Source organism: Pectobacterium punjabense, from assembly GCF_012427845.1.
In the GTDB taxonomy this organism is placed as follows: domain Bacteria; phylum Pseudomonadota; class Gammaproteobacteria; order Enterobacterales; family Enterobacteriaceae; genus Pectobacterium; species Pectobacterium punjabense.
The window spans coordinates 3515559-3630901 of sequence record NZ_CP038498.1; the positions used below are offsets into that span (position 1 = coordinate 3515559).

Below are 115343 nucleotides of genomic sequence, written 5' to 3' on the forward strand. Positions count from 1 at the left end.
ATCATGCCTTTTCTCCCTTACCGTTCACGCCGTCCCCATTAACCAACGTGACAAACAGCTCTTCCAACCGGTTAGCTTTATTACGCATACTTAATATTGTTATCCCCTGCGCGCTTAGCTGGCTGAATAGCGCGTTCAAGCCTTGCTCGCGCATCACATCCACTTCCAGCGTTGACGTATCCATCAGGCGGAACGCATAACCTTCAAGCTGTGGTAGCGGGCTTTTTGCCGCCAGATCGAAAATAAACGTTTCGGACTTCAGTTGAGCAAGCAGCTGCTTCATCGAGGTATTTTCCACCAATTCCCCCCGCTGAATGATCCCGATATTACGGCACAGCATTTCCGCTTCTTCCAGATAGTGCGTCGTCAGAATAATCGTGGTGCCCTGCGCATTTAGCTCTTTCAAAAAGCCCCACATGGAACGACGCAATTCGATATCCACACCCGCCGTTGGTTCATCAAGAATCAGCAACTTAGGTTCATGCATTAACGCACGGGCAATCATCAGGCGGCGTTTCATCCCCCCCGACAACATCATTGCTTTTTCGCTGCGTTTTTCCCACAAATCCAGCTGTTTCAGGTATTTTTCGGCACGCTGCAACGCATCCTGACGTTTCACGCCATAGTAGCCTGCCTGATTAACGACAATCTGTAATACCGTTTCAAACGGATTGAAGTTAAATTCCTGCGGAACCAGTCCCAACTGGCGTTTCGCATTCACTTTATCCAGCTCAAGGTCATAGCCGAAGACGCGAACTTTACCAGCGGTTTTGTTCACCAACGAGCTGATAATCCCAATCGTAGTGGATTTTCCTGCGCCATTCGGCCCCAGCAGCGCATAGAAATCCCCCGCTTCCACGTTCAGGTCGATTCCCCGTAACGCCTTGACGCCTCCCGAATAAGTTTTGGTTAGTTGCGCCAGTTCCAGTGCATATGTCATAAGAAATGGATTGCCTTATTATCAGTGAGTTCTACAGATTCGAAGTGTGACAAATAAATACTCTAAATAATTCAAGTTTCAGGAAGGCGGCAAGAGAAGGAATCCCGATGAGCTTACTCAGGTAAGTGATTCGGGTGAGTGAACGCAGCCAACGCACATGCAACTTGAAGTATGACGAGTATAAACTATCGTTTTTCAAACGACGCATGTTGCCTTATATTACTCCTCACTGCCCCTTGTTTGTTACAGGTCATTTACTTTCATGAAAGAAATTGAAACGCTCATCGCCAATAACCAGCTTTGGTCTAAAACGATGGTGGAAGAGGACCCTGGCTATTTTGAACGCCTGGCGCAGGCGCAACGTCCCCGTTTTCTATGGATTGGATGCTCGGACAGTCGCGTGCCTGCGGAAAGTCTGACCAGCCTTGAGCCTGGTGAACTGTTTGTTCACCGCAACGTCGCAAATCTGGTTATCCACACCGACCTCAATTGCCTGTCCGTCGTGCAATATGCTGTCGAAGTTCTCGAAGTCGAACACATCATCATCTGCGGCCACTACGGCTGTGGCGGTGTTCAGGCGGCGGTGGAAAACCCGGAACTGGGTTTGATTAACAACTGGCTGCTGCATATCCGTGATTTGTGGTACAAGCATAGTTCGCTGCTGGGGGAATTGCCTCCCGAACAGCGCCTGAATACGCTCTGTGAAATCAACGTTGTCGAGCAGGTTTATAACCTCGGCCACTCCACCATCATGCAGTCCGCATGGAAACGTGGACAGAAAGTTACGATCCACGGTTGGGTGTACGGCATTCAGGATGGCCGACTGCGCGATCTGGAAGTAACGGCAACCAACCGGGAGACGTTGGAACAGCGTTATCGCCGCGCGATTTCCACCCTGTCTTGATTCGCAGCCTGACGCCCACTCGCTGGGCGTCGTTCACGGCATCAGCCTTATCTTTTTTACGTTATTCTTGCGGAACAACCTTGCCGACGTAAGGCAAATGGCGATAGTGCTGAGCATAGTCGATGCCGTAACCCACAACGAATTCATCAGGGATCGAGAACCCAACCCACTCGACTTTCACCGCCACTTCGCGGCGCTCTGGCTTATCCAATAGCGTACAGATAGCCAACGATTTTGGCTCACGCAGTTGCAGAATTTCCCGCACTCTGCTCAGGGTATTGCCCGAATCGATAATATCTTCAACGATCAATACGTCTTTGCCGCGAATATCTTCATCCAAATCTTTCAGGATTTTAACATCGCGCGTACTGTTCATACCGCTGCCATAGCTGGATGCCGTCATGAAATCCACTTCGTGAGGGACATCGATCGCCCGGCATAAATCGGCCATAAAGATAAACGAGCCGCGCAATAGCCCCACCAGCACCATATCGCTGCCGCTATCACGGTAGTGTTCGCTGATCTGTTGCCCCAGTTCGGTAACCCGCGCCATCACTTCCTGCTCAGAAATCATGACTTCCACGGTATGTTTCATCATACTGATAACTCTTTGAAGTAAGGTATTCAGCACCATCGGAAAAATGACAGACTCATTACCGATGATGCGCCAATGCTGATGTCAATCAGCCCAGGCCATGCCCGGGCGCGCGAAGTATATCAGAAACCACACCATGAAGGAGACACCATGAGCACACCCTCTGTGGATGTTTGCTACAAAGTGAACGCCCCGCTTTCCTGCCAGCAGTTCGTTGAGCTGTTGGCGAAAACCTCATTAGGAGCGCGTCGCCCGCTGGATGATGAGACGGCGATTGCAGGTATGCTTAAGCACGCCAATCTGCTGGTTTCCGCGTGGCGAGGGGATACTCTGATTGGGGTTGCGCGCAGCGTAACGGATTTTCATTTTTGCTGTTATCTGTCCGATCTGGCCGTGTCAGACGACTGTCAGCATGCGGGAATAGGAAAGAAACTGATTCAGGAAACCGCTCAGCAGTTGGAAAAAGGCTGCAAAATCATTTTGCTAGCCGCGCCGCTGGCGGTCGATTACTACCCGAAACTCGGGTTTGAAAAGCACAACAGCGCCTGGATCATGCCTGCGTCAGATTTACACGCAGGCGCGTAGTCATTTCGTTTCAGAGCCGTCAGCCGTATTGCTGACGGCAGGCAAAGCCGGATACAGGACCGGAGGGTCCGTCTTAATGCTCAAACGTATCTGCTGCCCTGGCTCAAACCAGTTGCCGGTCTGCACCAGTAACATCAGTTCCCCCAGCTTCACCCGATACAAGTTTGATGTCCCCATAAACAGCCGATCTTCGATAAATGCCGGACCATCAGGATCGAGCGCCAACGCCACATCAGCAGGACGCACCATCCAGTCGCACTGCGAATCGATCGGTTGATTGAGTGGATGTGTTGCATGATGATCGCCCAATGGACTCTGCCATTGGTGGTCGCTCATAATCTTTACGGGCAGATAATTCGTATTCCCCATAAAATCAGCCACAAAGCGGCTGTTCGGCCGATGGTACAGCTCAGAGGGATAGCCCTGCTGCATAATTTTTCCTTCATCCAACAGAATCAGATGGTCGGCGCAGGCAAAAGCTTCTTCCCGGCTGTGCGTGGCGAACACCGCCGCGACATGACGCTGTTTGAGAATCTGCCGTAATTCAGTAATCAGGCGATAGCGGGTCTGGCTGTCCAAACCGGGAAACGGTTCGTCCAGCAACAACAATTTCGGCTCACAGGCCAGCGCGCGGGCAATCGCCAAACGCTGTTGCTGTTCATTTGATAGCTCGTGTGGATAACGTGCGGCAACCTCACCCAGTTGCAAGAGCGTCAGCATCTCCGCACAAATTGGCTTTACCTCGCTTTCCGGACGGCCATATAGCCCAAACGCAATATTGCCTTCCACCGTCAGATGCGGAAAGAGCGCGTAATCCTGAAAAATCAGGCCAACCTGACGCCGTTCAGGCAAGACGTACTCCTGCGGTGAGCTGACTGGCCCCCCCTCCAACAAGATCTTGCCCTGGGTAATCGGCAGCAGGCCTGCAATCACCTGTAATAGCGCCGTCTTACCACAACCGTTCTTGCCCAGTAGGCAGATAGTCTCATCATCACGCACGGCAAATGAGATGTTCTCCAACACGGCAGACTGCTGCAACGAACAACTTACCGACTGAACGCTCAGAATATCTATCGACGCGGCCATGTGATTATCCTTTTATATTCAATGCGCGGTTCAGCCCAAAAACCGGTATCAGCCCTACCGCAACTAACACCAGCGCAGGAAAGGCAAATGACGCGACGTGCTCACTCGCTGTAAAGCGAAAAACATAGGTTGCCAGCGTATCGATCCCAAAAGGACGCAGCAGCAACGAGACATTCAGCTCTTTCATGCTTTCCGTGAAGATCAGCAACGCCCCGATGAACACACTGCGACGCAACAACGGTATATGCAGGCGTGACCAACGGCTGAGGGGGGAAGCCCCCAGCACGAGGCTCGCGCTATCCAGCGACCGAGGAATAGCGTCCATGCTGCGTTCAAGGCTGTCTAGCATCAAACGCCCAAATTTAACGCTATAGGCAAGAATGAGAATAAACAATGACCCCGCCAGCCAAGTATCTGCTGTGGGTAGTCCGGCAGCGCTAGCAAAAAGCGTAATCCCTCTATCCACCAGCGACAGCAAGGTAAACAGCCCAACGGCCAGTACCGCGCCAGGCAAAGCAAAACTCAGGCTCACCAGCCGAACTGGCGTATGGTTGGCAAACATGCCAGCCGTACGGGTGTAGAAGATAAACGACAGCGCCATTAACGTAATGATGACGGTCGCCGCGGAAGACGCCAGTAGGCTATTCGTCACCGCATGAAGGAATGCTATATCCCATACCGACATCATATGACGGAGAGCTAAAAAGAGGAGATACAACAGCGGAAACAGGAATGACAGACAGACAATTCCCCAGCAGTAACCGCGAGCGACCTTGCTACGCCACCCGCTCAACACAGGCGGAACCACCAGAGAAGTGTTCGACTGAGCTTGATAAATTTTCTGCTTCCGACGCCAAAAATTAACCAGAAACATCAAGACAAAGATCGCGGGCAGAATCAACACACCAAGGCGCGATGCCGCCCCGAGATCGCCCTGCCCCTGCCAGATATCGAGCACCTGTGTTGTCATGGTTGGAATACCAAGATAAGACGCGGCACCATAGTCGCCTAATGTCTCAACCACTACTAACGCGCCACCGCAGGCAATCGCGGGTAGCGCAATAGGCAGGCATAAGCGACGGAATACCTGGGAACGTGTCTGATTCAGCAAACGAGCCGAATGGATAAGGCTAGCAGGCTGTTTCACCAGAGCTTCGCGTACCAACAGGTAAATGTAGGGGTATAAAACGAGCGCCAGCGTCAGACTCACGCAGCCCAGTGAAACCGATAGCCCGACGGCGTGGGATTCTCCCCACGGCGATGTTATCTGTAGCCCCCACACCCGCAACAGCGAGGAAAGATGCCGTAACACATCGGTATAAAGGTAAGCAAGCAGGAACGCAGGCATCGCGAGCGGTAGGCAAAGCGCCCATTGCAGCACACGATGGCCGGGAAAGCGGTACATGGCGATGAACCAGGCTGAAGGCAACCCCAACAGCAAGCTGAAAAAAAGCGTGCCAATCACGATGACCGCAGAATGCAACAGATAGGTGGGTAACCCGATTTGCCACAGTTGGGTAAACCCCATTCCGTCGGCAAAAAAAACCTGATAAAAAACCGTCGCTAAAGGAAGCAGCAACAGTCCCGCCAACAACCAACTACTGACGCGCCAGACACCGGAGATCATAGAATAAAAACTGTAGTAGATAAGATCGTTGTTATTAATAACAGAGCCTGACAGCGGCGTCATCGTATCAAACAACGATAAATTGGCTCTAATCCTGCGATTAACCCGATACGACTTTTATTATTGAAATGAAATCAAATAAACAACCTATATTTCATAGCGTTAATAAAAATATTTCTCCCTCGCCCCGGACCCGTTTTTTTTATCGTAATTCCCGAAATAATTCGCTCCGCAAGACAAGATGTTAGCGTTTTGAAGCGCGCAATGTGCGCATCCACGAAAATGAGGGCTTAAGAAAAACCAACGTCCGTGCTACTTGAAGGGTGGCGGAGATATCAGATGTTTCCCGTAAGAAAGCTTGGAAAACCCTGCGATATCTGTGATAACGTCATCTGACGATATTTGGAACAGGTTCAACCATGAAAAACTCTGCGCTGGCTCTGCTCCTGCTAAGCCTGATGAGCTTCTCTTCCGCCAGCAAGGCGCTGAATGAATTTGAGGCGGAAGATCTGGCCGATCTAACCGCGATCTTTGTTTATCTGAAAAACCACTGTGGTTACCAAGACCTGCCAAATGAACAGGTTCGTCGGACGTTGGTCGCATTTGCTCAGCAGAACCGCTGGGATCTCAGCAATTATAGCGCCTATGACATGACAGCAATGGGTGAAGACAGCTATCGCGATCTCAGTAAAATCGCGATTCCTACCCCGAAGAAATGTCAGTCTCTGGCACGTAATTCGCTCGGTTTACTCTCCTACGCGCAGTAATTCTCCTCCTCCTCCGCACTGACTGAAATTTGACCGTGCAAGCGGCAAAAGAGTCGGCTATGATGGCGCGCCAATTTTCATGGCTGTTATCGCGGAGGAAGCCCTAACATGTCCCAGAAAGAAATTTGGTATGAAACCCTGCATGCCAACTTTGGCCAGTATTTTTCGGTTGATCGCGTGCTGTATCACGAGAAGACCGATCATCAAGATCTCATCATTTTTGAAAACAAGGCGTTAGGTCGCGTGATGGCGCTTGACGGCGTGGTGCAAACCACCGAGCGCGATGAATTCATCTACCACGAAATGCTCACCCACGTTCCCCTTCTGTCACACGGTAACGCCAAACGCGTACTGATTATCGGTGGCGGCGATGGCGGCATGCTGCGGGAAGTCAGCCGACACCGCAGCGTCGAACAGATCACAATGGTAGAAATCGATGCGGGCGTGGTGGAGTTTTGTCGCCAGTATCTGCCCAATCACAGCGCTGGTAGCTATGATGACCCGCGTTTTAATCTGGTGATTGATGACGGCGTTAACTTCGTCAGACAGTGCAGCGAAAAGTTTGACGTCATTATTTCGGATTGCACCGACCCCATCGGCCCCGGCGAAAGCCTGTTCACCTCCGATTTCTATCAGGGTTGTGCCCGCTGCCTGAACGAAGGTGGAATTTTTGTCGCGCAGAATGGCGTGTGTTTCCTGCAACAAGATGAAGCCGTCGGTAGCCATAAAAAACTCAGCCGTTACTTCCATGATGTCAGCTTTTATCAGGCGGCAATCCCGACCTACTACGGCGGTATTATGACGTTCGCCTGGGCCAGTAATCACCCAGCACTGCGCCAGATAGACACCGCAACGCTGCACCAGCGTTTTACACAATCCGCTATCGCCTGTCGCTATTACACGCCTGATGTTCACATCGGCAGCTTTGCCCTGCCACAATATCTGCTGAGCGCGTTACAAAATGCGCAATAATCGATCACTTAAGGAACCACACAGCCACAAGGGGGTGACGTAAATTGCACAAGCTGAAGCTACACGGCTTTAACAACTTGACGAAAAGCCTGAGTTTTTGTATCTACGATATCTGTTACACCAAAACAGCCGACGATCGCGATGGTTATATCGCCTATATCGACGAACAATATAACGCTAACCGTTTAACAGAAATCCTCACTGAAACCTGCTCAATTATCGGCGCGAACGTCCTTAACATCGCGCGTCAGGACTATGACCCACAGGGTGCCAGCGTGACCATTCTGGTCAGCGAAGAGCCTATCGATCCACGTGACGTGGACACCTCAGAACACCCAGGGCCGCTGCCTAATTCCGTCGTTGCACATTTGGATAAAAGCCATATCTGCGTCCATACCTATCCAGAAAGCCACCCGGAAGGCGGACTTTGTACCTTCAGAGCTGATATCGAAGTGTCTACCTGTGGCGTAATTTCGCCGCTGAAAGCATTGAACTACCTCATCCACCAGCTTGAATCCGATATTGTGACCATCGACTATCGCGTACGGGGGTTTACTCGTGATGTTAATGGCATAAAACATTTCATCGACCATCAGATTAATTCAGTTCAGAACTTCATGTCAGAGGACATGAAATCGCTCTATCACATGATGGACGTGAACGTGTATCAGGAAAATATCTTTCATACCAAAATGTTATTGAAAGACTTCGACCTCAAGCATTACCTGTTTAACGTCAGCCCTGAAGAACTCAGCGCTGCCGAACGGAAAAGAATCACCGATCTGCTGTATCACGAAATGCAGGAAATCTATTACGGCAGAAACCTGCCCGTTCTGTAATCAATACATATAGGGTGTATCTCTTAGTCACAAATATAAGGGCATCAAGGATTTTGCCGTTATGCGGCGTGAAAATTATGCAGCGGTGCGCTTGACCGCCGAGTGAGCGACAGGACGTCGCGAAAGCCAGCGCCATGCCGGGAGCATGTCGCTGGTGGCTCGAAAAGCGGGCATGGGCACCGATGGAACCGCGCAGCGGCATAATTCTGGGTTCGCAGGGCGGCGGCGACTGAGTAACCGTGTTGCCGGTCAAGCATTTTAATGGGGCGTCATCGCATAATTTTTGTCATATGGCCGCTGCGTATGCAGCACGCCATAACACAGATGAACCAGTTTCCTCATCGCCGCCCCTATCGCCACCATCTTCGCTTTTCCTTTTAGCCGCAGTCTTTCATAGAGGGCTTTCACATGACTGTTCCAACTGATAGCCGCTATGGCTCCCATATACAGTTTTGCCCGGATACCCGGCGGACCTATTTTCGACAGTCTGGCCCTGCCACACACCGAGGTGCCTGAACGATGTTCAACCGGGATAACTCCCAGGTACGCCGCCACCTGTTCCGCGCTCCTGAAGTTATTGCCCCGGATGATGGCTAACATATTCCACCCGATTTGCTCTCCAACTCCATCAATCGATTGCAGAAGTTTCAGGTCATTTTTTAGCCCAGGATGCTTATCTATATGCTCCGCTATCAGGCGTTCAATCCTTGCCAGCTCATTCTTCAAATTTCGCTCAATCGACTCCAGCGAGGTCAGGACTTCTTCTGGGGCCGTGGTGGATTTTAACGTGCTCAGTCGATTTTCTATGCGTTGTTTATCATTCAGCAGACTATCCCTGTGCTGTAACAAGACTTTGAGTTTCCTTATTTCTTGAGAAGGCGGGAGCCAGTTTTCTGGTTGTTTCAGGCAGCCATAACAGGCAAGCACATAAGCATCAACCTTATCCGTTTTAGTCAATATCCCCATTCCTTTGGCGAATTCACGCACCCGATGCGGGTTTATCACGGACACCAGAATACCAGCCTGATGGAGACCATAGGCCAGGTGTTCGTGATAAATCCCAGTGGCTTCCATGATGATATGAGCCTGACTCGGGTCACATTTTTGCAGGATTAACCATCGAGCCAAAGCCTGTGCTGAGTTGGGGTCATTGGGTAAAACTTTCGTCTTCCGTTTACCTTTAATGCCATCAACCAATAAGCACACATCGATAAAACGTTTACTGATATCAATGCCGATGTAATACATAATGTCCCCCTTTCACTGAAGCCGTCACGCCCGTTCCGCTTGTACATTCAGAGTCAGTGCTCTAGGTAACCGTTCAATGTTAATGCTGGCGTGAAAGGTGAAACAGAGGGCTTAAACTCAATCGCAAGGTTGATAGCCTTAGCGCCCTGCGGAAGCTCACTCTGTTTCATGTAGTGATAGCTAATCACTACATGAGAAAGATACAAGCGCCCTGCGTCGGGCGCATGCTATGAAGTAGCATGAAAATGACGGTATCATTGCGCACGAAACTGTCTCTTAGTCAGCATAAAAAAGCGTTACTAAGAAGCCAACTTTTACCAGAGGAAAGCTGGATTAGTCATGTTGGCTTTTGTCTTTCCCGCATTACCCTTCATTTCGTCGTGCACTATTTCATCAAAAATGATGCGCATCACATTTATTTCTTTCTGTATTTTTTACTTGCATTCTCTACCAGCCTTGCCACATCTGGGTTCGCGTGATTTTGTATAAGGTCAACTAAAAATCATATATCTTGTGTGGTTGAAATTTTAAATGTCCACATCTAGTATTCTTTGTGTAGCCGTCACGTAACGGGTCGCTACCCAGTGGATCGGTTCGGGTGCATATACCCTGAAGATAGCCGCTCCGACATACTTCTTTCACGCCAAAGGGTAAATACGAATCATGCGTATTACTATTTTCACTAAGCCAGATTGTGTTCAATGCAACGCCACATGCCGTGCGCTGGATAAGCAAGGAATTAACTATCAACTGGTGGACTTAACTGAAGATGAACAGGCGTTACAGCAGGTAAGAGCGTTGGGCTATCAGCAAGTGCCCGTCGTGATGACGGCCAATGACCATTGGAGCGGTTTCCGCCCGGATAAGATCAGTACTCTAAACGCCGCCCTGCAATTGCAGTAAGGGAGGCTATATGAACCCGCTGGTCTATTTCTCCAGCCAGTCGGAAAACACGCATCGCTTCATTTCCAGGGTTGGTTTGCCAGCCCTGAGAATTCCGATAGCGACAGAACAGCCTGCATTGAAAGTTGATCGCCCCTATATTCTGGTTGTCCCCAGCTACGGCGGAGGCAGCACGAAAGGGGCTGTGCCGCGTCAGGTCATCATCTTTCTCAACGATCCGCACAATCGCGCTTACCTGCGCGGCGTGATTGCCGCAGGCAATACCAATTTCGGTGCAGCGTACTGCATCGCTGGCGACATCATTGCGCAGAAATGTCAGGTGCCCTACCTGTACCGCTTTGAATTGCTCGGCACAGCGGAAGACGTTGCAAATGTGCGTAAGGGAGTAACTGAATTTTGGCAACAACAGACCACGTGAGTGCAAAGGCAAGCAAAGCCGATGCGGAAGCCCACTCACTCGATTACCATGCGCTGAACGCGATGCTTAACCTCTACGACGCAGAGGGAAATATCCAGTTCGAGATGGATAAACTCGCGGCGCGCCGTTATTTCCTACAGCATGTGAATCAGAACACCGTGTTCTTCCACAATCTGGAAGAAAAGCTGCGTTATTTGGTCGAAGAAGGTTACTACGAAGCGGAAGTGCTCGATCAGTATCACTTCGATTTTATCAAGAGCCTTTTTCAGCAGGCTTACGCTCACAAATTCCGCTTTCAAACCTTTTTGGGCGCGTTCAAATACTATACCGGCTATACGCTGAAAACCTTTGACGGCAAACGCTATCTTGAACGCTACGAAGATCGCGTTTGTCTCGTAGCGCTAGCTCTTGCCAAAGGGGACACAGCATTGGCTAGCGCGCTGGTTGACGAGATTATCAGCGGACGTTTCCAGCCCGCCACGCCCACGTTTCTCAACTGCGGTAAAAAGCAGCGCGGCGAACTGGTATCCTGCTTTCTGCTGCGTATTGAAGACAACATGGAGTCGATTGGTCGAGCGATTAACTCCGCGCTTCAGCTCTCAAAACGCGGCGGTGGCGTGGCTTTCATGCTTAGCAACATCCGTGAAACCGGTGCGCCAATCAAGCGTATCGAAAATCAGTCATCTGGTATTATTCCTATCATGAAAATGCTGGAGGATGCTTTCTCTTACGCCAACCAGCTTGGCGCACGTCAGGGCGCGGGCGCGGTGTACCTCAATGCACATCACCCGGATATTCTGCGTTTCCTGGATACCAAGCGGGAAAATGCCGACGAGAAAATCCGTATCAAGACGTTATCTTTAGGTGTGGTTATCCCCGATATCACCTTCCAATTAGCGAAGAATAATCAGGTGATGTACCTGTTCTCACCTTATGATGTTGAACAAGTTTACGGCGTGCCGCTGTCAGAAATTAGCGTCACCGAAAAATATCACGAGATGGTGAACGACAAGCGCATCCGTAAATCCCAAATTAAGGCGCGCGAATTCTTCCAGATCCTCGCCGAAATCCAGTTCGAGTCCGGTTATCCCTACATGATGTTTGAGGATACGGTGAATCGCGCGAACCCGATTCACGGCCGCATCAATATGAGTAACCTGTGCTCTGAGATTTTGCAGGTCAATGACGCCAGCTTGTACGACGACGATCTTGGCTATCGCCACATCGGCAAAGACATTTCATGTAACCTCGGATCGATGAATATCGCCAACGCAATGGCCTCACCCGATTTCGGCCAAACGGTTGAAATGGCGATACGCGCGCTGACCGCCGTTTCCGACATGAGCCATATCCGTTCCGTGCCGTCTATTGAAAAAGGCAACGACGAATCCCATGCGATTGGTTTAGGCCAGATGAATCTGCACGGCTACCTGGCGAAAGAGCGTATTTTTTACGGCACAGAAGAAGCCGTCGATTTTACCAATATCTATTTCTACACCGTCGCTTTCCACGCGATTCGGGCATCGAACGCGCTAGCAATAGAGCGTAACCAGCGTTTCTCAGGTTTTGAACTCTCCAAATACGCCACAGGCGAGTATTTTGATAAATACGTCGAACAGCAGTGGGAACCGACGACAGACCGCGCGCGTGAACTGTTTGAGCAGGCTGGTATCCACATTCCCACCCAGCAAGACTGGGCGGCGCTGCGCGAGTCGGTTATGGCGCACGGTATTTACAACCAAAACTTACAGGCGGTTCCACCGACCGGTTCGATTTCGTATATCAACCACTCGACATCCAGTATCCACCCGATTGTGTCACGCATCGAAATTCGTAAAGAGGGCAAGATTGGTCGCGTCTACTACCCTGCCCCTTACATGAACAACGATAACCTGGAGTATTACCAGGATGCCTATGAGATCGGGCCGCAGAAGATCATCGACACCTACGCTGCCGCCACGCAGCATGTCGATCAGGGGTTGTCGCTAACGCTGTTTTTCCGCGATACCGCCACCACACGTGACATCAATAAAGCGCAGATCTACGCCTGGACCAAGGGCATTAAAACTATTTATTACATTCGCATACGGCAGATGGCGCTGGAAGGCACCGAAGTTCAGGGCTGTGTGTCCTGTGCGCTATAAGCCATCGCGGAAGGAAATCGAAGCATGACCGCACTCACTCACGTCCAGGCGATTAACTGGAACAAAATTGAAGACGACAAGGATCTGGAAGTCTGGAACCGATTAACGTCTAACTTCTGGCTGCCAGAAAAGGTGCCGCTCTCTAACGATATTCCGTCGTGGAGCACGCTCAACGCCCGCGAACGCCAGCTGACGATCCGTGTTTTTACCGGTCTGACGCTGCTGGACACCATCCAGAATACGCTGGGCGCGCCAACGCTCATGCCCGATGCGGTGACGCCGCACGAAGAAGCCGTGCTGTCCAACATCAGTTTTATGGAAGCGGTACACGCTCGCTCGTACAGCTCAATTTTTTCCACGCTTTGCCTGACCAGCGAAGTGGATGATGCCTATCGCTGGAGCGAAGAGAATCCGGCGCTACAGAAGAAGTCTGACATTATTCTTTCGCACTATCGCAGCGACGATCCGCTGATGAAGAAAGTCGCCAGCGTGTTTCTGGAGTCGTTCCTGTTCTACTCTGGATTTTACCTGCCGATGTACTGGTCAAGCCGCGCCAAGCTGACCAACACGGCAGATTTGATCCGACTCATCATCCGCGACGAAGCCGTACACGGCTACTATATAGGCTACAAATTCCAGCGCGGACTCGCAAAGGCCGATCCCGCTCGCCAGCAGCAGGTGAAAAATTTCGCCTACGATCTGCTACAGGATTTGTACGACAATGAGGTGCTGTATACGCAGGAACTCTATGATGGCGTCGGCTGGACGGAAGATGTGAAGAAATTCCTTCACTACAACGCGAACAAAGCGCTGATGAATCTGGGCTATGAAGCGCTATTCCCTGCCAGCATGACGGATGTGAATCCCGCAATTCTCTCAGCGCTCTCGCCAAATGCCGATGAAAATCACGACTTCTTTTCTGGCTCCGGTTCATCTTATGTAATAGGCAAAGCCGTTAATACCGAAGATGAAGATTGGGATTTCTAAAAAAACGGTCACTGCTTTCCGGGTGGCCGCATTTTTCTCCTAACTCATTTCTACCGCTTTTTCTACAAACCACAGAAATGAAAAAACCCTGAACCATTTCCGATTCAGGGCTTTCATAATAAGTGGCGGAACGGACGGGGCTCGAACCCGCGACCCCCTGCGTGACAGGCAGGTATTCTAACCAACTGAACTACCGCTCCACTCGTGCTCACTGAGCGGGATGAATACTAAGATGATGGCACTATTACGTCAATGCTTTTTATAACTAACCGCTTCTGTTTGCTTATAATTTCAGCTCAGTGACTATTCTCTCTCCCATGACATAACCGACCTATCTATCTTGCTATGTAAAGGATGATACTTCAGCGGTATTATTCAGCTCGCCACAGGCAGCTCCCGCCTTTTTTAGCAATCAGATCCAAGCGTTGTTCATGTGCTAATAGCTCAGCCTCATCGGCATAAAGCACCTTTAGCGCCGATTGTGGGCGAACAATTCTTTGGATCGTTTCGCTGTTCTCATTCTGCTGCTGCGTTTCACCTTCCGTAGAAAAAGTTAGCGACGTTTGGCCTCCGGTCATCGCCAGATAAACTTCAGCCAGAATCTCGGCATCGAGCAATGCGCCGTGCAGCGTACGCTTGCTGTTATCTATTAAATAGCGATCGCAGAGCGCATCCAAACTGTTCCGTTTGCCGGGAAAGATCTTCCGTGCCATAAGCAGGCTATCGGTGATCTTACAGAACGTCTCCGTCTTAGGAAGATCCCGATTCAGCAATCGAAATTCATAATCCATAAAGCCGATATCAAACATCGCGTTATGAATGACCAACTCCGCACCACGGATAAAATCAAGGAAATCATCCGCAATATCAGCATACATCGGTTTGTCAGCAAGAAACTCATCGCTGATACCATGTATGTTATAGGCCTCTGGGTCCACTAAACGGTCGGGTTTGATGTAGACGTGAAAATGACGGCCAGTCAGGCGGCGGTTAATCACCTCGACCGCACCGATCTCGATAATTTTATGCCCTTCGTAGTGAACCCCCAGTTTATTCATACCGGTGGTTTCTGTATCGAGGACAATTTGTCGCGTAATTTCAGTGCTCATCGTTTTCGTTTATGTCAGACTTGCCGTTTTTACCATGAGGGAGAGTCTACCAGAGATGCGCAAACAGGTAGAAATTTTCACCGACGGATCTTGCCTCGGTAATCCCGGCCCCGGCGGTTATGGCGCCCTGCTGCGCTACAAGCAGCACGAAAAAGCGTTAAGTGCGGGCTATCGTCTTACGACGAATAACAGAATGGAATTGATGGCCGCGATTGCAGCGCTTGAAACACTGACCACCGACTGTGATGTCGTACTCAGCACAGATAGCCAATATGTTCGTCAGGGTATCACCAGTTGGATTCATAACTGGAAAAAACGCGGTTGGAAAACCGCTGACAAAAAACCCGTCAAGAATGTCGATCTCTGGAAAAGGTTGGATACCGCGATTCAACGCCATTCCGTGCGCTGGGAATGGGTAAAAGGACACGCCGGACACCCGGAAAACGAGCGCTGCGATGAGCTTGCTCGCGCCGCCGCCAGTGCGCCAACACACGATGACATTGGCTATCAGGCTGAGTAAATCACCGTAGGCCTCTCTCTCATCTTCGATATATCTTTGTTGCGCCCACTGTGCGGCGCACAGATGCTTTCTGCAACCGCGTTCTCATCGGCGTGAACGTCAGCGGAATCGTTCTCTTTCGGGCAATAATTAACGTCAGGCACCCTAGCATCGGAATATGTTTATTCAATTTCCCCTTATTCCTTCGCCATGGCGTAACGTGAAAATGAGTCTGATGAATAACCTCGTAGTTCAATAGCCCCAGCCAGTCCGTGATGCGCATTTGAGTAAACATACGGCTGCAATAGGGATGCTTTTTATTAACCCGAGGGATCAGTTTGCCAAGACCAACCAAACTGATCGGATTAAATGTGCTCAGGATTAACCAACCATCATCGATCAACACGCGATCAACCTCACGTAAAACACGATGTGGGTCCGACGAATAAGATAGTGTTTGAGCAAGCAAACAGGCATCGATCGACTTTTCAGAGAAAGGCAGTTGATGGGCATCAGCCACAACGTGAAGATTATCACCATGCGGAGCAACGTTAACCTGATGCGCGATTGCGCACTCTGTTACATCGATTTCTGCACTCAGCGCCCCTATCTTGATAAGGTGAAAACCAAAGAGTTTTGGCCACCATGGCAACAAAGCCAGCTCAAGCGACTCGCGATAAAACTGCCCGCAGGTGATATCATCCCATGAATCAGGGGCAACAATGGTCTGAGGAATTTGTGCCGATTTCATCGTCTGTTCTCGCCCTCAGGCTGCTAGAAAAAAGAGGTGATGAATGAATCTTATCAGTATCCCCGCACTTCAGGACAACTACATTTGGTTATTGAGTAATAAAGAAAAGCGTTGTGTGATCGTCGATCCGGGTGAGGCGAACCCAGTGCTTAATGCGCTCGCTCAAAACTCACTTTCCCCCGAAGCAGTTTTGCTCACTCACCACCATAACGACCATGTGGGAGGTGTCCGTGAGATACTCAATCACTACCCTAACTTGCCTGTTTTCGGCCCGAAAGAAACCGCTAAATGCGGCGCAACCTATCTCGTTGAGGAGGGAAATACCGTCTCTTTGTTAAATTCGGAATTTTCTGTAATTGAGGTTCCGGGGCATACATTAGGTCATATTGCCTACTATAATGCGCCGTTTTTGTTCTGCGGTGATACCCTATTTTCAGCAGGATGTGGCCGAATTCTCGAAGGGACGCCGAAGCAAATGTATGAATCAATTAATAAAATAGCAGCCTTTCCTGATGATACCGTCGTGTGCTGTGCCCATGAATACACGTTATCAAACTTAACGTTTTCTAATGCTATATGGCCAGAAGAGCCAAGTATTGAAGCTTATCTCCATAAAATCAGCCAGATACGCGAAAAATCGCAGTCTAGCCTGCCAACAACATTAGGGCAGGAAAGAAGAATTAATCTTTTTCTCCGCTGCCATGAATTTGATTTAAAAAGAAAATTATCAAAAGAACCTGAAAATATAGAGAATTGGCAAGTTTTTGAGCTGCTACGCAGCAAGAAAGACTGCTTCTGAAGGTTTAGGTTGTGCTATTCCTCTAATCAAAGTATCCTTGCTCGTCTTTTAAGCAACTATTGACCAACATATGAAGGCTAAAGCGATAATCATCGCCTCAGTCTTGCTAGTCGGTTGTCAGGTTTCACCACATGACACCTCGCAACCGAAACAGCATGCACAGAGTTTGTCTTCGGCAAGTCAAAGTGAAGCAGGAAAGTACACAGGTAGCCGAGAGGCCTCCGCGCGATGGTTAGATGACGATAGCCTCGCGCAACGAGATCTGTGGAACTTCATTGGCGACGAGCTGAAGATGGAGGTTCCGGATAACGCCCGGGTCCGCGAGCAAAAAACGCGTTATTTGAAAAATAAGAGCTATCTCCACGATGTAACATTACGGGCAGAGCCGTACATGTACTGGATAGTCGAGCAGATTAAGCAACGTAAAATGCCGATGGAACTGGTACTGCTACCCATAGTGGAGAGCGCTTTTGATCCAAGTGCCACATCATCCGCCAATGCCGCTGGGCTATGGCAGATTATCCCTGGTACAGGACGTAATTATGGTTTGAAACAAAACCAGTGGTATGACGGGCGTCGCGACGTAATTGCGTCTACGACAGCTGCGCTGGATATGATGCAACGTCTCAACACGATGTTTGATGGTGACTGGTTATTGACGGTTGCCGCATACAACAGTGGTGAAGGCCGTGTCATGCAGGCGATGAAAGTAAATAAAGCAAAAGGGAAATCAACCAACTTTTGGGCATTGGCGTTACCACGTGAAACGTCCATTTATGTTCCTAAGATGTTAGCCTTGAGCGATATTCTTAAAAACAGCAAGAAGTATGGCGTTAGCCTGCCGCAACCCAACGAAAGCCGGGCATTAGCCAAAGTTGAGCTGGGGCAGCAGATAGAATTGACTCAAGCCGCTGAGATGGCTGGACTGTCGTTGAATAAGCTGAAGAGCTATAACTCGGGCTATAAGCGTAATGTAACCGCACCAAATGGGCCACATTACATTATGGTTCCTAAAGCTCACGTTGAGCAGTTGAAAGATTCACTGGCTGATGGTGACATCGCAGCGATTCAACCAACACGCTTAGCGCAAACACAGTCAACGCCAGCATCACAGCAGTATAAGGTACGCTCAGGTGATACCTTATCAGCCATTGCGGCACGGCTTAATGTCAGCACGAAAGATTTGCAGAGCTGGAACAATCTACGTAGCGCTGGTGCGCTCAAGGTTGGGCAGACATTGCAAGTTGCCAAAGCCTCAGGTAATAACAGCTCTATCACCTATCAGGTACGAAAGGGTGATTCGCTGGCAAGTATTGCTAAACGCCACGGCGTAAATATCGCTGACGTAATGCGGTGGAATACGGTTATCAATAAGAATGCCAACATCCAGCCAGGCGATCGTCTGACGCTTTATGTTAGCAGCAACATAAAACCTGATTCTTAACGTCATATCAGAATCAGCAACGAAACGCAGCCCTCCTACAGAAATGTAGAGGGCTGTTTTTTTATCGCAATTAAATCAGGCTGAATTCGACAAGCAATGGATTATGATCTGAAGCCTGAGTCACCAATACAGAAGACTGGTTAACGGTCAATTCACGGTAAAAGACGAAATCTAGCGGCCGGCCAAACGCCTTACGCCGCTGGTCATCAACAAAACACACCTCCTGTAGCCCCATCCTTATCGCAAACCGATTAAGTGCGTTAATACGTTGCTGACTCCATGCATTGAAATCTCCAGCCATAATAGCAGGCCCTTGATGATGTATGAGCTGCTCCCCAATTGCAGCCAATTGTTTGGTATAAACTTCAACACCAAAACTAAAGTTAACTGCATGGATATTGATAACCATCAGCCTCTGCCCATTCTGAAGCGCATATACCGTCACTAAAGAAGACTTGGCCAAACGCAGTAAAGGTTCGCGTTCACGTAAAGGACAGCAATATACCGGTTGGGCTGCTGATAGCGTCATCACACCGGATGGGTGTTGTGGGAGGATAATCGCAGGTACCTGATCGGCAAAAAGGTAGTTAGTGGTTGCAAAACGGATAAGGTCTGGCGTACTTTGCGCTTCCTGTAATAGAACAAGCTGGGTACCTTTGCCGAAATTTTGCAACACAGAAAGCCAATTCATTCTTTGTTGCTTAAAAATATTCCACACCATTACGCGTAAAACATCCCCCTCCAGCAACAACGAGCCTGTCGGTATCGTTTGCCCTGGATAATACATTTCCCCAGGAGGAAAGATACGTTCAGCTGGTTGGCCAGCAACATATCTCATTGCATAGGTTCTTTTCCGCACGCCTCGTCCACTATCCGTTTCAATACACCAAATACCCTACCAAAAAAATGTCCTCTTCCGTTACAAGAATTTTATCGCAGACTTGTCATATGCGCTGGCCGATAGGGAAGAAAAAGAGAAAATGGTTGATTGACGAAAAAACATAAGGAGAAGAAAAAAGAGAGGATTATCTAAAAATTCTAATTCTACACATATCAAAAAGCCCTAAGCTAACGCTTAGGGCTTTTCAAATAAGTGGCGGAACGGACGGGGCTCGAACCCGCGACCCCCTGCGTGACAGGCAGGTATTCTAACCAACTGAACTACCGCTCCACCGAATTTCTTTACAACCACCGGATTACTCCGGCTTACTGCTTAATTTGATGCCTGGCAGTTCCCTACTCTCACATGGGGAAGCCCCACACTACCATCGGCGCTACGGCGTTTCACTTCTGAGTTCGGCATGGGGTCAGGTGGGACCACCGCGCTATCGCCGCCAGGCAAATTCTGTTTCATTCCAACCGTTATGCTCTACTTTTCTTTTGTATCGCACAACCATCAGAACCAATCTCTGAACAAGCTGAATATCGTTCTCTATGAGTCTTTCATCACCCACAAAACACCTTCGGTGTTGTAAGGTTAAGCCTCTCGGGTCATTAGTACTGGTTAGCTCAACGTATCGCTACGCTTACACACCCAGCCTATCTACGTCGTCGTCTTCAACGGCCCTTCAGGGACATCAAGTGTCCAGGGAAGACTCATCTCGAGGCAAGTTTCCCGCTTAGATGCTTTCAGCGGTTATCTCTTCCGCACTTAGCTACCGGGCAATGCAATTGGCATCACAACCCGTACACCAGTGGTGCGTTCACTCCGGTCCTCTCGTACTAGGAGCAACCCCTCTCAATCTTCCAACGCCCACGGCAGATAGGGACCGAACTGTCTCACGACGTTCTAAACCCAGCTCGCGTACCACTTTAAATGGCGAACAGCCATACCCTTGGGACCTACTTCAGCCCCAGGATGTGATGAGCCGACATCGAGGTGCCAAACACCGCCGTCGATATGAACTCTTGGGCGGTATCAGCCTGTTATCCCCGGAGTACCTTTTATCCGTTGAGCGATGGCCCTTCCATTCAGAACCACCGGATCACTAAGACCTGCTGCACCTGCTCGAGCTGTCACTCTCGCAGTCAAGCTAGCTTATGCCTTTGCACTAACCTCCTGATGTCCGACCAGGATTAGCTAACCTTCGTGCTCCTCCGTTACGCTTTGGGAGGAGACCGCCCCAGTCAAACTACCCACCAGACACTGTCCGCAACCCGGATTACGGGCCTACGTTAGAACATCAAACATTAAAGGGTGGTATTTCAAGGTTGGCTCCATGCAGACTGGCGTCCACACTTCAAAGCCTCCCACCTATCCTACACATCAAGGCTCAAGGTTCAGTGTCAAGCTATAGTAAAGGTTCACGGGGTCTTTCCGTCTTGCCGCGGGTACACTGCATCTTCACAGCGAGTTCAATTTCACTGAGTCTCGGGTGGAGACAGCCTGGCCATCATTACGCCATTCGTGCAGGTCGGAACTTACCCGACAAGGAATTTCGCTACCTTAGGACCGTTATAGTTACGGCCGCCGTTTACCGGGGCTTCGATCAAGAGCTTCGCCTTGCGGCTGACCCCATCAATTAACCTTCCGGCACCGGGCAGGCGTCACACCGTATACGTCCACTTTCGTGTTTGCACAGTGCTGTGTTTTTATTAAACAGTTGCAGCCAGCTGGTATCTGCGACTGGCTTCAGCTCCATCCGCAAGGGACTTCACCTACGCGCCAGCGTGCCTTCTCCCGAAGTTACGGCACCATTTTGCCTAGTTCCTTCACCCGAGTTCTCTCAAGCGCCTGAGTATTCTCTACCTGACCACCTGTGTCGGTTTGGGGTACGATTTGATGTTACCTGGAGCTTAGAGGCTTTTCCTGGAAGCGTAGCATTGGTTACTTCATCACCGTAGTGACTCGTCATCACGCCTCAGTGTTAACGATGACCCGGATTTACCTAAGTCACCCACCTTCACGCTTAAACCGGGACAACCGTCGCCCGGATAACCTAGCTTTCTCCGTCCCCCCTTCGCAGTAACACCGAGTACAGGAATATTAACCTGTTTCCCATCGACTACGCTTTTCAGCCTCGCCTTAGGGGTCGACTCACCCTGCCCCGATTAACGTTGGACAGGAACCCTTGGTCTTCCGGCGTGCGGGTTTTTCACCCGCATTATCGTTACTTATGTCAGCATTCGCACTTCTGATACCTCCAGCAACCCTCACAGGCCACCTTCAACGGCTTACAGAACGCTCCCCTACCCAACAACACCTAAGTGTCGCTGCCGCAGCTTCGGTGCATGGTTTAGCCCCGTTACATCTTCCGCGCAGGCCGACTCGACCAGTGAGCTATTACGCTTTCTTTAAATGATGGCTGCTTCTAAGCCAACATCCTGGCTGTCTATGCCTTCCCACATCGTTTCCCACTTAACCATGACTTTGGGACCTTAGCTGGCGGTCTGTTTCCCTCTTCACGACGAACGTTAGCACCCGCCGTGTGTCTCCCGTGATAACATTCTTCGGTATTCGTAGTTTGCATCGGGTTGGTAAGTCGGGATGACCCCCTAGCCGAAACAGTGCTCTACCCCCGAAGATGAGTTCACGAGGCGCTACCTAAATAGCTTTCGGGGAGAACCAGCTATCTCCCGGTTTGATTGGCCTTTCACCCCCAGCCACAAGTCATCCGCTAATTTTTCAACATTAGTCGGTTCGGTCCTCCAGTTAGTGTTACCCAACCTTCAACCTGCCCATGGCTAGATCACCGGGTTTCGGGTCTATACCCTGCAACTTAACGCCCAGTTAAGACTCGGTTTCCCTGCGGCTCCCCTATTCGGTTAACCTTGCTACAGAATATAAGTCGCTGACCCATTATACAAAAGGTACGCAGTCACCTAACAAGTAGGCTCCCACTGCTTGTACGTACACGGTTTCAGGTTCTATTTCACTCCCCTCGCCGGGGTTCTTTTCGCCTTTCCCTCACGGTACTGGTTCACTATCGGTCAGTCAGGAGTATTTAGCCTTGGAGGATGGTCCCCCCATATTCAGACAGGATGTCACGTGTCCCGCCCTACTCATCGAACTCACAACTTGTGCATTTTTGTGTACGGGACTATCACCCTTTACTGTGCGACTTTCCAGACGCTTCCACTAACACACAAACTGATTCAGGTTCTGGGCTCCTCCCCGTTCGCTCGCCGCTACTAGGGGAATCTCGGTTGATTTCTTTTCCTCGGGGTACTGAGATGTTTCAGTTCCCCCGGTTCGCCTCATGACACTATGTATTCATGTCATGATAATGTGTCGAAACACACTGGGTTTCCCCATTCGGGTATCGTCGGGTATAACGCTTCATATCAGCTTACCGACGCTTATCGCAGATTAGCACGCCCTTCATCGCCTCTGACTGCCTAGGCATCCACCGTGTACGCTTAGTCGCTTAACCTCACAACCCGAAGATGTTTCTTTCGATTCATCATCGCGCTGCGATTATTTGAGAGACTCATTGACAGACTGATTCACCACGACACACCCGAAGGCCATCGTGTTTTGTCAGCTGTCATGTTTCAATTTTCAGCTTGTTCCAGATTGTTAAAGAGCAATATCGTAAACATGACTCCGAAGAATCATCTTTAAGATATTCATGATAATGTCTTTCACTCATTATCGGATTGGCGTCCCCAAGGGGATTCGAACCCCTGTTACAGCCGTGAAAGGGCAGTGTCCTAGGCCTCTAGACGATGGGGACACGAAAAATCCGTACCGAATTAAAAATCCGGCACTATCGCGTCAGTGTGAGTTAACACTCATTACATCAACAGGTGCGCTTGCTCAGTATTTTCATCAGACAATCTGTGTGAGCACTTCACTTAACGCACATCTTCTTGGTAAGGAGGTGATCCAACCGCAGGTTCCCCTACGGTTACCTTGTTACGACTTCACCCCAGTCATGAATCACAAAGTGGTAAGCGCCCTCCCGAAGGTTAAGCTACCTACTTCTTTTGCAACCCACTCCCATGGTGTGACGGGCGGTGTGTACAAGGCCCGGGAACGTATTCACCGTAGCATTCTGATCTACGATTACTAGCGATTCCGACTTCATGGAGTCGAGTTGCAGACTCCAATCCGGACTACGACGTACTTTATGAGGTCCGCTTGCTCTCGCGAGGTCGCTTCTCTTTGTATACGCCATTGTAGCACGTGTGTAGCCCTACTCGTAAGGGCCATGATGACTTGACGTCATCCCCACCTTCCTCCGGTTTATCACCGGCAGTCTCCTTTGAGTTCCCGACATTACTCGCTGGCAACAAAGGATAAGGGTTGCGCTCGTTGCGGGACTTAACCCAACATTTCACAACACGAGCTGACGACAGCCATGCAGCACCTGTCTCAGAGTTCCCGAAGGCACTAAGCTATCTCTAGCAAATTCTCTGGATGTCAAGAGTAGGTAAGGTTCTTCGCGTTGCATCGAATTAAACCACATGCTCCACCGCTTGTGCGGGCCCCCGTCAATTCATTTGAGTTTTAACCTTGCGGCCGTACTCCCCAGGCGGTCGATTTAACGCGTTAGCTCCGGAAGCCACGCCTCAAGGGCACAACCTCCAAATCGACATCGTTTACAGCGTGGACTACCAGGGTATCTAATCCTGTTTGCTCCCCACGCTTTCGCACCTGAGCGTCAGTCTTTGTCCAGGGGGCCGCCTTCGCCACCGGTATTCCTCCAGATCTCTACGCATTTCACCGCTACACCTGGAATTCTACCCCCCTCTACAAGACTCTAGCCTGTCAGTTTTGAATGCAGTTCCCAGGTTAAGCCCGGGGATTTCACATCCAACTTAACAGACCGCCTGCGTGCGCTTTACGCCCAGTCATTCCGATTAACGCTTGCACCCTCCGTATTACCGCGGCTGCTGGCACGGAGTTAGCCGGTGCTTCTTCTGCGGGTAACGTCAATCGATGAGAGTATTAATCTCACCGCCTTCCTCCCCGCTGAAAGTGCTTTACAACCCGAAGGCCTTCTTCACACACGCGGCATGGCTGCATCAGGCTTGCGCCCATTGTGCAATATTCCCCACTGCTGCCTCCCGTAGGAGTCTGGACCGTGTCTCAGTTCCAGTGTGGCTGGTCATCCTCTCAGACCAGCTAGGATCGTCGCCTAGGTGAGCCATTACCTCACCTACTAGCTAATCCCATCTGGGCACATCCGATGGCAAGAGGCCCGAAGGTCCCCCTCTTTGGTCCGAAGACGTTATGCGGTATTAGCTACCGTTTCCAGTAGTTATCCCCCTCCATCAGGCAGTTTCCCAGACATTACTCACCCGTCCGCCGCTCGTCACCCAGGGAGCAAGCTCCCCTGTGCTACCGCTCGACTTGCATGTGTTAGGCCTGCCGCCAGCGTTCAATCTGAGCCATGATCAAACTCTTCAATTTAAGATTTGTTTGATTTGCTGAACTCGTCAGCGATGCTCAAAGAATTAAAACTGTTTATTCGTAATGAATTTACTGTTGTTCACTCTTCAAGACTTTTTTATATCGTTAAGATACGGTCTTGTGAGTGCCCACACAGATTGTCTGATTATATTGTTAAAGAGCAGTGCCACTTCTACGGTGGCGCGGGCTGCATATACTATGCTAATCCGCTTTAAAGTCAAGTCATTACTGACCGTCTTTATTAAATCTTTTTTCTGTCACCCCAACCGCGTGTCGCTGTTGCCGTGTCAGTGGAGGCGCATTATAGGGACTTCTCGGCGGCTGACAAGTGCTAAATTCAAATTATTTTCCAAGCGTTCAAAAACAAACCAAAAACCAGTATTTAGCGTATTCCACATACAGAATATGAATACAATATGAGCTTAAAACGTAAAACGGGAGACATTCATTAGCAAATGCCCCCCGTTGATTGCTTACCGCTTCACATTATTCCTGTCGTGCGACTATTTGTTCACCTTCAACATCTAATGTGATCGGTTTACCGGGTATCAGTTTCCCCCCCAGTATCTGCTGAGCGAGTGGGTTCTCTATCAGCTGCTGTATCGCTCTTTTAAGCGGGCGTGCACCATAGACAGGATCAAACCCGACCTCTCCGAGCATATCTAAAGCAGCATCCGCGATCGTGACGCTATATCCACGCTCTTCAAGACGTTTGTACAGTCTCTGGAGCTGAATTTGTGCGATCGATGTAATATGCGCCCTTCCCAGTGGATGGAATACAACGACTTCATCAATACGGTTAATAAACTCAGGACGGAAGCTGTGGCTAACAACTTCAAGAACCATATCTCTCATTTCGGTATAGCTGCGCTCACCAAAGCGTTCTTGAATAAGGTCTGATCCTAGGTTTGACGTCATGATGACGACAGTATTACGGAAGTCGACCGTTCTCCCCTGTCCATCAGTAAGACGGCCATCATCCAATACCTGAAGCAGGATATTAAACACATCAGGATGTGCCTTTTCGATCTCATCCAGCAAAATGACCGAGTAGGGACGACGGCGCACGGCTTCCGTCAAGTAGCCCCCTTCTTCATAACCGACGTATCCAGGAGGCGCACCGACTAAACGTGAAACCGAGTGTTTCTCCATAAACTCAGACATATCGATGCGCACCATGGCGTCATCGCTGTCAAAGAGAAAAGTTGCCAGCGTTTTGCAGAGTTCCGTTTTCCCAACACCTGTCGGCCCAAGGAACAGGAACGACCCAATCGGACGGTTAGGGTCAGATAACCCTGCCCGACTACGACGGATAGAATTCGCAACGGCTTCTACGGCTTCGTTCTGCCCAATCACCCGCTGGTGCAGTTCATCTTCCATTCGCAATAATTTTTCTTTCTCGCTTTCCAACATGCGGGAAACGGGAATTCCTGTCCAACGTGCCAACACATCAGCGATTTCAGCATCGGTGACTCTATTACGCAGCAAATGAACCGTTTTACCTTCCTGCAGTGTTGCTGCTGCCAGCTGTTTTTCCAGCTCAGGAATTTTGCCGTATTGCAGCTCAGACATTTTCCCCAAGTCACCCTGACGGCGAGCCTGTTCCAATGCAATTTTGGCCTGTTCTAAAGAAGCCTTAATATTCTGCGTTCCTGTGAGTGACGCCTTTTCCGCTTTCCACTCTTCGTCTTGTTGAGAATATTCACGCTCTTTTTGGTCAAGCTCCGCATTTAGCAATTCAAGTCGCTTCAGGCTAGCTTCATCAGATTCTTTTTTCAGCGCCTGTTGTTCCAGTTTTAATTGGATGATTCGGCGCTCAAGCCGATCAAGAGGCTCTGGTTTTGAATCCATCTGAATACGAATGCTGGATGCCGCTTCATCAATCAGGTCAATCGCTTTATCCGGCAACTGACGATCCGCAATATAGCGATGGGATAGCATTGCCGCCGCGACAATTGCCGGGTCAGTGATTTGTACATGATGATGCAATTCATAGCGTTCTTTCAGCCCACGCAGAATCGCAATAGTGTCTTCAACGGTAGGTTCCGCAACAAAAACTTTCTGGAAACGACGCTCAAGAGCGGCGTCTTTTTCAATATATTGACGATATTCATCCAGCGTAGTCGCCCCAACGCAATGTAGTTCACCACGCGCCAGCGCAGGTTTTAACATATTGCCGGCATCCATCGCGCCATCAGCTTTACCCGCGCCCACCATCGTATGGAGTTCATCAATAAACAGAATGACGTTGCCTTCCTGTTTAGACAGATCGTTGAGCACGCCTTTCAGACGTTCTTCAAACTCACCACGATATTTCGCACCCGCCACCAGCGCGCCCATATCCAGCGAAAGTACGCGCTTGTTTTTCAAGCCTTCAGGCACTTCTCCATTAACGATACGTTGGGCTAACCCTTCAACTATCGCAGTTTTACCCACACCAGGCTCACCGATTAATACCGGATTATTTTTGGTCCGACGTTGTAACACCTGGATAGTGCGGCGAATTTCTTCATCACGCCCGATAACGGGGTCGAGCTTGCCTTGTTCTGCACGTTCAGTGAGATCAATCGTGAATTTCTTTAATGCCTGGCGCTGATCTTCAGCCCCCTGATCGTTCACTTGTTCTCCTCCTCTCACTTGATCAATCGCGTTTGTTACACCTTGCTGCGTGACACCCGCCTTTTTCAATATATCCCCCAGCGTGCCGCGGGACTCCAGAGCGGCAAGCACGAAAAGTTCTGAGGAAATAAAGGTATCACCACGCTTTTGCGCGAGTTTGTCGCACATATTCAATACGCGGACTAACTCGTTCGAAGGTTGGACATCACCATCCGTACCTTCAACCTGAGGCAAACGCGTGATTGCCTGGTCGATTTCGGTTTTCAGGTGATTAAGATTAGCTCCTGCAACAGTCAGAAGTGGACCAACAGTTCCTCCGTCCTGATGAAGCAAAGCGCTCATCAAATGAAGTGAGTCGATAAACTGGTGATCGCGCCCAAGGGCAAGAGACTGGGCATCGGCAAGAGCAAGTTGGAATTTGTTGGTAAGACGATCCAGACGCATAACACCTCCCGTACACTGGTCAAAATTGCTACTGGAGATTAAATGAGGTCATCCCTCAAAAATTTCAAGGTTATTTTGCCAGTCGTGACAGGATTTAAACGTTACTTGTCTTGGATCGCCTTAATTCAATAGGTTATATCAGCCAGATTAAACTTGCCATACGGCCAGTCACGCCATCACGCCGATAAGAGAAAAATTTGTGAGGCTCGCTCACAGTACAAGAATTTCCACCAAAAATTTGCGTTACCCCTGCCGCGCATAAACGCAAACTTGCCAGTTGGTAAATATCGGCAAAAAACTTGTTTCCTTCAGGCCGAAATGCAGAGGCAGCCGACGCATCATGCTGAATAAACGCGTCCCTAACTTCTGGCCCAACTTCAAAAGCGTTAGGCCCGATAGCGGGTCCCAGCCACGCCATAATTTGTGCGGGTTTCGTTCGGAAACAGGCTAACGTTTCTTCCAGCACCCCCGCGTGCAATCCACGCCAACCGGCATGTGCAGCAGCCACTTCGTCGCCGCTGACTGCACAAAAAAGCACCGGCAAACAGTCAGCCGTCATCACCGCACAAACCTGACCTTTCTTATCCGTATAAGCAGCATCACCGCAAACGGCCGATGGCAAAGCCTCACCAATACGAATCACATCGGTACCATGAACCTGTTCCAACCAATGCGGCATGGCAGGAAGATCTGCCAGCGACACCAGCGTTTGCCGATTTGCGGTGACGTTTGCGGGTTCATCACCCACATGATTGCCCACATTCAGCGAATCATAAGGTGCCGCGCTACGCCCGCCAATACGCGTCGTACTACAAGATTTCACACTTTCTGGCACAGGCCAGTCGGGGTATATCAGCATAGTCCGTCACCTCTATAAATCAGCATTTATCAAATTGAATACATTACCAGTCGAGTTGATCCTTAAACGCTTCGGTATCAGCTTTCAGCGCATCAATCAGATCGACCATATCCTGCGGCAGTGCCGCATGCCACTCCATTTGGATTCCGGTAATCGGATGGTAGAAGCGCAGCATGGTAGCGTGCAGAGCCTGACGGTCAAACCCTCGCAGCGTTTCTATAAAATCATCCGATGCGCCTTTTGGCGGACGAGGACGCCCACCGTATAGCTGATCGCCAACCAGTGGATGGTTAATGTGTGACATATGCACGCGAATTTGGTGGGTACGCCCTGTTTCCAACCGCAACCGCAGACGGGTATGCGCACGGAAGTGTTCCATGATGCGGTAATGTGTTACCGCTGGCTTGCCCATCGGGTGCACCGCCATGTGAGTACGCTTAGTTGCATGACGGGCGATAGGTTGCTCAACCATGCCGCCAGCCGTCATCGAACCAATCGCAACGGCTTCATACTCGCGAGTGATTTCGCGTGCCTGCAACGCCTCTACAAGACGCGTCTGTGCTGGCACAGTTTTCGCGACGACCATGAGTCCTGTCGTATCTTTATCAAGCCGATGTACAATCCCGGCCCGGGGCACATCGACAATCTCAGGATAATGATGTAACAAGGCATTCAATACCGTGCCATCCGGATTACCCGCACCGGGGTGAACCACCAGATCTCTGGGTTTGTTGATGACGAGAATGTCCTCATCTTCATACACGATATCCAGCTTGATATCCTGCGCTTCCCAGCGTGCTTCTTCTTCAATCAATGCATCAATGGCTACCGATTCGCCGCCAAGTACTTTCTCTTTTGGCTTATTGATGACATTGCCGTTAATCTGTACTCGATTCTCAAGAATCCACTCTTTTATGCGGGATCGTGAATAATCAGGGAACAATTCGGCCAAAGCCTGATCTAAACGTTGTCCGAGTTGAGATTCGGCCACCGTTGCGGTGAGTTGTACTTGTTGTGCCATATTATGCAGCTTCTTCGTTAACGTTGGGTTTTGACGGCGACGCCGTTTAAAATAATGTACTATTGTAGCTGGTCTAAATCGGGAGCTTAACGGACAGCCTCCCGGAATAACATTCTGAGGATAATCAAAACGTCATGACGCGTATGAAATATCTGGTGGCTGCCGCCACGTTGAGCCTGGCGCTGGCTGGTTGCTCCAGCAATTCCAAAGATGCGGTTCCTGATAGTCCGCCATCTGAAATCTATGCCAATGCTCAACAAAAACTGCAGGACGGCAACTTTAAAGCAGCCATCACGCAGTTGGAAGCACTGGATAACCGGTATCCTTTTGGCCCCTATTCGCAGCAAGTACAGTTGGATTTGATCTACGCCTACTACAAATCCGCAGAGTTGCCATTAGCCCAAGCTTCTATTGACCGCTTCCTGCGGCTCAACCCGACCCATCCAAACGTGGATTATGTCCTGTACATGCGCGGCCTGACCGACATGGCGCTGGATGATAGCGCGTTACAAGGCTTCTTCGGGGTCGATCGTTCCGATCGCGACCCGCAGTATGCCCGCACCGCATTCAGGGATTTCAGCAAGCTCATTCAGGGATATCCGAACAGTCAATATGCCACCGACGCAAACAAGCGTTTGGTTTACCTCAAAGAGCGTTTGGCCAAGTATGAACTTTCTGTCGCGCAATACTACACGAAACGCGGCGCTTATGTGGCAGTAGTTAATCGCGTTGAGCAAATGCTGCGTGATTACCCAGATACCCAAGCAACAAAAAATGCTCTGCCGTTGATGGAAAACGCCTATCGTGAACTGCAACTGGCTGCACAGGCAGACAAAGTTGCAAAAGTCATCGCGGCTAATCCGGCATAAACGATACGTGACATCCCATAATAAGACGGCGACTTCGGTTGCCGTTTTTTTATGGTTCAATCAATTCGTTATACGTCGATGAGCAGAAAAAACAGGGGGGAAGGGAGTCAACAACAGCGCGGTAACCTCAATACATCCCATCAATAATGGCATAGGCCAGATGCTCCCTTCAAGGACTTCCCTTCTATTCCCAATGGTGCTTCACAAATCGCGTTTTCTTGACAAAAAGTGACGAAAAAAACTGATCAACATCACGCTTTTTGCCACAACTCGCGGTATGCTGAAATTATCCAAGACGGACATAGGCAGAGAGGTAAGTTTATATGACTATTAATATTACCAGTAAGCAAATGGATATCACCCCCGCAATTCGTCAGCATGTCGAAGACCGTCTTTCTAAGCTGGACAAATGGCAAACCCAGTTGATCAACCCGCATATTATTCTGTCAAAAGAACCGCAGGGTTTTGTGGCCGATGCCACTATCAGTACGCCAAATGGCCCATTGGTTGCCAGCGCCAAACATGATGATATGTATGCCGCTATCAATGAGTTGATTACCAAGCTTGAACGCCAGTTGGACAAACTCCAACATAAAGGTGAAGCCAGACGTGCGGTAGCTGGCGTCAAAGAAGCCAATTTACAGCCAACTCAAGAAGAGTAAGCTCTTGTTCTCTTTACCTCAATATAACGCGCCCAAGGGCGCGTTTTTGCATACTACATATCATTATGCTGCGACCTAAGGCACCAATATCATGCAGGGTTTAAAATTGCGCTCGGCGATTTTGTATTGACAGGATGAAAAGCCAACAGTTACCTTACCTGTTCAGAAGTTAGATATCTTCCTGACTAACCGAGCAAACATGATCAATAAACTGTTCTTCTTCGTATTCTTTTTCACCTTCCCCTGATTTGGGAGGCGATTCGTCGTAAGAGCAAGAATACGAAGACGAACAAAAAAGCCTCCTGACCAGGAGGCTTTTTTTATATAAGAACATAAGACAGGTAACCGGCATCATGACAGACAACCCATTACTGGCACTGCGAGAACGCATCAGCGCATTGGATCTGCAATTAATTGAATTGTTGGCACAAAGGCGTGAACTGGCGCTGGACGTTGCGCGCAGCAAGTTACATTCGCATCGCCCAATCCGTGATAAGGAGCGTGAACGCGATTTGCTGGACAAACTGACAGCGGCAGGGAAAAAACATCATCTTGATGGTCACTATATTACCCGCTTATTTCAGCTCATTATTGAAGATTCGGTACTGACACAGCAGGCTCTCTTACAACATCACCTCAACCAAACAACGGCACACTCTGCACGCATTGCGTTTCTTGGCCCAAAAGGTTCTTACTCCCATCTCGCCGCACGCCAATACGCCGCACGACACTTCGAGCAATTGGTTGAGTGTGGTTGCCAGAAATTTCAGGACATCTTCAACATGGTGGAAACTGGGCAAGCCGACTATGCCGTTCTGCCGATTGAAAACACCAGTTCCGGTTCGATCAACGACGTTTACGACCTACTGCAACATACGGGGTTATCCATCGTCGGCGAATTAACCAACCCGATAAATCACTGCGTTTTGGTCGCCACCGATACGTCTCTGGAACAAATCGAAACGGTTTATAGCCATCCTCAGCCATTCCAGCAGTGCAGCCATTTCATCAATCGTTTCCCGCATTGGAAGATTGAATATTGTGAGAGCACCGCAGCAGCGATGGAGAAAGTCGCGGCGCTTAACTCACCAACAGCAGCAGCCCTCGGCAGCGAAGCCGGTGGTCAGCTTTATCAGCTACAGGTACTGGAACATAATCTGGCAAATCAATCGCAAAACATCACTCGTTTCATTGTATTAGCGCGCAAGCCTATTGATGTGACTGAGCAAGTACCTGCGAAAACTACGCTGATTATGGCGACGGGCCAACAGTCAGGCGCATTGGTAGAAGCACTGTTAGTATTGCGTGATAACGGTATTGTGATGACCAAGCTGGAGTCCAGACCAATCAACGGCAACCCGTGGGAAGAGATGTTCTATCTTGATGTGCAGGCTAATTTGCGCAGCGATGCTATGCAGAAAGCACTAAAAGGGTTATCCCCCATTACCCGCTCACTAAAAGTATTGGGCTGCTATCCTAGCGAAAACGTCGTACCGGTCGATGTGAACGAATAATTGAAAAAGCCATCCGGGTTATCCACCCGGATGGCTTCCCAAACATAATTCAACGCTCAAACACAGTTAAAAGATCAAATCGAGCTATTGGCGAATATCGTTTGCCTGACGCAAAAGCACCCGGCTTTCTGCCTGAAAACGTTTGGCATAGTCGCCAAACCAGTGTTCGACTTTCTTGAAGCTACTAATAAATTCCGCTTTATCTGCCTGCTCCAGTAACTCAATCGCTTCGCCAAAACGTTTGTAGTAACGCTTAATCAGCGCCAGGTTATCCTCTGAAGACATGATAATGTCGGCATACAGCTGTGGGTCCTGTGCAAACAACCGCCCGACCATAATCAATTCCAGACGATAGATCGGCGATGACAGCGCTAACAGCTGTTCAAGCTGCACATTCTCCTCTGCTAAATGCAGCCCATAGGCGAATGTCGCGAAGTGACGCAGCGCTTGAATAAACATCATGTTCTGATCGTGTTCGACCGCGCTGATACGATGCAGACGCGCGCCCCATACCTGAATCTGTTCCAGTAGCCACTGATAGGCCTCCGGTTGCCGCCCATCACAATAAACGACAACCTGCTTGGCAAGACTACCACTGTCTGGCCCAAACATCGGGTGCAAACCGAGTACAGGGCCGCTATGTGCCGCCAACATTGCCTGAAGCGGGCCATTTTTTACCGACGCCAGATCAACCAAAATACAATCATCTGGCAAAGTAGGCAAACGGGCAATAATCTGTTCGGTAACGTGAATCGGTACACTAACAATCACCATACCTGCATCAGACAACAGTTCATCAGCGCGAGGCCAGTCATCTTGCTCCAGAATCCTCACCTGATATCCCGACAGCGTCAGCATTTTCTCGAACAAATTGCCCATTTGACCACGGCCACCAATGATGACGACCGGACGCAGTTGTGGACACAGCGTTTTAAAGCCTTTGTCGTTCTCGCTAGAATAGGATTCACGCATGGTGCGCCGCAGGATATCTTCAATGAGATCAGGCGGAACCCCCAGCGATGCCGCCTCTTTGCGACGTGAGCTGAGCATGGCCGCTTCACGATCGGGCGCATAAATGGGTAAACCGTAGCGACTTTTGACTTCACCTACTTCCGCCACCAAACGCAACCGACGTGATAACAGCGCGACAAGCTCCTTATCTACCTCATCTATCTGATCACGTAATGCGGTCAGTTCAGCTACCATATCTTGTTACTCTCCTGAATGTTTCACACGTGCGGCACTCAGATCTTGATGAACGGAACGCAGCAACGTTTCTGTACTTTCCCAACTGATGCAGGCATCCGTGACCGATACACCGTAGCGCATATCTGAACGCGGTTGTTCTGAAGACTGGCTCCCCTCGTTAAGGTGGCTTTCCAGCATCAAACCTATAATGGAACGATTTCCCGCCTTGATTTGTTCAATCGCAGATTCAACAACAAGTGGCTGACGGCGGTAGTCTTTATTCGAATTGCCGTGGCTACAATCTATCATCAGCGCGGGTCTCAGTCCTGCTTCCTGCATCTGTTTTTCACACTCGGCGACATCTTGCGCACTGTAGTTTGGCTTCTTACCACCGCGCAGAATGACATGACCGTCAACGTTCCCCTGCGTTTGCAGCAAACAAACCTGCCCGGTTTGATTAATACCAACGAAACGATGCGGCATTGCAGCGGCTCTCATCGCATTGATGGCCGTTCCCAGGCTGCCATCCGTTCCATTTTTGAACCCGACAGGCATCGACAAGCCAGAAGCCATCTCGCGGTGTGTTTGAGATTCCGTCGTACGTGCACCGATAGCTGACCAGCTAAATAGATCGCCCAGATACTGCGGGCTGTTCGGATCAAGCGCTTCTGTTGCCAGCGGTAGCCCCATATTCACCAGTTCTAGCAGCAGACCACGTGCAATGTGCAGCCCGGCTTCAACATCAAATGAACCATCCATGAACGGATCGTTGATAAGCCCTTTCCAACCCACGGTAGTACGCGGTTTTTCAAAATAAACACGCATCACAATGTAGAGACGATCGCTTAATTCCGCAGCAAGCGACTGCAAGCGTCGTGCATATTCCAGCGCAGCATCCGTGTCATGAATCGAGCAAGGGCCGCAGACGATCAGCAACCGATCATCACGGCCATGAATGATATCCGCAATGGTTGATCTCGCCTGCGCAATGTCGCGCTGTTCCGCATCGTTAAGTGGAAACTTGGCTTTCAATTCATCGGGAGTAATCAAAATCTGTTCTGCACTGATATTAATATTGTTAAGTGAATCTTTTTGCATGATCCCATTCCTGAAAAGTTCGGTCTGTTCGCGATTGCCTGAACAATCTACGTATGATGTTTACACCATAACACGAACCGTAAAGATTTCAATCCACATAGTGTAAATAAAAAATTACCACCCTAAATATTGCCAGAAAAACGATATCTGCATGCTCTATCACTTCCCGACGTAACCATACCTATCTTCAGCGCGAATAATGATAGAATTACGCCAACAAGGGGGAAGGATGCTGAAAGCCATAATCATCGATGACGAACAGCTAGCACGCGAAGAGCTCAGCCTGCTACTGGAAAATGAATCTGATATCACCATCATTGCACAGTGCAGCAATGCGCTGGAGGCAATACCGGCCATTCACCGACTGCAACCGGACGTGATTTTCCTGGATATACAGATGCCCAAAGTCAGCGGATTAGAGCTGGTTGCCATGTTAGACCCAGAAAATATGCCTTACGTCGTCTTTGTGACAGCCTATGATGAGTATGCGGTGAGGGCATTTGAAGAACATGCTTTTGACTATTTACTTAAACCGCTAGATGCACAGCGATTAAGCAAAACACTCAACCGCCTACGTCGCGGCATAAGTGTAAATAAAAACGTACAGATAATTTCAGAACCCTTGCTTCGCCATATACCCTGTAACGGACACAATCGTATTTTTTTGCTCAAAATTGAGGAAGTCGAGTATCTTTGTTCGGAGCTCAGTGGCGTACACGTCGTTGGCGTAAGCCAATCGGGCTATACCCAACTTTCCCTAAAAACGCTGGAAGAGAAAACACCGTTTGTCCGCTGCCATCGTCAATATATGGTTAATACAGAGCAACTGAAAGAAATCCAGTTAATGGAGAACGGCGCAGCAGAAGTGCTGACACATACGGGAAAGCACATCCCGGTCAGTCGACGCTATCTCAAATTGCTGAAAGAAAAGCTAGGCATCGTCTGACAGACGTGTTCATTCAGGCCGATGGCCGCAAATATTGAAGGTTTGATGATGAAATACAGTTATGTCTTGGCTGTAATTCTTTTAATGACGGCATGCCAGAGCAATATACCGTCGCTGCCAGCTAAAAGTGGGTCTGGGTTCTGGTATGAAGCAGGCTATCAGGATGCCATATCTGGCATGGTCGTAAAGGACGATAGCACCTTACAAGAATGGTTTGGCGATCCACAGATCGATCGAGAAACCTATCTGCGCGGTTATCAGGCCGGGCAATCAGTTTTTTGCCGAGCAGACACTATGGAAGAATGGGGGAAAGCAGGGAAAAATTTCCCCGCCAGCTGTGATGGCGTCGAGTCTGCGGAGACACTGCGAACTCGCTGGCAACAGAACGTACCCTAACCCCCCCTTATGAAGACAAGACGATGACGCAGGCTCATCAGCGAGTTAGCTGGAAAAAAGCGATGATTCATCGCATCTGGTAACAATTCCACTCACTTTTGTACTCTCACAGAAATACGTCAGACACACCTCACCTTTATTATCGCTCACATGAAACAATCACATTAAGTTATTAATGGGCTAATGCTGGAATACCGAGAAAATCATATATCACTGATAGCTGACCCCATCATCTCTGATAACGATTGATATTATGGAGTGCTCACATGCCCGGTTCAAACAAACCTCATAATCCGTCTCCAAATAATAGTTCAAGGCTCTTATCACACGCGGCTTCATCGCAGGAAAGTCATGATGAACGAGTTGCGACGGTAAAGAACAACATTATCGAGTCCGGCAATCATCCCGGTATTTCCGTAGAGGAACAACTCGCGATTCTAGACGCCTTCTCCCACCTTGAGATAGGTCGATTTTTACTGAAACATCATGGGTTAAATGCATATTGGACACATAATGTGATAACACATCAGCCAACTCACTATGTTAATTCGCTCGAAGAAACCATCTACACACGATTACCCAACGTTTTGGCGACACGTGAACGATTCAGCATTTTCCAACGTCTGCTTCAAGAACTCTTACGCCCCAATGCCGTCATGGTATCCGTCCCCTGTGGCGTCATGGCTGATTTATTACTGCTGGACTATACGCGACACCGAGATGTGAAATTAATCGGGATAGATCTCGATAAACACGCTCTGGAAGAAGCTTATAAGCTTGCCAGTCAGCAAGGGTTAGAAAACCAAATATCACTGGTTCTTGCTGATGCCTGGACAGTTGATTTAGCAGCACAAGCTGATGTGATCACCAGCAATGGGCTCAATGTTTATGAGCAAGATGATGACAAAGTCACCGAACTTTACCGTGTTTTCTACTCTGGCCTGAAGCCAGGAGGAACACTGATAACCAGCTTTATGACGCCGCCCCCTACGCAGTCACAAGACTCCCCATGGATAAATACCGATCCGAAATTGCTAGCGCTTCAATATGTACTTTTCTCCCGCATTATTGGCGCCACCTGGACAGCATTTCGCACCCACAAACAAACACAGTTGCAGTTAGAGCAGGCCGGGTTTACTGATATTCAGTTTATTAACGACCATATGCACATGTACCCAACGGTCATCGCTAACAAGCCATTGTGAATGGAGTAGAAAATTGGCGTCAACGCGATATATTGATCGTCGTTGCCGATCAATATTAGAAAATTGATCTGTATAAACGTTTATAAAATAGCCATATCTGGTGTCATCATGGTACTGAAATTCAAAAAATAATGATGGCACCAGGGAAAGCTAAGCCCACCAAATTTGGTGGGCTTTTTGCTACTAAAATAGCCAATACCTTAGAATATGACTTTGAGCAAAGCGCTATTCTCAAAAAGAGATGGCAACCACACTGCGGTTCTCTTTAGCCTACAAGCACAAAAAAAGGGGCTTAGCCTTTGGCTAAACCCCTTATTCATAACAACTTTCGGATGTTGCGAAAGCGCTATCTTAGTTAAGACGCTCTTTGATACGAGCAGACTTACCAGTACGCTCACGCAGGTAGTACAGTTTGGCTTTACGCACGGCACCACGACGTTTAACAGCAATGCTGTCAACAACCGGAGAGTGAGTCTGGAATACACGCTCCACGCCTTCGCCGTTAGAAATTTTGCGAACAGTGAATGCAGAATGCAGACCGCGGTTACGAATAGCGATAACCACGCCCTCGAATGCCTGCAGACGTTTTTTGCTACCTTCAACAACCCATACCTTCACTTCTACGGTATCACCCGGACGAAATGCAGGTACGTCCTGCTTCATTTGTTCGTCTTCGATTTGCTTAATGATGTTGCTCATAATATGTCTCTTACCCTAGGTAAACTGATAGTTGGGTTCACACGGTAAACCGGCGTAACCACCTAATACTCTCGTTGCTCAGACTGATATTCACGTTGGAATTCAGCCAGCAACCTTGTTTGCTCGTCAGTCAGAGCTAGGCTTTTCAGAAGTTCAGGTCTTCTAAGCCAGGTTCGGCCCAGCGACTGCTTCAATCGCCAGCGGCGTATCTCAGCATGGTTGCCAGACAGTAACACTGCTGGAACGTCCATGCCTTCCAGTATTTCAGGGCGAGTGAAATGAGGACAGTCCAGCAATCCATCAGCAAAAGAGTCTTCTTCTGCTGAAGCCTGATGCCCCAGAACGCCCGGAATAAAACGGGCAACGGAGTCAATCAGAGTCATCGCTGGCAGTTCCCCACCGCTGAGCACGTAATCCCCTATCGACCATTCTTCATCGATCTCGGTTTTAATTACGCGCTCATCAATCCCTTCGTACCGTCCACAGACCAGAATCATCTTCTGGTTCGTAGCGAGTTGACGTACGCCTTGCTGATCTAATTTACGGCCCTGAGGTGATAGGTAAATCACTCTCGCGCCTTCGCCTGCCGCTGCTTTTGCTGCGTGGATCGCATCCCGTAAAGGTTGCACCATCATCAGCATTCCGGGACCACCACCATAAGGTCGGTCATCCACGGTGCGATGCCGATCGTAAGTGAAATCACGAGGACTCCAATACTGTACGTTCAGCAGGCCATTTTTAACTGCCCGGCCAGTGACTCCGTAATCAGTAATTGCCCGGAACATCTCTGGAAACAGGCTAATTACCCCAATCCACATAGTCTCGTTCCGCTGGGTACTACTGGTCGATTCAGAGTTCAAAAACCCGGGTCCCAATCTACTTCAATAGTTTGAGCAGAAAGGTCGACGCGCTTAACAACCTGTTCGGTGAGGAACGGAACCAGCCGCTCTTTGACCCCGAAGGCATCTTTCAGGTTGGCTTTTATCACCATCACATCGTTCGAGCCAGTTTCCATCATATCGATGATTTTACCCAACTCATAACCTGTTACGGTCACGACCTGACAGCCAATAAGATCCTTCCAGTAATAATCACCTTCGCCCAGATCGGGCAGTTGTGACGAATCTACGACAATTTCACAATTGGTCAATAAATTAGCCGCATCACGGTCATCAGCACCTTTCACTTTTATGATCAGATCCTGATTGTGATACTTCCAGCCTTCAATTTCGATAAGCTGCCAACCACTTTTACTCTGGGTGAACCAAGGTTGATAATCAAAAATGCTCTCGGCATCTTCGGTGGATGAAAACACTCTGAGCCAACCTCGGATGCCATACGCCGACCCAATTTTCCCCATAACAATCGGGTTAACGGGAGGTTTTGGGCTGAGTTGATTGCTCATTATCACCACCGCAACAGATTATGCTGCTTTTTTAGCGTCTTTGATCAGCGAAGATACGCGATCAGACACAGTTGCACCCAGACCAAGCCAATGCTCGATACGGTCCAGATCCAGACGCAGGGCTTCTGCTTGACCAGATGCGATTGGGTTGAAGAAACCTACGCGCTCGATGAAACGACCATCACGCGCATTGCGGCTATCAGTCACGACTACTTGATAGAAGGGGCGTTTTTTTGCGCCGCCACGTGCCAAACGAATTGTTACCATAACATCCTCTTTAGTGAATAAAACAACTGGGCTCCATCGAGGAACGGAGCCCAGTATGTCATATAAAAAGCCCGAAAATTTTACTCATTTTGGCGCAAAAAGCAATCTAAAGCGTGTAATCTCGCCAAGAGTTTCTCTACGCCCTCAATTTCGGTGATTAACGTCCCGGGAATCCGGGTGGCATCATTCCTTTCATACCGCGCATCATTTTAGCCAGGCCGCCGTTTTTCATCTTCTTCATCATTCGTTGCATATCATCAAACTGTTTCAGAAGGCGGTTAACATCCTGCACCTGCATACCTGAACCCAGTGCGATACGGCGTTTGCGCGAACCTTTGATAATTTCGGGTTTAGCACGTTCCTGAAGCGTCATCGAATTAATGATTGCTTCCATACGCACCAGAACCTTGTCATCCATTTGTGACTTAACATTATCAGGCAACTGGCCCATGCCCGGCATTTTACTCATCATGCTCGCCATGCCGCCCATGTTGCGCATTTGCTTGAGCTGATCCAAGAAATCGGTCAAATCAAAACCGTCGCCCTTTTTCAGCTTCTTCGCCAGCTTCTCTGCCTGTGTACGGTCAACCTTGCTTTCAATATCTTCAATCAGTGAAAGCACATCGCCCATACCGAGAATGCGCGATGCGACACGATCGGGGTAGAACGGTTCCAACGCTTCGGTTTTTTCACCGACGCCGAGAAATTTAATAGGCTTGCCAGTAATATGGCGGATAGACAACGCCGCACCACCACGGGCATCACCATCAATTTTGGTGAGGATAACCCCAGTCAGCGGCAGCGCTTCATTAAAGGCTTTCGCCGTATTTGCCGCATCCTGCCCCGTCATGGCATCAACGACAAACAGCGTTTCAACGGGCTTAATTGCCGCATGGACCTGCTTGATTTCGTCCATCATCGCGTCATCAACGTGGAGACGACCGGCGGTATCAACCAGCAAGACATCGTAGAATTTCAGCTTAGCGTGCTGCAATGCACGTTCTACGATAGCAAGCGGTTTCTCCTGTACATCGGATGGGAAAAAATCGACACCCACCTGCTGTGCCAGCGTTTCCAACTGTTTAATCGCCGCAGGGCGATAAACGTCGGCAGACACCACGAGCACTTTTTTCTTGTGCTTTTCGCGCAGGAACTTGCCCAACTTGCCCACGCTGGTCGTTTTACCCGCACCTTGCAGACCGGCCATCAGAACTACTGCTGGCGGCTGAGCAGCGAGATTTAGTTCGGCGTTAATTTCGCCCATTGCGCTGACAAGTTCGTTTTTAACAATCTTGACGAACTCTTGTCCTGGCGTCAGGCTTTTGTTGACCTCATGCCCAACGGCTCGTTCTTTTACACGATTGATAAAATCACGCACCACGGGTAACGCGACGTCGGCTTCCAGCAATGCCATCCGCACTTCACGCAGCGTTTCTTTAATGTTTTCTTCAGTCAACCGCCCGCGGCCGCTGATATTGCGCAATGTGCGCGAGAGTCGATCGGTTAAATTTTCAAACATATCTCATGCTCAACGTAAGACAGGCCGCAGCGCGACACGAATAGAAGGGATTATACACAAAAGCGGGAACGATCTCAGCGCTGCTAACGGAGAACTGTTGGTGCCCACGGCGACTAACGCTATACTGATTCTTTATTTTACCTAGTTGATATTTAATAACCTATTTGTATGTCTGTTTTCGCTATTGTGGCGCTTGTCGCCTACACACTCAGCCTCGGACTGATTATCCCCAGTCTGCTGCGCAAGAACAGTGCATATCGTCGGCTGGCAATACTCTCGGCCAGCGCTGCGCTAATCTGCCATGCGGTGGCGCTCTATCAACGTATTTTTGATGTTCAGGTGGGGCAAAACCTTAGTCTGCTGAATATTGGTTCGCTGGTCAGCCTCATCATCTGTACCGTTATGACGATTGTCGCAGCACGCGATCGCGGCTGGTTTATTCTCCCTATCGTCTACACCTTTGCGTTGATCAATTTGGCTTTTGCCAGCTTCATGCCGAGTGAGTTTATTACGCATCTGGAAGCGTCGCCGGGTTTGATGATCCATATCGGCTTGGCACTTTTTTCCTATGCAACCTTGTTGATTGCGGCACTTTATGCGCTCCAGCTTGCCTGGCTTGATTATCTGCTCAAGAACAAGAAGCTAGGGTTTGCCGCTGACATGCCGCCGTTGATGGGCATTGAACGTAAGATGTTTCACATCACGCAGATTGGCGTCATCTTACTCACGCTGACGCTTTGTACCGGCTTGTTCTATATGGACGACCTGATTGACAACAAAGAGAACCTGCACAAGGCGGTGTTCTCACTGTTTGCCTGGTTCATCTATATTTTGTTGCTCTGGGGACACTATCATGAAGGATGGCGAGGTCGGCGCGTCGTCTGGTTCAGCCTGCTCGGTGCACTGATGCTGACGCTTTCCTACTTTGGCAGCCGGGTGATACAGCACTTCCTCGCAGTCTGACATTGTTCACGCACACAAAAAAGAGAGCCAACTTTCGGCTCTCTTTTTTTATCTGATCATACCTAACAAACTAGATATGCAGCTCAGCTAATTTGTCTTTCGGCAACGCCAGATCGTCATTTTGGTTAATGCCGATATCGTGATCAAGGATATGCTGAGCGATTTCCTGTGCTTCTTCCAGTGAATGCATATCATAGGTGCCGCATTGGTATTCATTCAGTTCAGGGATTTTACGCTGATCGGTGACTTTCAGAACGTCCGCCATTGCGGCTTTCCAAGAGTCGGCAACACGTTGCTCATCCGGCGTACCAATCAGACTCATGTAGAAACCGGTACGACATCCCATCGGAGAAATATCGATAATTTCAACGCCATCACCGTTTAAATGATCCCGCATAAAGCCAGCAAACAGGTGCTCTAGCGTATGAATTCCGCGCTCTGGCATGACTTCAATGTTCGGACGACAGAAGCGCAGATCAAATACAGTGATATTGTCGCCATGAGGGGTTTTCATGGTTTTAGCGACCCGAACGGCGGGTGCAGCCATACGAGTATGGTCAACGGTAAAGCTATCTAGTAACGGCATAATGCCACCTCCTCATAGAAAAAATTCATTTTTTCTCGTTTCCGGGAAACTTTTCCTTTTTATGCGGGTCTGACTTACTGAAAGACGCGCATTTATTATCATCATCCCTATTAGAGATGTTTATTTGGCCACAGTTTCTGTGGCCTTTTCTTTTTAATTCGCCGCCAGATAATCGGCAAAACTCATCGTATCTTCAGACTCAATCTGACGTTGGCGCTGCCAGGACTTCTCACTCGCCGCAGCCAACTGTTCTTCCGTCAACACCTGTAGCGGTTCGCTGCTGAGCATTTTGCGATATTCTTCCGCTAAATTCAGCCCCACGCTACCATTGCCTTCTTGCTTCATCAACGCTAATAGTCGACCAGAGAAGGTCGTTTCTGGATCGTCAAACCCCACAAGCAGCTCATCGCATACCTGCTGATAGTGTGGTTGATCGTTTTCCGCGTCCAGCACTTCCGCAACACGACGTAAATCTGCAAACAGGGATTTTCCCACCTCAGCAATCGGCTGCTGGATGGTTTCACACCGCATGCCTACCGTTTGCCCTGGCTTACGACCTTCAAGGATCACTCGGTTCCAGTTTTTACGTGTACACAGTAGTTCGTCCGCGCTCATTTCCGGCGCATCCGCTAACGCACACCAGATAAGGAATAAATCCAGGAAACGTACCTGACTTTCACTCACCCCGGTCGGAGAGAACGGGTTGATATCCAGCGAACGGACTTCAATGTATTCAATTCCGCCACGCAGCAAGGCATCTGATGGCGTTTCACCCGCACGCGTCACACGCTTAGGACGGATCGGCGCATAGAGCTCGTTCTCAATCTGCAAGACGTTCGTATTCAATTGTAGATAACGACCATCCTTCATCATACCAACCTGAGCATATTCGTCAGATGGCGTTTTTATCGCACGTTTTAACGCCGCGACATAGGTATCCAGATCGTTAAATGTAATCCCCAGATTGCTCTGTGATTTATTGGTATAGCCTAAATCACTGAGCCGTAGAGAAGTGGCATAAGGCAGGTAAAGCATGCCTTTTTCCGTACGCTCAAACGGCAGTGCGGTTTCTCTCCCTTTCAGGAAAGAAGAACAGATCGCAGGAGAAGCACCAAACAGGTAAGGGATCACCCAACCAAAGCGGTAATAATTGCGAATGAGTCTGAAGTATCCCGCTGATATGGCTTTTTTACCGCTTTCTACATCAGCGACACCTTCTCGCGCCTGCCAGAATGACAACGGTAGAGAGAAGTTATAATGCACACCGGAAATGGTCTGCATCAATGCACCATAGCGGTTTTTCAGCCCTTCGCGATAAAGCGTTTTAAAACGCCCAACATTTGAAGAGCCATACTGCGCCAACTCTATATTTTGCTCGCTGTCGATAAAGCACGGCATGCTCAATGGCCACATCCGCTCATCGCCTAGCTGACGGGAAACATGACGATGAATATCGCGCAAAAACGTCAGCAGATGATCGACGTCTTTGTCGACTGGGGTAATAAACTCCAACAGCGCTTCAGCAAAATCTGTCGTAATCCACGGGTGTGCCAACGCCGAGCCCAATATTTCAGGGTGCCCTGTCGTAGCAAGATGTCCGTTTTCTGTTACGCGCAACGTTTCGCGTTCAATTCCACGCTGAATACCCTTCACTGCCAGTGGGTGTTTTTCCAGCCAAGAAAGTGCTTCTGAAATGTCCGGGATCAAATCGACCTCCCGTTGTTAAAATGTAATTGTTGTAAGCATAATTGAAACTCAGTAGCGCTCACCAGCTCACATTGCAATCTGGCTAAGACCACCACGCCATCCCCTGTAACGTTATACCTGTCAATACGATATAGCGCAGCGCTTTTCCAATACCGATAAAAACCGCCGATTTCACCCAGGGCATACGTAACCAACCCGCTAACACGCATAATAAATCGCCTACTACCGGCACCCAGCTAAATAACAGCGCAGCACAACCATAGCGCTGTAACCAGCGCATGGCCATCGTATGCCCAGCTTGTTGTTTTGGCTGAGGAAGTAAGCGCCCTATAAAAATATTTGTTAATCCGCCCAGCGTATTTCCTACCGTTGCCACAATGATCAGCAGATAAGGTTTTGCGCTGTCAGCCAACAATAATGTCACCAGCAGTACTTCCGAACTGCCGGGCAACAGTGTTGCACTGAGCAAGCTACTCCAGAAAAGAGAAAAAACGGCCCAGAACTCACTCACAGTGTACGGACGTCAACCACAGCCATATTGGCCCGCTTAGCCGCTTCAATACCGTAATCAGCGTCTTCAAACACGATACAGTGTTCCGGTGCGACAGAAATCAACGCGGCGCAACGCAGAAAAGTATCGGGAAAAGGCTTATGCTGTGTGACATCATCTGCACCGACGATCGCATCAAAATAATTATGCAGCCCCAAATGGGTTAGCAGTCTATCAGCCATTCCATGCGTGCTACCCGTACCAACTGCCATAGGGCGCCGTCCGCGATAATGTTTAACAACATCAATTAACGGTAGCGGCTGTACAGTATCCAGTAGCATTTCCTCAACAACAGCGGTTTTTTCCGCTGCGAGTTGGTGGGCATCAATATCCGCCTGGTGGCTGTCAATAATACGCTGCGCAATACGCCAGGTAGGCGAGCCGTTCAATGCTGTCATGGCACTGGCATCATAATTCATACCATACCGGGCAAGCACCAGATCCCACGCTTTATGGTGTGTAGGCTCTGTATTGAGTAGGGTGCCATCCATATCAAAGATCAGCCCTTGATAGCGATCGTACATCATGACTCCATGCTCACTGAAAAGAGAGCTTACTTTATCGTAAAGTGAAAACGTTGTCGCTTACTCAATAACCTTATAAAAAACAGGTTATTACTACCATAGTGGTAAGATAGCCCTCATTTATACGTAGGCTCAATCTCAATATATAGACGGGAGGAGAGATAAAAATTCATGCACGGTCGTGCTTAGAAAAATATCGGTATGAATTAGCAAAACAGAGAACAGTACCGCTGTAGCGCTAAAAAGTACGGAAGAGAGTAAATGGTAAAACAAAGATGGTGTTTCTGAGAAAAATTATCTGACTAACCTTGAGACGTCTTCGCTGATACGAAGCGATTCGGTTAGCGACTAGAAAAATTTATTTATATTAAAATATGGTGCATCCGGGAGGATTACTCGGCTTAGCCTCGCCCTGCGGGCCGTTGCTAAAGCAACGTTTTCCTCCCTCGTTCTTACAAACCAAAACAGCAGATTATAAGAGTAACGAGAAGATTTTTACTATATTAAAATATGGTGCATCCGGGAGGATTCGAACCTCCGACCGCTCGGTTCGTAGCCGAGTACTCTATCCAGCTGAGCTACGGATGCAGAGTGTGGTGCAGAAATATGGGGGTGAGCAATTAAACGAGATACTTAAGAATGGTGCATCCGGGAGGATTCGAACCTCCGACCGCTCGGTTCGTAGCCGAGTACTCTATCCAGCTGAGCTACGGATGCATTACTAATTCTTCATCTACGACAAAACTTGCTTTCACTAATACCGCTTGCCTTGCAAAGGCAGTATTTAATGGTGCATCCGGGAGGATTCGAACCTCCGACCGCTCGGTTCGTAGCCGAGTACTCTATCCAGCTGAGCTACGGATGCAGATTAAATGGCGGTGAGGGAGGGATTCGAACCCTCGATGCAGCTTTTGACCGCATACTCCCTTAGCAGGGGAGCGCCTTCAGCCTCTCGGCCACCTCACCTTACATTACCTGTTTGCTACTAAGAACTTCTTGTTAGTGCTCACCGGTACTGCGTGGCGCACATATTACTTTCCCAGACTTATAAGTCAAACAATTTTTCCCACCTTACGTTCGTTTGAACAATTCGCATCCAAGACGCGCATTTTCACAACAAAAAGTCTGTTTTATCGACAGAAAAACAGGCGGTTACCTTGCCAAAGGAAGCGCGCAATAAAAATAGCTATATCGATAAATGTGTGGGGAAAAGCGGGAAGTGGCAATTGCGTCCCGCGAACACGAGACGCATTGTCAATCAATATGACGTCGGTTGAGATTTTTCGGCCTGAATACGCTGATAGATCTCTTCACGGTGGACAGAAACCTCTTTAGGTGCATTAACACCAATACGCACCTGGTTGCCTTTCACTCCTAATACGGTAACCGTTACCTCATCGCCGATCATGAGGGTTTCGCCAACTCGACGAGTCAAAATAAGCATTCTTTGCTCCTTGAAAGATTATAAAGAGTCGGGTCTCTCTGTCTCCCCGCCATTATCCATCATGTGCTGTGAAAACGTAAACCTAGCCGATGGTATAACCACCCCATCACACTTCGGCTCGTTACTACTTGTTAGTTTAGTCGATATCAGTAGCTTGTGCTTTTGTTATCACAACAAGAGGGCGTAGCATATAACGCCTCAGAATGTCTGAAGGTAACACACTTTCCCCCCTGTTTAATGAATCCTTTTCCGCAGAAAAAAACGCCACAACCAGAAAGTTATGGCGTTTTTGTGGGATAACGCAAATAAAACGTTATCTATCGCTTATAACTTAGCAACAACCCAAGGCTCAACGCTGGCTAGCGCGTCAGGCAATGCCGACACGTCTGAACCACCAGCCTGAGCCATATCAGGGCGACCACCGCCTTTGCCGCCAACCTGTTGGGCAACAAACCCTATCAGTTCGCCAGCTTTTACGCGGTCAGTTAGATCTTTCGTCACACCAGAAATCAAGCTAACCCGGCCTTCTGCCGCCGTTCCAAGAACGATAACAGCAGACCCGAGTTGATTTTTAAGGTCATCAACCATCGTGCGTAGCAGTTTAGGATCGACGTTATCCAGTTGCGTAACCAGCAACTTCACACCATTAATCTCTTTTGCTTTACCGGACAGGGACGAGCTTTCCTGCGCGGCTTGCTGAGCTTTCAACTGCTGAAGCTCTTTCTCCAATGCACGCGCACGATCCAGAACAGAGCGTACCTTATCCGTCAGATTGTGACTATCTCCTTTCAGCAACTGCGCAATGTCTTGCAGAACGTCGCTCTGGCGATGCAGCGCGGACAGCGCATTCTCGCCCGTGGTCGCTTCAATACGACGCACGCCGGCAGCAGTACCTGACTCAGAAATGATTTGGAACAGTCCGATATCACCAGTACGACTTGCATGCGTACCGCCACAAAGTTCAATGGAGAAATCCCCCATCGTCAGAACACGGACATGGTCATCGTACTTCTCGCCGAACAGCGCCATTGCGCCCTTCGCTCTCGCATCATCCAGCGCCATGACATCCGTTTGCACGGTAAGGTTACGGCGGATTTGCGCGTTAACGATATCTTCAACCTGACGAATCTGCTCAGGTTTCATCGCTTCCGTATGTGAGAAGTCAAAACGCAGGTAGCTATCGTTAACCAGAGAACCTTTCTGTGCGACATGATCGCCCAAGACCTGACGGAGCGCGGCATGCAGCAGGTGCGTTGCAGAGTGGTTCAGACGAATGCGCTCGCGGCGTTGGCTATCAACGTTTGCATCGACACTATCGTTAACACGCAGTGTACCCTGAGTCAGTTTACCGACATGACCGATTGCCTGACCGTATTTCTGCGTATCCTGAACGGCAAAGCTGACGCCCGCATTTTTCAATTCACCCTGGTCGCCAACCTGACCGCCGGATTCACCATAGAATGGCGTCTCGTTCAGAATCACGACTGCTTCATCACCTGCCGCAATCTGATCGACCGCGTTTCCGTTGTGATAAAGCGCAATCACCTTCGCTTGCTGCTGTGTTTTTTCATAGCCGCAGAATGGCGTGTTTTCATCCACTCGGATGAGGCTGTTGTAATCCACACCAAATCCGCTGGCCTCGCGAGCACGCTGACGCTGAGCCGTCATCGCAGATTCAAAACCTTCCTCGTCAACTTTTAATCCACGCTCGCGGCAAACATCCGCAGTGAGGTCGACAGGGAAACCATAAGTGTCATACAGGCGGAAGACAGTTTCACCATCCAGGGTATCCCCTTTCAGGTTTTTAATTTCCTCATCTAACAGAGACAACCCACGTTCTAACGTGCGGGCAAACTGCTCTTCTTCCATCTTCAGCGCTTGCTCAACCACCGATTGCTGCTTTTTCAATTCGGCAGCGGCGGGCCCCATGACTTCAATCAGTGGCGCAACCAGTTTATAAAAGAAGGCATCCGTCGCGCCCAGCATATTACCGTGACGCGCGGCACGACGAATAATACGACGCAGGACATAGCCACGATTTTCATTAGACGGCATCACGCCATCGGCAATCAGGAACGCACAAGAGCGGATATGGTCGGCGATAACACGCAACGATTTATTGGTTAAATCGGTTGTACCAACAGCTTTCGCTACCGCATCAATCAGCGTCTTGAACAGATCAATGTCATAGTTTGAATTGACATGTTGCAATACCGCAGAAACACGCTCTAAGCCCATACCGGTATCGACGGAAGGCTTCGGCAGTGGCAGCATAGTGCCGTCAACCTGGCGGTTGAACTGCATGAACACCAGATTCCAAATTTCGATATAGCGATCGCCATCCTCATCAGGGCTTCCCGGCGGGCCACCCGCGATGTGCTCTCCGTGATCGAAGAAAATTTCGGTGCATGGACCACACGGCCCCGTTTCGCCCATCTGCCAGAAGTTATCAGAGGCGTAAGGTCCACCTTTGTTATCACCAATACGAATAATTCTTTCGCGCGGCACACCAACTTCATCAGCCCAAATGTCGTAAGCTTCATCATCCGTTGCGTATACCGTTACCCACAATTTTTCTTTTGGCAGATTGAACCACTGGGGAGACGTCAGCAATTCCCACGCATAGCGAATCGCATCATGCTTGAAGTAATCACCGAAGCTGAAGTTACCCAGCATTTCAAAAAAGGTGTGGTGGCGTGCGGTATAACCTACGTTTTCCAGGTCATTATGTTTACCACCGGCACGTACGCAGCGCTGCGAGGTCGTCGCTCGGACATAGTTACGTTTATCCAGCCCGAGGAACACATCTTTAAACTGGTTCATACCCGCATTGGTGAATAACAATGTCGGATCGTTGTTCGGCACCAGAGAGCTGCTATCAACAACCTGGTGTCCCTTACTGTGGAAAAAATCGAGAAACGCTTGACGGATCTCAGCGGTGCTCTTGCTCATAATTGTCCTGGAATCAAGCTAGAAGAACAGATCGCGGGCAAGGTTAGTCCAGCATGCTGACGTTACCGAGCAACTCACGAACAAAAAAGTGGGAATAAGATAAATTTTCTTCGATGGGAAGTAAAATCCCGTGTGCGTTCAATCTGAAAAATTCGTATAGATTGACTGGATTTCTTCATGAAAAAAGCCACGATAGAGCAGATATCGCTGATGTTTGACTTTGTCTTTCCATTCATCGGACAGAGGATGCCCGAATTTCCGTTCCACAACCGATTTAGCAAGCGCACACCAGTCAATATCACTCTCGTTCAACGCCGTGGCTAATAGTGTTTTATCGATTCCTTTCTGGCTCAACTCCATTTTAATCCGCTGGACACCATAGCCTTTGCGACTCCGGCTGCTGATATAGCGGCGAGCATAGCGCGCATCATCCAGCCAACCATGCTCCTTGCAATAAGCAATAGCCGCTTCCACATCTTCTGCCGCAGCTTGGGCTGTGGCTCCGTCGACTTCACCCTCTACGCTTTCTGACTTATATAAATACGCCGCACATTTGCGGCGTATTTCAACTTCACTATAATCGCGAACAGAAAGCACATTCATCGCATAGCGTAACGGTTTATTCATCCATCGATCCGCTGACATGCTCTATCACGGGTAATTCAACCACCATTAAAATTCTTCGTTGCCTTCGCCTGCGAATTCATCTTCGTCATGGCTATTACCTGCTGCCGCGGGCGTTAGCTCATTGCCTTTATGCAGCAGCATTTCACGCAATTTTTTATCCAGCTCAGCAGCAATCGCAGGATTTTCTTTCAGGAAATTACAGGCATTCGCTTTACCCTGGCCGATCTTGTCGCCGTTATAGCTATACCAAGCACCGGCTTTTTCGATCAGTTTGTGTTTCACACCCAGATCAACCAGCTCGCCGTGGATATTGATGCCTTCGCCGTACAAAATTTGGAACTCAGCCTGCTTAAACGGCGCCGCGACTTTATTCTTCACAACTTTAACACGCGTTTCGCTGCCGACAACTTCTTCACCTTCCTTGATAGCGCCAGTACGACGAATATCTAAACGAACAGAAGCGTAAAATTTCAGGGCATTACCGCCAGTGGTGGTTTCAGGGTTACCAAACATCACGCCAATTTTCATACGGATCTGGTTGATGAAGATCAGCAGCGTATTGGCTTGCTTCAGGTTACCCGCCAGCTTACGCATAGCTTGGCTCATCATACGTGCCGCAAGGCCCATATGAGAGTCACCGATTTCACCTTCAATTTCAGCTTTCGGCGTCAGTGCAGCGACAGAGTCGACAATGATAACGTCAACAGCGCCAGAACGCGTGAGTGCATCACAAATCTCCAACGCCTGCTCGCCGGTATCCGGCTGAGAACACAGCAGGTTATCAATATCTACGCCCAGCTTTTTCGCATAAATGGGGTCCAACGCATGTTCAGCATCGATGAACGCACAGGTTTTACCTTCGCGCTGAGCAGCAGCGATCACCTGTAGAGTCAGCGTGGTTTTACCGGAAGATTCTGGGCCATAGATCTCAACGATGCGCCCCATAGGTAAACCGCCGGCACCCAGAGCAATATCAAGGGACAAAGAGCCTGTAGAAATAGTTTCAACATCCATTGAGCGATCCTCGCCCAACCGCATGATAGAACCTTTACCAAATTGCTTTTCGATTTGGCCCAGTGCTGCCGCAAGTGCCTTTTGTTTGTTCTCATCAATAGCCATTTCTGCTCCTGTCATGCGGCGTAAAGCTGCTGTCTCTACGCGGCTGCTTAATCATGAATTGCCGAATAATTACTGACATTATACTGTATGCGTATACAGCATCAAGGTTATTTTTTCAGAAATGCGTCGAGCAGCGTTTGCAGCGCAAAATGGACTGATTGCAGACGTACCGCATTTCGGTCTCCGCTAAATCGCATTTTTTGGGCAAATCCCCCGCCCTGCTTGTCGGTGAAGCCGAACCACACTGTACCGACAGGTTTCTCTTCAGTCCCCCCGTCTGGCCCAGCGACGCCACTTACTGATATGGCAAAATCTGCACTGGCGGCCTGCAACGCTCCGGCGGCCATCTCATTGACCACGTATTCACTCACAGCACCATATCGCTCCAATGTCTCTGCACTCACATTCACCAGACGCTGTTTCGCCAGATTGCTATATGTCACAAAACCATAGTCAAACCAGCCAGAGCTCCCTGCTACATCGGTAATAGACTTAGCCAGCCAGCCTCCAGTGCAAGATTCTGCACATGTCAATGTGGCACCGCGGGCTTTCAGTTTTTCCCCCACCAAAGCACTTAACCGCAGAATGTCTGCTTCTGTCATTGTCGCCTCATAGTAATCAAGGATAGTTTGGTCAGGGTAACACTTTTCCCCAAAAAAGACGCCTCGCTGCACAGTATGCGACGCGCTTAGCAAAGAAGATGAAATAGGGATGAAGAATGAGAGAAACCGAGGAAAATTGAATAGAAATAAATCGGATAATTATGCAGAAAACAGCCTGACCTTAATCATTCATCGGTCGGCAGGTCAAGAAGGTGGCGTAATTAATGATGATAGCATCATTTACATACAACCCGCACAACTGGTGCATCGCCAGTCCTGCTTATTTATGGCCTGAAAAAAATATCTAAAATAACACTCCTCGATAGGAACATTATTATCTTCAAAGCTATCGGCAAGCCAGTCTATATTTCCCAGAATCCAATCATCCTCATCTAATCCGTCACGATAAGTTTCATCATCAGGATCAATAATAGAATAGATCCCCATGGTTCCCATATGATTTTCTTTATATTTTTCCGGTAGCGAAAAATCTTTTTCTTTATAAGAGATTAACCAATGGCCATGGCAAAGCAGGTTGCCATTACGGCTCCACTTGGCAACAAAAGGATTATTCATATTTATTACTCACCAGCGAGAAAGCTGATTATAAACGTAACACGACGAACTTATAAAGTAAATCACGGCAATCAATACATTATTCACAGGACAGAAAACATGGACAAAATTCCATTACACCTTAATAGGTACAATCTCATTAATAATAAATTGACAAATATCAAATAATATAAAAATAAAATATATAAACAGGGAGGTAAAAATAAAAAAAAGCCCACTAATCATAGTGGGCGGGGTATAGCTATTATCGTTATATAAAAACCCTGGTGTTTTGCGGCACTTCATTCGGCTTCTGTCTGATACTTACAGTACTGAATGAACATTAACGTAACATTAGGCGCGTAAAAATTTAGGCTATTGCTGTGATAGCCTGTACCAACATACTGCCAACCTCCTCCAACTTTGCTTCGCTGGTCGATATCAGTCAGAATGGTGTTCATATGCCCATAAAGGGGTAACAATCCATTAGGGAGGATGACGGGTGTTTCCCTCTTTCTTAAGACGAATGGCAGTGAAAAATGGCAGCTATGCCAATGAAATCAGCGGTAGTATCACGATCAATCGGCCGGAAGAATGCTTGTTTGATCTTTGGCGCAAACCGGAAACGTTGCCGATCCTCATGGGCCACTTCGCGAGTATTGAGATACTGAACCATACCGACTCTAACTGGCGAATTAACACACCGATTGGTGCACTCATTGAGTGGCAGGCTCGTATTATTGACGAAAAACCGGGGGAATATATCCACTGGCGTTCACTAGAAGGCGCGCGTGTTCCTAATGAAGGCCGGCTTTCTTTTCGGCCAGCGTCGTCAGAAGCGGGAACAACCGTGACGCTGACTATTCGCTACAATCCACCAGGAGGCTTGATCGGAAAAAAGATCGGCCAAATGTTTGATATGTTTTCTCGCGATATGCTGACTAAAACACTCTATCGTTTTAAAAAATTAGCGGAAGGTGAGTTGGCATAGCGCACCACCGCGACAGCTCATCATTGACCATTTTCCTGAACTGACAAAAGCGCCCCAATAAAGAGGAACGTAGAATGCTGGAATTGATTCAAACCATTGGTCTTGGTCTGGTGTTAATCCTGCCACTCGCGAACCCACTGACGACGGTAGCGGTATTTTTGGCGATGTCCGGCAACATGAGCCAAGGGGAACGCAATCGTCAGATCTTTCAGGCCTCGCTGTATGTCTTCATCATCATGACTGTCGCGTACTATGCGGGTCAGATCGTGATGAATACCTTCGGTATTTCCATTCCCGGGTTACGCATTGCTGGCGGGCTCATCGTGGTATTTATCGGCTTTCGCATGCTTTTTCCTCAGCAAAAACCAGAACATGCGCCCGAAGTCAAAAGCAAAAAAGAAGAAATTAACGACAGCTTCTCAGCCAATGAAGTCAACATCGCCTTCGTTCCACTGGCAATGCCTAGTACTGCCGGGCCTGGCACCATCGCCCTCATCATTAGCTCTGCATCACAAATCAAAAGCGGCGTCGATATTACGCCATGGGTGATTACCGTCGCCCCCGTCCTCACGTTTATGTTGATCAGCCTGATCGTCTGGCTCAGTCTGAAAAGCTCTGGCCTGATTATGCGGCTGATTGGGAAAAGCGGTATTGAAGCCATTTCACGGCTGATGGGGTTTCTGCTGGTTTGCATGGGTGTACAGTTCATCATTAATGGCACACTGGAGATCGTGCATTCTCTCCATTAAGCTGAATGATAATAGCGGTGTCAGCACGTTGCCAAATAGCACGGTTAGCGTCTATAACTTTGAATAGCGGGGTTTATTCAACGGCCGTAAGAGATGTTCAGCCCGTGTTACATAACAAATTTTATATAACAATAAGAACGATTAATTTTTGCTTACCTAACGGAAAGTAGGGGCGGCCAATCATGAAAATAAGAAAGCGGTTCCCAGTCAATTTACGTTCACTCATTTTGTCCCTCGCCATTATCAGTATGATCGTTACGCTGACGAATGCTTATATCGCCGTTTATAATGTACAAAAAAAGCTCATTACCGATCAGATACTTAGTTCAAACCTTAATTACTCCACCAAATTAGCGGCCACCACAGAAAGTTTTTTATCTTCCGCACAGCAGGAGTTGGCCTACAGTGCGATATCGATGGCGGATAGTTTTAGCGACGATGATGTGCTGTTAGAGAAAAGCGAACAAACATTCCGCATGAGCCAAAGTTTTAATTCGGTTTTCGTTGCGGACCGCCAGAACCGCATACACACGGTTTACCCAACATCGCTCAACCTGAAAGGGAGCACGCTGACCTCAGATGCCAGCAAGTTAGCGCTAGAGGAAAAAAAACCGTTAATTAGCCAGCCTTATATTTCCGTTACAGGAAATCTCATCGTGCTGGTTTCCTCCCCCATCAAAGATAAGCAAGGCAATTACCTTGGCTACATCGGCGGAACCATTTATTTAAAAAGCAAAAGCGTGTTAAACGAGTTCATGAATACCCATTTCTACAACGATTACTCCAGCGTTTATGTCATCGATAAAAATGGAATTGTTCTCTACCATCAGGATAAACAGTGGGTCGGTAAGCCCGTCAACGACAAGAGAATCAAGGAAGCCTTTCAGAACAAAAAAAGCGGAGCGCTTGCCATACCCGATATGCAAGGCACTCCGTCTCTGGCTGGGTTTGATACAGTGGCATCATCAGGCTGGGTTATCATTACCTTACACCCCTATCAAAATGTACTCGATTCACTTAACAACGTCATGCGGTCCGTTTTATACGAAGGTGCACCGGTAATGGCATTAACGCTGATTGCGCTTACCCTACTTGCCTTCTCTATTGCCAACCCTTTGCGCTTACTGGCCGTTTCTGCCAGTAAAATGGAGGAGCCCGACGTCATTGAAAAAATCAAGAAAGTTCCCTCCTGGTATTTTGAGGTTGACCAGCTAAAACGCGTCATTCTTTTCGGTACGGTGTTGTTACACAAGCGGATCGGCAAGCTGAGTTTGCAAGCCCACACCGATCCACTCACCGGGCTACTCAATCGCCGTGGTATCTATGAGAACGTTGAACTCATTCTGTCAAAGAGTAATCAGGTCGCCGCTATCGTGATTGATATTGATCATTTCAAACGCGTCAATGACACCTATGGGCACAATGTCGGCGATGACGTTATCAGGCTGTTGGCTAACAACATAAAACAAGGTTCACGAGAATCCGATCTGATTTGTCGTACGGGTGGGGAGGAATTTCTGGCTCTCCTACCCGATACTGACATGAAGCAAGCCGCCGAGATTGCCGAACGGTTGCGTAAAAAAGTTGAAAGAATGCCACTGCCGATTCCTGAAAACATCACGATTTCATTAGGCGTCACCTGTTTTATTCCAGGAACGGAACAGATAGATAATATATTGAAAACTGCGGATGACGCCCTCTATCAAGCCAAGCATGAAGGTAGGAATCGAGTCGTTACCAAAATACCCCCCGATCACCCGCTCAAAAAAGATACAAACTAGGTATTCGCAGCGTTAATCTAATCGGCTGAATCGCAGGCAAAAAAAACCCGCACAAGGCGGGTAAGGTCATTCTAATGACAGGGATGGTTAACTACACAACACTCACAGAGATGTGAGGTACTGACAAGGGATGGAAGGACTATAGCAAGCCAAATGTATAGTATTGTCATCAGCAAGTAAGGTTAATCTACTGGTTGTAAAACAACATTGGTGAGGCTTTCCCTTACCGTAATATCTCGCTATTTCAGCCCACTCTTCTAATAGCCATTAGGCATTTTCGCCTTCATCAACGCGATCAGCAGCGCCATCATTGTCAATATGCTGGCCATCCCGCCGACCATCATCCATCCCCCCTGATGCCAGGCCGCTATCGCAACGGAGGAACCAACAGCACCGCCCAGAAACATACCGCCCATGAATACAGTATTAATTCGGCCTCTGACGGCCTCACCAAGCCCATAAATCACATGCTGATTGGCAATTAGCGTACTTTGGACACCAAGATCGAGCAGCACAACACCGATAATCAGGCCAATAAGGGAATCGAAGCTGATGAATATCCCCCATGAGAGCAGCGTCAACAACGTACCTGCGATCACCACTGGGCGACTACCGACTCGATCAGCCAACTTTCCCGCCAGCGGTGCGACAAGAATGCCAGCCACGCCGATCGCACCAAAGAGACCCGCCGCCGCCGCGCCCATCTGAAAATGCCCGCTTCCCAAATACAGCGCAAGTACGCTCCAAAATGCGCTGAAAGACGCAAACAATAATGCCTGAACCAACGTAGCTTTGCGTAATACACGCTCAATCCGCCATAGTGCCACCAGCGAACGCATCAGTTCACTGTAGCGAATGCTTTGATTCGATGGCAAAGTCGGTAGCATTCTCCCCATCGCCCATGCTCCCGCCAACGCGAGGGGCACACTTAGCCAGAACATCGCACGCCAGCCCGCACTTTCCGCCACCACACCCGCAATCGTACGACTCAGCAAAATTCCACTTAGCAACCCGCTCATCACCGTCCCAACAATCGCGCCACGCTGCTTCACATCGGCGAGTGCTGCGGCAACGGGAACAATCTGCTGTGCGGCGGTAGCACCAAAACCAATCAGTAACGAAGCGCTTAACAAGGAAAAAGCCGATGTCGACAATGCAACAAACGCAGAAGCTAGCGCCAACATCAAGAATTGCCAGACAATCAGTCGACGGCGATCAAACTTATCACCGAGGGGAACCAGCAACAGCAACCCGAGCGCATAACCTAATTGCGTTACCGTCGGCATGAGTGAGACCGCGCTACTCGACGTAAAACTTTCGCCTATCACGCCCAGCATCGGCTGGTTGTAGTAGATAGTGGCAACAGAAATACCACTGGCTGCTGCCATTGAGAAAATCAATACCTTGCCGGGAGCATACGGTGTTCCGACATCAACTTCGCTGGATAATGTACTCATCATCATACCTGTTTATGTATTTCCCGCCGGATGTCGGCAAGCGATGAGTGCAGAATAAGACGCCGTGATCATTCCCAGTAGAGCGGTTGAATGAATATCAGCTATTCCGAATGGGAATGAATTAGGAAAAGAGACGTTGAACGAAACCAGTAAAGATTCTGGCACGGGCTGATGTCATACGGCCTCCTGGGTAGACGGCCCACAGATCCATCTTACCTAGCGTCCATGCGTCCAGTGCAGTAATAACCTGTCCGCTTTCAAGCTCTGGTGCAAACATCCATTCAGATGCAACCGTCAACCCTGCGCCAGACAGCACAGCAGCACGCACACCTTCCGCCGCAGAAACACGGATACGCCCATTGGGGAATACCGTGGTCTGTGTTCCATCTTGAGAAAAAATCCAGCGATCGGTTTTCTCTCCCTGCAAATAGATGACAGATGGATACGCAGCCAGTGTATGAGGAGAAGCCGGTATGCCATGAACGGAAAAATAGTTGGGTGTCGCTAACAGGTGCATCGTACACGAGGCCAGCCGCTGTGCGATCAAACTTGAATCCTTCATCTCACCCAAACGCAGTGCTACATCAATACCTTCAGCAATCAGATCGATCGGGCGATCGTCGAGAATAACATCAACGTTGAGCTGCGGATGTTCGGCCATAAACTCATGGAGTCGCGGCATAATATGCAGTCTGGCAAAGGTGACTGGCGCGCAGATGCGCAACCGACCAGACAGCGCGGCATTCCCGCTAACCACACGCTCTTGAGCCTCTCCCAGCATCGTTAACGCGGGAGAGACTTGCTCATAAAAATGCTGTCCGGCTTCTGTTGGCGTCAACCCTCGGGTAGAGCGAATCAACAGCGTAGTTGCCAATTGTTTTTCAAGCTGCATGATCGCTTTAGAAACCGCTGGCTGACCAATACCGAGTCTACGGGACGCGGCGGAAAACGACCCGGTTTCAAAAACGCAGATAAATGTTTCCAACGCGCTCAAGCGATCCATTATCTCTCTTCCGCAAAGGGGTGGCACTGCATCATACCGCAATCCAGACTGGGTAACGCGGACTCACTATCATACCGCCCTTTCAGCAACGGCGAATCACATTCACTTTACCACCGACCCTACGAGGTATTACTCTGGTGGCATGACTTGTCATGACCGGGCGCGCAAATTTTCGCGGAATTTTTCAAAATATTACGAGGCGATGCATGAAACTTTTCATTTACGAACACTGCCCATTCTGTGTCAGAGCCAGAATGATTTTTGGTCTGAAAGATCTGCCAGTTGAGCAATCCGTCATTATGGAAGGCGACGTTGACACGCCCACGCGCATGGTCGGCCGCAAAGTGGTGCCGATTCTTCAGAAAGAAGATGGCAGCTTCATGCCGGAAAGCATGGATATCGTCCACTATGTCGACAGCAAGCAAACACCGTTAATCGCCGACCAACCCGTTGATGCCGATATTGAAGCCTGGTGTAAGTCCGTTTCCAGCGCGGTATTTAACCTTGCGGTTCCTCGCTTCACGAAAGCGGATTTCAAAGAGCTTTCTACACCAGAAGCGCGTCATGCCTATATCCTGCGTGAAGAAAAAGCCTTCGGCGATCTGGACGCGTTGATAGCAAAAACACCAGAGCTGATTGCAGAAGTGGAGCAGAAACTCGACGTGTTGGAACCGCGTTTGGCAAACGCCAGCGCCATTTCCACCACCGACTTTATTCTATTCCCTATATTGTTGTCGCTCACGATCGTGAAAGGCGTACAATTTGGCCCTAACGTACACGCCTACCTTGAGCGAGTATCAACAGCCAGCAAGGTCGCGTTGTTGACCAACAAAGCGCTGTAGGAATAATACGATTCGCAATAGCGTTATGGGGCGCTATTCCACCCCATAACGTGTGACCGATTTCAGTACGTGTTACATGAAATAATGGTTATATGAAAGGATGACGACATATCGTTACCCTACACATCGAGCAGAGATATCCCCTGCCTAGTGCTATACCGTTCTCCTTTGATTGACGAGCGCATTGACTTCAGCGTTAATCAGAGCAAATGCATCATGGCTTGCATAATCTGCCTTAATCCATTTTGCGCGCTGTAAGTAGCCAGGGTCCTCCAATATTTCGATAACAGACTGCTTAATTTGCTGTTCACTCGGCGTACTGGTTTGTAAGCTAATCCCGCATTTAGCAAATACCACGCGCGCGGCACTTTCCTGTTTATCTTCACCGACACCAGCCACAATTAATGGAACACCATCTTTCAGTGCGGAATTAATCGAACCATATCCACCATTGGTGATAAATATCGATGCTCTTGGCAGCCAGTCATCATAGGAAAGGAAACTGACCACTCTGGCATTTTCAGGTAATGAGGCTTGTAGCGCATCAACCGAACGTCCCCCAGTGGTCGCCAGTACCCTGACGGGTAAATCCGCGAGGGCGCGCAGCGTTGGCCCGATGAGTTGCTGGAGATCGACATTCGCCAGTGTTCCTTGTGAAACGATAATAAGCGGCCTGCTGTCGTCTGGCGCCCACCATTGCGGAACACGCTCTGCTGCGATGTGATGGGATAATGGCCCAATAAATCGCACACTCTGTGGCAAATCATCCCGCTGGTACTCAAGTTCAGTGGTCGATAATTGCAAGAAACGATCGCAATGACCAATTAGCGCATCCATAAAAGGCTGCTCAAGCGGCTTTCCTCCCGCCTGCACCATCACATCATTAAATACGTGCTGAACGTCGCTCAAGAACCCCCTCGTTTCTTCATCTACCAGTTGTTCATGACTCAGATCGAGCGGCAGCAATTTAGGGGGGATACGGGGCCCATAGAAAACAGAATCCCGCGACGAATAGGACAGTGGCGTTACGCCAACCGCAATGACCGGTGGCCGCGAGCCAGAAAACAACAGCGGCAAAACACCATAAAAACAATTTTCAACGATGAGCAGGTCGGCATGAGTCTTTGCCAGCGCATCACGCAATTGACGATCTAGCAATGGAATCGGTGCAGCAAAGAAATTCTTCAGTGCCAAAGCCATCTGCGCGTTGCCTGGCGGCAGCGTGGCTCGCAGAGGGAAGTGCTGCTCAAGTTTCCTGTAGTCGAAATCAATCTCATCACTAAAAGGGATAAAACCGACCCCAGCAGCCTCCGCCTGCTCACGGAACAACGCGCCGCTAAACAGCGTGACATCGTTTCCCTGCTCAACTAAATAGCGAGCGATGGTCAGCAAAGGATAAACATGTCCCGGCGTTGCCATCGCCGCCATGAGAATATGTGCCATGGTGTTTTCCCTTATGCCGCGCTATCAATGCAAGTATTCACGCAAACCGGCGTACCCTGAATGTGCACACGTTGCAGATGACGAGCCGAGTGAGCAGTAAAGGCTTCACGTCCATGCAGCAGCGAGAAGTTGTCGGCTATCACAACATCACCCTGTAGCCATTTATGCGCATAATAATAACGGGGATCGTACAAATGCTGCCGTAGCGTCTGGCTAAATGCGCTTTGCGCTTCCAGTGTGACATTATGGTATTCCAGCGCATGCTGGTTGAGAAAACGCTCCCCTTCGGTTGGCGGTTCGTTATAGCGCATAATCTCCCCAACGCCGTTAGGATGAGGAATGATTAATGGGGAAGTCACTTCACCACCATAATGCACAACGGCTTTAATACGATAGGTAATTGAAACACGACGCCACTCATCGACTAACTGTGCATCGGTTTCTGCCAACAAGCGCGTGGTATCAACGAAAGTGGTACGTCCACCTTGATCCTGCCCCGGCGCGGAAACGCAGTGGAACAGTTGAAATTCGGGGATAGTAGGCTTGTACATTCCATCCCAGTGTAGCGGCACATAGCTGTTATCAAAGATATGATCCTTGGTATCCGCATGCTCCTTCACATCCAATATCGCCCCGAAAGGCCACATCATGATTTCTCCCCAGTGGCCAGCATACTCGGTCAACGTTTCAGGATCGGAAAAGCCAGAGGAAAAACCGCGTAATACCAGAAGATGATGCTCACGAGCAAGTTCACGTAGTGTATCGATTGGCAGAGTGGCGATGCCCTGCCCTACTTCAGCAGGCGTCAACAACGCACCAAAAGGGGAAAGCGTTTCAATGCGATAGTTCATGCTATTCTCCATCATGTATATTCCTTTATAAGATGATAATTATCGATATTTCGACGAATGATAAGACGAGAAAAATACGCTTACGCCATATCATGCTGCTTAACGACGTAATAACTCGGCGTACCGCGGATCTCCACGACTTCACCCGCCAACTGCTGTGCATCGGTATTCTTCATGAGCACAAACTGGCCATTAACATTGGCGGCGACACCATGCCAGGGCGTCAACCAATCGTCCTTGGTTGGCATCATATGAATACCCAGCTTCAGGCTGTCCGAGGGCTGAGGGTGAATCGACAGACGAATAGCATCTGGGAAATTTTCAGCAAGCAGGTTGCCCCACGCCCAGCTGCGTTGAATAACACCACACGCACGCTTTTTGGCATCTTTCTGTAACGCCGCATTAGAGCCGGTATAGTCCGGTCGCAGGCTATCTTCATAGAGAAAGCGGGTGATTGAACGGTAAAGCTGCAAGCCCTCTTCGCTCTGCATGAGCTGCGATTTAATGTCTTCTTCTGATTCAGCATAATCCTCAACCAGTCGCTGGCGAAGGTGATCGTAATCAGCAGTAAGCGCAGCCATGTTCTCGACATCCTTGAGATTAAACACACTAAGATGAATAGCACCCAATTCATGCAATAAGTTTTCAATCTCATGCTGGTAGGCATTAATGGTTTCGTCGCTAGTCCCAATCAGATCGCCAAATACGTGCCCATCAGAACAAATACGGATATGGGCTCCAGGCGGGTAATAAAGCTGAATGCGCTGGCATAATGAATTTAGAAATATCAGAGACAAGCGTTCCGCCATGTCCGGTTTCCTACCCAGAACCTTATAAGGGCTAGGCGATTTTACCGGGAACGCAGGTAGAATAAGTTCAATACGGCTATTTTTATCCACGAAAGCACGAATCCTGGGTAATTGAACCTGAGTCACCAAGGCCTCTTCTTCACTAATTGGTTTCGTCGAGTGAGTGAATCTACGCCGATATTGAATTAACTCACTTAATATTAGCGATGAAACTAATTCATTGTTTATTATATCCAAAATAACCTCATTAATTTAACAAAAGAAATTAGCCACATAGATATGACGTAGAAACAATAGAATAAAAAAACCATATAAGTACAAAAAAAATACTGAATAACATATTCAGTATTTTTATTTACACAACTAACAATTCATCATGGTTATCAAATAATAAATAATTAAAAATAAAATCACAAACAAACCTAAAACCAAGATAATTTCTATTTACCCCTAAAACAACACCCCTTCCTACACCAATAAGAAAAAACATATATAAGGTGCGGGAAATAACGTAAAAAACGCGTCCAAACCGCATTCACACAGTTCAAATTCGGCATATTTATAATATAAAAAACAAAATAACTTGGAATTAAAAAACAATTATCAAACCGTAACAGCTAATTAAATCCGATCGAAACCTTACGGTAAGAACGATATATTTTTCTGATTATTTCGGCATCAGACCGCCATTATACTGATGGCGTCTAACATTGTTGTAATAACTCAATATATAAAGGCTGACAACTGCGTGGCTATCACAGAGTCTGTGTAGTATGAGTAATCTTTATCCGCAACAAGCAGAGCGCATTCCAACCTGAACTCGGGAGAAAAAGACCCGTTTTATTTTCTTCGTCATAAAGCCACCTGTTTTAGGCTGAGGCGAGAGGATTGTCTCTGTTCAGGTGGCCAAATTTACTGTGCCACTACAGCCAATTGATTGGTAATAAAAACACCAATTATATTGATTTATTTGGATTTTTATCTGATATTGGTTATGACGATACTCGTACGGCAGTTTTCGTGCACTGTGAATGGCTAGTGAAGTTAACTTTTTCCTCGCGTTGATCTGGCAGACATGTCTATCTGGGATAACAGCGATTAGCGACGCAGATTGTCGTTTTAACATAGTAAATGTAGTCTTCGAAAGGTAACCCATTAGATGAGGAACTTACTATGAAAGAATTGCTCAGCTTTGCTATCGGTCTTACTGTTGGGGTTCTTCTGATGAAGAGCCAGAATGCGATAGATAATTTGAAAAAAGAGCTAGAACAAGCCCAGTCTCGTCATTGAAGTTAATGTAGCCTGGAAGATGGGTTACACATGGTGGCACATGATATTCATAATAGATGTTGCCGAATTACTACAATAAATCAAATATTATTAACACAGCATTATGTCAGAACCTAAGGATAGATTATTTCGGCATTTGGCGCTGCTTCGCCTGATACCTCGCGAGCCCAAAAGCATTTCAACTGCCGAGTTATTGCAAAAACTCAAAGACCGGGAATTTGATATCGACCTGCGCACATTACAACGGGATCTTGTTGGCAGACTCGGTGTTGACTTCCCGTTACTTTGCGATGAGAGCCAGCGCCCTTATCAATGGAGCTTTCCAAAAGAGATGCCTCAATTCGATTTTCCTGCACTGGATGTTTCAACAGCGCTGGCTTTCGTATTTGCAGAAAGTTATTTGGAGAAGTTATTACCGCCTGGTGTACTGCAACATCTCCGGCCTCATTTCGGTATGGCGCATAAGCAGCTACAAGGGTTAGAGCACAATAACCTCACCCGTTGGGCGGAACGTGTACGAGCATTGCCGAATGGTAAGACACTTTTTCCTGCAGAGATAGATGATGCGGTTTGGGAGAAAGTGGCTACCGCGTTGATGCAAAAAAATAAACTTCAAATCAGTTATCTCAGCAGGAGTAAAGGTGAGTCTAAACAGTTATGCATTCAGCCTTTAGGGGTCATTGCCCGCCATTCTATTAGCTATGTTGTCGGGGTTGTTGATGGCTATAGCGATCTACGTCAGTTTGCTTTACAGCGTATTCTTCAGGCACAAGTATTGAATGAGCCAGTAGATCGATATGATGATTTCAATATTGATGATTACATTGCTTCTGGTGCTTTTACATCTGGACATTCTGAGCCCCTTGTTGAATTGATTGCCGATATTCATCCTCAAATAGCTTGGTTGCTGCGCGAAACGCCACTTAGTCATACTCAGCGCTTGGAACCCTTGCCAAACAGTGATTGGCTACGTCTGTATGCGAATATTTCCCCCGACCGTGAAACACTGTGGTGGATTTTAGGGCTTAATGACAATATCCGTGTCTACCAACCCAGTGAATGGGTTGAGGCTATTAGGAAAAAAGTTCAACGAATGGTTCAGATGTATAAATAATAGGATTACTTGATTTATATTTCTTTCTTTGAGGTGATCATGGCTAGGAGTGAGATTTCTTTTGATTTTTGTAATGCCTCTCGCGGGGACATTCTAAATATTTATATTCACGGGTATTCTGCTGTTACCAGCTATGCTGAAAAAAAAGAACTGAAGAAAAAAGTTCCTCTTCGTGCTAGTAATACCACAAATGCCTTTATGTTTTGGCCAGCAGGAAATGCCAAGGATATTGATTATAAGAAATTGGCGGGTTACGCCACGCTGAATATTGCTGCGGCATTAGGGGCGACAACCAGTCTCACATGGGATGCTATAAATAGCTATCTAAATACAGAGAAAAGTATACCTAAACAGGCAAATGAGTTTCTTTCAAAACTAAAGGTATTTATAAAAAAAGAAAAAACAACCTATAAAGAATTGAATTTTTATGGGCACTCGCTAGGTGCCAGAATGATCATTGAAACATTTCTTCAGCTCCCCAATGAATTTAAATCCCTCAATGTAAATAATGTTGTATTTATGGGAGGGGCACGTCCGCTTGAGACGAAAGAGTGTAAGGTAATATTGAATATTATATCCGGCTCTATTTTTAATATCCACTCTGACGGAGATAGAATATTACAGTTTATCAAACCTGACCTAGAAAAATGTATTGGCCGCCATCCTATTAAAGCACCCACCGATAGTATTGAGAGAGTAAAAAACCATGCCTTTCACTGGCTTGGCCACATGGACTATTGGGATAATCTGAATGGTATTATCAATTACTTGAATTTGGATCAGGCGAGTACGCACAGTCTCATTCCTTTGGGCCCACAGGGAAGTCAAGTTGTGAACCCTTTTGCTGTGCAGGATGTTGGATTGTACTTACCTCTGTGCCACGCAAATGGGCAGGAAAAAAAGATACTTGCAGAGCTCTTGTGCCAGAGGAAAAGCGTTTCAATACAAAAAAATGAAACCAATGCTGTAGCATTAACAAACGAGCTCCAACTGATGGGGGGAGATTCAGTTGCTAACAAAGCCAGGGGACATGGCGTTTGCTATCGAGAAATACTGGATGATGCTGCTGAAAAATTGGGCATTCCTCAACGTGAGAACCTTGGGTTCATTTCCTTAGAGGAAGCCATCTATGCAAAAATTGTATCTATTATTCGGGAAAAACTTGAAACGTCTTCTGAGAAAGAAAAAATAGATTATCTTAAGATTTTAGCTAAAACAGGAGAAATTCCTCAGGGTGCATTACATTATTCCGCTCTTTCGTTAAGTGCGCTATTGTCAATAGGCTCACTTATTGCGGGTCGCATCGCAGCGGGCTCTATTCCTATTGTTGGGCAATTTGTAGGGGCCGTGTCTTTATTAGGTTCTGGTGTGACATATTTTAGTGGCCCTGCATTTTCTGTAACCATCCCGTCCATCATGATAATTCATCAAATTCGGAAACGGGTTTCACAAGAAGTCGGTGAGGGTTTTTTGTTTAATGATGAGTCGAGAAAGTAGTAGTCATTAATTATTACGTCATCTAATGTGTCAACCCCCTTTTTCTGTTCATATGGCGACATAGATTGTCGCCACACTCTGTAAAATCATTACCAGACAAACCCAAAAGATGTAATGGTAAGGCCATCTTTTAGAGATAGTTTATCTGCGCATATTTTCTTAAAAACTCCAGACCATTATTTGTAAAGGTTGCGTTATGAATGTTGATATCTTTAGTCGCTGTGCGTTCACTCGTGGTGCATTTGAATGCCTTGGGAATCAGCTAAATACGAATGTTCACATTGCAGTTTTTGATGTTGGTTTATATATAAGTGATTATCAAGAATATTTTCATGAGGGAAAATACGCTCTTATTATCGTCTTGAATGCACGAAAGCACCCCCCTATTTCTGTATCGAGAAAAATTATTTTACTCTCCAAATCAACACCACTAAAGAAAATAATAAGAACAATTCGTTCATATTTATTGAAACGATGTGAATTTAGTCAAGTAGCATTAACTTCTCGCGAACGTTTATATTATAAATATTGGCTAGAGGGAAAAACTACGGCGGCAATCGCAATTACAATGAGCGAAAGCATTAAAACAGTAAGTAATATAAAACAAAGTATCTATCGAAAGTATGATACCAGCGACCTTTATACTTTTATGCTAATAATGAAAATCTCACAAATTAACAGCAATGTTGATTGTCACCATTACAAACTGTCTGATGGCATAGAAATAAAAAGCCCTCCCCTAAAAAGGAGAAAAAACGCACAATTCAACAGTAGCGTAAACGCGACAATGCATGTCGATTTTTACTCAAGTGCTTAAGATTTTAGCCGATAACTCCTAAGTCAAATTGTTAGTAATAATTAGCCTGGAAATTTCAATACTAAACATTTAGCAGGCTAACTTTATTAAGTACTTCCTTTCTTTCCATGGATGAAAGACTCATGACAGCACAAAGTAACGCTCCCGCGCCCCCCAGAGCCCCCTTATCCTCGCACGAGCGTGGAGAAGGTAATAAAGCAGGCTCAGGAATTGGGTTAATACAAAACCCGCGATTCACCCTCGATAAAGACGTCATCTTATCGCAATCCACACGTACTGCATTGGATGAATGTCTGGCTCGCCTCCGCTTTCATCAAACTATCTATCAGCAGTGGAATTTTTCCTGTGTCGATCCGATGGGAAGAACCGCCATTCTTAATTTTTATGGTCCGCCAGGAACGGGAAAAACCCTGTGCGCTGAAGCACTGGCAGGGCAACTTCGCATGCCTTTTATTGCACTAGGTATTGCTGAGCTGGAAAGTAAGTTTATGGGGGAAACGGCTAAGAATATTCAGGCATCGTTTGCCAAAGCAAAGGAAACTGGCGCGTTACTCTTTTTTGATGAGGCCGACACGCTACTTGGCAAACGACTCTCTTCCGTCACACAGGGTGTCGACAATGAGGTAAACGCGATGCGTTCCACCTTACTGATTGAGTTGGAACGCTTTGAAGGGATTGTCGTTTTTGCCACCAATTTTGCCCGAAATTATGATGAAGCCTTTCGCAGTCGCATCGGTTATCACGTTGAATTTACCTTGCCTGATCTGCCAGCGCGTCAGCAGCTCTGGAACAAATTTTTGGTTGCGGAAATCCCCTTATCTCAGACGAGAGAAACATTGGTAGAAGCTGCCAGCGAGCTTTCCGAAGGGCTTGCCGGTCGCGAAATTCGTACTTGTCTGCGCCTTGCTCTGCCTAAAGTGTTGCTGGAAGCCGAACAGGAGAGAATAACGCCGCAACTCAGTATCAATCACTTGCGCAGTGCCATCGAACAAGTTTTTGCTTCTCATCAGGTGATTGCCACGCATTCAGGACGTACAGCGAGTGAAGTCAGCACGGCAAAAAAATTATTAGGTATTCAATAAAAACAATAGGAGATAAGTATGGGATGGCTTTCGAGTTGTGTGAGCTGGGTCAGTAATACAGTCAGCTCTGTGGCAAGCACGGTGGGACGAGTGTGGGATGGGGTCAAAGAAACAGCAGCAAAAACCATTTCCTGGATGGCTGAAAAAGCGGAGACCTTTGTAGGAAATGTAAAAAGTGTCTGGGAAAAGGTAAAACCGTTTATCAGTAATGTGATCCGCCCTATCGTGCAAAACGCAGCAAAACTGGCTGCAAAGGTGTTACCACAATTCCCATGGATTGGCGGTGCATTGCAAGCTCTTGATAAAGCGCTTGGACTGTTAGTTGAATGGGACAAAAGTGAGTTGGCAAAACGCATTAGTAAAGCCATTGAATGGGCAATAAAAAAAGCCAAACAGCTTAAAGATTTGTTCCTCACTCAGGAAGAAATGAATGAAGCTCGTGAGCATGAAGAAGCGCTACGTGAAGCCCGCAGCCAAATGCGTGGTGAAGCAGCCAGTGCCGTTGATCTCGCTAGCCTGATAACCCTCTATGCTCAACTCTCTACAAAAATTAAGGATGTGTTAGAAAACATCCAGATTAATGATTTCGAGCATTACCTCCGGCTACGCGCATCGCAGAAGCTACTGAAAGATACGGAACAACATCTGACGCGAGCACAAGATATTAATGCGATAACCGATGACGATCTGTTCCTGATTGAAACCGGTAACGAATTGCTGAATCCCAATCCCCAGCTAAGCGATGAAGCAACACAGCGCCTTGATCGCGTGGTGATGGCGCGTTTCGGTAAGAAACTCATTCCTTTTGTCTTTGAAGAAATGATCATGGCCTGGGGCTATAACCTGCAAGACATGGAAAATGAGTGGAAATCGTTAAATGACGATCTCTCCAAAGAGCAGGTATTACTGCGCCGTTTACAGATCGGTCAGCGCCTCAACGATCTTCAAGAAGAAGAGGTAGGGATGCTTAGTGAGCTTGAAGCTCGCTTACCTGAGCAACAAGCCAAGATGGAAGCAAAACGTAAACATACCAATGAAATGCGCAACTATGTTTTTGCCGCAGAAGGCTTTTTGCAAATGTTAGAAAAAGAACCAGAGGCATTTGAAGGTCAGGAGTATTTGATGGAAGACAGTAGTGCCGTCGGTATGGTGATCATTGAATGTGCGCAGTTTGGTAAACGTTGGGAAGAACTTGATAGTGAGCAACAAAGTTTGATTATCGATTTTGCCAATATTTTTGAAAAAGCCAGCCGTGAACGTGCCAGTAAGCTAGTTGAGGTGGCAGCATGACATTTCATGAATTTTTCGCTTTTCTCCTGCCAGAGTTCGACATCATTCAATTGCTTTTTGGCGGAGTGATGTTGTCTCTGGTTCTTTTAACTATCGTGCAGCTTTCACGCCAGGCTAACGTCCAGTTTTGGGAAAATAAATGGCAGGGTAACGTCTCCTCAGAATCTACAGATGCATTGGATGTTGAACATGGTTCAGTGAATGAGATCAGTGAAGTTGTCGCCAGCCCAGCCGAAAAAATGGCTGATATTATGCCTGGGATTTTGCTAATTCTAGGGCTGCTGGGAACATTCCTTGGTCTCGGCATTGCGCTGAATAAGGCATCGAACATATTGATCGATGCAAATTCCGCAGGGATGGATAGCGCCATGTCCAACCTAATGGGAATGATGGAAGGACTAGGGACAAAGTTCAAAACATCGACGTGGGGGATCAGCGCATTTTTGATATTAAAGACTTGGGTTGCCGTCAAAGGTTATGACGAGAAACGCCTACGCTGGTGTACACAGAAGATGAAAACAGCGTTTGAACTATCTCGGCAGAATAAACGTATCGAACATGAACAGGCTCAGCAACGACTGCTTAATACATTACAAGAAGGATTGGATTGCTCTCGGCGTGAAGGGGAAGCAACACGCCAATCGCTACAAACGCTGCACTCTGGGCTAGAGCCTTTATTAAAGATTCTCGTAGATCAAGGCCATGAAGCATCGTTACACGATAAGAGCCGTGAAAATCACCTGGCAAAACTCAGCGATGTGTTGCAGGCCACACAGCAACAGTTAATCACAAGCAGTCAGACTCAAGCGGAGCTAAATCAGCAGCAACTGGCTGAACTAGCGACGACGCGCGAATCGTTACAACGCTTTATTGATGCCAATAGCGATAACCTTACCGCCATACAGCAATCAGCAGAGAAAATGGCTCATGCTGCGCAGGAAATGGGCGATTCAGCCGGAGACCTACAGGGTGCAATTGGTGATTTCCGTTCAGGTATTACCGATATGTTAGGAACGGTGAAAAACGATTTGGGTTCTACCATTAATCAAATGGGTGAAAGCTTTAGTCAGAATATGGATTCAATATCCACCAGTATGGCAAATGCTACGGATGGTATTTCCCATGCAGTTTCCGATCTTTCACAAAACGTTGGCACCACAATGAGCGAAGTGCGTGTTTCTATCGATCAATCGATGAAAACGCAACGCGACGCCCAGCGTGAGTTCATGATCACCAGTGAAACATTGAACGAAAAAGTGATTGCCATGACGAAGCTGGTTGATGATCTGCGTGAGCAAATTGTTAATGGGCTTACTGCGGTATCCAGCAGCAATCGGCAGGTAGCAAGCCTGAATAACCGTTATGCAGGGATGACCGAGTCTGGCGAGAAAAACGTACTCGCAATCGAAGCACTGGTAAGCCAACTGCAAGCGATGCAGAAACATAGTCCTTTGCAGCCAAGTATGGACACCATCAATGCGAGTATCATTAAACTGGTACACAATATTGAATTATTACGTGATGAGACGCTGAGCAGCGCGGATGCCTCCACGGCTCTCTCTTCGCTGGATGACCGGCTGATCGATGCCCTCAAAGAGCTGAGCGTTATTCGTGAAACCCTCTCTTCACCTGAACGAGACCGCTTAACTCAGCAAATTGAACAAAGCCTGAAACCGCTGGCCGCTACGTTACAAAGCCTTGATCAAACGCTGGTGACATTAAATACGGTCAACGACGCCGCCTAAGGGAATAACTCATGAAAGATAAACCGAATGAGTGGGTCTCCATCTCAGACCTGATGTCGGGTGTGATGGCGGTAGTGATGTTGCTGCTAGTGATGTCGGTACTACAGAAAACCTGGTCAGATATCAAGCATAAGCAAGAAATGGAACAAGGGGCCAACGCACAGCGTGCGAAAGTCGGTGAGATGCTGGGCAATATCAAAGCGTCACTTAACGGTACTGCAAATGAAGGGCTGGTGGCACTGGATGTGAACTCACAAAAAATCACCTTGCGTGACGGTGTATTTAATCGAGGGAGTGCATGCATCGCAGCGCAGGCCAATCAGGCTTTTGCCACGATCGAAACACAGGTGGTGCAGTTTCTCAACGAGTTCAGCACCGGACAGGTATTTATTGAAGGGTATACCGATAACTTACCGGTCACACGTCCGGTGACGAACTTTGAGAGCTTTTGCACAGTGTATGACGACAACTTCACGTTGTCGGCGGCTCGTGCGAGGGAAGCGCGTAAGTTTATCGTGGGCGATCTTGCCCCAGCCATTGCGCGTCGGGTGATTGTCGCTGGATACGGCGATTCTCAGCCGATCCCTGGAGTCCCGCCAGAAGATGCACGTCAGCGTCGTATAGAAGTGCGTTTCGTATTACCAGAAAAATCATAATTCATGGCTTGATAGATAAGTCAGTGGGGATGGCTATCTGGTAAGTGGCGAATTTCACTTTTAAGAAATATAAGGTTGTTTGTATGGAAATAATAAATACCACATTGGTTGATTGGCTACCCGCCTTTTTTAAGCAATGGCCGAAAGGTATTGTGAATACAGGGAAAACGCCGGAAAACAAGATCAATATCGATCCAGACCAGTTAAAACACTTTTTCAGTAACCTGGCAGAACCGCTTAAGGCGGTACAGCATCGTTCACTCTCTTTTGACCCTTGGAATATAGCAGGGCTTAAACGAAACGAGGTTCGTAATTCTGCCGTACTCGCGTGGTTACTTAACCCAGAGGGAACACATGGTTTTGGTGCGCTACCATTAAATGCGTTGTTGACATCGATACGAACATCAGAAAATACTATTTTTCCTTCAACGTTTGAACGTTATTGCTGGGTGGATGTTGAAACCATCCCCAACGGAGATAGTAGCAATCGTGTTGATATTGAAATAGATGCTGGCAATTTCTTTTTACTGATTGAGGTAAAAATCGATGCTTACGAGCAGGATCAGCAAATAGCACGTTATTGCCAGGATGCGGAGAAACGGGCGGGTGGGCGTCCTTGGGCTGTTGTTTTCTTAACACCACATGGTGGTAAACCTCTCAGTGGTGACACTGAGACCAATCATTATATCTCTTGCCTTTCCTGGCGAAATTTTGCCACAAAATTAGAATCTTCAATGCAGGGACATTACCGAAACACGTTTATCGCTAAAAATATGTCACCAACGAAGCAGATGGCCGCTCATGCTGCATTTTGTTTTCTTGAACATATGCGCCAATTTTAATCAAGGATAAAAATATGACTCAATATAGTGATATCGAGCGTCAAGCGGGCGCAATGATTCTATCTCAGTTAAAAATGTTTAATGAAGCCGTTGTCGTATTTGAAAACCAAATTGATGGTGCTTTCTGGAAAGGCTTTGACCAATGTGTCGATCGATTTTTAAAGGAGAATAACTGGAAGGGTGAAGCTGAATATGGGCAAAAAGAGTATTGTTGGCTAGCACCCAAGAGTTGGGAACAAATAACAGATGTACCGAAATATTTTTTTGAAACCCATAATACAACGGTTTCGGAAGTTGATTACTATTTGGCAGTAATTACCGGAGTCGGTACAGAACAAGCCAGTTTTGGTTTTCGCTTTAAGGTTAATATAGAGTTGTTTGGTGGGAAACGGAAATTCACTGAGTTTGTAAAGAATATTAATCCCCTTCATCGCGAGCAACTTCGCTCTTTAGGCTTTGATGATCTGGCAAACGGTGAATTCTTTTTCCCAGTATTATTAAATGCAAACCAGCTTGCCGAATGTTGGCAAGAATATGGTTATTTCCCTGCGGATCATGAAATTTTTTCCCCGCTTAATAATGCGATGGAGAAACTTATGGACGCGGTTCCTTTTATTGATGAGATATTTTCTTCGTCATTTAAAAATAATGAATGAAAAGTGACCGTAATCCAGCAATAGTGGATGCCCCTTAAGTATGAGATAGCCTTATGAAAAGCGGGCTACACAACCGGTTGGCAGAAGGGGAGCATATGTATACCCGTCGAGATAAATACTAACATCACGATAAATATGCTGGTAATGCCACCACCCGCGATACCGTCACATCTCCACGTGACAGTATCGCGGCCCACAAATTAGGTTGGCTGTTGATCTGGAACTGGCAGGCTTAACTGTGCAAGCTGCCCCTGAAGTAAACCGAGCTTTTGCTGGCTTTGCCGGATGGCGTTGCTTTTCTCCGTCAGATCGGAAATGACCTTTTCCATGTTCTGAATCTGCGGCGCGAAGAAAGCGAACATTTTCTCGTCCGAGCTCAAGATGTCATAGATATCTTTAAACGGATCTTTGATCATTTTACCAAGCGATTCTTTCGCCTCGCTGATTTCCCGCTCATGCTCATGCGCTTTATACGCATCCCAGAGATCGGAACCGATAGTAAATACGGCACCCGCAGGGCCAGCCCATTTAGCAATGCCTCCAGCCAGTTTGGTTGCCTGCCAAGGCTTAAACGTATAGACATAACCGGTTAATTGCCCAATGGTGTCACGCGCGGCAAAAATGGTAGTTTTGATCGTCGCTGGACTAATTTTAGACACACCTTTAAAGGCTCCGCCGAGGGATTTAAACGCACCTTCACCGAGGTTGCTTAAGAAACTTTCACTGGAGTTCAGTTGGCGGGTAATGTCGTCCGACAGACGCTGCGTCACCGCGGTAGACTGGTTAAAAAAGCGATCTACCGCTATCTTAATACGCAGGTGGAGCTTATAGCCTACGCCCTCTTCGGTATACCCTAGTTCGTCATCCATAAAGGGGCGAATATCCTCCAGTTCCAGCGGACGCAACTGGCTCATTAGCTGGTTTTCCATCAACCTTAATTCTTCATACAGTTCACCTGCCAGGCGCTTAACCTCTGTACGGCTCTGGGTGATATCGTTTCTGAAGCGTAACGCATCTTCGTCATTTTTCTCGACGAACGTATTCAGTTCGTTGAGCTGCTGTCTAGCCTGCGTTACGCGCTGGTTAACAATATCTTTCACCACATCCATGCCGGTTTTCGCCAGTAGCACCCCGGGGACATTGGTTTTCAGAATATCTGCGGCTGTATTTTTGAGATCGTTAATACGTGAACGGCTCTCATAATGCTCTGGTTTGTTAAACCAAAAAGGCAGACCGCGGCCATTCGGGTTAGAGGCAATACAGACGATATTGAGTTGATCGAGTTCCGCTGCGTTCAGGTTAGCGGCACGCTGCAATTTTCCTTTGAGATTTTCTTTTTTTATCGCCGCCTGCTCGTCAAACAGTGCCTGATCGGTCAAATCGGTGACTTCATCCATTTTGTTGATGATGAAGACGGTTGACGAAAGCTTGTTAAGATCGCGCAGTATCCATTTAGCAACGCTGCTGTGGCTCTCTTTCAACGGATTGGTAGCGTCAACAACATAAAAAATAAGATGCGCTTCGGAAATATAACGTTTAGTGAGATCTTCATACATCACCTGTTTACCGTCGATTTCACGCTCTTTGTCGCCAAATAGTCCCGGCGTATCCACTATTTCACACTGGCCAGGCAGCCCTTCCGGTTTGTAAATACTAAGCCGATCGGAAGACTCGTCCATTGAGATGTTCATATCTTCCATGATCTTACCGAGCCAGGCAGCGATAACGCTGGTTTTTCCATCGGAAAATGCCCCCAGCAGGGCGATGCGCAGAACGTCAGATTCAACGGAAGCAATAGCAGACGAGATTTTTTGCAGATCGTCGCCGACGTCCATCTCCATCTCACCAAGAGTCTCCAGCATGCCGCGCAGTTTTAGCAGCGAGCCAATTGCAGCCTGCTTCTCAATACTGAACTGTTTGAATTGTTCCATAAGGCATCTTCTCCAGTTGATTTTTTAGTTTTGTGATTCGCATGATTTGCTCTTCGAAAATCGAAATTGGCCGCTGCAATGCCGTGTGCATCTCGTTCACTTTCTGTAGCAGGCTGCCCTGAAGCTCTTTTTCAATAGCCTCAACCAACTTGCTAGCTTCATCATCGACGCCATGTAATGCCTTATCCCTCGCACTTTCCAGCCTGTCGCGAACTTTTCCCTGAGCTTTGCGAATTTTTGAAGACTTACTGGTAAAAAATCCGACAACAGTCATGACCACGCCAACCAGCGCCCCTGCGATGGCACCGATGGCCGTACCAATGACGGGAAATGCGCTGCCGATCGTACCGCCAGTTAACGCATAACTGCCAATTTTAAAGGCCATTGAGCCGAAATCACCTAACCCAAGGTCATAGCCCAGTTCAATATCGCTGCCAAAATCGAACCCACCATGACGATCAAAACTGACGCGTTGCTGAAACTCGACATGCTTAATATCTTCCAGCAGACGAGTAACCGCCTGAAGCATCTGCTCCTGCAACGCCTTAACCCCCTCCTCGGTATCCTCCAGCATCAGTTGTTCGACGTGGGTACGTCGCGTTTTAAATTCCTGATTAATACGCCGGGAGATCGCATCGCTATCACCAAAATCGTCTTCAACAATATCGTCGCTTTTATCCATCAACTCATTAAAAAAGGTGTTCCAACGGTTACGACGATTGTTCACAATTCGGCGCTCAAACGTGGCAATCGCGTTTCTGAACGCTACATGGCATTTTTCAAATTCCGGTTCTGTATTTTTCAGGAACGCTCGATGGCTGGCGAGTTGTTCCACGAGAACCTGCAAATACTGGCCAAGCGACTCACGCACTTTACCTTTGTTGCTCTCGACAATATCTTCTCGAAAGGTGGCAACCTTACCTCTAATAACGTGCGCAACCGCGTTCACCTGACTGAAATCCAACATCTCTTGACGGCTGGGGAAATGCTTAAAATAGCGCTTCTGCTGTGCAGCGAGATTATGATCCCGAGAGGGATGAATGGTGGTACTCAGCGTAACGTCATCATAAGCCAGCGCGGAGAAAGCCATCAGCCCCTGGACACAATTTCCGGGCAGCAGCACATCCGGCCCCAACACTGGCGCAAGCACGCCAAGGGTTTGTTGCAACGCTTCTCCAGCTCCGCCCTGTTGCGCGAGATCCTGTCGATCCTCCTCAAACTCATAGGCATCGGCAAAACCGCGTACGTTTACAAGCGGATAAACCTGCGTGCCGTATTCAAGGTAGGACTTTATCTTTTCGGCGGTGGCCGTTTCCGGCTTTTTGTTGGTCCCATTGACGTAAACCACCATGTGCGCTTCAGCGATGGCTTCCTTCACTTGATGCACATAGCGCGATTCATTCCCCTCAATGCCCGGCACGTCTACCAGTTGAAAGGTTTTATCGTCAATATGTAAGGTATAACGAGTATTCCCTTTGGTAAAATCTGCCTCGCCAGTACCAATAATTAACCCATCTACTCGATTTGCCGTGTTTTTTAATTTCTCGGCCTTAATGACCGACTGAATAAGGCGCGACAGGTTTTTTTCCAGTACACCTTGAATATTGAGCGATGATTTCCTTTCCATTTGCCTGGAGGTGGCAGCATTTTCAGCAATATCATCCTGAAGGTACAATGCATCGCTCATTCTCATTGCCCCGCCAGCATGTTAACCAATATCACCGCGCCAGAACCGATAGCAAGGCCAGCAATCGCAGTCATAAGCAGTGTTAAACGAGCTTTTGCACTGGTTTGTCTCTGCAAAATTTTCAAGCGCGATTGGCTCTCATTTTGTTCAAGTTGCAGACGCGCTTTACTCTCCTCGCCTTCTATTTTCAGACGCAGGGTACTTTCATTGTCGATTATTTGCGTTAGACGCATTACGGAGAAACTGATATCGGTGATTTTACTCACTACATCGGAATAAACCTCCCCTAAATTAGAACGCAACTGCTCTAAGGTTTCACGTAGTTCCTGCTCGGCTTTATCCAGGTCGTTGTGGTTTTTTTGCAGTAACTGTCGGCGGGATTCTTCATCAAATAAAATACGAAGGGACTCGATAATCGTGCTTTTACCTGCATTGGTTTCGCCAAAGAACGCAAGGGTGAACTTATCCCACTCGGCATGTTTTTCTAAATAAGATAGTTTCTGATTGAAATTCTCCTGCAAAATTTGCAGTTTCTCAGTCATTGCGTTCATGTGCTGTTTACCGTCTTCATTCTCAACATTAAGCTTGGCAATATCGGCCAGCGTTTGCTGAATATTTCGTGAAACATCGGTATAGAGGCGGTTAAAGTCTTCTGCAGTATTCATTTTTTCTCTCATTAGCGTAAAACAATGGTCGGTTCACTTTCAGCATGAGTTGCCGCACGCGCACAGAAGTCCGTACTGAACGCCTCCTTCAGCGAAATCGGGGACAATATGCGAATATCGGGTAACCAGTAGCGTAGCCAGCGAAATAGTGTGTGCTTATCGCTAATCTCGGTGATAAGCGTCAGACTTCCGTCCGGGTGAATTTGCACAACGCGCTGCTCAGGGAAAAGCGGGCGTCGGGTGACATAAGTGGCTGCATGAGCGGAAACCCACAACGTGGCTTCAAGACGCTTGCCAAAGCGAATGCCGATGGTTTCATTGAGTTCCTGTATCACTGCAGGGTTCGTACAAAAAGATTTATCCGTCACAGTTGGTCGTTCAATGCGAGCCAGCTCGAACGCTTTCAGGAGCCCCTCATCTACTGCGGCTAGGTACCATAGCCCATAGTGGTTAATCAGGCGGTAGGGTTGAATGACACGGGATTTACCGCGATAGTCGCAGGTTATTGTGTGGCAGGCGGTAATGGCTTTATCAAGCGTATTCATTAGTTCGCCAAACTGGCGATTATCCCGGCCTCCTGCCCCGTGAATAGTGATATTTTCGCCTTTTTTCATTTGGTTACGTAGCGATCGCCCATCGTTATGAGGAAAGAGGTGGGCAACGCCAGCAAAGCTGGCAAACTCGGCGAGGTGGCCAGTATGCAATGCGGGAAGCAAATGTCCGCTGAGTTTGTAGCGCCGACTGAGACTTCCTCCAAAAGATGCGACAACCTGGCTAAATCACGGTACGCCGTGCGCTCCGTTACACCAAATTTCTCACAGAGCCATGATCTATCGATCACCTTTCCCTGATATAAAGCACCAAACGTTTCACACAGACGTTCGATAAGTAGCTCGTATTTTTTGCTCGTGTTGTCTTTCATTATTTGTCCAAGAAAAAGCCGTCTCAAAAGACATTAACAGGCGTCACAGGGGGTTATTTTTCCACTGCTCAATTTTTTCAAATTTATTGCCAGTAATAGTTAACGGCTAAAAAATCGGAAACTAAAATCTTAACGCCTACAAATTCCGACGTCTGACCAGAAATATAATATCACTCACTGACAGCTTGTGTCAGATAGGGAAAATTATACCGCCACAGGAAAAATAATTGATCTGATGACGACAAGCCAACGTGCACCGCAAGCACATACTAGAGTTTATCTTTTGGCTTGGCAGTCTTGACCTGTCTGGCATTGAGCTTCATCTGGGGGTATCTCCTTTAGACCGAACAGCGAATACCCCCATTGATCCCCCCAACTCACCGTAGATTTCTGTGAACGTGAGTAGACGAGCAGAGACAATAAGGGCCATGAAACCACGTATTATAAGGGTTTAAAGGATGTTTGAGTAGACTTAGGGAGACGTTAAAATAGGTAGTATGGTGCCGATAATAGGAGTCGAACCTACGACCTTCGCATTACGAATGCGCTGCTCTACCAACTGAGCTATATCGGCGTTGAGAATCGTCGCGACGAGAGCCTGACGTGAACTACGGGATGACAAACTAGTGAAATCAGCATCTCAAGTCAAGTGGCTGACGCTCGCCTGCTGGTTTTATCGTCGCTTGATGAAAAATAAAGACTTTTTAATAAGTAACCAAACTAATAACAGCCAATGATATAACTTTCAGGCTTAACACATTAGGATTGCGTTACACAAGATGAGCTATCGGTCACGTAGGGTCACGTCGTTTTCAGGTCCTCAAGCCCATACCTTGAGGACGATTGGGTATATCGAATAGAATAATTAGGTAGAATATAAATAGAAATAAAAAATTAACATTGATAAATAATAACCACTATTTATTACTCATCACATTACGTCCTCAATTTAAAATTCATTTTGCGTTATGTTTACTATTTTAGTGCCTTTAACTTTAATTAGTCATTAGGACATAAATACTAAGGCAATAGGAAACATTATCGATAAAAAAAACCATCGAACACTCTACTCATCTTTGGAGGTAAAAAACGAATTAACCAATGATAGAAAAATAACCCATTTAAATAAATAATAGCAAGTTAATCAATTCAAATTAAAGTATTTAGGCATGGAGAATATATGGTGCATAAAAAATTACTTCTCAGCGCGACGGCTTTACTATTCAGCATTTATTTCCCCCACGTCGAAGCTCAAGATGGAAACAATAAGCAACAAGAGAATGCATTCATGAACCCTCCTGTACTGGCTGAGTCTTCAACAATGCCGTCAGGAACGCTTTACCAAAGGAAAACCAACGAACCAGCTCAATCTCATGTTGGCCGAGAGCGGGCTTTAGATTTGAAAGTGCAATATACCGAAGGACTCATTCGTAACCCAGCACAAGGTCATCCAGATAAAGTACGCTTACGTAGTTATAGTGGCACCAATGTCGACCCTTACCACCCTTTTATAGCCCCAACCATTGAAGCCACGCCGGGTGATACCATCAGAATAAGGCTCGATAATCAACTTCCCGCTGAGCCTGAATGTGCCCAAAAAACGAAAGATATTAATATCCCGCACTGCTTTAACCATACCAATCTACATGGCCACGGGCTTTGGATCAGCCCAACGGGAAATAGCGATAATGTTTTGTTATCGATTAACCCAGGTATGAAGTTCGAGTATGAATATAATATCCCCAGCGATCACCCAGCCGGAACATTTTGGTACCATCCACACAACCATGGTTCAACGGCAATTCAGGTTGGCAGCGGTATGGCCGGTGCGCTTGTGATTCGAGGGGATCGTATGCCCACCGAGACCTCAAACGGCGATATCGATACGTTGCTTAAGACTGAGGACGGCAAGCCCTTCCCTGAACGCCTCTTAGTCTTTGAACAAATTCCCTATGCCTGTCTCAAAGAGGGCAAGCTGAAGAAAAAATCAGACGATTCAATTGATTGGTCATGCGCCCCTGGAGAAGTTGGTGAGGTAGTGTCTTACGAACAATTCAAACCAGGCTCATGGGATGACTCAGGACGTTTTACTACTGTCAACGGCCGGGTAAGGCCTGTTTTTGCCAATGCTAAGGCGGGTCAGATTGAACGCTGGCGCTTGGTGCATGCCGGGGTGCGTGAGACGATAAAAGTAGAATTTCGCAAGCTCGATACCCGTGATTTTTTCTCTCGGGAGAAAACGCTTGATGCAGAAAATCAGGATCGATTTGTACGAGAACTCTGCACAGGCTCACCGGTTCCTTATGCTGTCATCGCCGCTGACGGGTTGACGATGCCTCAAGCACAGGTACAAACCAATACCATACTGCAACCCGGATATCGTCATGATCTGCTGGTCAATTTCCCCGAAGACGGCCTCTATTGTATTGTCAATCCACCAGTAAAAGCCGCGGATAACGTCTCGCGCGAAGACAAAGTACGATCGGTTTTGGGTTTTGTCAGAGTTAAAGGCGGGCAGTCGATAGCAGACCCTATCGCATCAACCACTCAGCAATTAATCACACAAGCACAAAAAACCTATCAGCCGGCCAAACTGGCTAAAGAAATCATCAGTAGTTTGGAAGATGGGCTCAAACTGACCAAATTCATTCCCCATCCGCCTATCACAGATAAAGAAGTCAGCCATGTTCCGCCGCAGGAGTTGGTGTTTTACATTGATGTCACGAAAAAGCCCCCAACGTTTGAGGTGGGTAACTCATTTTCTGTGGTAAAAAATAGCGATGGTTCCTACAGTCCTAAGGGCGCTGCCCCCTATTCCCCGACCCAGATAGATCGCCCATTAGTGCTAGGAACCGCTCAAGAGTGGCAATTACAATCCTATTTTGTCAGCCATCCTTTCCATATCCATGTTAATCCCTTCGAAATTATTCAGGTCCTCGATCCGGATGGTAATGACGTAAGCTTGCCGGGCGCAAAGGAATCGGATGGCAGTATCTCGCAATATGCCGGTTTGAAAGGTGTGTGGAAGGACACTCTATGGATAAAAAGCAATATAGATGGAGCCTTGGAATCCACTGATGCGCCAAAAGGCACGTACAAAATATCTATTCGTACACGCTATGAACGCTATATCGGCGAGTTTGTACTGCACTGCCATATCCTGGATCATGAAGATCAAGGCATGATGCAAAATGTCGTGATTGGGCTTTCTGATGGTGGAGGTGGGATGGCACAAGGTCACCATTAATAGGCAACCTTAGCGTTTTTAATAAATAAATTACTGTAAACAAGGGGCTCACAGCTTGTCTTCCTGACTCACCGCGAGCTCCCTTCGACTAGCTCAACCTCATGGCTGAAAAATCAACTTTACACACGAATCAAATCGTCGCCATAGCCAATCCATTTATAGGTGGTTAGCGCTTCCAATCCCATTGGGCCACGAGCGTGCAGCTTCTGGGTACTGACCGCCACTTCCGCACCCAAACCAAACTGACCACCGTCGGTGAAGCGTGTACTGGCGTTGACATACACTGCCGAGGAATCCACCTCACGCACGAAGCGTTCTGCGTTGCTTAAAGAGCGAGTCAGAATGGCATCGGAATGCTGCGTGCCATGCTCACGAATATGCGCAACCGCTGCATCCAGATCGTCCACGAGTGTGACATTCAGGTCGTTAGAGAGCCATTCGTCATTGTAGTTGGCCTCTTCCACTGCGACGACGTTGGCAGGGCCACTGGCCAGATAAGGCATTGCTGTAGGGCTGGCGTGTAACGTGACGCCCGACGCCGCCATTTTTTTGCTCAGTTCCGGCAGGAAACGGTCGGCAATGTTCCGATTGACCAACAGCGTTTCCAGACTGTTACAGGCGCTAGGTCGCTGCACTTTCGCACTTTCAATAACCGTCAGTGCCTTGTCGAAGTCGATGCTGTCGTCAGCATAGATATGACACACACCAATACCGCCAGTGATCACCGGAATCGTCGATTGTTCACGACACAGCTTATGCAAGCCAGCACCACCACGTGGAATCAGCATATCCACGTAGCGATCCAATTTCAGCAACTGATTAACCAATTCTCGATCCGGGCTTTCAATCGCCTGCACCGCAGCGGCAGGCAGGCCGCACTGCGACAGCGCCTGCTGAATCACTTTTACCGTCGCTGCATTAGTGCGGTAGGTCTCTTTGCCACCACGCAGAATCACCGCATTACCGGTTTTCAGGCACAGGGAAGCCACATCAATAGTGACATTCGGGCGCGCTTCATAAATCACACCGACTACGCCCAACGGCACGCGGCGACGCTCCAGCTTAAGCCCGTTATCCAGCATACTGCCGTCAATTACCTGCCCTACCGGATCGGTCAGACGGCATACCTGACGCACATCGCTGGCAATCGCACTCAACCTTTCCTGCGTTAAGAGCAGACGATCCAGTAACGCCTCGCTCATGCCATTTTGGCGCGCATCGGCTAAATCCAGTGCGTTAGCTGCCAGAATCGCCGCGCTCTCAGCTTCCAGCAAATCCGCAATCGTCAGCAGCGCACGATCTTTCTGCGCTGTGCTCAAGACCGCCAACTGATAAGAGGCCGCTTTTGCCGCTTTACCCATTTGTTCAAGCATCGCGAACTCCTTAATTGATAATCATGTCGTCGCGGTGGATAGCTACCGGACCATATTCATAGCCAAGGATCTCGGCAATCTGTTGAGAATGATGCCCGGCAATCATACGCAGCGCATCGCTGTTATAGCGCGTCACGGCATGCGCCACATCGCGGCCCGCCAGACTGCGAACGCGGATCACTTCACCACGAGAGAAATTGCCTTCCACCGTGCGAATACCTTTAGGCAGCAGCGAACTACCGCGTTCAAGGATCGCAGAGAGCGCGCCGTCGTCGACGGTAATTTCTCCCGCTGGGGGCGCACCGAAAATCCAATGTTTACGACTTTCCAAGGGCGCATCAAGTGCATGAAAACGCGTTCCAACCGAAATATCGGCAATCACATCACCGATCACGCCCGGCTTGCTGCCTGCGGCTATCACCACATCGATACCGGCACGACAGGCCACATCGGCAGCCTGCAATTTGGTCGACATCCCGCCCGTTCCGAGGCCCGATACGCTATCACCCGCAATGCTGCGCAGCGCATCGTTGATACCGGTCACTTCACGGATCAGCTCAGCATCAGGATTATTACGCGGATCGGCAGTAAACAGCCCGGCCTGATCGGTCAGCAGCAGCAGCTTATCCGCATCGGCCAGAATCGCCGCCAGCGCAGACAGATTGTCGTTGTCACCGACTTTGATCTCAGCGGTAGCAACCGCGTCATTTTCATTAATCACCGGAACAATGTTGTTATCCAGCAGCGCCCGCATGGTATCGCGCGCATTGAGGAAACGTTCACGATCTTCCATATCGGCACGCGTCAGCAGCATTTGCCCAACGTGAATGCCGTAAATGGAAAACAGCTGTTCCCACAGTTGAATCAGGCGGCTTTGCCCCACGGCGGCCAGCAGTTGTTTAGTCGCGATGGTGGCCGGGAGTTCGGGGTAACCCAAATGTTCGCGTCCGGCGGCAATCGCCCCCGAAGTAACAATAACAATTCGATGCCCTGCCGCATGTTGCTGCGCACACTGGCGCACCAGTTCAACGATATGGGCACGATTAAGACGACGCGAACCGCCGGTTAGCACGCTGGTGCCCAGTTTCACAACCAAAGTCTGGCTGCCGCTCATAATTTCTCTGCCGTTAGATGTCAAAAAATAAGAATAAGGAAAACGTTGTAGCAGGACAGACGCGTTATGCCAACAGGCACAACGCGAAAACCTGTGAATAAATCGGGGAACGTCAAGGAAGCATCACGGTCGTGCGGTAAGCGTACAGGCGGGTTCCAGCGAGTGCAGCAGTTTCTCCAGTCGGACATGAAAAGCCTGTTTGGCATTTTCCACCTGTTCCATCACAGCGTTGTCCTTAATTTTTTCCTCACGCCAGTTGCCGTGTTTATCAAACAGACCGTAGTGATACTTATAGGCAAAGGCTTGGCCGGTATCTTCCAGGTTTAGCCACCAGCCCCAGAACTCACGCGCTTCCGGTGCAGGTTTGATGTTGACGCAAACCGCCAGACAATCAAAGAAGAACGCGCTATCCTCGCACTGCGCTTCACGTATATAAGGCCCCAACGCCGTAAAATTTTTCATGAGTCGGCTTTTGGAATGTCCACTCGGTAACATCATCTGCGATCTCCTTTGGTTGAACTTTCTTTTTAGCAGAGAATGGCAATTTATCAACCACCTGAGATCAGGTTACCGTTCGGTGTTAGACTTTTTATACACCATACTCAGCACACTTTATCCTGCAACCATCTGCTAATTTGCCGTAATGCACGATCGAAATTCTGGTACACCGGCGAGAAATTAACGGGCAGCAGCTTCCCTTGCGCAGACGAGTTCACAATCAGGCTGGCTTCCTCTTTTGGGCATAGCAGATCGTTATCCCAGTAGCCTGCCAGCATCGGCGTCGGGCAGCGGCGTCCTAACAGTCCCTGTGTTTTCAGCGAATAGCGCCCCAGCTCAGTTTTCAGCGACGCATCCGTCGAATACGGCATACCCAGCCGACTCGCCAGTACATCCATAAACATATCCGGCACTTGCTGCTGACGAGTAGGATCGCTTAACAGATGATGCACCACCGGGCCGAGACAGGCTACGCCGCGTAGTCGCTGTGATTCCAGATAAGCCAGCCGAACGGCAATATTGGCACCAAAGCGGAAGCCAAATGCAGCTACACGGGTGTGATCGATCCACGGGACATCCGGCAGCGCGCGTAAAACCTGCTGGTGCAGAAAACTGGCATCCTGAGTCAACTTCCAGCGGGAAGAAAATCCAACGGAGGGGACATCAATCGTCAACATCGCCATGCCCGCTGGCGCAAAATAGTCCTGAAACAGGCGATGATAATCACTCTGCAACATTTCCAGACTGCCGCACATAAGGACGGTAGGGAAAGGTGCCTTACCCTGCGATGGCATATGCAAAAAGCCAGTCAGCGTGCCGCCGCCCGTAATCGGGAAAGTCAGTTCCCGGAGTTCATAAGGCAGGTATTTTGCGGCTTCTTCATAAGCGCGATTTGCCAGCGTTTGCGCCTGTTCCGCCAGCTCATCGCCTTTAATATGCGGATAGGCGGCAATGCTGTAGAGATTGGCAGCATTCAGCCAGAACTGCCCGGTTTGTGCGTCAATCCCACTCTCGATTGCCCGCTGCTGCCAGTCTGCGCCCTGCTTCGCCCATTCATAAATCCAGTTACCGCCTCGGTAACCGATCACCGTGTCGAGCAACTGCTCGTTGCTTCTGTCAGCCTTACTGGCAGCAATACGTGACAGCACGTCTTCGATTTCCCACGGATCGACACCACGCCAAATCCACATCAGCCGGTTAATCATCCGATACCAGCTGCGGGTTTTTTCGCCTTCCAGCGTAGAATGCAGCCCCTGCACGTCCTGACTATTCCGCGTGCGTCTGACTAACGTCGAGGTTTCTGGATGTTTGAAAGAGGGTTTGAATAGCGTTTCAGACAGGTTAGCTTGCGCCACAGCAGCCTCCATTAATGTAAACCGCTGTTAGCGGACATCAGACGACGTCTTCGTCATCCGCTAAAGTGTAACGAACTCAGGCCACGGAAGACAAATGCCAACGGCAGAAACACACGATCGGATCAAGCCTTGCACCGATCTCGATAGCGTAGAAACAACAATGCCCGGCTAAACCGGGCATTGATGGGAATCGATATTCGTTCTGGCGATTAACGGCCAGACAAAGGCGGAACAAACACCACGCCCATATCCCACGGCTGTTCAATCCAGGTATCCTGCGGGATATCAATCACATAGTCATCGACCAGCGGTTGACCAGCAGGTTTGGCGAAAATGGTCACAAAGTGCGCTTTCGGGTACATATCACGAATCGCCTTTGCGGTACCGCCAGTATCAACCAGATCGTCAACCACGATAAATCCTTCGCCATCTCCCTCGGCACGCTTGATCACTTTCATTTCGCGCTGGTTGTCATGGTCATAACTGGAGATGCAAACCGTATCAACGTGACGAATGCCAAGCTCACGCGCCAGCAGCGCGCCAGGAACCAAACCACCGCGACTGACGGCAATGATGCCTTTCCATTGATCGGCTGGCAGTAAACGCTGTGCCAGTTTGCGGGCATGAATTTGCAACATATCCCAGGTTACGACGTACTTTTCGCTCATAAAATATATCCCAGCCGAATAAAAACCGGCTTAAGTTGAGTCTGAGGGGGGAAAAAGGTTGCGCGAGATTATAGATAGCCAACAACATAAAAACCAGTTTTTCTCAACGTGAGAACTGAGTTTTTCCTGATAACCTGCGCCCTGCCAAGCCTACGGATTCATATTGCAGCAGGAAAAATAAGCGGGGACGACGGCAATTTCCCCTGCTTTGATGGAAAATGATATTCTGTTGCGACACGCCATGTTACGTGGCTAACCACGATTAACTTTTAACCGACAACCCTTATATACTCTAAATAATTCGAGTTTCAGGAAGGCGGCAAGCGAAGGAATCCCGATGAGCTTACTCGGGTAAGTGATTCGGGTGACTGAACGCAGCCAACGCACATGCAACTTGAAGTATGACGAGTATAGGCGGGTGCTAAAAAGGAGACTGCAATAGTGTCTGAATTGTCTCAACTTTCCCCCCAGCCGCTGTGGGATATTTTCGCTAAAATCTGTTCTATCCCGCATCCTTCTTATCATGAAGAAGCATTGGCCGCGCACATTCTGGAATGGGCTAAAGAGAAAGGCATCTATACCGAGCGCGATCAGGTCGGCAACATTCTGCTGCGCAAAGCGGCAACCGCAGGCATGGAAAATCGCAAACCTGTCGTGTTGCAGGCGCATCTGGACATGGTGCCGCAGAAAAACAACGACACCGTACACGATTTCACTACCGATCCGATCCAGCCTTACGTTGACGGTGAATGGCTGAAAGCGCGCGGCACCACGCTGGGCGCGGATAACGGTATCGGTATGGCTTCTGCGCTGGCAGTGCTGGCCGATCCGAACGTCGAGCACGGCCCACTAGAAGTGCTGCTGACCATGACGGAAGAAGCCGGTATGGATGGTGCGTTTGGTCTGCAACCTAACTGGCTTCAGGGTGAAATCCTGATCAATACCGACTCAGAAGAAGAAGGCGAGATCTACATGGGTTGCGCGGGCGGTATTGATTTCATTACCCGCCTTCCGCTGGAGCGCGAACTGCCACCTGCCGGTTACCACACGCTGAAGCTGACGATTAAAGGATTGAAAGGCGGCCATTCCGGTTGCGACATCCATCTGGGACTGGGAAACGCCAACAAGCTGCTGGCACGTTTCCTGTTCGAGCAAGCGAAGGCACTGGATATCCGCATTCTCGATCTGAACGGCGGTACGCTGCGTAACGCGATTCCGCGTGAAGCTTTCGCCACGCTGTCACTGCCTGCTGCTAACGTCGAACAGTTGAAAGCGCTGAGCCAGGACTATCTGGCCGTGCTGAAAAATGAACTGTCCGCCGTTGAGAAAAACGTAACCGTTCTGGTGGAAGCCAGCGACAGCAATGAGCATCCGCTGACGCAAGACAGCCGCGATCGCCTGCTGGCACTGCTCAACGCCACGCCAAACGGCGTGATCCGCATGAGCGACGAAGTCAAAGGTGTGGTGGAAACGTCGCTGAACCTCGGTGTTGTTACGATGGAAGACGACCACGCGGAAATTATCTGCCTGATTCGTTCACTGATCGACAGCGGCAAAGATGCCGTAGTGGGTACGCTGACGGCGTTGGGCGAATTGGCTGGCGCAAAAACGTCGCCAAAAGGTGGCTATCCAGGCTGGCAACCGGATGCGCATTCACCGGTCATGGCGCTGGTTCGCGAAACCTATCAGAAGCTGTTCAACAAGACGCCGAACATCATGGTGATCCACGCAGGTCTGGAATGTGGCCTGTTCAAGAAACCGTATCCGGACATGGATATGGTTTCCATTGGGCCAACCATCACCGGACCGCACTCGCCGGATGAACAAGTTCACATCGGCAGCGTGGATTTGTACTGGAAATTGCTGACAGAATTGCTGAAAGCGATTCCGCCACGCGCCTAATCGTATTGCTGTAAAAACAAGGCGACGGATATCCGTCGCCTTTTTATTGCTATCCCCAATCAAATACCAACTGCCGCTCAATTTGTGGGTCGAGCAGCGTCACATGTAGCCCTACCAGACGAACACCTCGGGATTTACGCCGCTCCTGCCAGGTTTGTTGCGCCAGCTTCAACAGATCCTGTTTATTCAACATCGGCCACACATGTTCCTGTGTCGTTTGCTGAAAATCATCAAACTTGAGTTTGACGCCCTGACGCGCAATATGCAGATCGGGCTTTACCCGTTTCAAACGGACTTCCAATTCCTGATAAAGCTGTTCAACTAGGTTTTCACACTGTCCCCAGTCGTGGATATCCTGCGCCAGCGTCTTTTCCACCCCGACCGACTTCCTCAGCCGATCGGGTGAAATCTGCCGCTCATCGATCCCTTGACATCGTTCCCACAGCACGCGGCCAAATTTGCCAAACTCTTTGAGCAGATCTGCCAGCGCATACCCTCGAACATCTGCACAGGTATGCAGGCCTCGCTCTTCCAGCCGTTTCCCTGTCACTTTTCCGACGCCAGGAATCTTTTCCAACGGCAGCGTAAGCAGGAAATCATCAACCTGCTCCGGTGTAATCACATATTGTCCATTCGGCTTATTTAACTCAGACGCGACCTTCGCTAGAAACTTGATCGGCGCAATGCCCGCCGAAGCAGTGAGATTCAGTTCATTCACAATCGTTAGACGAATTTCTTCGGCAATGCGCGTCGCCGAACCGTTGCAGTGCGGGCTGTCAGTAACGTCCAGATAAGCTTCATCCAGAGAAAGCGGTTCGATCAGTGAAGTGTAGCGGGCGAAGATCTCTCTGATTTGGCGCGAAGTAGACTTATACACCTCCATGCGCCCCGGTAACAACGTGAGTTGAGGACACAGGCGCAAGGCAGTTGCTGTCGCCATCGCACTGCGGACGCCGTAGCGTCTGGCAGGATAGTTAGCGGTACTAATCACACCACGTCGATCGGCGCTTCCACCAATCGCCAGAGGAATATCGCGCAGGCGCGGGTTATCACGCATCTCAATTGCTGCGTAGAAGCAGTCCATATCAACATGAATGATTTTGCGCATACTGGCCTCCGACAACACTGTACAAATATACAGATCAAAGCCAGTATAGACAAGCGACACGATGCTTACATAGTTACTGCACGATAAGCATAACCAGCTTAACTTCGCTATGTCCGGCAGGATGGAAAGTCTGTTGATGATAGGCCACATCGCCAAGTAAAGGATGATGAAAACGTCGCTCGCCGCCTTCACGGGCGGTAACTGCCTGCTGCGACCACCAGAGGTTGAACTCGCGGCTTTCTTCACACAGCGCCATCACGATTTGCCGAACGGACTCGGTAGGCGCGTAATGACTTGATTCTGCACGAAACTCAGCCACAACACGCTTGGCTCGTTCCGGCCAGTCCACCACCAGTGATCGTGCCAATGGATTAAGAAACATGAAGCGCAGCAAATTCGGCTCTGGATCGCTTTCCAGCCATCCGGCAAACAGCTGTTCCGACGGCGCATTCCACGCCAGCATATTCCAGCAGCCATCCAGAAGATATGCCGGGCAAGCGATATGACGCAGGCTGGCAGTAACCTGTTCATCCAGCGATGTGGCCCGATTCTGCTTCTGGGGGTCCTTCACGCCAGCAAGGCTAAAAAGGTAGTCACGTTCGGCGGGTTCCAGTTTTAACGCCTGTGATAAACGAGTCAACGCGGATGCCGAAGCAGACACATCGCGCCCCTGTTCAATCCAGGTATACCAGGTGGTGCTGATTCGAGCGATTTGCGCCAATTCTTCGCGACGTAATCCACTGGTGCGCCGCCGCCCAGAGGCAGGCAGACCGACCATTTCCGGCGTGGTACGCTCACGCAACGCCCGTAAGAAAGCCCCCAACGCTTTTGGGCCGCTCAGAGAATTGGCAGACATAAACGTATTTGCAGACATCAGTCAGGCATCCTTTTCATCCCCCTCGTATAGGCAGGTTACGGTGACAACAGCATCAATAAAAACTGTGCTAATCAAACAGGGAGTATTTTATACCCGTATAAATGCTCATATTGTACCCGTATTTTTCTCTCATTATAGTGTTCTCAGACCAAGGTCTTCTTTATTGGCAGGCGCGCCGCCGTTTAACCATTCAGAGAAAGCGAGAGCAATAATGAAAGAACAGCAGAATCATAATCATCGCGTAGAACACCAATTCGGCTCACAGGCGCAGAACTACCTGACCAGCACGGTGCATGCGCAGGGCAAAGATTTAATTCAACTGGCCGCCTTATTAGCCCCTTTCCCACAGGCACGCGTGATCGATGTCGGCTGCGGGGCAGGACATGCCAGCTTCGCCGCCGCACAGGCCGTCGCAGAGGTTGTCGCCTATGACCTGTCATCTCAAATGTTGGAGGTGGTAAGTCAAGCCGCTGTGCAAAAAGGGCTGAATAACATCTGCGTTCAGCAAGGCGTAGCCGAATCTTTACCGTTCGATAATGACAGTGCAGGCATCATCATCAGCCGCTATTCGGCCCATCACTGGCATGATGTCGGGCAGGCGCTGCGGGAAATGCGACGCGTCCTGAAGCCAGGCGGTCGCGTGATCATGATGGACGTCGTTTCGCCCGGTCATCCGTTGTTGGACATCTATTTGCAGACGGTAGAGAAGCTGCGCGACACCTCACACGTGCGTAATTACGCGCCGGGCGAATGGCTGAATCTGTTTACAGAAGCAGGGTTTATCGTGCGTAACGTCACCAGCGACAGGTTGACGTTGGAATTCAGCAGTTGGATCGCCCGTATGCGCACGCCAGAACATTTCGCTATCGCCATCCGTGAACTGCAAAAAACGCTGGCGGACGAGGTAGTGCAACATTTTGAGGTACAGGCCGACGGTTCCTTTGTCACCGACATTATGATGATCGAAGCTACCTGCGCCTGACGCGTTCTCTCCCGCAATGAACGACGTCAAATTGAGCGGCCCGCATCCTTTCGGGCCGTTTTTTGTAAATGTTATTTCCTGGCGCTGTTCAACGCTTGATTAATATGAAACCAATGATAATGTGATTTCGTTTTCATCGTTATCTATTCAACGACGAAGAAATATATACCGATAACGGCTGTCCCAGCGCTTTCGCTAAAACACCAGTAGCGCGACGCGGATGCCGCGTGTAGCAGGCAATTTTATTATCAGGAACCATAATGCAAAAAATCGCGCTGTCGTTTGCGATGTTGTTTTTTTTGCCTTCTCTTGTTGTTACCAGCGCCGCCAGCGAGACTTCGCCGCCGTTAGCGCCGATAGCAAAAGAATTAAAACAGCAATTATTAGGCTCTCCGATCTATATTCAGATCTTTAAAGAAGAGCGAATATTCGAACTTTATGCAAAAGTCGGCAACGAATATCGTTTATTGGAACAATATCCCATTTGTAAATATTCGGGCGGATTAGGGCCAAAACGCGTTGAAGGCGATTTAAAAAGCCCAGAAGGTTTCTATCAGGTCGACTTACGCCAGCTCAAGCCTGACAGCCACTATTACCGCGCGATCAATATCGGTTTCCCTAACGACTATGATAAATCACAGGGATATTCTGGCCGCTATTTAATGATCCACGGCGAATGCGTGTCGGTTGGCTGCTATGCCATGACCAACACCTATATGGATGAGATTTATCGCTATGCCGAAGCGGCGCTACGCAACGGGCAGGCGAAGATTGATATCGCGATCTACCCGTTCCGCATGACGGAACAGAACATGCAGCGCCACCGTAATTCCACCTACGCCAGCTTCTGGAAACAGCTTCAGCCGGGGTACACTTATTTTAATCAGCACAATCAGCCACCGGCCATCACGGTTTTTAACGGACAATACGTCGTTAATCCACCGCTGATGACCAGCCAGCCGACCTTAAAGTATGCGCTCGCCGAAACAAAATAGAACGAATTCACCTGGCATGATCTGATGCCAGGTTTCGTTGCCCGTGAGCGGCTGCGTCGCCAGCACGGTAACAACATCATTGGGTGTTGTCTGCTGCTGGAAATCAATCTCCACATCCTGATCTAACAGCGTCGCTTTGCCGAACGGCGCACGGCGGGTGATCCAGTAGAGTTTGGTTGAGCAATACCCCATCACAAAGCGCCCGTCCGACAACAGCATGTTAAACACGCCTTTCTCCCGCAGGACATCCGCTTGTTTAGCGATATAGCGGAACACCGCAGGCCAGTTACCCGGCGTGCGCGGATAGCGCTCAGACAGTTGGGACAGCAGCCAGCAGAAAGCAAATTCGCTGTCCGTCTGCCCAACTGGGCGAAACATCCCCGTTTTCAGAGTGTTATAACCTTTCAACTGCCCGTTGTGGGCATACGTCCAGTTCCGTCCCCAAAGTTCGCGGGTAAAAGGGTGGGTATTTTCCAGCGCAACCGCGCCGCGATTCGCCTGCCGAATGTGTGAAATTACCGCACACGATTTTATCGGGTAATCCTGCACCAGCCGGGCAATCGGCGAGTTATAGCTTGGCAGCGGATCTTTAAACGTACGACAACCGTTCCCTTCATAAAAGGTGATTCCCCAGCCATCTCGGTGCGGCCCGGTGTTCCCACCGCGTTGTATCAGCCCGGTAAAGCTAAAGCAGATATCCGTCGGTACATTCGCGCTCATCCCCAGCAGTTCACACATCTGACTTCCTACCCTTCCCTTCCTGCCCTTTTAGAGCGTATTAATGCGGCTTACTGATCCGCCATCTCTTTTTCGATCAATTGAATCAGGATGTGAATCGCTTTGATATGGATTTCCTGAATACGGTCGGCATAGCCAAAGTGCGGAACACGAATTTCCACATCGGCCGATCCCGCCATTTTACCGCCGTCTTTCCCGGTCAGCGTAATGACCTTCATGCCTTTCGCTTTTGCCGCCGCAATCGCTTTAATAATATTGCCAGAATTACCGGAAGTAGAAATACCCAGCAGCACATCGCCTTCACGCCCCAGTGATTCAACGTAGCGGGAGAAGACAAAATCGTAGCCAAAATCGTTGCTGACACAGGATAGGTGGCTTGGATCGGAAATCGCAATGGCCGGATAGCCAGGGCGATTTTCACGGTAACGTCCCGTCAGCTCCTCGGCAAAGTGCATAGCATCACAATGCGAGCCACCGTTACCGCAGGAAATCACTTTACCACCCGCTTTAAACGCGTTAGCCAGCAGTACCGCAGCATTTTGAATCGACTGAATGTTCGCATCATCACTCAAGAAATTATTCAGTGTTTCTGCCGCTTCTTTCAGTTCACTACGGATTAAATCCTGATACATGGAATCCTCTCATTTTGTCCGGTGACAGTATCATCTTCTGCCATGCAGTGTAGCGGATCGTACCAACAGCGAGAAGCGCGTAATCACGGGATCGAGAGGAACGCTGATGCCTGTCAGAAAACTCGCGACAGCCGCTTGGTTTGTGAAGTGAGTTGTAATTATGATGTAAACAAATTGATAAAAATAATCAGATAAACTACAACGAATATAAGCAACAGGTCAGACCTCTTACAACATTGACCTATTACGCCTTATTTCACTGATGAAATCGTTCTCGCTTTCCACCGTCGTAAACACGTGGCTAAGGGGGAAAAATCCTTAATTCGATCACTATGCTGGAGACACGTTATGGTTGCTGTCAGTATCCTCCTCCTACTGATTATCATCGGCGCGATGTTTTACCATCGACTCAGTCTGCTGCTCAGCAGCGCCATCCTACTGGCCTACTTCGCGGCCATGTCCGCCATGTTGCTGTGGCCCGTCTGGCTGATGATTCCGCTCGTGATTCTGCTGATTCCGATTACGGTTCCTTCCCTGCGTCAAAAGCTGGTTTCCGCTTCCGCCCTACGCATGTTCCAGAAGGTCATGCCGCCAATGTCGAACACGGAAAAAGAAGCGATCGATGCCGGGACAACCTGGTGGGAAGGCGATCTGTTTCGCGGTGCGCCGGACTGGAAAAAACTGCATAACTACCCGCGTCCGCAACTGACCGCTGAAGAACAAGCATTTATCGACGGGCCAGTTGAAGAAGCCTGTCGGATGGCAAACGACTTTGAAATCACCCATGAACGTGCGGATATTCCGCCGGAACTGTGGGCATTTTTAAAAGAACATCGTTTCTTCGCCATGATCATTAAAAAGCAATATGGCGGTCTGGAATTCTCCGCTTATGCACAAGCGCAGGTGCTGCAAAAACTGGCGGGCGTCTCCAGTATTGTGGCGATCACCGTCGGCGTTCCTAACTCACTCGGCCCCGGCGAACTGCTGCAACATTACGGGACAGAAGCGCAAAAAGATCACTACCTGCCACGTCTGGCACGCGGTCAGGAAGTTCCCTGTTTTGCACTGACCAGCCCGGAAGCCGGTTCTGATGCAGGTTCAATCCCCGATACGGGTATTGTTTGCTATGGCAACTGGCACGGGGAACAGGTCGTGGGCATGCGTCTGACCTGGAATAAACGCTATATCACACTCGCCCCCGTCGCTACCGTACTCGGGCTGGCCTTTAAGCTGTACGATCCCGATCACCTGCTAGGCGATGAGGATGACGTAGGCATTACCTGTGCGTTAATTCCGACGGATACCGACGGCGTTAAAATCGGCCGCCGCCATTTCCCGCTGAACGTGCCATTCCAAAACGGCCCAACGCAGGGTGAGAACATCTTTGTTCCACTGGATTACATCATCGGTGGGGCGAAGATGGCGGGTCAGGGCTGGCGTATGCTGATGGAATGCCTGTCAGTCGGGCGCGGCATTACGCTGCCGTCTAATTCCACCGGCGGGCTGAAATCGATTGCCCTCGGTATTGGTGCTTACGCGCACATCCGCCGCCAGTTCAAAATCTCTATCGGTAAGATGGAAGGCATCGAAGAGCCGCTGGCACGCATCGCGGGAAATGCTTATGTGATGGACGCCGCCGCAACGCTGATTACCAGCGGCATTATGCAGGGTGAAAAACCAGCGGTGCTCTCTGCTATCGTCAAATATCACTGTACCCACCGCGGCCAGCGCAGCGTGCTGGATGCGATGGATATTGCCGGGGGCAAAGGTATCTGTCTCGGCCCGTCCAACTTCCTGGCACGCAGCTATCAGGGTGCACCGATAGCCATCACCGTGGAAGGAGCCAATATCCTGACGCGTAGCATGATTATCTTCGGGCAAGGCGCCATTCGCTGTCATCCTTATGTACTGGAAGAGATGGCAGCCGCACAGGCCAACGATGTGTCACGTTTTGACCGTGCGCTGGTTGGGCACATTGGTCACGTCGGCAGTAACAAAGTGCGCAGCTTCTGGCTTGGCCTGACCAACGGCCTTCTAAGCCGTGCGCCAGTGAACGACAAAACGCGTCATTACTATCAGCAGCTCAACCGACTCAGTGCGAATTTGGCGCTGCTGGCGGATGTGTCGATGGCCGTGCTGGGCGGTAGTCTGAAACGTCGCGAGCGCATCTCGGCGCGTCTGGGGGATATTCTCAGCCAGCTCTACCTGGCTTCCGCTACGCTGAAACGCTATGAGGATGAAGGACGCCAGAAAGCGGATCTCCCGCTGGTGCACTGGGGCGTGCAGGACTGTCTACATCAGGCTGAGCAGGCGCTGGACGATCTGCTGCGTAACTTCCCAAACCGCGTCGTGGCAGGTCTGTTGACTTTCATCATCTTCCCGCTGGGACGGCGTTGCGCTGCGCCGTCCGACCAGCTCGACCATGAGGTCGCCAAGATTTTGCAAACGCCGTCAGAAACACGTAGTCGCCTGGGGCGTGGGCAATATCTGGTTGCCAGCGAACATAACCCTGTCGGGCTGATGGAAGAAGCGTTGTTGGATATCATCGCCGCCGAGCCAATTTACCAACGTCTGTCGAAAGCCAGCGATAAACCGCTGTCATTCATGCGATTGGATCAGTTGGCAGAGCAAGCGCTGGTGGAAGGTCAGATTACCGCAGAAGAAGCGGATATTCTGACCAAAGCCGAAGCCAGCCGCTTGCGCTCTATCAACGTGGATGACTTTGCGTTCGATGCACTGGCCGCCAACAAGCCTAAACCAGTATCGCAGTCAGAAAGAAAAACCGAAGCAGCATAACAGCCTTATTTGCGAAATAGGAACGGTGATAATGGGATAGAAGAGTAAAGCGTCCGCGCCAGGGACAAAGGCGCTAGGAACGCCTTTGAACGTCGCTTGCGACGGCCCTGAAAGGGTGAATCTCAGGGATGAGATTCCTATCCGCGCGGCTCGAGCTTACAGGGATGTACTCGCAGCGTCTTTACGATCTATCCATTATCACCGCTCAACAAGCTTTGTCAGTAAATCCAGCTCGGTTATACCGGCCTGTTCTTTCCTTTAAAGGCACATCAGTTGTAAAATCCACATCACCTTTTCTTCTGAATGAAACCCGACACATGGCTTACATCCCCAAGAACTACGCCAGACTTGAAAGCGGCTACCGCGAAAAAGCGCTCAAGCTTTTCCCGTGGGTGTGTGGTCGTTGTTCACGCGAATTCGTCTATTCCAACTTGCGTGAATTAACCGTTCACCACATCGATCACGATCACAGTAATAACCCGGAAGACGGCAGTAACTGGGAAATGCTGTGTCTCTACTGCCACGACCACGAGCATTCGAAATATACCGATGCAGATATGTACGGCTCGACCGTCGTTGCAGGTGAAGATGCGCAGAAGGATGTTGGTGTTGCCACGCATAACCCTTTCGCGAATTTGCAGGCCATGATGAATAAAGGGAAGAAATAGTCTGTTTACCGCTCCCATCCGGTTCATTGACGGGAGCGGATCTTGAAATTGTGTGGCTAATTAAGCACCGCTCTGCCGTACACGCGCCAGTAGCGCATCCACATCAGCAATATGCGGAGCGGCCAGCACCAACGTCCTGCCCAGCGAAATCGCATGACGCTGACATGCCAGACGCGCTTCCGTCTCCTGAATGCTGTCCAAATCGGCGACATGTGCCAATCCTATCGTGCGGCGAATCAATTCAGTTCCACAGTAACCGATAGCATCCCGCCAAACCTGCTGCAAAAACAACGCGGCATAGCCCGACTCCGCCAGTGACGGATCGCGACTGTCATCTTCGCTTAATGCCAAGAAGCGGGCGGAAAAGGTCTGCCACAGCGTACGAATATCTTCAAGACGCCGTTCACGCCCTGCCGCCGCCTCACGCGGAGCCAACAGCCCCGGCAGGCCGCAATAATTCAGCAGCAAGTTGCCGACAGCGGTGCCGACATCAAACCCCATCGGTCCGTAGAAACCGAATTCAGCATCAATCGCCTTCAGGCGCCCTTCTGCCACAAAGATCGACCCGCTGTGAATGTCACCGTGCAACAGCGCCTCGGCTTTGCTCAGAAAGCGGTGCTTCAGCCCGGCGACCGCCAGCTTCAGCGCTTTATCGTCACGCAGTGCCTGCACATCCTGCGTCAACGCCGCATCAAACTGGTTTCTTTCGTGGTCGATATAAGGGTCGGTAAAAAACAGGTCTTCGGTAATCTGACACAGTTCAGGGTTGGTAAACTGGCTTACCGCCGCTTTCTTCTCATGCGGGTGCTGATAGAAATCAGAAGTATGGAATAACGTTTGTGCCAGATATTCCCCTAGCTGCGCTGCGGCCTGAGGATAATCCGCACCGTTCACCAGCTCGCTGCGCCAGATGCGATGATCGGAAAGATCTTCCTGCACCATCACCGCCAGTTCGGGATCGTGGTACAGCACGGCCACGGTATGCTGAGGACAAAAACGGGCGTGCGTCAGCAAGGTCTCAGCTTCAATACGGGCGCGATCGAGCGTCAGCGGCCAGGATTCCCCGACGCAACGCACATAGGGCAGCGCCTGTTTAACAATCACCTGACTGACACCCGTTTCATCTTTAATTTTAAACACCAGATTCAGATTGCCATCGCCGATCTCTTCTGCGGCTACCAGCGTTTGCGGCTGACTGACACCGCCGTACTGACGGGCATATGCAACAGCGTCATCCGCCGTAAAAGTGCGGTAAAGTGACATTCCAACTCCTCGCTATTCTGAAATCAAACTTATTCTGGAATCAAAACCATTCTGAAATTAAAACTATTCTTAAATTAAAATGTTTCTGGAATTTAAAATACGGACATAAAAACGTTCGGACGTCTATACATCTATTAGGCATCTTGGCAGAATACGAATATCGATGCAACATGGATTTAACGACCTATGCAGACACTTAACACAACGAGCCTGAAAATCGTTGATAACCAATTGTGGATACTTGACCAGCAGGCGCTACCGCAAGAGAAACGCTGGAGCCCTTGCCCGGATGTCGCATCACTGGTTGAGCATATCCAGACGCTACGAGTACGCGGCGCGCCACTCATCGGCCTGTCAGCCAGCCTGCTGCTCGCGCTGCTGGCAGAGAAAGGATTATCACAGGCTGAACTGGCACTGGCGCTGGAGACGCTGCGGGCATCGCGTCCTACCGCCGTCAACCTGATGAACAATTTGGATCGCATGAAACTGGCGCTGGCACAGCCACAGTTTGTCGCAGCGCTGGTGCAGGAAGCCCTACGCTTAGTAGAGGAAGATCGTGCGCTATGTGAACGCATCGCCGATCATGGCGCGGCGTTAGTGAAGCCAAATAGCCGCTTGCTAACCCACTGCAATACCGGCGGGCTGGCAACCGCAGGCATCGGCACCGCCATCGGCGTACTGCTGCGTGCACACCAGCAGGGGAAGGTCACGCAGGTGTGGGTCGATGAGACCCGCCCGCTATTACAGGGCGGACGCCTCACAACCTGGGAGCTAGGCGAGCTGGGTATTCCCTATCATCTGATTTGTGATTCGATGGCCGCCAGCCTGATGGCACAGGGTCAGGTCGATGCAATTTGGGTCGGTGCCGACCGTATCGCGGCCAACGGCGATGTCGCCAATAAGATCGGCACCTACAGTCTGGCAGTGCTCGCGCACTATCACCAGATTCCGTTTTACGTCGCGGCACCGCACACCACGCACGATCCGGCATGCCTAGATGGTCGGGCAATTCCTATCGAACAACGCGCCGCAGCAGAGGTTACCGGAGTTTCCGGCAGCTTCGGCCATTGCCAGTGGGCACCGCAGAACGCTGCCGTCTACAACCCGGCGTTTGATGTCACCCCTGCCGCACTAATCAGCGGCTGGGTACTCGACACTGGCATAATCACCCCACAGGACGTTAAAGAAGGGATATTTCAGAACACACTGAAATAGAAAAATACATTTCAGTCATGTGGCTCTCCTCGGCGTAACTATTCTGTGGGTGAAACAAAGGTCTGTGAGTGAAACAAAGGCCGAGGAGATAATGGGCGTCTGAATGAGCCGCACGGACGCGGCGCAACCAATTCTCCAATATTACCCGGTCTCCACTACTCATTCTGACTTTTAACGTCCAGGTTATCGGCCTCATATAAAGTAAATAAGCTAAAACACACGATGGCAGTCACGGTAGTAAAACCAGTCATACCTTTAGGATACCGCTCCTGAGAGGCGATCAAAATTTTCATTATGTATCAGATTAAAACCATTAAAGGCATTCCTTCCTTATTATTATGCTTATTATTACATGAATGTTTTATAAATTTACATGAGTCATCGGTCACCCCCTATTAATACAGAATATGAATATATAACAGAAACAACAATATAAATAAATCATTGCTATTTAGCTTTATTATTCATCAAAAATGACTATTGTTGATTGAGCAACTTTCTCACTCCATAGCCAACAGAGGAATTAACTCATGCCAATTTTTAAACGTTCAGTCTTGATTAACACTGTAGATTCCAAGCCGACAACCATGAACGCTAAACGTGTAACATGGGGACTATGCCTTATTGCTGCAAGTGCTTTGCTTTCGGCCAATACATACGCAGCGAAAATTCCCGATTGCGGTAAAAATGCGCCGAGCAAGACCCTGCCTACTCCACAAAATAGTGAATATGACGCTTACCGGAACGCGAAGATTAGTGCGGTAGATAAGAATGCAAATAATAAAATATTTAATAATAATGAAAAAATTCTTCCCGCGGCTGGAAAAAACGAAGTTTACTATGAATATTATTTAGGTTATGACGGTACTGGCGGGGCAGGTTCGCATCGTGCAGTACTGCTTGTGAGTATTCCAACAGGGAAACACAAAGTCTTGCAAAGTTATTATACGCAGGATCACTATAAAACGTTCTGCTCACTTCCATAATTAAGAAAAACGGTAGATAAAATCACTTCCACATTACATTTTTAGCACCTAATTTCACATTTAAAAAAGCTAATAATTAATTATAAAAAACACATCACTTGCGATCCTTTAGGTTGAAAGAGGAATAGTAAAGCAAGTACTCATCGATGGTATTTATAATTAGAGTAATTACGAAAATAAATTAGATGGTGAGTTAAATATCGATGTAATCGTTTGATGACAGGGAATTCCCTGTCATCAAACTCAACTCATCATACTTCGATTCGCGTGTGCGCTGGCAGGAGCCAAATACCCGTGTATTAACGCCCCAGCTTCGGATAGGCATCCGCGATCTTATCGCCGGTAAAATGGGCGATCCAGCCTTCTGGATTATCGAACAGACGGATAGCGGTGAAGTGCGGTTCCGGCCCCATATCAAACCAGTGTGCCGTGCCAGCCGGTACAGAGAGCAGATCGTTCTTCTCACACAAAATCTGGTAAATCTTGCCGTTCAGATGCAGACAGAACAGCCCCGCGCCCTCGACAAAAAAGCGCACTTCATCTTCATGGTGAACATGCTCGGATAAAAACTTGGTGCGTAGCTCCGCGCGCTGCGGATTGTCCGAACGCATGCTGATAACATCCCAGCTCTGATAACCTTTTTCTGCCACCAGCTTATCGATTTCATGCTGATAAGCAGACAGCACTTCCTCAGACGACGGCGCGTCGCTCAGCTTCTGGCTGGCTTCCCAGCGCTCAAAACGCACGCCGATGTCGTTCAGCTGTTTCTGAATCGCCTCGGCATCCTGACTTTGCCAAATCGGCTGGCTTGCATCGCTGTCGCTAAAAATGGTTAATCCACTCATTGGGCGTACTCCGGTAAGTCGATCTGGTCAAAACGTGCCACCTGACGGTGGCGGCTTACGCTATCCGCATCATCGCGAATAAGCTGGCAGGTATGCCAGCCGGCTTCCTGTGCGGCATCCAGCTCCTGACGAATGTCCGACAGGAACAACAGTTGCTCAGCAGGCAGTCCGATGGCTTGCGCAATGGTGCGATAAGAATTCGTCTCTCGCTTCGCGCCGACGCGAGTATCGAAATAGTCGCTAAACAGCGCTCGCAGGTCACCCGCGTTGCTGTAACCGAACAGTAGTTGCTGCGCTTCCACCGAGCCTGACGAGTAAACATACAGACGAAGACCTTGCTGCTGCCACGCAGCGAGCTGCTCTGCCACTTCAGGGTACAGGTGCCCCTGAAAATCACCATTACGATAACCCGCGCGCCAGATAATGCCTTGTAGCTGCTTCAGCGCGGTAGATTTACGATCTTCATCCATAAACTGGTGCAACGCGGCAATCAGCACGTCGCTATCCGCATCGGGTTGACCCAGTTCCTGACGCAAGGCGTTCAGTGCCTGTGCGATCTCAGGATCGCTACCGTGTTGCCGCACCGTGTCGGCCAGCCGCTCGCGGGCATAAGGAAACAGCACACGATGGACAAAACGGATGTCGCTGGTAGTCCCTTCAATATCCGTCACAATCGCATTAATCATGCTTTCGCCTCCAACAGTCGGCGCTGCAACTCACACTGAAACAGGAACTCTAATCCTTCAAGATGGCGACGCGCTTCTTTCACCGTCGCACCCCAACAGTAAAGGCCGTGGCCGCGCACCAGAAAGCCGTAGCGGAGCGGCGTGTGGCTGGCGTACTCGGTTACCCGCTGCGCCAGCGCCGGAATATCCTGATCGTTATCGAAAATCGGGATCGCCACACGATCCAAATGGGTAGTTTGCCCCGCCAGCGATTTTTGCATTTCGTAGCCGTGCAGTACCAGCTCAGCGCCCTTCTCTACCCGAGACAGTACCGTGGCATTCACCGAGTGCGTGTGCAGCACCGCACCGATAGTCGGCTCGCGGCGGTAGAGCAGCGTGTGTAGCCCGGTTTCTGCCGACGGCGTACGGCCGCTCGGCACATGGTTTGTGGCAATCTCCACCAGCAGGAAATCCTCTGCCTGAAGGCTGCCTTTATCTTTACCCGATTCGGTAATCAGGCACTGCGCGTCATCAAGGCGTACGGACATATTGCCGCCCGTCGCCGGACACCAGCCTTTTTCGCCGATCCAGTGGCAGGCTGCAAGCAGCGCCGTCAATTGTTGATTTTCAGTCATGAGGCTTCCCGTTTTTGGTTCATTTTTCTCGCTACTTTTCTGGATGCTTTTTGGCGATTTAGATGCTTTTGTTATGGCTTAGTACATAAAAGCATTTAGCCGTTTAAACGTCCAAGCGTCTTGATTGCCAAATACTAACAGCATGTTATATTACCAAGCAATACAGGCTTGCAGGAGTCCTATCCGTTATGAGCGCCGCTCTGATCCCCGACAGTAAACTGCCTTCGCTGGGCACCACCATTTTTACCCAGATGAGTGCGCTGGCCCAACAGCATCAGGCCATCAATCTATCACAAGGTTTCCCTGATTTTGACGGCCCGGACTATTTACAACAGCGGCTGGCGTATCACGTCAGTCAGGGCGCCAACCAATATGCGCCAATGACCGGCGTCGCGCCGCTGCGTCAGGCCATTGCTGAAAAAACGGAAGAACTGTACGGCTGGCGGCCGGATGCCGATAGCGAAGTGACCGTCACGGCGGGTGCGACTGAAGCGCTGTTTGCCGCCATTGCCGCGCTGGTACGTCCCGGCGACGAAGTGATTTGTTTCGATCCCAGCTATGACAGCTATGCGCCTGCCGTTACGCTGGCCGGCGGCGTACTCAAACGCATCGCCTTGCAGCCGCCCGCGTTTCGCGTCGACTGGTCGCACTTTGCCAATTTGCTGAGCGATCGAACCCGGCTGGTCATTCTGAATACGCCGCATAATCCGTCTGCCACCGTCTGGCAGAAGGCGGATTTCGAGCAACTGTGGCAGGCGATTGCCGCACGTAACATCTTCGTGTTGAGTGATGAAGTCTACGAGCATATCTGCTTTGATAGTGAAGGACACGCCAGCGTGCTGGCACATCCGTCGCTGCGCCAACGCGCTATCGCCGTTTCATCATTTGGCAAAACGTTCCACATGACCGGCTGGAAAGTCGGTTATTGCGTTGCGCCAGCGGCGCTGAGTGCTGAAGTCCGTAAGGTGCACCAGTATCTGACGTTCTCCGTGAATACGCCCGCCCAGTTTGCCATTGCCGATATGCTGCGTGAACAGCCGCAACACTGGCGTGAACTGCCCGATTTTTACCGTGCACGCCGCGATCGCTTTATCAAAGCGCTGGCAGGGAGTCGTTTCGAGATTCTGCCCTGTGAAGGCACCTATTTCTTGCTGGCGGACTATCGGGCGATTTCCGATCTGGACGATGTCAGCTTCTGCCGCTGGCTGACCGAACACGTTGGCGTCGCCGCCATTCCGCTGTCCGTCTTTTGCGCCGATCCGTTCCCACACACGTTGATTCGACTATGCTTTGCTAAACAGGAAGCAACGTTAGATGCCGCTGCGGAGCGTTTATGTCGACTTTAAAGATTTCATTACTGCAACAGCCGCTGGTCTGGCGCGATGGGGAAGCCAATCTGCGCCACTTCGATACCTTGTTGGCGGAAATGAACGGACGCGATCTGATTGTCCTGCCGGAGATGTTCACCACCGGCTTTGCGATGGAAGCCGCCAAAGGCAGCCTGGAACAATCAGCCGTCGAGGCGTGGCTGCATCAATGGGCGAAAAAGACCAATGCGCTAATCGGCGGCAGCGTCGCGGTAAATACGCCAAAAGGCGCGGTGAACCGCTTCCTGTTAGTCGATCCACACGGCGAGGTGTATCACTACGATAAACGCCACCTGTTCCGCATGGCGGATGAGCACCACCACTATCAGGCTGGAACAGAGCGAACGACTCTTGAGTGGCGCGGCTGGCGCATCTGCCCGATGATCTGCTATGACCTGCGTTTCCCGGTATGGTCGCGCAATCGACAGGATTACGATCTGGCGCTATATGTCGCCAACTGGCCAGCACCACGAGCCGCACACTGGCAAACGCTGCTGGCGGCGCGCGCCATTGAGAATCAGGCCTACGTGGCAGGCTGCAACCGCGTCGGCACCGACGGCAACGGCCACAGCTACCGCGGCGATAGCCTGATTATTAATGCTCAAGGGGAAATTCTGGCCTCTGCCGCTCCCAACCAGCCCGCCCGACTGGACGCCGAGCTATCGCTGGAAGCGCTGCAAAGCTACCGGGAATCCTTCCCCGCCTGGCGCGACGCCGATCGGTTTACGCTGTAACAACGTCCGCTATAGTCGTTGCGGTGGGCGTTACCGTGCTGATGCGTGATGGAACACCATCTGATAAAACGCCCGTAGCGCCAGCGCTACATCTGCCGCGATAACAGATTCGTCGGGATGATGGCTGATACCACCGCGACAGCGGACAAAGAGCATCGCCACTGGCCAGCGTTCGGCGATAGCGATGGCATCGTGCCCCGCACCGCTCGGCAGCATCAGCGTTTTCCCCTGCACCTGCGTCACTGCCTCGTTTAATGCCGACTGCAACGCGGGATCGCAGCGGGTTGCCGCAATACGATAATACTCTTCGGCGCTGAACTGGCAGCGGCGCTGGCGCGCGATATCCTGTGCCAGCGTCAGGAGTTTTTGTAGCAATGCATCCAGCGGCGCATCCTCCGGTCCGCGAATATCCAGCGTCATCTTTACTTCACCGGGGATCACGTTCGCCGCCCCCGGTAAACACTGCAACGACCCAAACGTAGCGACCAGATGAGGATCGCTTTCCCGCGTCACCCGTTCTGCCTGCGCCATCCAGTCAGCGGCCGCTGCCAGCGCATCCTGCCGCTGCGTCATCGGCACCGTTCCGGCATGCCCCGCCAGACCGAGAAACGTGCAGTTGAGCCGCCGCGCCCCGTTGATTGCCGTAACCACGCCCAGTGCCAAATCCTGCTGCTCCAGGCACGGTCCCTGCTCGATGTGCAATTCCAGATAAGCGACGATGTCACTGACCGGACGTGCCGCCTGCGCCACCTCAAGCGGATCGAGCCCCGCAATGGTCAACGCCTGCGCCACGCTGGTGCCCTCGGCATCCTCGCATGCCAGCCAGTTTTCCGGCCAGGTACCTGTCAAACCTCGGCTTCCCAGCAGGGTAATGCCAAAACGCGTACCTTCTTCATCACCGAAGCCGACGATCTCCAGCGCCACGGGCAATCGGATTCCCTGCTGATGAAACGTACGTACCACTTCAATCGCCGTTAATACGCCCAGCATGCCGTCATAGCGTCCGGCATTCCGCACCGTGTCCAGATGCGAACCCAGCAGCAGCGCCGGTGCATCCGGCGTCAGCCCGTCATAGCGACCGCAAATATTGCCCACGCTATCCTGCCAGACGTTCATCCCCGCTTCGCGCATCCACTCCCCCACCAGCCTATTGGCGCGCAGGTGTTCCAGCGACAGATAGACGCGGGTCAGTTGGCCGGGCGTTTCGCTAATTTCAGCCAGCACATCGCAGCGCGACATAATCTGTTCAGCGGCAGTCTGTGCAGCAGCGAGCGACAGTAAAGGTTCACTCATGCACGATCCTCATTTACCGCGTAGCTGTTCCAGGCAGCCTGCAAGGCCTCGCCTTGCACTGTCTTGAATCCAAGGCGATTAAGTACCGCCTCCAGCGCCGTTAATGTTTGCATCACGCAGTCTTTACGTGCGTTGTAACCCATGGTGCCGATGCGCCAGATTTTGCCCTGAAGCGGGCCGAACGAGGTACCGATCTCAATCGCGAAATCTTCCAACAGCAGCTTACGCACCTGCTCGCCGTGAATGCCGTCAGGAATCACCACGCCCAGTACGTTATTCATTTTGTGGTTGAGATCGCCAAAGGTTTCCAGTCCCATTCCCTGAATTCCCGCCACCAGCGCATTACCGTGCAGCGCATGGCGAGTAATACTGCGATCCAACCCTTCTTCGAGGATCACCCGCGCGCACTCGCGGGCGGCGAACAACATGCTCGTCGCTTCAGTGTGGTGGTTCAGGCGCTCCGGCCCCCAGTAATCCATCACCATCCCAAGATCGAAATAGTTGGAATAGATCATCTCATCGTCGCCATCCTGATGTGCGTCGGTTCTGATCCCCTGTTCGACGCATTTACGGCGACGGATCACCGCTTCCATCTGCGGGCTTAGCGTGATCGGTGAACTGCCAGACGGCCCGCCCAGACATTTCTGTAATCCGGCGGAAACGGCATCCAAACCCCATTTATCGGTTTCCAGCGGATTACCGCCGAAAGACGCCGTGGCATCGGTGTAGAACAGCACGCCGTGGCGGCGGCAAATCTCACCCAGTTCCTCCAGCGGTTGCAGCATGGTAGTGGACGTGTCGCCCTGCACCGTCAGCAACAGACGCGGACGCACCGTTTTGATCGCCTCTTCGATCTGGTCAGGTGAGAACACCTCCCCCCACGGCACGTCGATAGTATGAACCTCGGCACGACAGCGGCGGGCAATCTCACACAGCAAATGACCAAAACGGCCAAACACCGGTACCAGCACCTTATCGCCAGGGCGGATCGCCGACAGTAGGATCGCTTCGATACCCGCACGTGAGGTGCCGTCCACCAGCATCGTCCAGCGGTTTTCCGTACGGAAAAGCTGACGATAGAGCGCCATAACCTGATTCATATAATGGGTCATCGCGGGGTCATATTGACCAACCAACTGGCTGGCCATGGCCCGTAATACGCGCGGATCGGCATTGATCGGCCCCGGCCCCATCAGTAAACGATGAGGGGGATTAATTTGCGCGTACAGTTCGCTGCTCATGGTTATTGCTCCAGACTTTTATTTCGACTTACACACTCGGAAAGCGTCATTACGCTTCCGATAATCCTCGGACCGAGGCGATAAACTGTTTCAGTTCGCGGGTCTGCGGGTTAGCGAACAGCGTTTTGCTGTCTCCCTGCTCCCAGACCGTCCCCTGATGCATAAACACCACGCGGTCACCTACTTCACGGGCAAAATTCATTTCATGCGTCACCAGAATCAACGTCATACCTTCTGCGGCAAGCTGTTCCAGCACCTTCAACACTTCACCGACGAGTTCAGGATCGAGTGCCGACGTAATTTCGTCACACAGCAGGACTTTTGGGTTCATCGCTAATGCACGGGCAATGGCGACTCGCTGCTGCTGACCGCCCGACAGATTGGCGGGATAATAATGAAGGCGTTCGCCCAAACCGACCTTGTTGAGCATCTGTTCGCCCAACGCCTGACACTCCGCCGCACTTTTACCCAGCACGCGGCGCGGTGCCAACATCACGTTTTCCAGCGCCGTCATGTGCGGAAACAGATTGAAATTCTGGAACACCATCCCGACCGAGCGGCTGATTTCCCGCGCCTGCGAATCCCTGTCGGTGACGGTCATCCCGCCCAGCTTGATGCTGCCATCCTGATACCCTTCCAGACCGTTCATGCAGCGCAGTAATGTGCTCTTACCCGAACCGCTGCGCCCAATGATCGAAATGACTTCGCCCATTTCAATATCCAGATCCACCCCTTTCAGGACATGGTTCTGGCCGTAATATTTTTGAACCTGATTAATGGTGATGAGCGGCATTGAATTTCTTCTCCAGATAGCGGCTGTAGTAAGAGAGCGGATAGCACATCAGGAAATAGCCCAGCGCCACCAATCCGAACACTTTAAACGGCTGATAGGTCACGTTATTCAACATGGTTCCCGCTTTGGTCAGTTCGATAAATCCGATGATCGATGCCAGCGCAGTGCCTTTGATCACCTGCACAGAGAACCCAACGGTAGGCGCGATGGCGATACGCATCGCCTGCGGTGCAATCACCCGATAGAGCGTCTGACCGAAATCCAGTCCGAGACAGCGTGAAGCTTCCCACTGCCCTTTCGGCAAGGCTTCCACGCTGCCGCACCAGATATCCACCAGAAAGGCGCTGGTAAACAGCGTCAGCGCGAGTGCCGCCGCCGTCCACGGACTGACATCAATACCGAACAGCGCAAGACCGAAGAACGCCAGAAACAGCTGCATCAACAGCGGTGTACCCTGAAAGAGCTCGGAATACAGATGGACAAAGCGCGTAGCCCATTTGCGTTTGGTCAATCGCAGCAGCATGAGCGGAAACGTCACCAGCGCCCCGCCGATGAAGGCCGTCAGCGACAACAGCAGCGTCCAACGCGCCGCCAGCAACAGGTTGCGCACAATATCCCAGTCGGTAAATGTCATGATTGCTGACTCCCTAAGAAACGCCGGCCCGCCAGCAGTAAGAGTTGCCGCATCAGAACAGACAGCACGAGGTAACACAGCGTGGTCGCCAGATACACTTCAAAGCTCAGGAACGTACGGGACTGAATCAGGTTGGCGGCGAAGGTCAGTTCCTCGTAGGAAACCTGCGACACCACCGACGATCCCAGCATGACGATGATGCACTGGCTGACCAGCGCTGGATAAATCCGCTGGAGCGCAGGCGGCAAAATCACGCGCAGAAAAGTCTGCACTCGCGTCAGCCCCAGTACGCGAGCAGCTTCCCACTGGCCTTTCGGCGTCACCTGAATCCCCGCACGGATAATCTCCGTGCTGTATGCGCCAAGATTAATCAACATCGCTAACAACGCAGCCTCCCCGGCCGTCAGCTTCCAACCCAGACTCGGCAAACCGAAGACGATAAAGAACAGTTGAACCACAAACGGCGTATTGCGGATCAGCTCGACGTAGAGCCCCCATAGCCGACTCAGCAGTGTGGGCTTGCCGCTACGCAAGGCCGCACCACAGATACCGATGGCGATGCCGCCAAGGGTTGCCATTACTGTCAGCTCAATGGTGACCCACAGCCCCGCCAGCAGCTCAGGCCAGAACGGCAACAGTGCGGAAAAATTAAGCTGATAGGTCATGGCGCGCTCCCGTTACGCTTTGATGCTGGCTGGCAGTGGTGCTTTCAGCCATTTTTCCGATAGGCTATTAAGCGTATCGTCTTTCAGCGCCTGTTCGATCAACGCATCGACTTTCGCTTTCAGCGCAGGCTCATCTTTCTTCAGCCCGATGTAGCACGGCGAATCTTTCAGCATAAACTTCGCGACAGGGGCTTTCGTTGGGTTCTGCTCGGTGATAGCGGCGACAACCAAATTACCCGTGGCAACAAACTCCACTTGCCCTGACAGATACGCCGACAGCGTGGTGTTGTTATCCTCGTAGCGCTTAATCTGTGCGGCCTTCGGTGCCGTTTCCGTCAGAACCATATCTTCCACCGCACCACGCGTGACGCCAATGCTCTTCCCTTCCAGCGCTTCTGACGAGGCTAACGCGCTGTCTTTCGGTCCAAATACGCCCAGAAAGAACGGCGCATAAGCGCGACTAAAATCGATCACTTTTTCACGCTCGGCGTTTTTGCCCAAGCTGGAGATCACCAGATCGACCTTGTTGGTTTGCAGATACGGCACGCGGTTGGCGCTGGTTACTGGAACCAGTTGCAACTTTAGTTTCATCTCTTTCGCCAGATAGCGAGCGATATCGATATCATAACCCTGCGGTTGCAGATCGGTGCCTACCGATCCAAACGGTGGGAAATCCTGCGGTACCGCGACACGCAGCACACCGCGTTTCTCGATATCCTGCAACTGATCGGCCATCGCGTTACCGGCCTGAACCAGTAACATTGCCGCGCCCATCACCGCCAGTAACCCTTTTTTGATGCCCAGTTTATTGATCAACATCGTCTCTGCCCCCGGTTAGTATAATTGAAACGAAAGATTCTTTAAAAACAAAAATTGAAACCATCGTTGCAGATATTAAGCAAGGAGCATGCCAGATTGAATTCGTACTCTTGGCGATGAGGAACAACGTAGAAGGTCAGGGAATTGTGCTGAAATATGGCAGTGGGACATGAAATATTGGTGAACAGTTTCGGGCGCGATTGCAGAGAGATAATTTATGCAACTCATGCACCACGCCCGAGTCTTCTGTTTTTTATGCCTTATTCGCGTAAAAAATTGCGCAGAGGTGAGCATGACCGCCGGATGAGCGGCATGGACGCCGCGAAAGTCAGCGCCGCGCAGGGAGCGCGTCGCTGGCGGTCCGTGTTGCGGCCATGAACGCCGAAGGTACCGCGAAGCGGCGCAATTTCGCGAAAAAAGCCTGGGTTCATAGGGCAAGCGGCGTTTGAGCTGCCCTATGTCGGGCGTGGTGCTATGTCACAAAAATAATCCAGTGCTATCACGCCCGAAACAATCCACGTGACTACATGACAGATAAGCGCATTAGGAATCTAAACACTCACTTTAACGCATCATTTCGGTGCAACAGCACCACACTAACGCACCATTAGCGTTGCTCAAGCTCATCCAGTTCACCATAAAGATCCGCGATCTGGTGGATGCGCTGGCGTCCATCTCGTAGCATTTCATGCAATAACGCGTTGCTGATCACATTCACTAAACTCATCGCGGATGAATAACTATCAAATGCCGAGACGCTGTCCAGCGGGACGCACAGCGACCAGGTTGCCAGTGATATCAACGCACTGGCCTGCGGTTCACACAGCAGCAGCACGGGCACGCCGCGTTTTTGCAGTTGTACCAGCAACGGCTGAACCAAGCGTGGACGGCGGCGAAAAGCCACCACAATCACGACATCCTGCGCCGTGAGATCGACCAGCTCTTCGGATAGCGTCTGCCCCGGCTGTGCCAATAGCGTGACCTGTTGGCGAATCTGAAGCAGCTGTTGGCGCAGGTGCAGCGCGACCGGATAGCTGTTGCGTAGCCCAATCAGGCACAGGCGTTGCGCCTGCATCAACGCCTGAATCACCGCGCCAAACTGTACGGGGTCAATCTGGTTTATCCACTGCGTCAGGTTCGCCATTTCCTGTTTGTAATGCCGTGCCAGCAGCGTATTCCCCTGCACCGCATCACGGTTATCCGCCAGCGGCATCCCACTCTGGCGCAACGTTCTCAGTTCATCGCGCATATCACGGTAACTGGGGTAGCCCAACCGCTTGAACAAGCGGCTGACGGTCGCTTTGGAGACACCGCTCAGCCGCGCCAGCTCGGCGCTGTTGTAGCTGATCAGATCGTCAAAGTGATCGAAGATGAAATCCGCGACGCGCTGTTCCTGCGGTGAAAGCTCGCTATAGCGATCCCGTAATCGTTCATCTATCTGCATCATCGTCTCTCGTCCATTGCGCGTGCTGTAACGTTTGTTTCATTGCGCAGAACATAGCACAGGATTGTCAGGATGATATAGCCACGCCTTCCGGCACACATATGGACTTCCCATCGCACCGAAAAACTGGAACGCCGTTTGCTTATAGCTAGGGTTAATAGAGCAACTCACACTACCCTACATAAAAAGGAATATCGAAATGATGCAAAGTAATACCGCCCCGCTGGGCATGGCGGTGGCACCTCATCATTTAGCCAGCGCAAGCGCATTGGCCGTTCTGCGTGAAGGCGGGAATGCTATTGAAGCCATGGTCGCGGCGGCGGCAACCATTGCCGTGGCCTACCCACATATGAACGGGATCGGCGGTGACGGCTTCTGGCTGATTGTGCCACCGCGCGGTGAACCCGTTGCTATTGATGCCAGCGGCGCTGCGGGGTCATTGGCATGCCGTGAACGCTATCGGGGTGAAAGCCGCATCCCGCATCGCGGCCCGAAAGCGGCGCTGACGGTCGCGGGCACCGTCGGTGGCTGGCAGGAAGCGTTAGCATTCTCTCAAGAACTGGGAGGAGAACCGTTGCCGCTCGCTCGCTTACTGTCTGACGCGATTCGCTATGCGGCCGACGGAATTCCCGTCACACAATCGCAGGAAGATGCGCTCACTCAGCGCTATCACGAACTGAGCGATTTTCCAGCCTTTAGCCAACTCTTTATGCCGCAGGGGAATATCCCGCGTGCAGGCAGCCGTTTCACGCAGTCCGATTTAGCCGATACCTTAACGACGCTGAGCATTGAAGGGCTGGACAGTTTTTATCGCGGCTCCGTCGCCGCCCGTCTCGCAGCACAGATGACGCTGCTCGGGATGCCGTTGACGGCTGACGATCTGGCGAACTACCGCGCCAAGCGAACAACGCCGCTGGTGTTGAAACACAGTAAAGGCGATATCTACAACCTCGCGCCGCCAACGCAGGGTCTGGTATCCCTCGCGATACTCGGCCTGACCGATCATTTAGAAATGGAAGATCTGAGCGATAGCCAGACGATCCACCGTATTGTCGAATCAACCAAGCTGGCATTTGGCCTGCGTGACCGCTTCATTACCGACCCCAAGCTGATGACGCAAAATGTTCAGGCGCTGCTGGAAAATGATGCGCTTGGAGCACTGGCGCGACAGGTCGATACGCGAAAAGCCGCATCGTGGGGAGAAGGCAAAGGCCCCGGCGATACCGTCTGGATGGGCGTATGCGACAGCAGCGGTCTGTGCGTCTCTTTCATTCAAAGCATTTACCATGAATTCGGCAGCGGTGTTGTACTACCGGGAACCGGCGTGCTCTGGCAAAACCGCGGTGCCTCGTTCAGTCTCGATCCTGCACACCTATTAGCGTTGGAGCCGGGCAAACAGCCTTTTCATACCCTAAACCCCGCCGCTGCACGTCTGTCCGACGGACGAACGATGGTCTACGGATCGATGGGCGGAGACGGACAACCGCAGACACAGGCGGCCATCTTTATCCGCCACGTCCAGCAAGGGCTGCCGCTGCAACAGGCGATTACCGCTCCACGCTGGCTACTGGGCCGCACCTGGGGACAGTCCTCCGACACGCTGAAGATCGAAGACCGCTTTAAACCCGCCACCGTGGATGCACTGCGTCAATTAGGCCATGACGTCGAGCTGTTGAGCAGCTTTAGCGAAACCGTCGGTCACGCGGGTGCCATCGTGCGCCACACCAACGGCATGCTGGAAGGCGCTTTCGATCCACGCAGCAACGGCAGTGCGGCAGGCTTCTAGCCCTACTTAACTCGGAGAAAACAGAATGGCAATGATCGAACAAGACGCGCTGGCAGCCTATCTGCAACAGATGGAAACGCTACTGGCGCTGCAACTTAGTCAGGAGCGGCGTCAGGAACTGTTAGTGCAATTCAGCCGCATCCATGCGATGGCACAGCCGTTGATGGCATTCCCGCTCGATGAACATCAGGAGATTGCAGGGGTGTATACGTTATGAGTTTATACGCCAAACGCACGTCCTCACCATTATCCATCCGGCAGATTCAGCAAGGCTTGCAGGCGGGAACGTTCTCCGCCAAAGAGCTTGCACAGCAGGCACTAGACGCGATTGGGCAGAACAACCCCACGATTAATGCCTATACCCATGTCACCAGCGAACGCATGTTGGCGGAAGCAGAGCGTATCGACGCATACCGCCAACGCGGAGAAGCCTTACCCGCGTTGGCCGGTGTGCCTTATGCCGTCAAGAACCTGTTTGATGTCAGCGGTGAAACCACGCTGGCGGGAGCCGAACTTCTCAGCCAACGCCCCGCCGCTGCGCAGGATGCCTTTGCCATCCGTCAGCTTGCC

At 49.6% G+C, this 115343-nt stretch carries 104 protein-coding genes, 8 tRNA genes, 3 rRNA genes and 1 other annotated feature (2 of these 116 cut by a window edge); of the genes, 45 read left to right on the top strand and 70 right to left on the bottom strand.

Annotation, left to right across the window (positions count from 1 at the left end; all coding sequences use genetic code 11):
- Positions 1-5: the 5' end (the start) of an ABC transporter permease gene (locus E2566_RS15950; RefSeq protein WP_107168749.1), read on the bottom strand. It extends 766 nt beyond the left edge of the window; only the first 5 of its 771 coding nucleotides appear in the window; the start codon lies at positions 3-5; the stop codon falls past the left edge of the window.
- Complete coding sequence (locus E2566_RS15955) at positions 2-940, bottom strand: ABC transporter ATP-binding protein (RefSeq protein ID WP_107168750.1); 939 nt, start codon at positions 938-940, stop codon at positions 2-4. Before E2566_RS15955 ends, E2566_RS15950 begins: the two co-directional genes overlap by 4 nt.
- 262 nt (positions 941-1202) lie before the next feature.
- Here E2566_RS15955 and can point away from each other — a divergent pair, with 262 nt between their 5' ends.
- On the top strand, positions 1203-1844 hold the full coding sequence (gene can / locus E2566_RS15960) for a carbonate dehydratase (RefSeq protein WP_005969011.1): 642 nt from the start codon (positions 1203-1205) through the stop codon (positions 1842-1844).
- A gap of 61 nt (positions 1845-1905) precedes the next feature.
- Here can and hpt read toward each other — a convergent pair whose 3' ends face one another.
- A complete protein-coding gene (gene hpt, locus E2566_RS15965) occupies positions 1906-2439 on the bottom strand; it encodes a hypoxanthine phosphoribosyltransferase (protein WP_011094841.1) in 534 nt (177 codons plus the stop codon).
- Positions 2440-2589: 150 nt separating this feature from the next.
- On the opposite strand from hpt, the gene E2566_RS15970 reads away from it, so the two are divergent.
- On the top strand, positions 2590-3024 hold the full coding sequence (locus E2566_RS15970; protein WP_107171161.1) for a GNAT family N-acetyltransferase: 435 nt from the start codon (positions 2590-2592) through the stop codon (positions 3022-3024).
- Here the strand turns inward: E2566_RS15970 and E2566_RS15975 are convergent, their stop codons facing one another.
- Both E2566_RS15975 and E2566_RS15980 read right to left on the bottom strand, forming a co-directional pair.
- Positions 3025-4110: an ABC transporter ATP-binding protein gene (locus E2566_RS15975; protein ID WP_107171162.1), complete on the bottom strand. Its 1086-nt coding sequence runs from the start codon at positions 4108-4110 to the stop codon at positions 3025-3027. It abuts the gene before it with no gap.
- A 4-nt stretch (positions 4111-4114) separates the two neighbouring features.
- Positions 4115-5800: an ABC transporter permease gene (locus tag E2566_RS15980; RefSeq protein ID WP_107171163.1), complete on the bottom strand. Its 1686-nt coding sequence runs from the start codon at positions 5798-5800 to the stop codon at positions 4115-4117.
- Between the two features lie 356 nt (positions 5801-6156).
- Between E2566_RS15980 and E2566_RS15985 the strand changes: the two genes are divergently transcribed.
- From E2566_RS15985 to speD, 3 genes are all read left to right on the top strand, one after another.
- The gene (locus tag E2566_RS15985) at positions 6157-6504 is read left to right on the top strand and encodes a YacC family pilotin-like protein (RefSeq protein ID WP_005968999.1); all 348 of its coding nucleotides are present in this window, start codon (positions 6157-6159) and stop codon (positions 6502-6504) included.
- Between the two features lie 108 nt (positions 6505-6612).
- Positions 6613-7476: a polyamine aminopropyltransferase gene (gene speE, locus E2566_RS15990; protein ID WP_107171164.1), complete on the top strand. Its 864-nt coding sequence runs from the start codon at positions 6613-6615 to the stop codon at positions 7474-7476.
- A 44-nt stretch (positions 7477-7520) separates the two neighbouring features.
- The gene (gene speD / locus E2566_RS15995) at positions 7521-8315 is read left to right on the top strand and encodes an adenosylmethionine decarboxylase (RefSeq protein ID WP_039317746.1); all 795 of its coding nucleotides are present in this window, start codon (positions 7521-7523) and stop codon (positions 8313-8315) included.
- A 258-nt stretch (positions 8316-8573) separates the two neighbouring features.
- On the opposite strand, the gene E2566_RS16000 is transcribed toward speD, so the two are convergent.
- Entirely contained in the window at positions 8574-9563 is a 990-nt protein-coding gene (locus E2566_RS16000) for an IS110 family RNA-guided transposase (RefSeq protein ID WP_107168428.1), read from the bottom strand.
- A gap of 663 nt (positions 9564-10226) precedes the next feature.
- Here E2566_RS16000 and nrdH point away from each other — a divergent pair.
- The 4 genes from nrdH to nrdF all read left to right on the top strand — a co-directional run bounded on the left by nrdH (position 10227) and on the right by nrdF (position 14015).
- Complete coding sequence (gene nrdH, locus E2566_RS16005) at positions 10227-10466, top strand: glutaredoxin-like protein NrdH (protein ID WP_011094848.1); 240 nt, start codon at positions 10227-10229, stop codon at positions 10464-10466.
- A 10-nt stretch (positions 10467-10476) separates the two neighbouring features.
- Entirely contained in the window at positions 10477-10884 is a 408-nt protein-coding gene (gene nrdI / locus E2566_RS16010) for a class Ib ribonucleoside-diphosphate reductase assembly flavoprotein NrdI (RefSeq protein ID WP_010280810.1), read from the top strand.
- A 62-nt stretch (positions 10885-10946) separates the two neighbouring features.
- The gene (nrdE, locus tag E2566_RS16015) at positions 10947-13028 is read left to right on the top strand and encodes a class 1b ribonucleoside-diphosphate reductase subunit alpha (protein ID WP_233671887.1); all 2082 of its coding nucleotides are present in this window, start codon (positions 10947-10949) and stop codon (positions 13026-13028) included.
- A 24-nt stretch (positions 13029-13052) separates the two neighbouring features.
- Positions 13053-14015 (top strand): class 1b ribonucleoside-diphosphate reductase subunit beta, encoded by a 963-nt coding sequence (gene nrdF / locus E2566_RS16020; RefSeq protein ID WP_107169953.1) that lies wholly within the window; start codon positions 13053-13055, stop codon positions 14013-14015.
- Between the two features lie 123 nt (positions 14016-14138).
- Here the strand turns inward: nrdF and E2566_RS16025 are convergent.
- Both E2566_RS16025 and dnaQ read right to left on the bottom strand, forming a co-directional pair.
- Positions 14139-14215: transfer RNA gene (locus E2566_RS16025), tRNA-Asp, on the bottom strand.
- Between the two features lie 171 nt (positions 14216-14386).
- Complete coding sequence (gene dnaQ, locus E2566_RS16030) at positions 14387-15124, bottom strand: DNA polymerase III subunit epsilon (protein ID WP_107169954.1); 738 nt, start codon at positions 15122-15124, stop codon at positions 14387-14389.
- Between dnaQ and rnhA the strand changes: the two genes are divergently transcribed.
- Positions 15078-15644: a ribonuclease HI gene (gene rnhA, locus E2566_RS16035; protein ID WP_165800658.1), complete on the top strand. Its 567-nt coding sequence runs from the start codon at positions 15078-15080 to the stop codon at positions 15642-15644. The genes dnaQ and rnhA overlap by 47 nt on opposite strands.
- A gap of 19 nt (positions 15645-15663) precedes the next feature.
- On the opposite strand, the gene E2566_RS16040 is transcribed toward rnhA, so the two are convergent.
- On the bottom strand, positions 15664-16374 hold the full coding sequence (locus E2566_RS16040; protein WP_107169956.1) for a class I SAM-dependent methyltransferase: 711 nt from the start codon (positions 16372-16374) through the stop codon (positions 15664-15666).
- Between the two features lie 43 nt (positions 16375-16417).
- Here E2566_RS16040 and gloB point away from each other — a divergent pair, with 43 nt between their 5' ends.
- Positions 16418-17173 (top strand): hydroxyacylglutathione hydrolase, encoded by a 756-nt coding sequence (gloB, locus tag E2566_RS16045; RefSeq protein ID WP_107169957.1) that lies wholly within the window; start codon positions 16418-16420, stop codon positions 17171-17173.
- A 70-nt stretch (positions 17174-17243) separates the two neighbouring features.
- Complete coding sequence (gene mltD / locus E2566_RS16050; protein ID WP_107169958.1) at positions 17244-18617, top strand: murein transglycosylase D; 1374 nt, start codon at positions 17244-17246, stop codon at positions 18615-18617.
- Positions 18618-18687: 70 nt separating this feature from the next.
- Here mltD and E2566_RS16055 read toward each other — a convergent pair whose 3' ends face one another.
- From E2566_RS16055 to rluD, 9 genes are all read right to left on the bottom strand, one after another.
- The gene (locus E2566_RS16055) at positions 18688-19476 is read right to left on the bottom strand and encodes an endonuclease/exonuclease/phosphatase family protein (protein ID WP_107169959.1); all 789 of its coding nucleotides are present in this window, start codon (positions 19474-19476) and stop codon (positions 18688-18690) included.
- Positions 19477-19711: 235 nt separating this feature from the next.
- Positions 19712-19788 (bottom strand) — tRNA-Asp (locus E2566_RS16060).
- Positions 19789-19840: 52 nt separating this feature from the next.
- Positions 19841-19956 (bottom strand): 5S ribosomal RNA (gene rrf, locus E2566_RS16065).
- 134 nt (positions 19957-20090) lie between these two features.
- Positions 20091-22990: ribosomal RNA gene (locus E2566_RS16070) — 23S ribosomal RNA — on the bottom strand.
- Positions 22991-23217: 227 nt separating this feature from the next.
- Positions 23218-23293 (bottom strand) — tRNA-Glu (locus E2566_RS16075).
- A gap of 140 nt (positions 23294-23433) precedes the next feature.
- A 16S ribosomal RNA gene (locus E2566_RS16080) occupies positions 23434-24975 on the bottom strand.
- Together the 16S, 23S and 5S rRNA genes with 2 tRNA genes alongside form the textbook arrangement of a ribosomal RNA operon.
- 486 nt (positions 24976-25461) lie before the next feature.
- Positions 25462-28038: an ATP-dependent chaperone ClpB gene (gene clpB, locus E2566_RS16085; protein WP_107169165.1), complete on the bottom strand. Its 2577-nt coding sequence runs from the start codon at positions 28036-28038 to the stop codon at positions 25462-25464.
- 133 nt (positions 28039-28171) lie between these two features.
- The gene (gene yfiH / locus E2566_RS16090; RefSeq protein WP_107169164.1) at positions 28172-28897 is read right to left on the bottom strand and encodes a purine nucleoside phosphorylase YfiH; all 726 of its coding nucleotides are present in this window, start codon (positions 28895-28897) and stop codon (positions 28172-28174) included.
- Positions 28898-28940: 43 nt separating this feature from the next.
- Entirely contained in the window at positions 28941-29918 is a 978-nt protein-coding gene (gene rluD, locus E2566_RS16095; RefSeq protein ID WP_107169163.1) for a 23S rRNA pseudouridine(1911/1915/1917) synthase RluD, read from the bottom strand.
- A 134-nt stretch (positions 29919-30052) separates the two neighbouring features.
- On the opposite strand from rluD, the gene bamD reads away from it, so the two are divergent.
- The 3 genes from bamD (at position 30053) to pheA (ending at position 32963) form a co-directional block, all read left to right on the top strand.
- On the top strand, positions 30053-30787 hold the full coding sequence (bamD, locus tag E2566_RS16100) for an outer membrane protein assembly factor BamD (RefSeq protein WP_039325274.1): 735 nt from the start codon (positions 30053-30055) through the stop codon (positions 30785-30787).
- A gap of 323 nt (positions 30788-31110) precedes the next feature.
- Entirely contained in the window at positions 31111-31449 is a 339-nt protein-coding gene (raiA, locus tag E2566_RS16105; protein ID WP_005970349.1) for a ribosome-associated translation inhibitor RaiA, read from the top strand.
- A 198-nt stretch (positions 31450-31647) separates the two neighbouring features.
- Positions 31648-31773: a sequence feature (Phe leader region), on the top strand.
- 29 nt (positions 31774-31802) lie between these two features.
- Positions 31803-32963 (top strand): bifunctional chorismate mutase/prephenate dehydratase, encoded by a 1161-nt coding sequence (gene pheA, locus E2566_RS16110; protein ID WP_107169162.1) that lies wholly within the window; start codon positions 31803-31805, stop codon positions 32961-32963.
- Positions 32964-33047: 84 nt separating this feature from the next.
- Here the strand turns inward: pheA and tyrA are convergent, their stop codons facing one another.
- Both tyrA and E2566_RS16120 read right to left on the bottom strand, forming a co-directional pair.
- Positions 33048-34169: a bifunctional chorismate mutase/prephenate dehydrogenase gene (gene tyrA, locus E2566_RS16115; protein ID WP_107169161.1), complete on the bottom strand. Its 1122-nt coding sequence runs from the start codon at positions 34167-34169 to the stop codon at positions 33048-33050.
- 6 nt (positions 34170-34175) lie between these two features.
- Positions 34176-35249 carry a 3-deoxy-7-phosphoheptulonate synthase gene (locus tag E2566_RS16120; RefSeq protein ID WP_107169160.1) on the bottom strand — a complete coding sequence of 358 codons (1074 nt, stop codon included), beginning with the start codon at positions 35247-35249 and terminating at the stop codon, positions 34176-34178.
- A gap of 229 nt (positions 35250-35478) precedes the next feature.
- Here E2566_RS16120 and btsR point away from each other — a divergent pair, with 229 nt between their 5' ends.
- The 3 genes from btsR (at position 35479) to E2566_RS16135 (ending at position 37796) form a co-directional block, all read left to right on the top strand.
- Entirely contained in the window at positions 35479-36195 is a 717-nt protein-coding gene (gene btsR, locus E2566_RS16125; protein WP_107169159.1) for a two-component system response regulator BtsR, read from the top strand.
- Between the two features lie 45 nt (positions 36196-36240).
- Positions 36241-36591, top strand: coding sequence for a DUF2799 domain-containing protein (locus E2566_RS16130; protein WP_234257986.1), 351 nt, complete (start codon positions 36241-36243; stop codon positions 36589-36591).
- Between the two features lie 266 nt (positions 36592-36857).
- Complete coding sequence (locus E2566_RS16135; RefSeq protein ID WP_107169158.1) at positions 36858-37796, top strand: class I SAM-dependent methyltransferase; 939 nt, start codon at positions 36858-36860, stop codon at positions 37794-37796.
- Between the two features lie 351 nt (positions 37797-38147).
- Here the strand turns inward: E2566_RS16135 and rplS are convergent, their stop codons facing one another.
- From rplS to ffh, 5 genes are all read right to left on the bottom strand, one after another.
- A complete protein-coding gene (gene rplS, locus E2566_RS16140; RefSeq protein WP_010285987.1) occupies positions 38148-38495 on the bottom strand; it encodes a 50S ribosomal protein L19 in 348 nt (115 codons plus the stop codon).
- Positions 38496-38557: 62 nt separating this feature from the next.
- A complete protein-coding gene (trmD, locus tag E2566_RS16145) occupies positions 38558-39313 on the bottom strand; it encodes a tRNA (guanosine(37)-N1)-methyltransferase TrmD (protein ID WP_107169157.1) in 756 nt (251 codons plus the stop codon).
- A 38-nt stretch (positions 39314-39351) separates the two neighbouring features.
- Complete coding sequence (gene rimM, locus E2566_RS16150) at positions 39352-39900, bottom strand: ribosome maturation factor RimM (RefSeq protein ID WP_107169156.1); 549 nt, start codon at positions 39898-39900, stop codon at positions 39352-39354.
- Positions 39901-39918: 18 nt separating this feature from the next.
- Positions 39919-40167, bottom strand: coding sequence for a 30S ribosomal protein S16 (gene rpsP, locus E2566_RS16155; RefSeq protein ID WP_010285998.1), 249 nt, complete (start codon positions 40165-40167; stop codon positions 39919-39921).
- A gap of 157 nt (positions 40168-40324) precedes the next feature.
- Positions 40325-41686 carry a signal recognition particle protein gene (gene ffh / locus E2566_RS16160; RefSeq protein ID WP_107169155.1) on the bottom strand — a complete coding sequence of 454 codons (1362 nt, stop codon included), beginning with the start codon at positions 41684-41686 and terminating at the stop codon, positions 40325-40327.
- Between the two features lie 168 nt (positions 41687-41854).
- Between ffh and E2566_RS16165 the strand changes: the two genes are divergently transcribed.
- A complete protein-coding gene (locus E2566_RS16165; RefSeq protein WP_107169154.1) occupies positions 41855-42649 on the top strand; it encodes a cytochrome C assembly family protein in 795 nt (264 codons plus the stop codon).
- A gap of 70 nt (positions 42650-42719) precedes the next feature.
- Here E2566_RS16165 and luxS read toward each other — a convergent pair whose 3' ends face one another.
- The 14 genes from luxS to E2566_RS16235 all read right to left on the bottom strand — a co-directional run bounded on the left by luxS (position 42720) and on the right by E2566_RS16235 (position 53336).
- Positions 42720-43235 carry an S-ribosylhomocysteine lyase gene (gene luxS / locus E2566_RS16170; protein ID WP_107169153.1) on the bottom strand — a complete coding sequence of 172 codons (516 nt, stop codon included), beginning with the start codon at positions 43233-43235 and terminating at the stop codon, positions 42720-42722.
- Positions 43236-43388: 153 nt separating this feature from the next.
- Complete coding sequence (gshA, locus tag E2566_RS16175) at positions 43389-44942, bottom strand: glutamate--cysteine ligase (RefSeq protein WP_107169152.1); 1554 nt, start codon at positions 44940-44942, stop codon at positions 43389-43391.
- An 82-nt stretch (positions 44943-45024) separates the two neighbouring features.
- A complete protein-coding gene (locus E2566_RS16180; RefSeq protein WP_107169151.1) occupies positions 45025-45453 on the bottom strand; it encodes a YqaA family protein in 429 nt (142 codons plus the stop codon).
- Complete coding sequence (gene yqaB, locus E2566_RS16185) at positions 45450-46016, bottom strand: fructose-1-phosphate/6-phosphogluconate phosphatase (protein WP_107169150.1); 567 nt, start codon at positions 46014-46016, stop codon at positions 45450-45452. Before yqaB ends, E2566_RS16180 begins: the two co-directional genes overlap by 4 nt.
- Before the next feature lie 511 nt (positions 46017-46527).
- Positions 46528-46604 (bottom strand) — tRNA-Arg (locus E2566_RS16190).
- 52 nt (positions 46605-46656) lie between these two features.
- Positions 46657-46733 (bottom strand) — tRNA-Arg (locus E2566_RS16195).
- 71 nt (positions 46734-46804) lie between these two features.
- Positions 46805-46881 (bottom strand) — tRNA-Arg (locus E2566_RS16200).
- A gap of 8 nt (positions 46882-46889) precedes the next feature.
- Positions 46890-46982 (bottom strand) — tRNA-Ser (locus E2566_RS16205).
- Positions 46983-47274: 292 nt separating this feature from the next.
- A complete protein-coding gene (gene csrA / locus E2566_RS16210) occupies positions 47275-47460 on the bottom strand; it encodes a carbon storage regulator CsrA (protein WP_005972168.1) in 186 nt (61 codons plus the stop codon).
- Between the two features lie 324 nt (positions 47461-47784).
- Complete coding sequence (gene alaS, locus E2566_RS16215) at positions 47785-50412, bottom strand: alanine--tRNA ligase (RefSeq protein ID WP_107169149.1); 2628 nt, start codon at positions 50410-50412, stop codon at positions 47785-47787.
- A gap of 138 nt (positions 50413-50550) precedes the next feature.
- Positions 50551-51039: a recombination regulator RecX gene (recX, locus tag E2566_RS16220; RefSeq protein WP_107169148.1), complete on the bottom strand. Its 489-nt coding sequence runs from the start codon at positions 51037-51039 to the stop codon at positions 50551-50553.
- Positions 51040-51084: 45 nt separating this feature from the next.
- On the bottom strand, positions 51085-52158 hold the full coding sequence (gene recA / locus E2566_RS16225) for a recombinase RecA (RefSeq protein WP_010285348.1): 1074 nt from the start codon (positions 52156-52158) through the stop codon (positions 51085-51087).
- A gap of 107 nt (positions 52159-52265) precedes the next feature.
- Entirely contained in the window at positions 52266-52760 is a 495-nt protein-coding gene (gene pncC, locus E2566_RS16230) for a nicotinamide-nucleotide amidase (protein WP_107169147.1), read from the bottom strand.
- Between the two features lie 240 nt (positions 52761-53000).
- Positions 53001-53336 (bottom strand): hypothetical protein, encoded by a 336-nt coding sequence (locus E2566_RS16235; protein ID WP_107169146.1) that lies wholly within the window; start codon positions 53334-53336, stop codon positions 53001-53003.
- 481 nt (positions 53337-53817) lie between these two features.
- Here E2566_RS16235 and E2566_RS16240 point away from each other — a divergent pair, with 481 nt between their 5' ends.
- The 3 genes from E2566_RS16240 (at position 53818) to E2566_RS16250 (ending at position 56836) form a co-directional block, all read left to right on the top strand.
- A complete protein-coding gene (locus E2566_RS16240) occupies positions 53818-54306 on the top strand; it encodes an SRPBCC family protein (protein WP_107169145.1) in 489 nt (162 codons plus the stop codon).
- Between the two features lie 74 nt (positions 54307-54380).
- Positions 54381-55055 carry a MarC family NAAT transporter gene (locus E2566_RS16245; RefSeq protein WP_039307942.1) on the top strand — a complete coding sequence of 225 codons (675 nt, stop codon included), beginning with the start codon at positions 54381-54383 and terminating at the stop codon, positions 55053-55055.
- Between the two features lie 182 nt (positions 55056-55237).
- Complete coding sequence (locus E2566_RS16250) at positions 55238-56836, top strand: sensor domain-containing diguanylate cyclase (RefSeq protein ID WP_107169144.1); 1599 nt, start codon at positions 55238-55240, stop codon at positions 56834-56836.
- A gap of 257 nt (positions 56837-57093) precedes the next feature.
- Here the strand turns inward: E2566_RS16250 and E2566_RS16255 are convergent, their stop codons facing one another.
- Both E2566_RS16255 and E2566_RS16260 read right to left on the bottom strand, forming a co-directional pair.
- On the bottom strand, positions 57094-58293 hold the full coding sequence (locus E2566_RS16255) for an MFS transporter (protein WP_420875920.1): 1200 nt from the start codon (positions 58291-58293) through the stop codon (positions 57094-57096).
- Positions 58294-58414: 121 nt separating this feature from the next.
- Entirely contained in the window at positions 58415-59296 is an 882-nt protein-coding gene (locus E2566_RS16260) for a LysR family transcriptional regulator (RefSeq protein WP_107169142.1), read from the bottom strand.
- A 206-nt stretch (positions 59297-59502) separates the two neighbouring features.
- Between E2566_RS16260 and grxB the strand changes: the two genes are divergently transcribed.
- On the top strand, positions 59503-60138 hold the full coding sequence (gene grxB, locus E2566_RS16265) for a glutaredoxin 2 (RefSeq protein WP_107169141.1): 636 nt from the start codon (positions 59503-59505) through the stop codon (positions 60136-60138).
- 153 nt (positions 60139-60291) lie between these two features.
- Here grxB and E2566_RS16270 read toward each other — a convergent pair whose 3' ends face one another.
- From E2566_RS16270 to pvcA, 3 genes are all read right to left on the bottom strand, one after another.
- On the bottom strand, positions 60292-61581 hold the full coding sequence (locus E2566_RS16270) for a glycosyltransferase (protein WP_107169140.1): 1290 nt from the start codon (positions 61579-61581) through the stop codon (positions 60292-60294).
- 11 nt (positions 61582-61592) lie between these two features.
- Complete coding sequence (locus E2566_RS16275; RefSeq protein ID WP_233671791.1) at positions 61593-62444, bottom strand: TauD/TfdA dioxygenase family protein; 852 nt, start codon at positions 62442-62444, stop codon at positions 61593-61595.
- Positions 62445-62512: 68 nt separating this feature from the next.
- Positions 62513-63478: an L-tyrosine isonitrile synthase gene (pvcA, locus tag E2566_RS16280; protein ID WP_107169139.1), complete on the bottom strand. Its 966-nt coding sequence runs from the start codon at positions 63476-63478 to the stop codon at positions 62513-62515.
- A gap of 1156 nt (positions 63479-64634) precedes the next feature.
- Here pvcA and E2566_RS16285 point away from each other — a divergent pair.
- From E2566_RS16285 to E2566_RS16325, 9 genes are all read left to right on the top strand, one after another.
- The gene (locus tag E2566_RS16285; RefSeq protein WP_107169138.1) at positions 64635-65645 is read left to right on the top strand and encodes a helix-turn-helix transcriptional regulator; all 1011 of its coding nucleotides are present in this window, start codon (positions 64635-64637) and stop codon (positions 65643-65645) included.
- A 39-nt stretch (positions 65646-65684) separates the two neighbouring features.
- On the top strand, positions 65685-67142 hold the full coding sequence (locus E2566_RS16290) for a DUF726 domain-containing protein (protein ID WP_107169137.1): 1458 nt from the start codon (positions 65685-65687) through the stop codon (positions 67140-67142).
- A gap of 196 nt (positions 67143-67338) precedes the next feature.
- Positions 67339-67959 (top strand): LuxR C-terminal-related transcriptional regulator, encoded by a 621-nt coding sequence (locus tag E2566_RS16295; protein WP_107169136.1) that lies wholly within the window; start codon positions 67339-67341, stop codon positions 67957-67959.
- Between the two features lie 122 nt (positions 67960-68081).
- Positions 68082-69041: an ATP-binding protein gene (locus E2566_RS16300; RefSeq protein ID WP_107169135.1), complete on the top strand. Its 960-nt coding sequence runs from the start codon at positions 68082-68084 to the stop codon at positions 69039-69041.
- A gap of 135 nt (positions 69042-69176) precedes the next feature.
- A complete protein-coding gene (locus E2566_RS16305; RefSeq protein ID WP_133169856.1) occupies positions 69177-70331 on the top strand; it encodes a hypothetical protein in 1155 nt (384 codons plus the stop codon).
- Positions 70328-72076: a coiled-coil domain-containing protein gene (locus tag E2566_RS16310; RefSeq protein WP_107169133.1), complete on the top strand. Its 1749-nt coding sequence runs from the start codon at positions 70328-70330 to the stop codon at positions 72074-72076. The genes E2566_RS16305 and E2566_RS16310 overlap by 4 nt, the downstream gene beginning before the upstream one ends.
- A gap of 11 nt (positions 72077-72087) precedes the next feature.
- Complete coding sequence (locus E2566_RS16315; RefSeq protein ID WP_107169132.1) at positions 72088-72732, top strand: OmpA/MotB family protein; 645 nt, start codon at positions 72088-72090, stop codon at positions 72730-72732.
- 83 nt (positions 72733-72815) lie between these two features.
- Complete coding sequence (locus tag E2566_RS16320; protein ID WP_107169131.1) at positions 72816-73574, top strand: PDDEXK-like family protein; 759 nt, start codon at positions 72816-72818, stop codon at positions 73572-73574.
- 14 nt (positions 73575-73588) lie between these two features.
- A complete protein-coding gene (locus E2566_RS16325) occupies positions 73589-74230 on the top strand; it encodes a hypothetical protein (RefSeq protein ID WP_107169130.1) in 642 nt (213 codons plus the stop codon).
- A gap of 200 nt (positions 74231-74430) precedes the next feature.
- Here E2566_RS16325 and E2566_RS16330 read toward each other — a convergent pair whose 3' ends face one another.
- From E2566_RS16330 to E2566_RS16350, 6 genes are all read right to left on the bottom strand, one after another.
- Positions 74431-76161 (bottom strand): LeoA/HP0731 family dynamin-like GTPase, encoded by a 1731-nt coding sequence (locus E2566_RS16330; protein ID WP_107169129.1) that lies wholly within the window; start codon positions 76159-76161, stop codon positions 74431-74433.
- Positions 76133-77848 (bottom strand): DUF1269 domain-containing protein, encoded by a 1716-nt coding sequence (locus tag E2566_RS16335; protein WP_240618625.1) that lies wholly within the window; start codon positions 77846-77848, stop codon positions 76133-76135. Before E2566_RS16335 ends, E2566_RS16330 begins: the two co-directional genes overlap by 29 nt.
- A gap of 2 nt (positions 77849-77850) precedes the next feature.
- Positions 77851-78513: a hypothetical protein gene (locus E2566_RS16340; protein WP_107169128.1), complete on the bottom strand. Its 663-nt coding sequence runs from the start codon at positions 78511-78513 to the stop codon at positions 77851-77853.
- 11 nt (positions 78514-78524) lie between these two features.
- A complete protein-coding gene (locus E2566_RS16345; RefSeq protein WP_240618624.1) occupies positions 78525-79127 on the bottom strand; it encodes a WYL domain-containing protein in 603 nt (200 codons plus the stop codon).
- Positions 79124-79435, bottom strand: a complete 312-nt coding sequence (locus tag E2566_RS21900) for a hypothetical protein (protein WP_240618623.1) — start codon at positions 79433-79435, stop codon at positions 79124-79126. Before E2566_RS21900 ends, E2566_RS16345 begins: the two co-directional genes overlap by 4 nt.
- Positions 79436-79933: 498 nt before the next feature.
- Positions 79934-80009 (bottom strand) — tRNA-Thr (locus E2566_RS16350).
- A gap of 606 nt (positions 80010-80615) precedes the next feature.
- On the opposite strand from E2566_RS16350, the gene E2566_RS16355 reads away from it, so the two are divergent.
- On the top strand, positions 80616-82682 hold the full coding sequence (locus E2566_RS16355) for a multicopper oxidase family protein (RefSeq protein WP_107169127.1): 2067 nt from the start codon (positions 80616-80618) through the stop codon (positions 82680-82682).
- Between the two features lie 119 nt (positions 82683-82801).
- Here E2566_RS16355 and proA read toward each other — a convergent pair whose 3' ends face one another.
- The 5 genes from proA to gpt all read right to left on the bottom strand — a co-directional run bounded on the left by proA (position 82802) and on the right by gpt (position 87690).
- Complete coding sequence (gene proA / locus E2566_RS16360; RefSeq protein ID WP_107169126.1) at positions 82802-84055, bottom strand: glutamate-5-semialdehyde dehydrogenase; 1254 nt, start codon at positions 84053-84055, stop codon at positions 82802-82804.
- 10 nt (positions 84056-84065) lie between these two features.
- Positions 84066-85169 (bottom strand): glutamate 5-kinase, encoded by a 1104-nt coding sequence (proB, locus tag E2566_RS16365; RefSeq protein WP_014916394.1) that lies wholly within the window; start codon positions 85167-85169, stop codon positions 84066-84068.
- A gap of 123 nt (positions 85170-85292) precedes the next feature.
- Positions 85293-85667, bottom strand: a complete 375-nt coding sequence (gene crl / locus E2566_RS16370; RefSeq protein WP_107169125.1) for a sigma factor-binding protein Crl — start codon at positions 85665-85667, stop codon at positions 85293-85295.
- 104 nt (positions 85668-85771) lie between these two features.
- Positions 85772-87022, bottom strand: a complete 1251-nt coding sequence (frsA, locus tag E2566_RS16375; protein WP_107169124.1) for an esterase FrsA — start codon at positions 87020-87022, stop codon at positions 85772-85774.
- Between the two features lie 209 nt (positions 87023-87231).
- A complete protein-coding gene (gene gpt, locus E2566_RS16380; protein WP_005975741.1) occupies positions 87232-87690 on the bottom strand; it encodes a xanthine phosphoribosyltransferase in 459 nt (152 codons plus the stop codon).
- Between the two features lie 441 nt (positions 87691-88131).
- Here gpt and pepD point away from each other — a divergent pair, with 441 nt between their 5' ends.
- Positions 88132-89592 (top strand): beta-Ala-His dipeptidase, encoded by a 1461-nt coding sequence (gene pepD / locus E2566_RS16385; protein ID WP_107170989.1) that lies wholly within the window; start codon positions 88132-88134, stop codon positions 89590-89592.
- A gap of 49 nt (positions 89593-89641) precedes the next feature.
- Here the strand turns inward: pepD and dinB are convergent, their stop codons facing one another.
- Positions 89642-90700 (bottom strand): DNA polymerase IV, encoded by a 1059-nt coding sequence (gene dinB / locus E2566_RS16390; protein WP_107170990.1) that lies wholly within the window; start codon positions 90698-90700, stop codon positions 89642-89644.
- 73 nt (positions 90701-90773) lie between these two features.
- Positions 90774-91574 carry a helix-turn-helix transcriptional regulator gene (locus E2566_RS16395; protein ID WP_107170991.1) on the bottom strand — a complete coding sequence of 267 codons (801 nt, stop codon included), beginning with the start codon at positions 91572-91574 and terminating at the stop codon, positions 90774-90776.
- A gap of 214 nt (positions 91575-91788) precedes the next feature.
- On the opposite strand from E2566_RS16395, the gene E2566_RS16400 reads away from it, so the two are divergent.
- Together E2566_RS16400 and dpaA are read left to right on the top strand one after the other, a co-directional pair.
- Positions 91789-92559: a class I SAM-dependent methyltransferase gene (locus E2566_RS16400; protein WP_107170992.1), complete on the top strand. Its 771-nt coding sequence runs from the start codon at positions 91789-91791 to the stop codon at positions 92557-92559.
- A 260-nt stretch (positions 92560-92819) separates the two neighbouring features.
- Positions 92820-93554, top strand: a complete 735-nt coding sequence (gene dpaA / locus E2566_RS16405; RefSeq protein ID WP_107170993.1) for a peptidoglycan meso-diaminopimelic acid protein amidase — start codon at positions 92820-92822, stop codon at positions 93552-93554.
- Here the strand turns inward: dpaA and E2566_RS16410 are convergent.
- The gene (locus E2566_RS16410; RefSeq protein WP_107170994.1) at positions 93525-94292 is read right to left on the bottom strand and encodes a class II glutamine amidotransferase; all 768 of its coding nucleotides are present in this window, start codon (positions 94290-94292) and stop codon (positions 93525-93527) included. The genes dpaA and E2566_RS16410 overlap by 30 nt on opposite strands.
- A gap of 50 nt (positions 94293-94342) precedes the next feature.
- Positions 94343-94924, bottom strand: a complete 582-nt coding sequence (lpcA, locus tag E2566_RS16415; RefSeq protein WP_005975726.1) for a D-sedoheptulose 7-phosphate isomerase — start codon at positions 94922-94924, stop codon at positions 94343-94345.
- A gap of 348 nt (positions 94925-95272) precedes the next feature.
- On the opposite strand from lpcA, the gene fadE reads away from it, so the two are divergent.
- Together fadE and yajD are read left to right on the top strand one after the other, a co-directional pair.
- Positions 95273-97720 carry an acyl-CoA dehydrogenase FadE gene (fadE, locus tag E2566_RS16420; protein WP_107170995.1) on the top strand — a complete coding sequence of 816 codons (2448 nt, stop codon included), beginning with the start codon at positions 95273-95275 and terminating at the stop codon, positions 97718-97720.
- Positions 97721-98037: 317 nt separating this feature from the next.
- Positions 98038-98388, top strand: a complete 351-nt coding sequence (gene yajD / locus E2566_RS16425) for an HNH nuclease YajD (protein WP_010282592.1) — start codon at positions 98038-98040, stop codon at positions 98386-98388.
- 60 nt (positions 98389-98448) lie between these two features.
- Here the strand turns inward: yajD and mtnK are convergent, their stop codons facing one another.
- A complete protein-coding gene (gene mtnK / locus E2566_RS16430) occupies positions 98449-99651 on the bottom strand; it encodes an S-methyl-5-thioribose kinase (RefSeq protein ID WP_107170996.1) in 1203 nt (400 codons plus the stop codon).
- Positions 99652-99837: 186 nt separating this feature from the next.
- On the opposite strand from mtnK, the gene mtnA reads away from it, so the two are divergent.
- Positions 99838-100866, top strand: coding sequence for an S-methyl-5-thioribose-1-phosphate isomerase (gene mtnA, locus E2566_RS16435; protein ID WP_107170997.1), 1029 nt, complete (start codon positions 99838-99840; stop codon positions 100864-100866).
- 530 nt (positions 100867-101396) lie between these two features.
- Positions 101397-101852, top strand: a complete 456-nt coding sequence (locus E2566_RS16440; protein WP_107170998.1) for a ribonuclease domain-containing protein — start codon at positions 101397-101399, stop codon at positions 101850-101852.
- Positions 101853-102151: 299 nt separating this feature from the next.
- Here E2566_RS16440 and E2566_RS16445 read toward each other — a convergent pair whose 3' ends face one another.
- From E2566_RS16445 to E2566_RS16455, 3 genes are read right to left on the bottom strand one after another with little or no spacing between them, the layout of a single operon-like run.
- Entirely contained in the window at positions 102152-102697 is a 546-nt protein-coding gene (locus E2566_RS16445; protein WP_107170999.1) for a 1,2-dihydroxy-3-keto-5-methylthiopentene dioxygenase, read from the bottom strand.
- The gene (gene mtnC, locus E2566_RS16450) at positions 102694-103383 is read right to left on the bottom strand and encodes an acireductone synthase (RefSeq protein ID WP_107171000.1); all 690 of its coding nucleotides are present in this window, start codon (positions 103381-103383) and stop codon (positions 102694-102696) included. The genes E2566_RS16445 and mtnC overlap by 4 nt, the downstream gene beginning before the upstream one ends.
- On the bottom strand, positions 103380-103997 hold the full coding sequence (locus tag E2566_RS16455; protein WP_014916420.1) for a methylthioribulose 1-phosphate dehydratase: 618 nt from the start codon (positions 103995-103997) through the stop codon (positions 103380-103382). The genes mtnC and E2566_RS16455 overlap by 4 nt, the downstream gene beginning before the upstream one ends.
- Before the next feature lie 188 nt (positions 103998-104185).
- Between E2566_RS16455 and E2566_RS16460 the strand changes: the two genes are divergently transcribed.
- Both E2566_RS16460 and E2566_RS16465 read left to right on the top strand, forming a co-directional pair.
- Entirely contained in the window at positions 104186-105343 is a 1158-nt protein-coding gene (locus E2566_RS16460; RefSeq protein ID WP_107171001.1) for a pyridoxal phosphate-dependent aminotransferase, read from the top strand.
- Positions 105331-106098, top strand: coding sequence for an amidohydrolase (locus E2566_RS16465; RefSeq protein WP_107171002.1), 768 nt, complete (start codon positions 105331-105333; stop codon positions 106096-106098). Before E2566_RS16460 ends, E2566_RS16465 begins: the two co-directional genes overlap by 13 nt.
- Before the next feature lie 30 nt (positions 106099-106128).
- On the opposite strand, the gene hpxK is transcribed toward E2566_RS16465, so the two are convergent.
- From hpxK to E2566_RS16500, 7 genes are all read right to left on the bottom strand, one after another.
- Positions 106129-107391, bottom strand: coding sequence for an allantoate amidohydrolase (gene hpxK / locus E2566_RS16470; RefSeq protein WP_107171003.1), 1263 nt, complete (start codon positions 107389-107391; stop codon positions 106129-106131).
- Positions 107388-108632: a pyridoxal-phosphate-dependent aminotransferase family protein gene (locus tag E2566_RS16475; RefSeq protein WP_107171004.1), complete on the bottom strand. Its 1245-nt coding sequence runs from the start codon at positions 108630-108632 to the stop codon at positions 107388-107390. Before E2566_RS16475 ends, hpxK begins: the two co-directional genes overlap by 4 nt.
- Positions 108633-108681: 49 nt before the next feature.
- The gene (locus tag E2566_RS16480; protein ID WP_107171005.1) at positions 108682-109425 is read right to left on the bottom strand and encodes an amino acid ABC transporter ATP-binding protein; all 744 of its coding nucleotides are present in this window, start codon (positions 109423-109425) and stop codon (positions 108682-108684) included.
- The gene (locus E2566_RS16485; RefSeq protein WP_011094998.1) at positions 109406-110059 is read right to left on the bottom strand and encodes an amino acid ABC transporter permease; all 654 of its coding nucleotides are present in this window, start codon (positions 110057-110059) and stop codon (positions 109406-109408) included. The genes E2566_RS16480 and E2566_RS16485 overlap by 20 nt, the downstream gene beginning before the upstream one ends.
- Positions 110056-110724, bottom strand: coding sequence for an amino acid ABC transporter permease (locus E2566_RS16490; RefSeq protein WP_107171006.1), 669 nt, complete (start codon positions 110722-110724; stop codon positions 110056-110058). Before E2566_RS16490 ends, E2566_RS16485 begins: the two co-directional genes overlap by 4 nt.
- 12 nt (positions 110725-110736) lie before the next feature.
- Positions 110737-111522, bottom strand: a complete 786-nt coding sequence (locus E2566_RS16495) for a transporter substrate-binding domain-containing protein (protein WP_107171036.1) — start codon at positions 111520-111522, stop codon at positions 110737-110739.
- 628 nt (positions 111523-112150) lie between these two features.
- Positions 112151-112990: a MurR/RpiR family transcriptional regulator gene (locus E2566_RS16500; RefSeq protein ID WP_107171007.1), complete on the bottom strand. Its 840-nt coding sequence runs from the start codon at positions 112988-112990 to the stop codon at positions 112151-112153.
- A gap of 196 nt (positions 112991-113186) precedes the next feature.
- Between E2566_RS16500 and E2566_RS16505 the strand changes: the two genes are divergently transcribed.
- The 3 genes in view from E2566_RS16505 to E2566_RS16515 are tightly spaced (at most 25 nt apart) and all read left to right on the top strand, a layout consistent with a single transcriptional unit that may run on beyond the window.
- Complete coding sequence (locus E2566_RS16505; RefSeq protein WP_107171008.1) at positions 113187-114773, top strand: gamma-glutamyltransferase family protein; 1587 nt, start codon at positions 113187-113189, stop codon at positions 114771-114773.
- 25 nt (positions 114774-114798) lie between these two features.
- Entirely contained in the window at positions 114799-114990 is a 192-nt protein-coding gene (hpxX, locus tag E2566_RS16510) for an oxalurate catabolism protein HpxX (RefSeq protein ID WP_107171009.1), read from the top strand.
- On the top strand, positions 114987-115343 hold the 5' portion of the coding sequence (locus E2566_RS16515; RefSeq protein ID WP_107171010.1) for an AtzE family amidohydrolase. It continues 1134 nt past the right edge of the window; 357 of the gene's 1491 nt are visible here — the first part of the coding sequence; it begins with the start codon at positions 114987-114989; the stop codon falls past the right edge of the window. The genes hpxX and E2566_RS16515 overlap by 4 nt, the downstream gene beginning before the upstream one ends.

Excerpts from the sequence above, each read along its gene's own strand:
- tyrA (WP_107169161.1), bottom strand. The coding sequence starts at position 34,169 with ATGGTAGCTGAACTGACCGCATTACGTGATCAGATAGATGAGGTAGAT.
- E2566_RS15970 (WP_107171161.1), top strand. The coding sequence starts at position 2,590 with ATGAGCACACCCTCTGTGGATGTTTGCTACAAAGTGAACGCCCCGCTT.
- bamD (WP_039325274.1), top strand. The coding sequence starts at position 30,053 with ATGACGCGTATGAAATATCTGGTGGCTGCCGCCACGTTGAGCCTGGCG.
- speE (WP_107171164.1), top strand. The coding sequence starts at position 6,613 with ATGTCCCAGAAAGAAATTTGGTATGAAACCCTGCATGCCAACTTTGGC.
- gpt (WP_005975741.1), bottom strand. The coding sequence starts at position 87,690 with ATGAGCGAAAAGTACGTCGTAACCTGGGATATGTTGCAAATTCATGCC.
- nrdI (WP_010280810.1), top strand. The coding sequence starts at position 10,477 with ATGAACCCGCTGGTCTATTTCTCCAGCCAGTCGGAAAACACGCATCGC.
- rimM (WP_107169156.1), bottom strand. The coding sequence starts at position 39,900 with ATGAGCAATCAACTCAGCCCAAAACCTCCCGTTAACCCGATTGTTATG.
- pncC (WP_107169147.1), bottom strand. The coding sequence starts at position 52,760 with ATGACAGAAGCAGACATTCTGCGGTTAAGTGCTTTGGTGGGGGAAAAA.
- recA (WP_010285348.1), bottom strand. The coding sequence starts at position 52,158 with ATGGCTATTGATGAGAACAAACAAAAGGCACTTGCGGCAGCACTGGGC.
- E2566_RS16305 (WP_133169856.1), top strand. The coding sequence starts at position 69,177 with ATGGCTGAAAAAGCGGAGACCTTTGTAGGAAATGTAAAAAGTGTCTGG.
- hpxK (WP_107171003.1), bottom strand. The coding sequence starts at position 107,391 with ATGAGTGAACCTTTACTGTCGCTCGCTGCTGCACAGACTGCCGCTGAA.
- E2566_RS16135 (WP_107169158.1), top strand. The coding sequence starts at position 36,858 with ATGCCCGGTTCAAACAAACCTCATAATCCGTCTCCAAATAATAGTTCA.
- luxS (WP_107169153.1), bottom strand. The coding sequence starts at position 43,235 with ATGCCGTTACTAGATAGCTTTACCGTTGACCATACTCGTATGGCTGCA.
- E2566_RS16330 (WP_107169129.1), bottom strand. The coding sequence starts at position 76,161 with ATGGAACAATTCAAACAGTTCAGTATTGAGAAGCAGGCTGCAATTGGC.
- E2566_RS16040 (WP_107169956.1), bottom strand. The coding sequence starts at position 16,374 with ATGAAATCGGCACAAATTCCTCAGACCATTGTTGCCCCTGATTCATGG.
- E2566_RS16315 (WP_107169132.1), top strand. The coding sequence starts at position 72,088 with ATGAAAGATAAACCGAATGAGTGGGTCTCCATCTCAGACCTGATGTCG.
- E2566_RS16480 (WP_107171005.1), bottom strand. The coding sequence starts at position 109,425 with ATGCCGCTCATCACCATTAATCAGGTTCAAAAATATTACGGCCAGAAC.
- E2566_RS15985 (WP_005968999.1), top strand. The coding sequence starts at position 6,157 with ATGAAAAACTCTGCGCTGGCTCTGCTCCTGCTAAGCCTGATGAGCTTC.
- dinB (WP_107170990.1), bottom strand. The coding sequence starts at position 90,700 with ATGCGCAAAATCATTCATGTTGATATGGACTGCTTCTACGCAGCAATT.
- dpaA (WP_107170993.1), top strand. The coding sequence starts at position 92,820 with ATGCAAAAAATCGCGCTGTCGTTTGCGATGTTGTTTTTTTTGCCTTCT.
- recX (WP_107169148.1), bottom strand. The coding sequence starts at position 51,039 with ATGAATAAACCGTTACGCTATGCGATGAATGTGCTTTCTGTTCGCGAT.
- mtnC (WP_107171000.1), bottom strand. The coding sequence starts at position 103,383 with ATGATTAATGCGATTGTGACGGATATTGAAGGGACTACCAGCGACATC.
- E2566_RS16395 (WP_107170991.1), bottom strand. The coding sequence starts at position 91,574 with ATGTCTGCAAATACGTTTATGTCTGCCAATTCTCTGAGCGGCCCAAAA.
- crl (WP_107169125.1), bottom strand. The coding sequence starts at position 85,667 with ATGATGTTACCGAGTGGACATTCCAAAAGCCGACTCATGAAAAATTTT.
- E2566_RS15975 (WP_107171162.1), bottom strand. The coding sequence starts at position 4,110 with ATGGCCGCGTCGATAGATATTCTGAGCGTTCAGTCGGTAAGTTGTTCG.
- rplS (WP_010285987.1), bottom strand. The coding sequence starts at position 38,495 with ATGAGCAACATCATTAAGCAAATCGAAGACGAACAAATGAAGCAGGAC.
- E2566_RS16295 (WP_107169136.1), top strand. The coding sequence starts at position 67,339 with ATGAATGTTGATATCTTTAGTCGCTGTGCGTTCACTCGTGGTGCATTT.
- mltD (WP_107169958.1), top strand. The coding sequence starts at position 17,244 with ATGAAGGCTAAAGCGATAATCATCGCCTCAGTCTTGCTAGTCGGTTGT.
- E2566_RS16250 (WP_107169144.1), top strand. The coding sequence starts at position 55,238 with ATGAAAATAAGAAAGCGGTTCCCAGTCAATTTACGTTCACTCATTTTG.
- E2566_RS16245 (WP_039307942.1), top strand. The coding sequence starts at position 54,381 with ATGCTGGAATTGATTCAAACCATTGGTCTTGGTCTGGTGTTAATCCTG.
- gloB (WP_107169957.1), top strand. The coding sequence starts at position 16,418 with ATGAATCTTATCAGTATCCCCGCACTTCAGGACAACTACATTTGGTTA.
- E2566_RS16130 (WP_234257986.1), top strand. The coding sequence starts at position 36,241 with ATGATGAAATACAGTTATGTCTTGGCTGTAATTCTTTTAATGACGGCA.
- grxB (WP_107169141.1), top strand. The coding sequence starts at position 59,503 with ATGAAACTTTTCATTTACGAACACTGCCCATTCTGTGTCAGAGCCAGA.
- raiA (WP_005970349.1), top strand. The coding sequence starts at position 31,111 with ATGACTATTAATATTACCAGTAAGCAAATGGATATCACCCCCGCAATT.
- E2566_RS16340 (WP_107169128.1), bottom strand. The coding sequence starts at position 78,513 with ATGAATACTGCAGAAGACTTTAACCGCCTCTATACCGATGTTTCACGA.
- E2566_RS16260 (WP_107169142.1), bottom strand. The coding sequence starts at position 59,296 with ATGGATCGCTTGAGCGCGTTGGAAACATTTATCTGCGTTTTTGAAACC.
- E2566_RS16270 (WP_107169140.1), bottom strand. The coding sequence starts at position 61,581 with ATGGCACATATTCTCATGGCGGCGATGGCAACGCCGGGACATGTTTAT.
- E2566_RS15955 (WP_107168750.1), bottom strand. The coding sequence starts at position 940 with ATGACATATGCACTGGAACTGGCGCAACTAACCAAAACTTATTCGGGA.
- E2566_RS16320 (WP_107169131.1), top strand. The coding sequence starts at position 72,816 with ATGGAAATAATAAATACCACATTGGTTGATTGGCTACCCGCCTTTTTT.
- E2566_RS16505 (WP_107171008.1), top strand. The coding sequence starts at position 113,187 with ATGATGCAAAGTAATACCGCCCCGCTGGGCATGGCGGTGGCACCTCAT.
- E2566_RS16475 (WP_107171004.1), bottom strand. The coding sequence starts at position 108,632 with ATGAGCAGCGAACTGTACGCGCAAATTAATCCCCCTCATCGTTTACTG.
- E2566_RS16300 (WP_107169135.1), top strand. The coding sequence starts at position 68,082 with ATGACAGCACAAAGTAACGCTCCCGCGCCCCCCAGAGCCCCCTTATCC.
- lpcA (WP_005975726.1), bottom strand. The coding sequence starts at position 94,924 with ATGTATCAGGATTTAATCCGTAGTGAACTGAAAGAAGCGGCAGAAACA.
- trmD (WP_107169157.1), bottom strand. The coding sequence starts at position 39,313 with ATGTGGATTGGGGTAATTAGCCTGTTTCCAGAGATGTTCCGGGCAATT.
- hpxX (WP_107171009.1), top strand. The coding sequence starts at position 114,799 with ATGGCAATGATCGAACAAGACGCGCTGGCAGCCTATCTGCAACAGATG.
- ffh (WP_107169155.1), bottom strand. The coding sequence starts at position 41,686 with ATGTTTGAAAATTTAACCGATCGACTCTCGCGCACATTGCGCAATATC.
- clpB (WP_107169165.1), bottom strand. The coding sequence starts at position 28,038 with ATGCGTCTGGATCGTCTTACCAACAAATTCCAACTTGCTCTTGCCGAT.
- nrdH (WP_011094848.1), top strand. The coding sequence starts at position 10,227 with ATGCGTATTACTATTTTCACTAAGCCAGATTGTGTTCAATGCAACGCC.
- E2566_RS16000 (WP_107168428.1), bottom strand. The coding sequence starts at position 9,563 with ATGTATTACATCGGCATTGATATCAGTAAACGTTTTATCGATGTGTGC.
- can (WP_005969011.1), top strand. The coding sequence starts at position 1,203 with ATGAAAGAAATTGAAACGCTCATCGCCAATAACCAGCTTTGGTCTAAA.
- E2566_RS16440 (WP_107170998.1), top strand. The coding sequence starts at position 101,397 with ATGCCAATTTTTAAACGTTCAGTCTTGATTAACACTGTAGATTCCAAG.
- E2566_RS16285 (WP_107169138.1), top strand. The coding sequence starts at position 64,635 with ATGTCAGAACCTAAGGATAGATTATTTCGGCATTTGGCGCTGCTTCGC.
- hpt (WP_011094841.1), bottom strand. The coding sequence starts at position 2,439 with ATGAAACATACCGTGGAAGTCATGATTTCTGAGCAGGAAGTGATGGCG.
- rluD (WP_107169163.1), bottom strand. The coding sequence starts at position 29,918 with ATGGCACAACAAGTACAACTCACCGCAACGGTGGCCGAATCTCAACTC.
- E2566_RS16335 (WP_240618625.1), bottom strand. The coding sequence starts at position 77,848 with ATGAGCGATGCATTGTACCTTCAGGATGATATTGCTGAAAATGCTGCC.
- E2566_RS16355 (WP_107169127.1), top strand. The coding sequence starts at position 80,616 with ATGGTGCATAAAAAATTACTTCTCAGCGCGACGGCTTTACTATTCAGC.
- E2566_RS16310 (WP_107169133.1), top strand. The coding sequence starts at position 70,328 with ATGACATTTCATGAATTTTTCGCTTTTCTCCTGCCAGAGTTCGACATC.
- yfiH (WP_107169164.1), bottom strand. The coding sequence starts at position 28,897 with ATGCTGATATACCCCGACTGGCCTGTGCCAGAAAGTGTGAAATCTTGT.
- E2566_RS16255 (WP_420875920.1), bottom strand. The coding sequence starts at position 58,293 with ATGAGTACATTATCCAGCGAAGTTGATGTCGGAACACCGTATGCTCCC.
- E2566_RS16460 (WP_107171001.1), top strand. The coding sequence starts at position 104,186 with ATGAGCGCCGCTCTGATCCCCGACAGTAAACTGCCTTCGCTGGGCACC.
- fadE (WP_107170995.1), top strand. The coding sequence starts at position 95,273 with ATGGTTGCTGTCAGTATCCTCCTCCTACTGATTATCATCGGCGCGATG.
- rpsP (WP_010285998.1), bottom strand. The coding sequence starts at position 40,167 with ATGGTAACAATTCGTTTGGCACGTGGCGGCGCAAAAAAACGCCCCTTC.
- pheA (WP_107169162.1), top strand. The coding sequence starts at position 31,803 with ATGACAGACAACCCATTACTGGCACTGCGAGAACGCATCAGCGCATTG.
- dnaQ (WP_107169954.1), bottom strand. The coding sequence starts at position 15,124 with ATGAGCACTGAAATTACGCGACAAATTGTCCTCGATACAGAAACCACC.
- proB (WP_014916394.1), bottom strand. The coding sequence starts at position 85,169 with ATGAGCGGCAGCCAGACTTTGGTTGTGAAACTGGGCACCAGCGTGCTA.
- nrdF (WP_107169953.1), top strand. The coding sequence starts at position 13,053 with ATGACCGCACTCACTCACGTCCAGGCGATTAACTGGAACAAAATTGAA.
- E2566_RS16465 (WP_107171002.1), top strand. The coding sequence starts at position 105,331 with ATGTCGACTTTAAAGATTTCATTACTGCAACAGCCGCTGGTCTGGCGC.
- proA (WP_107169126.1), bottom strand. The coding sequence starts at position 84,055 with ATGCTTGAACAAATGGGTAAAGCGGCAAAAGCGGCCTCTTATCAGTTG.
- E2566_RS16345 (WP_240618624.1), bottom strand. The coding sequence starts at position 79,127 with ATGAAAAAAGGCGAAAATATCACTATTCACGGGGCAGGAGGCCGGGAT.
- mtnA (WP_107170997.1), top strand. The coding sequence starts at position 99,838 with ATGCAGACACTTAACACAACGAGCCTGAAAATCGTTGATAACCAATTG.
- E2566_RS16290 (WP_107169137.1), top strand. The coding sequence starts at position 65,685 with ATGGCTAGGAGTGAGATTTCTTTTGATTTTTGTAATGCCTCTCGCGGG.
- E2566_RS16500 (WP_107171007.1), bottom strand. The coding sequence starts at position 112,990 with ATGATGCAGATAGATGAACGATTACGGGATCGCTATAGCGAGCTTTCA.
- csrA (WP_005972168.1), bottom strand. The coding sequence starts at position 47,460 with ATGCTTATTTTGACTCGTCGAGTTGGCGAAACCCTCATGATCGGCGAT.
- E2566_RS16490 (WP_107171006.1), bottom strand. The coding sequence starts at position 110,724 with ATGACCTATCAGCTTAATTTTTCCGCACTGTTGCCGTTCTGGCCTGAG.
- yajD (WP_010282592.1), top strand. The coding sequence starts at position 98,038 with ATGGCTTACATCCCCAAGAACTACGCCAGACTTGAAAGCGGCTACCGC.
- E2566_RS16485 (WP_011094998.1), bottom strand. The coding sequence starts at position 110,059 with ATGACATTTACCGACTGGGATATTGTGCGCAACCTGTTGCTGGCGGCG.
- E2566_RS21900 (WP_240618623.1), bottom strand. The coding sequence starts at position 79,435 with ATGAAAGACAACACGAGCAAAAAATACGAGCTACTTATCGAACGTCTG.
- yqaB (WP_107169150.1), bottom strand. The coding sequence starts at position 46,016 with ATGTACGATCGCTATCAAGGGCTGATCTTTGATATGGATGGCACCCTA.
- E2566_RS16455 (WP_014916420.1), bottom strand. The coding sequence starts at position 103,997 with ATGACTGAAAATCAACAATTGACGGCGCTGCTTGCAGCCTGCCACTGG.
- nrdE (WP_233671887.1), top strand. The coding sequence starts at position 10,947 with ATGCTTAACCTCTACGACGCAGAGGGAAATATCCAGTTCGAGATGGAT.
- E2566_RS16120 (WP_107169160.1), bottom strand. The coding sequence starts at position 35,249 with ATGCAAAAAGATTCACTTAACAATATTAATATCAGTGCAGAACAGATT.
- E2566_RS16235 (WP_107169146.1), bottom strand. The coding sequence starts at position 53,336 with ATGAATAATCCTTTTGTTGCCAAGTGGAGCCGTAATGGCAACCTGCTT.
- E2566_RS15980 (WP_107171163.1), bottom strand. The coding sequence starts at position 5,800 with ATGACGCCGCTGTCAGGCTCTGTTATTAATAACAACGATCTTATCTAC.
- btsR (WP_107169159.1), top strand. The coding sequence starts at position 35,479 with ATGCTGAAAGCCATAATCATCGATGACGAACAGCTAGCACGCGAAGAG.
- alaS (WP_107169149.1), bottom strand. The coding sequence starts at position 50,412 with ATGAGCAAGAGCACCGCTGAGATCCGTCAAGCGTTTCTCGATTTTTTC.
- E2566_RS16325 (WP_107169130.1), top strand. The coding sequence starts at position 73,589 with ATGACTCAATATAGTGATATCGAGCGTCAAGCGGGCGCAATGATTCTA.
- mtnK (WP_107170996.1), bottom strand. The coding sequence starts at position 99,651 with ATGTCACTTTACCGCACTTTTACGGCGGATGACGCTGTTGCATATGCC.
- E2566_RS16165 (WP_107169154.1), top strand. The coding sequence starts at position 41,855 with ATGTCTGTTTTCGCTATTGTGGCGCTTGTCGCCTACACACTCAGCCTC.
- E2566_RS16410 (WP_107170994.1), bottom strand. The coding sequence starts at position 94,292 with ATGTGTGAACTGCTGGGGATGAGCGCGAATGTACCGACGGATATCTGC.
- E2566_RS16400 (WP_107170992.1), top strand. The coding sequence starts at position 91,789 with ATGAAAGAACAGCAGAATCATAATCATCGCGTAGAACACCAATTCGGC.
- E2566_RS16445 (WP_107170999.1), bottom strand. The coding sequence starts at position 102,697 with ATGAGTGGATTAACCATTTTTAGCGACAGCGATGCAAGCCAGCCGATT.
- E2566_RS16275 (WP_233671791.1), bottom strand. The coding sequence starts at position 62,444 with ATGGAGAATAGCATGAACTATCGCATTGAAACGCTTTCCCCTTTTGGT.